The organism is Pseudomonas sp. 2995-3 (assembly GCF_002742565.1).
Lineage (GTDB): Bacteria > Pseudomonadota > Gammaproteobacteria > Pseudomonadales > Pseudomonadaceae > Aquipseudomonas > Aquipseudomonas edaphica.
The window spans coordinates 1-115,343 of record NZ_LJSB01000218.1; the positions used below are offsets into that span (position 1 = coordinate 1).

Below are 115,343 nucleotides of genomic sequence, written 5' to 3' on the forward strand. Positions count from 1 at the left end.
ACCCCCCCCCCCCCACCGCCCATCTGCAAGGCCGTACTTTTTTGGGGGGGAGCGGGCTCCCCCGGCGCGGGGCAAGCCTGCTCGCCACAACAAGCCCGGCGCCCACAGAAGTGCCGCAAGACAGGACACCCCCACCGCAGGTCTGCTAGGCTCCCGCCCCTGCGCCACTGCCTGCCTTTATATGAGACTCCCCGCGTGCCCGACGCCATTTTGCGCCTAGCCCTGCCATCGCCCCTGCGCCGCCTGTTCGACTACCGAGCCCCGGCCGGCGTGTTGCGGGCGCAGTTGCAGCCGGGCATGCGCGTGCGCGTGCCGTTTGGCCGTCGCGAGATGATCGGCATCCTGATCGAGGTGGCCGACCACAGCGAAGTCCCCGCCGAAAAGCTCAAGCCGGCCCTGGCCATCCTCGACGCTACACCGCCGCTGCCGCCCGCGCTGTTCAAGTTATGCCTGTGGACCGCACAGTATTACCAGCACAGCCTCGGCGATACCCTGAGCTGGGCACTGCCGGTGCTGCTGCGCCAGGGCGAACTGGCTGAAGCACGCCAGGAGCGTTTCTGGTCGATGGTGCCCGGCGCGCGCCTGGATGACCCACGCATCGCCCGCGCGCCACGCCAACGCGAAGCCCTCGCGACCCTGGCCCAACACCCCCATGGCGTAGCCCACCAGTTGTTAAGCAAGCTGATGCTGAGCAAAGACAGCCTCGACTTGCTGCTGGCAAAGGGCTTGGTGCAGGTGGAAATCCGCAAGCACGCGCCGGACCCGCGCCATGACCACTGGCTGGCTCAACCGGAGTTGCCGCTGAACCCCGAGCAACGCGCCGCCTATGAAGCCATTCGCGCCGGTTTCGACAGCTTCCATGCCTTCCTGCTCGCCGGCGTCACCGGCAGCGGCAAGACCGAAGTGTATTTGCAACTGATCCGCGAAACCCTGCAAGCCGGCAAGCAGGCACTGGTGTTGATCCCGGAGATCAACCTCGGCCCGCAAACCCTGGCGCGTTTCGAGCAACGTTTTAACGCGCGCATCGCGCTGGTGCATTCGGCGGTCAACGACCGCGAGCGCCTGGAAGCCTGGCTGGCGGCGCGGGATGGCGAGGCCGACATTATTATCGGCACCCGCTCGGCACTGTTCACGCCGATGAAAAACCCCGGGCTGATCATCATCGACGAGGAGCACGACGGCTCCTATAAACAGCAGGAAGGCCTGCGCTACCACGCCCGCGACCTGGCGCTGGTACGCGCGCGCCAGGAAGACATCCCGATTGTGCTCGGCTCGGCTACACCGTCCCTGGAAAGCCTGCACAACGCCTACACCGGCCGTTATGGCCTGCTGCGCCTCAACGAGCGCGCCGGCGGCGCCAAGCAACCACGGTTTCTGCGCCTGGATGTAAAAAGCCGCCCACTGGACAGCGGCATTTCCGGGCCGATGCAGCAAGCCATCGGCCAAACCCTCGCCGCCGGCCAGCAAGTCCTGGTGTTTCTTAACCGTAGGGGCTTTGCGCCGACGCTGCTGTGCCACGACTGCGGCTGGATGTCCGAGTGCGAACGCTGCGATGCGCGCATGACCGTACACCAGCGCCACGGCGAGCTGCGCTGCCACCACTGCGGCCATGTGGAGCGCGTGCCGCGCCACTGCCCACAATGCGGCAAAGTGGATTTGCGCCCCGTGGGTGCGGGCACCGAGCGTGCCGAGGAGCGCCTGGGCATTCTGTTTCCGGATTACCCGGTGCTGCGCGTCGACCGCGACAGCACCTCGCGCAAAGACGCGATGAACCAGCTGTTCGCGACCATTCAGAAAGGCCAGCCGTGCATCCTGATCGGCACGCAGATGCTCGCCAAAGGGCACCACTTCCCACGGGTAACGCTGGTGTCGATCCTGGACGCCGACGGTGGTTTGTTCTCCGGCGACTTCCGCGCCAGCGAACGCATGGCGCAACTGATCGTGCAGGTGGCAGGCCGTGCCGGGCGCGCCGAAGAGCCGGGCAAGGTGATTATCCAGACGCATCTGGCTGACCACCCCTTGCTGATTCAACTGACAGAACAGGGCTACTTCGCTTTCGCCGAACAGGCCCTGAGCGAACGCCGCTCCGCCGGCCTGCCGCCGTTTGCACACCTGGCACTGTTGCGCGCCGAAGCGCACAAGCCAGGGCAGGCCGAAAATTTTCTCGACGAGGCATGCAGCGCCGCCGAACGTTTGCTCGGTGAGTTGAGTCTGGCCGGCATCGAATTGCTCGGCCCAGTCCCCGCGCCGATGGAGCGGCGCGCCGGGCGGTATCGCGCTCAGCTACTCTTGCAGGCAACGTCCCGTGCACCGCTGCATCGACTATTAAATAGCTGGATGCTTGCCCTGGAGCAAATGCCCAGCGGCCGCCAAGTGCGATGGTCGTTGGATGTGGATCCGGTAGACCTGTATTGATTGCGAAATCGCTATCGCAGGCAAGCCAGCTCCCACATTTTGAAATATGAACCCCCTTAAATGTGGGAGCGGGCTTGCCCGCGATGAGGTCCGCAGGTCCATCAACCTGTCTGAACGGTTGGCAAGCCCGCCCTCGCCACGGATAATGCCGAGTTTTTCCACCTGCGCATCGCGCACCGCCGCTTGCGGTCGAAAGAGAACACCATGAAAGACACCATTCGCCAGCTGATCCAACAAGCCCTCACCCAACTCGTCAACGAAGGTGTGTTGCCTGAAGGCCTGTCGCCGGCGATCCAGGTGGAAAACACTCGCGACAAGACCCATGGCGACTTTGCCAGCAACATTGCGATGATGCTGTCCAAGCCTGCCGGCATGAAACCGCGTGACCTGGCGGAGAAAATCATCGCCGCGCTGCCGACCGACGAGAGTGTGACCAAGGCCGAAATCGCCGGCCCAGGCTTTATCAACTTCTTCCAGAACACCCAGGCCCTGGCTTCGCGCCTGGACGCGGCCCTGGCCGACGCCAACATTGGCGTGCGCAAGGCCGGCCCCGTGGAGCGTGTGGTGATTGACCTGTCGGCACCCAACCTGGCCAAAGAGATGCACGTGGGCCACCTGCGCTCGACCATCATTGGTGACGGCGTGGCGCGGGTGCTGGAGTTCCTGGGTGACGACGTGATCCGTCAGAACCACGTGGGCGACTGGGGCACCCAGTTCGGCATGCTGATGGCCTACCTGCAGGAAAACCCGATCACCAGCAACGAGCTGGCCGACCTGGAAAACTTCTACCGCGCCGCCAAAAAGCGCTTCGACGATTCCGAAGAGTTCGCCGACCGCGCCCGTGGCCTGGTGGTCAAGCTGCAAGCCGGCGATGAAGATTGCCTGGCGCTGTGGGGCCGTTTCCGTGAGATTTCGCTGTCGCACTGCCAGGAAATCTACGAGCTGCTCAACGTGAAGCTGACCATGGCCGACGTGATGGGCGAAAGCGCCTACAACGACGACCTGATCAACGTGGTCAACGACCTCAAGGCTGCCAGCCTGTTGGTTGAGAGCAACGGCGCGCAGTGCGTGTTCCTCGAAGAATTCAAGACCGCCGACGGCGAGCCGCTGCCGGTGATCATCGTCAAGGCCGACGGCGGCTACCTGTACGCCACCACTGACCTGGCAGCCGTGCGCTACCGCAGCGGCGTGCTCAAGGCCGACCGCGCGCTGTATTTTGTCGACCAGCGCCAGGCCCTGCACTTCCAGCAAGTGTTCGAAGTGGCGCGCCGCGCAGGCTTCGTCACCCACCCGATGCACATGGAACACATGGGTTTTGGCACCATGAACGGCGCCGATGGCCGCCCGTTCAAGACCCGCGACGGCGGCACCGTGAAGCTGATCGACCTGCTCAACGAAGCCCAGGACCGTGCCTACAACCTGGTGAAGGAAAAGAACCCGGAGTTGGCCGAAGCCGACCTGCGCAATATCGCCCGCGTGGTAGGTATTGGTGCGGTGAAGTACGCCGACCTGTCCAAGCACCGCACCAGCGACTACAGCTTCAACTTCGAACTGATGCTCAACTTCGAAGGCAACACCGCGCCGTACCTGCTGTACGCTTACACCCGTGTGGCCGGCGTGTTCCGCAAGCTGGGCAAGGATTTCAGCGAGGTTGAAGGCCAAATCGTGCTGGATGCCCCGCATGAACAGGACCTGGCGGCCAAGCTGGCGCAGTTCGGCGAAGTGCTCAACAGCGTCGGTGAAAAAGGCACGCCGCATATCCTCTGCACGTATTTGTACGAAGTCGCCGGTCTGTTCTCCAGCTTCTATGAGAACTGCCCGATCCTTACGGCAGACGACGAAGCCCAAAAGCAAAGTCGCCTGCGCCTCGCCGCACTGGCTGGACGGACCCTCAAGCAAGGCCTGGAACTGTTAGGCCTGGAAACCCTGGAGCGTATGTAAGTTGGCTGCCAAGAAAAAACCTGCACCCAAGCGCGGCGCCAGCCGCTATCAGGCACCGGCGAAGAAGCCAATCCCGGGCTGGCTGTGGATGGCTATCGGCCTGGCGGTCGGCGCGTTTGTGGTGATCCTGATGAAGCTGGAGCCCGGCAAGGGCGATGACGTCAAACGGGTCAAGCAAGAACAGCAGAAGGCCACGAAAATCGCCGAGGCCAACAAGACCGCGCCGAGCCCGACCGCGCCGGTAAAGCCCAAGTACGACTTCTACACGCTGCTGCCGGAGTCGGAAGTGATCGTGCCGCCTGACGCCGTGCCGGAGAAAACCCTGCCGACGCCACAAGTGCCGACCACGCCGGTGACACCAGCGGAAGCCGCGAAAATCGACACCGCACGCGCTCAAGCCGCGTTGGCCGGGATCACTCCGCCGCCACCGCCACCGGTTGCGACCACCAAGGCGGCGCCGGTGACCAAGTTCTTCCTGCAAGCGGGCTCGTTCCCGAAACAGGCGGATGCGGATCGTGTGCGTGCGCAGATCATCCTGCTGGGCCAGTCGGTAACAGTGGAGTCCGGCACCGTGAAGGATGCGACCTGGTATCGCGTATTGGTCGGGCCGTTCAGCAACCGTGAACAGCTGACCGTGGCGCAGAAGCAACTGGCGGGTGCAGGCTTTAGCAATCTGTTGTTACAACAACGCCAGAGCCGTTGATTCCGGCTCAACGCTGATCAATATGTGGGAGCTGGCTTGCCTGCGATAGCGATGTAACAGTCCATATTTTCAGTGACTGACACACCGCTATCGCAGGCAAGCCAGCTCCCACAGTTGGTTTTGTGGTGTTCTCTGGAAGGTGTCAGCCCCATAAACACCACTCGTCCGCACACACGTCCTACGGTTGAAATCCCCCCCGCCACCCCCATATGAGATTCCATCAGGGCATTTTCGCCCCGCTGCGTGGAGACTCTCCCCTTGACCACCATCGTTTCAGTACGTCGCCACGGCAAAGTCGTCATGGGCGGCGACGGCCAGGTTTCACTGGGCAACACCGTGATGAAAGGCAACGCCAAGAAAGTGCGTCGCCTGTACCACGGCCAGGTTCTCGCCGGTTTCGCTGGCGCCACTGCCGACGCCTTCACCCTCTTCGAACGCTTCGAAGGCCAGCTGGAAAAACACCAGGGCCACCTGGTTCGCGCCGCTGTCGAACTCGCCAAAGAATGGCGCACCGACCGTTCCCTCAGCCGCCTGGAAGCCATGTTGGCGGTCGCCAACAAAGACGCATCCTTGATCATCACCGGTAACGGCGATGTGGTTGAACCCGAGCACGGCCTGATCGCCATGGGTTCCGGCGGCGGCTACGCCCAGGCGGCAGCCAGCGCCCTGTTGAAGAAAACCGACCTGTCGGCCCGCGAAATCGTCGAGACCGCCCTGGGTATCGCCGGCGATATCTGCGTGTTCACCAACCACAACTTCACCATTGAGGAGCAGGACCTCGCCGAGTAAGCCGTAGGCTTATTCCGCTTGAGGCCGCCAAACACTATGTCCATGACTCCCCGCGAAATCGTCCATGAACTTAATCGCCATATCATCGGCCAGGACGATGCCAAGCGCGCCGTTGCCATTGCGCTGCGTAACCGCTGGCGCCGGATGCAACTGCCCGAAGAACTGCGCGTTGAAGTAACGCCCAAGAACATCCTGATGATCGGGCCGACAGGCGTGGGTAAAACCGAAATCGCCCGACGCCTGGCCAAACTGGCCAATGCTCCGTTCATCAAGGTCGAAGCCACCAAGTTCACCGAAGTGGGCTACGTAGGCCGTGACGTCGAGTCGATCATCCGTGACCTGGCCGATGCCGCCCTGAAAATGCTCCGCGAGCAGGAAGTGACCAAGGTCAGCCATCGCGCCGAAGACGCCGCCGAAGAACGCATCCTGGATGCCCTGCTGCCACCGGCACGCATGGGTTTCAACGAAGACGCCGCGCCAAGCTCGGATTCCAACACCCGTCAGCTGTTCCGCAAGCGCCTGCGTGAAGGCCAGCTGGACGACAAGGAAATCGAGATCGAAGTGGCCGAAGTGTCCGGCGTCGACATCTCCGCACCGCCCGGCATGGAAGAAATGACCAGCCAGTTGCAGAACCTGTTCGCCAACATGGGCAAGGGCAAGAAGAAAAGCCGCAAGCTCAAGGTGAAGGACGCGCTGAAGCTGGTGCGCGACGAAGAAGCCGGGCGCCTGGTGAATGAGGAAGAGCTCAAGGCCAAAGCCCTGGAAGCGGTGGAGCAGCACGGTATCGTGTTTATCGACGAGATCGACAAGGTGGCCAAGCGCGGCAACTCCGGCGGCGTCGATGTGTCCCGCGAAGGCGTACAGCGCGACCTGTTGCCGCTGATCGAAGGCTGCACGGTGAACACCAAGCTGGGCATGGTCAAGACCGACCACATCCTGTTTATCGCCTCGGGCGCGTTCCACCTGAGCAAGCCCAGCGACCTGGTGCCGGAGCTGCAAGGCCGTCTGCCGATTCGCGTGGAACTCAAGGCGCTGACCCCCGGCGACTTCGAACGTATCCTCAGCGAGCCGCATGCTTCGCTCACCGAGCAATACCGCGAACTGCTGAAAACCGAAGGTTTGGGCATCGAATTCCAGCCGGACGGCATCAAGCGCCTGGCGGAGATTGCCTGGCAGGTCAACGAGAAGACCGAAAACATCGGTGCCCGTCGCCTGCACACCCTGCTTGAGCGTCTGCTGGAAGAAGTGTCCTTCAGTGCTGGCGACATGGCCGGTTCGCAGAATGGCGAAGCGATCAAGATTGACGCTGAGTACGTCAATAGCCACCTGGGCGAATTGGCGCAGAACGAAGATCTGTCTCGTTATATCCTGTAAGCCTCACAGAAAACGGCTTGTGTCGGAGCCGGACTTGTGTGGGAGCTGGCTTGCCTGCGATAGCATCACCTCAGTGTTTCTGAAACACCGAGGTGTCTGCATCGCGGGCAAGCCCGGCTCCCACACAAGCCAGCTCCTACAGTTTTAAGCCGGTTCTCAGGACTATCTCTGGGCGGTTCTCCAATGACCAAATTCCCCACCGCTGTAAACCTGCACAAAACCTCCAACACCCTCGGCCTTACCTATGGGCCGAGCGAGGTCTACCAGCTCCCCGCTGAGCTGCTACGCACCCACTCGCCTTCCGCCGAGGTCCAGGGCCACGGCAAACCCATCCTGCAGTTCGGCAAGCTCAACGTGCGGCTGATCAAGATAGAACCAGCCGGCCAATATGCACTGAAATTGACCTTCGACGACGGCCATGACAGCGGACTGTTCACCTGGGACTACCTCTACCAGTTGGCCGTGCGCCAGGATGCGTTGTGGGCCGATTATCTGGCTGAGCTTAAAGCCGCCGGCAAAACCCGCGACCCGAGCGAATCGGTCGTGCGGCTGATGCTCTAACTCAGGCGTCTCGCTCTTTAGAGGGCATTTTCTAATTTCATCTGCTTGAATGCCCTGTCGCGTGGTCAACGATTGGCCCGCTTGCGAAAAAAATTAAACTCGGGTAACCAATGGAACTGGCAAGTTCCCTGCATTTGACGATGCGGTATCAACGGTCACCCGAGTCGCAGTACCAGGCTGGTGTCGTGTATCGAAATTGGGTGCGCAGCAATCGCCGGTACTCGTCTTTCGGACAATGGAGCGTCGTAGATGAGTAACAAGAATAACGATGACTTGAAACGCCAGGCCTCGGAAAACACCCTGGGGCTGAACCCGATCATCGCGTTACGCAAAAAGGATTTATTGGCCTCAGCGAAGATGGTACTGACCCAAGCCATCAAGCAACCGTTGCACAGCGTCAAACACGTCGCGCATTTTGGCGTGGAATTGAAGAACGTGATGTTCGGCAAATCCGCACTGGCCCCCGAAGGCGATGACCGTCGCTTCAACGACCCGGCGTGGAGCCAGAACCCGCTCTATAAGCGTTACCTGCAAACTTACCTGGCGTGGCGCAAGGAACTGCACGACTGGATCGGCGACAGTAACCTGTCGGAACAGGACATCAGCCGCGGCCACTTCGTGATCAACCTGATGACCGAAGCCATGGCCCCCACCAACAGCGCGGCCAACCCGGCGGCGGTCAAGCGCTTCTTTGAAACCGGCGGCAAAAGCCTGCTTGATGGCCTGTCCCACTTGGCCAAAGACATGGTGCACAACGGCGGCATGCCCAGCCAGGTCAACATGGGTGCCTTTGAAGTCGGCAAGACCCTGGGCACCACTGAAGGCGCCGTGGTGTTTCGCAATGACGTGCTGGAGCTGATCCAGTACAAGCCCATCACCGAGCAGGTGCACGAACGCCCACTGCTGGTGGTGCCGCCGCAGATCAACAAATTCTATGTATTCGACCTGAGCCCGGAGAAGAGCCTGGCGCGCTTCTGCCTGCGCAATGGCCAGCAGACGTTTATCGTCAGTTGGCGCAACCCGACCAAGGCGCAGCGCGAGTGGGGCCTGTCGACCTATATCGAGGCGCTCAAGGAAGCGGTCGATGTGGTCACGGCGATTACCGGCAGCAAAGACGTGAACATGCTCGGCGCCTGCTCGGGCGGCATCACCTGCACCGCCCTGCTGGGCCACTACGCGGCGCTGGGCGAGAAGAAGGTCAACGCCCTGACCCTGCTGGTGAGTGTGCTGGACACCACCCTGGACACCCAGGTGGCGCTGTTTGTCGACGAACAGACCCTGGAAGCCGCCAAGCGCCATTCTTACCAGGCCGGTGTGCTGGAGGGCCGCGACATGGCCAAGGTCTTCGCCTGGATGCGCCCCAACGACCTGATCTGGAACTACTGGGTCAATAACTACCTGCTCGGCAACGAGCCGCCGGTGTTCGACATCCTGTTCTGGAACAACGACACCACACGTTTGCCGGCCGCCTTCCATGGCGATTTGATTGAGCTGTTCAAGAACAACCCGCTGGTACGCGCCAATGCCCTGGAAGTGTGCGGCACGCCGATCGACCTCAAGCAGGTGACCGCCGATATCTATTCCCTGGCCGGCACCAACGACCACATCACGCCGTGGCAGTCGTGCTACAAATCGGCGCAGCTGTTTGGTGGCAAAGTGGAGTTTGTGTTGTCCAGCAGCGGGCATATCCAGAGCATCCTCAACCCGCCAGGCAACCCCAAGGCGCGTTACCAGACCAGCGATGGGTTGGCGGGCAAGCCGCTGGAGTGGCAGGAGAATGCCACCAAGCATACTGACTCATGGTGGCTGCATTGGCAGGCGTGGCAGGCCGAGCGGGCGGGCAAACTGAAGAAAGCACCTACAAGCCTGGGTAACAAAGCCTATGCCGCAGCCGAGGCGGCACCGGGTACTTATGTGCACGAACGATAAGCAGATTTTGCGGTAGAAATGCGATCAATGTGGGAGCTGGCTTGCCTGCGATAGCGGTGGGCCAGCTAGCTGATGAGCTAACTGAAAGATTGCTATCGCAGGCAAGCCAGCTCCCACAGGAACCGAGTTTTTCCAGACAAATAGCGCCACTTCACAGGGCTTGAGCATGCCGCAACCGTTCATCTTCCGTACCATCGACCTGGATGGCCAGACCATCCGTACGGCGGTACGCCCGGGCAAGCCTCACTTGACGCCGCTGCTGATCTTCAACGGCATCGGCGCCAACCTTGAGCTGGTGTTTCCGTTCGTCCAGGCGCTGGACCCGGACCTGGAAGTGATCGCCTTCGATGTGCCAGGTGTGGGGGGGTCTTCCACACCCAGCGTGCCCTATCGCTTTCCCGGTCTGGCCAAGCTCACCGCACGCATGCTCGATTACCTGGACTATGGCCAGGTGAATGCGGTGGGTGTGTCCTGGGGCGGCGCGTTGGCGCAGCAGTTTGCCTATGACTACCCCGAGCGCTGCAAAAAACTGATCCTGGCGGCGACGGCAGCCGGGGCCTTTATGGTGCCGGGCAAACCCAAGGTGCTGTGGCTGATGGCAAGCCCCAGGCGCTATATCCAACCGTCCCACGTGGTGCGAATTGCACCGATGATTTATGGCGGCTCGTTCCGCCGCGACTCCAAACTGGCCGCCGAACACGCCAGCAAGGTGCGCTCGGCGGGCAAGCTCGGTTACTACTGGCAGCTGTTTGCGGGCCTTGGCTGGACCAGCATTCACTGGCTGCACAAGATCCGCCAGCCGACGCTGGTGCTGGCCGGCGACGACGACCCGCTGATCCCGCTGATCAATATGCGCATGCTCGCCTGGCGCATTCCCAACGCACAGTTGCACATCATCGATGATGGCCACTTGTTCCTGATCACCCGCGCCGAAGCCGTGGCGCCGATCATCATGAAGTTTCTTGAAGAGGAGCGCCTGCGTGCGGTGATTCACCCTCGACCAGCGGTGTAAGGACTACGCCGCCGCGCAACTTGCCAGGAACCGACTATGGTTCTGAATTGGCGTGCCTGTTGATGGCTTGACGAAGGAGTGTTGGCTCATGCGAGAAAGACCCGTGACGAACCCGGCGCCCACCCCGGCCGCGTTCATCAACGCGCAAAATGCGATCAGTGGCCTGCGGGGCCGCGATTTGCTGGCGACGCTGCGCAGTGTCGCCAACCATGGCTTGCGCAACCCGCTGTACACCGCTCGGCACGCCCTGGCCTTGGGCGGCCAACTCGGTCGCGTGCTGCTGGGTGAAACCGTACAGGCCCCCAACCCCGCTGACAGCCGCTTCTCCGACCCCACCTGGACGCTTAATCCGCTGTACCGGCGCAGCCTGCAAGCCTATTTGAGCTGGCAGAAACAAACGCGTCACTGGATCGACGACAGCTCGATGAGCGCCGATGACCGCGCCCGCGCGCACTTTGCCTTCTCGCTGATCAACGATGCCGTCTCGCCCTCCAACACCTTGCTCAACCCGCTGGCCATCAAGGAGCTGCTCAACTCCGGCGGCAACAGTGTGGTGCGCGGCGTGAGTAATTTGTTTAACGATTTGTTGCACAACAACGGCCTGCCCAGCCAGGTCAGCAAACACGCTTTTGAAGTGGGCAAAACGGTGGCAACGACCGCGGGCTCCGTGGTGTTTCGCAACGAGCTGCTGGAACTGATCCAGTACAAGCCCATGAGCGAAAAGCAGTACGCCAAGCCGTTGCTGATCGTGCCGCCGCAAATCAACAAGTACTACATCTTCGATCTCAGCCCCGCCAACAGCTTTGTGCAGTACGCCCTGAAAAACGGCCTGCAGACGTTTATGGTCAGCTGGCGCAACCCGGATGTGCGTCACCGCGAGTGGGGCCTGTCCACCTATGTGGCGGCGCTGGAGGAAGCGCTGAACGTGTGCCGGGCAATCACCGGTGCCCGTGAGGTCAACCTGATGGGCGCCTGCGCCGGTGGCTTGACCATCGCCGCGCTGCAAGGCCACCTGCAAGCCAAGCGCCAGCTGCGGCGCATCTCCAGCGCCAGTTACCTGGTGAGCCTGCTGGACAGCCAGATCGACAGCCCCGCCACCTTGTTTGCCGATGAACAGACCCTGGAGGCCGCCAAGCGCCGCTCCTACCAGCAAGGCGTGCTGGAGGGTCGCGACATGGCCAAGGTCTTCGCCTGGATGCGCCCCAACGATCTGATCTGGAACTACTGGATCAATAATTACCTGCTGGGCAAAGAACCGCCGGCGTTCGACATCCTCTACTGGAACAACGACAACACGCGCCTGCCCGCCGCGTTGCATGGCGACCTGCTGGACTTCTTCAAGCACAACCCGCTCAGCCATCCGGGTGGCCTTGAGGTGTGCGGCACGCCCATCGACCTGCAGAAGGTCACAGTGGACAGCTTCAGCGTGGCCGGGATCAACGACCACATCACGCCGTGGGACGCGGTGTATCGCTCCACGCAACTGCTGGGCGGCGAGCGGCGCTTTGTGCTGTCCAACAGCGGGCATATCCAAAGCATTCTCAACCCGCCGGGCAACCCCAAGGCCAACTACGTCGAGAACCCCAAGCTGAGCAGCGACCCGCGTGCCTGGTACTACGACGCCAGTCACGTCGAAGGCAGCTGGTGGCCGCAGTGGCTTGCGTGGATCCAGCAACGTTCGGGCGTGCAACGCGAAACACTCACCGCCCTGGGCAACCAGAATTACCCACCGATGGAAGCGGCGCCAGGCACTTACGTGCGGGTGCGTTGAGCTCAACGATCACATTAAGAAGACTGGATGAAGACCCGCGACCGTATCCTTGAATGTGCCCTGCAGTTGTTCAACCACAAGGGCGAACCGAACGTGTCGACCATGGAGGTGGCCAATGAAATGGGGATCAGCCCCGGCAACCTTTATTACCATTTCCATGGCAAGGAGCCCTTGGTGCTCGGGTTGTTCGAGCGTTTCCAGAATGAACTGGCGCCGCTGCTCGACCCGCCGGCAGATGCGCAACTCAAACCCGAAGATTACTGGCTGTTCCTGCACCTGATCATCGAGCGCATGGCCCACTACCGGTTCCTGTTCCAGGACCTGTCGAACCTGGCCGGGCGCCTGCCAAAGCTGGCCAAGGGCATTCGCAACTTGCTCACGGCGCTCAAGCGCACCCTGGCTTCACTGCTTGCGCGCCTGAAGGCAGCGGGACAGTTGGTCAGTGACACCCAGGCACTGGGGCAATTGGTGGAACAGATCACCATGACCCTGCTGTTTTCCCTGGACTACCAACGGATTCTCGACCGTGAAGGCGAGGTGCGGGTGGTGGTGTACCAGGTGATGATGCTGGTGGCGCCGCATCTGCTATTGCCGGCGCGGCAGGCAACTGAGCGGTTTGCGCTCAAATACCTGGATGATATCGATTAAAAATGTGGGAGCGGGCTTGCCCGCGATAGCAATTTATCAGCCAATACCTGGGTGGCTGACACTCCGCCATCGCGGGCAAGCCCGCTCCCACATTGGAAATGCGGTGTATATGAGACTTCCATAAAAAACGCCCGACCTTCACAGGCCGGGCGTTTTTTGTGCCCTGAAAAAATCAGGACTGACTGGATGGCGTCGGGGTTACCGGCGTTGCAGTCGGGGCGGCAGGAGCATGTGTCGGTGCGGACACCGAATTGGCTGTAGAAGCGGTTGGCGCTGGAGTTGCAGGCTTGGCCGCAACAGCAGGTTTGGACGCTGCTGGCTTCTTGGCTACTGCTGGCTTCTTCGCGGCGGCAGGTTTTGCCGCAGGCTTGGCAGCCACAGGTTTTGCTGCAGCAGGTTTGGCAGCGGCTTTAGCGGCGGCTGGTTTGGCTGCAGGTTTCGCAGCGGCCGGCTTGGCAGCAGGTTTGGCAGCGGCGGTTTTAGCCGCAGGCTTGGCCGCTGGTTTTGCTGCTGGTTTTGCTGCTGCTTTGGCAGCCGGCTTAGCCGCAGGCTTGGCAGCGGCTTTAGCGGCCACGGGTTTTGCTGCAGGCTTGGCAGCCGGTTTGGCAGCTGCGGTTTTTGCAGCGGGTTTTGCCGCAGCTTTAGCCGGGGCCTTGGCCGCAGGTTTGGCAGCTGGCTTGGCGGCCGCTTTAACCAGAGGCTTGGCGGCGGTTTTGGCAGCCGGTTTAGCAGCCGCAGTTTTAGCCGCAGGCTTGGCAGCCGGTTTAGCGGCGGCGGTTTTGGCTGGAGCCACTTTAGCGCCAGTGAGTTTTTCGATTTGCTTGGTCAGGGTATCGACCTTGCTGTGCAGCGTCTTCAGTTCCGCTTTGCTGGGCACGCCCAGTCGCGAAATGGCACTGTTGAGACGCTTGTCGAAGGTTTCTTCCAACTTGCCCCAAGTGTCAGAAATGCTCGACTTGGCAGAGCCGGCAGTGGCCTTGGCCGCTTCAACTTTTTTACCAACCGTGGTCTTGGTCAACTTCTCGGCCTTTTCGCCGTCCTTGACCAATGTCTCGAAGTATTTGCCGCCGTCACTGCTAACCTTCGAGTACACGCCTAAACCAGCAAGCCAGATCTTACGGGAATATTTTTCAACCTCCCCGATCCACGAGCTGCCTTCTTTCTGAGTAGTCTTTTTAACAGCCATCCCGATGTCTCCTTAGTGTTTACGCGCGACACGTTCTAGCAATGTCGTCAGCTCTTCGAGCTTAGCAGAGAGTGTCTCCACGTCATGTTTAGACGCAATGCCGATTCGATTCAAGGCACTTGCAACACGCGTGTCAAAAGCTTTTTCAACTTTATCCAGTTGAACTTCAACCAAACCTTTGACGCTGGAGACATTACTCTTTACTTGGTCAATCTGACTGTTGGCAGCATCAAGTTGTTCAACCACAACTTTTTTGCCTTTACTTTCAACATGTTGACCGGTCTTGACCAGCTCTTTGAAGTACTCGCCGCCTTCGCTGCCGACCTTGGCATAGGCGCCAAGTCCTGCCAGCCAGATCTTGCGGGCGTAGCTTTTAACGTCACTCAGGGCAGTGGACTGAAGGTCGATTTTTTTCTTCAAAATAACTTTGGCCATGGTGCACCTCACGCAGATTAGGGTCGAGGAACGGCCCGCAGGAGTTGAGGGCTTGGGCACAAAGTAGGCTGGAAAATTAGAATCGGCACCCTAAGAACACATTGATCAGGCCAGCGCCTTATCCAGGGCTTTCTCGATTTCAGACTTGATGGTGCCGCTCATGGCCGACATCAACAGGCCCAATTCAACATCAATGCGCAGCGATTCATCGGCGACTAACACCGTGCCTTTAACCCCCGAACGCTTGAGGTTCAGGCTATCGCCCGACCACGATGACTCCAGGCCATATTGCTCCTTGAGTTTGTGCGCCAACTTCTCGGCCTTCGCGCGCGCGCCTTCTTTACCCAGGGAATGTGCACGCTCAACGGTAATACGGGCCATTGCAATGACTCCTCTTTATATCGACTCAGAACACCTGCCATGCGGCAAAAGGTCTCGATGAACACCTATCTTACCTTCAGCCTTGCCAAGACAAAGCAGGCGGTGGGGATTATCATGTCCCGCATTCTCTTTTGGTGACAGCGATATGACTGATCAGCGCAAAGGCAGCGATGCCGAACCCACCACTCACTTCGGCTTCAAGAACGTTCCGGAAAGCCAGAAAGCGGAAAAAGTCGCTGAGGTGTTCCACTCCGTTGCGGCCAAGTACGACCTGATGAACGACGTGCTCTCGGGCGGCATGCACCGCCTGTGGAAGCGCTTCACCATCGAGTTGTCGGGTGTACGCACCGGCAACCGCGTGCTCGACATCGCCGGCGGCACGGGCGATCTGGCGGCCAAGTTCTCCAAGCTGGTTGGCCCGACCGGCCAGGTCGTGCTGGCGGACATCAACGGTTCGATGCTCAAGGTCGGCCGTGATCGCCTGCTGGATAAAGGTGTGGCCGGCAATATCGAATTCGTCCAGGCCGATGCGGAAAAGCTGCCGTTCCCGGACAACCATTTCGACTGCGTGACCATCGCGTTCGGCCTGCGCAACGTGACCCATAAAGAGGACGCCATCCGCTCGATGCTGCGCGTACTCAAGCCGGGCGGCCGCCTGTTGGTGCTGGAGTTCTCCAAGCCGACCAACGCGCTGATGTCCAAGGTCTACGACACCTACTCGTTCGCCTTCATGCCGCTGATGGGCAAGCTGATCACCAATGACGCCGAGAGCTACCGCTACCTGGCCGAATCGATCCGCATGCACCCCGACCAGGAAACCCTGAAGTCGATGATGGTAGAGGCCGGTTTCGACCGCGTGACCTACCACAACATGACCTCAGGCATCGTCGCCCTGCACCGCGGCATCAAGCCCTGATGCTGTTCGCAGGCCTCCTCGCCAGCGTCGAACACGGCATCAACCGTGTCCTGCGCCTGGACAGCACCGCCCTGGCGCGGCTTGCGCACTTGAACGGCAAAGTCATTGCCGTCGATTGCACCAGCCCCGCCCTGCAGCTGTTTATCCTGCCCAGCGATGAAGGCCTGCTGCTCGCCGGCGATTGGGCCGCCGAGGCCGACTGCACCCTGCGCGCACCCGCCTCGAGCCTGTTGCACCTGGCGCTGAGCCGCAACAAGACCGCGATCCTGCACAGCCCCGACGTGGAGCTGGAAGGCGACAGCGCCGTGCTGATGGACCTGGCCGCCGTTCTGCAAGATCTGGAACTGGATTGGGAATACGAGCTGTCACGCTGGATTGGTCCGGTGGCCACCCAACTGATCAGCGGGCACCTGCGCAGCCGCTCGCGCTGGTACCAGCAAGGGTTCGCCAGCCTCAACCAGAACCTCGCCGAATACCTGAGCGAAGAATCGCGCACCCTGGTCGGAGAACGGGAAGCGCAAGCGCGCTTTCGCGAACTCGACAAGGCCAAAATCGACCTGGAACGCCTTGAGGCACGCTTCGAGCGCCTGAGCCGTTCCCTTGATCCAAGCGATAACGCATGAAGCTGCTCGCCGTCCGCCGTTTGTTTCGTATCCAGCGCGTCGTAATCCGCTACCGCCTCGATGACCTGCTGTTCGCCCTGCCGTTGCCGTGGTTTTTGCTGGCCGTGCGCTATGTGTTGCCGTGGCGCTGGTTCCCGCGCAAACCGCTGGAACTGAGCCGTGGCGCGCGCCTGCGCCTGGCGTTACAGGACCTGGGGCCGATCTTTATCAAGTTCGGGCAGATCCTCTCGACACGCCGCGATTTGCTGCCCGAAGACATTGCCGACGAGCTGATGCTGTTGCAGGATCGCGTGCCGCCGTTTGATTCCCAGCAGTCGATGAAGCTGATCGAAGAACAGCTGGGCAAGAAGATCAGCGAGGTGTTCAGCCGTTTCGACGTCGAGCCACTGGCCTCGGCCTCGGTGGCGCAGGTGCATGCCGCACAATTGAAGACCGGCGAAGAAGTGGTGGTAAAGGTCATCCGCCCCGGCCTCAAGCCGATCATCGGCCAGGACCTGGCGTGGCTGTTTATCCTCGCCCGCGCCGCCGAACGTTTCTCCGCCGATGCGCGCCTGCTGCACCCGGTGGACGTGGTTGCCGACTACGAAAAAACCATCTACGACGAACTCGACCTACTGCGCGAAGCGGCCAACGCCAGCCAGCTCAAACGCAACTTCGAAGGTTCAGCGCTGCTGTACGTGCCGCAGGTGTATTGGGACTGGTGCCGTCCCAAAGTGCTGGTGATGGAGCGCATCTACGGCGTGCAGGTCACCGACCTCGCCACTCTTGCCGACCAGCGCACCGACATGAAGATGCTTGCCGAGCGCGGCGTGGAAATCTTCTTCACCCAGGTGTTTCGCGACAGCTTCTTCCACGCCGACATGCACCCGGGCAACATTTTCGTCAGCACCGTCAACCCGTGGAGCCCGCAATACATTGCGATCGACTGCGGCATCGTCGGCAGCCTGACCCCGGAAGACCAGGATTACCTGGCACGCAACCTGTTCGCCTTTTTCAAGCGCGATTACCGCCGCGTGGCGCAGTTGCACATCGATTCGGGCTGGGTGCCAGCCGAAACCAAGCTCAACGAATTCGAAGCCGCGATCCGCACGGTGTGCGAGCCGATCTTTGAAAAACCGTTAAAAGATATTTCCTTCGGCCAGGTGCTGATGCGTCTGTTCCAGACCGCGCGGCGCTTCAATATGGAAGTGCAGCCGCAGCTGGTACTGCTGCAAAAAACCTTGCTCAACATCGAAGGCCTGGGCCGCCAGCTGTACCCGGACCTGGACTTGTGGAACACCGCGCAGCCGTTCCTGGAACGCTGGATGCGCGAGCGCGTCAGCCCGAAAACCCTGCTGGGCAACCTGCACAGCCAGTTCGAACAACTGCCGCACCTGGCCAACATGACCCGCGACCTGCTGGAGCGCATGTCCCAGCCCCACGCCAAAGACCCTGCACCGCCGTGGCACAGGCGCAAGGACGACTGGTTCCTGCGCCTGCTGGGCGCCGCCCATTTGGTCGGCGGCGTGATGCTGGCGATTGGCGGGCCGCTGAACCAATTGGGCCATTGGCCGGCTGGCATCATGGTCGCCGTGGGTGTTTATCTGATCGTGCGCCGATAGCCGATCCGGTTATACACTGTCGCAAATTGCCGGAGCCGAACATGAAAGACTGGCTGGACGAGATCAAGTGGGACAGTGACGGCCTGGTGCCGGCCATTGCCCAGGACTACAAGACCGGGCGCGTATTAATGATGGCCTGGATGAACCGCGAGGCCTTGAGCCTCACCGCCACTGAGCAGCGCGCCATTTACTGGTCACGTTCGCGTGGCAAACTGTGGCGCAAGGGCGAAGAGTCCGGGCACGTGCAGACCCTGCATGAGATGCGCATCGACTGTGACGCCGACGTGGTGATCCTGAAGGTCGAGCAGATCGGCGATATCGCCTGCCATACCGGCCGTCACAGCTGCTTCTATCGCGTGTTCGAAAACGGCGAGTGGAAGGTTGTGGAACCGGTGCTCAAAGACCCGCACGCCATTTATTCCGCAGGACACTGAACATGAGCGATACCCTGAACCGTGTGGCCCAGGTGCTGGAAGACCGCAAAGGCGCGGACGCCGACAGCTCCTATGTCGCAAGCCTTTACCACAAGGGCTTGAACAAGATTCTGGAAAAACTTGGCGAAGAGTCGATCGAGACGATTATTGCCGCCAAAGATGCGCAAATCAGCGGTGATTACAGCGATGTAATCTACGAGACCGCAGACTTGTGGTTCCATAGCCTGGTCATGCTCGCCCAACTGGGGCAGCACCCACAGGCCGTGTTGGATGAACTGGACCGTCGCTTCGGCTTGTCCGGGCATGCAGAAAAGGCCTCGCGCCCGTCCGCCTGAATAACTTTTACAGAGGAATTGCAGCATGGGCATTTTTGACTGGAAACACTGGATCGTCATTCTGGTGGTCGTGGTACTGGTGTTCGGCACCAAGAAACTCAAGAACCTGGGCACTGACGTGGGCGAGTCGATCAAGGGCTTTCGTAAAGCCATGAACGACGATGAAAAACCGGCCGACCCGATGGCCAATCCGGTACCACCGGTGCAGCCTGTACACCCACAGGCCACCCAGCCGATCACCGAGCGTCGTACCTTCGACGTGCAGGCTGAAAAAGTCCAAGAGCCGACCCGCAAAGACTCGTGAGCACTGACTAATGTTTGGTATCAGCTTCTCTGAACTGCTGCTCGTCGGCCTCGTGGCCTTGCTGGTACTGGGGCCGGAACGCCTGCCCGGTGCCGCACGCACGGCCGGCCTGTGGATCGGGCGCCTGAAACGCAGTTTCAACGCCATCAAACAGGAAGTTGAACGGGAAATCGGCGCCGACGAGATCCGCCGCCAGCTGCACAACGAACATATCCTGTCGTTGGAGCAGGAGGCGCGCAAGATTCTGTCGCCGGTTCAGGAACCCGCCAAACCGGTGGAACCTGTGCCCGAAAACAGCATTGCTCCGGCCGCCGAAGCATCGCCAACCGCGCCCGCCCCGACTGAGCCAGCGCCGACGCCCGTAGCGTCGCCCGCTCCCCATGACCCTACATTGCCGCCGCGAGCCCCATGAGCGCTGATAAACCGGAAAACGACCAGCATATGCCGCTGGTCTCGCACCTCACCGAGCTGCGGACCCGCCTGCTGCGTTGCGTAGCGGCCATTTTCATCATCTTTGCCGGGCTGTTCGCCTTTACCCAGCAGATCTACACCTTCGTCTCCACGCCCTTGCGCCAGTACCTGCCGGCCGGCGCGACGATGATCGCCACCGACGTGTCGTCACCGTTCCTGACGCCGTTGAAGCTGACCATGATGGTCTCGCTGTTCCTGGCGATCCCGGTGATCCTGCACCAGATCTGGGGCTTTATTGCGCCGGGCCTGTACAAGCATGAAAAGCGCATTGCGGTGCCGTTGCTGGTGTCGAGCATCCTGCTGTTCTACACCGGCATGGCCTTCGCGTATTTCCTGGTGTTTCCGCTGATCTTCAAATTCTTCGCCGCCGCCACTCCGGCTGGCGTCGAAATGATGACCGACATCACCAGCTACCTCGATTTCGTGATGACGCTGTTCTTCGCCTTTGGCGTGGCCTTCGAAATCCCGGTGGCCGTGGTGCTGCTGGTGTGGATCGGCGTGGTCGACGTCAAATACCTGAAGAAAGTGCGCCCCTACGTGATCATCGGCTGCTTCGTGGTCGGCATGATCCTCACGCCGCCGGACATTTTCTCGCAGACCCTGCTGGCCGTGCCGATGTGGATGCTGTTCGAGATCGGCATCCTGTTTGGCAGCCTGATCAGCAAGCGTGGCGACCACCCAGATGACCAACCCGTCGACGACGACCAGCCGCCAGCGACGCACCCGTGAACCTGCTGTTGCTTGAGGGGGCCGACTTTATCGCGGCCGACCGGGTGATCCTGCGTGATCGGCGCCTGGTGCATATGCAGGAAGTCCACCGCGCGGTGGTGGGCGACAACCTACGGGTCGGCCGTATTGGCGGGCTGATGGGCAATGCGCAATTGCTGCGCCTGGAAGCCGGTGAAGCCGAGCTGCACGTGAGCTTCGACCAGCCGCCACCGACCAAACTGCCGCTGACCCTGCTGCTGGCCCTGCCGCGTCCAAAGATGCTGCGCCGGGTGCTGCAAACCGTGGCGGCGATGGGCGTGCCGAAGGTGGTGCTGGTCAACAGTTACCGGGTCGAAAAGAGCTTCTGGCAAACCCCGTTCCTGGAACCGGAGGCCGTTCGCGAGCAACTGATCCTCGGCCTGGAGCAGGCACGGGACACGGTGCTGCCCGAGATCAGCATCGAAAAGCGCTTCAAGCCGTTCGTCGAAGACCGCCTGCCGGCCATGACCGCAGGGACTCTGGGCCTGATCGGCCATCCCGGCGATTACCCGGCCTGCCCACGTGGGCTGGACGAACCGGTGACCCTGGCCATCGGCCCGGAAGGCGGCTGGATCCCCTACGAAGTGGAGCTGTTGGCCAAGGCCGGCTTGCAACCGGTGCAACTGGGTGCGCGCATCCTGCGCGTAGAAACCGCCGTGACCGCCCTGCTCGCCCGGTTGTTCTGAACACCGACCCGCCCCGAAAAAAGTGGGAGCTGGCTTGCCTGCGATTGCATCACCTGGGTATGCCTGATGTACCGAGGTGCCTGCATCGCAGGCAAGCCAGCTCCCACATTGGTTCTGAGAACCTACAGAAACCTCCTACGCTGCCGATAGCCTCTGAATAAGTCCAAGCCTTGTTCCAAAGGAGATCGCAGCATGTATCGTTGGTTAGCCGAAAAACTGGGGAATGTGAGCGTCAATCGCAAGCTGAGCATAGGCTTTGGCTTGGTGTTGATCCTGACGCTGTTGATCACCTTCACCGGCTGGACCGGCTTGGGCGACGTGATCAGTCGCGGCGACAAACTGGGCTTTATCTCCAGCCTCAACGGCCTGACCAAAGACCTGCGCCTGGCGCGCCTGGACTTTGAAATGCGCCGGGGCGAACAAGGCACCGATGCCGTCAACGGTCTGCTGAAGCAACTGGACGATGGCCTCAAAACCGCCCAAACGCTGATCGAGCAACCCGGCGACAAAGCCCTGGTAGAGCAACAGCTGGAAGCCTTGGGCCAATACAAAAAAGCCTTTGGCGCAATGGTCCTGGCCGGCCTCAAGCGTGAGGGTGCACGCAGCAAACTCGGCGACACCGCCGACAACGCCGTGGCCAAGATCAATGAAATCGAAGCGGCCCTGCTGCAAGGCGACAGCGTCACGCAGTTCAACAGCGTGGTCGAGCTGAGCAAGTTGATCCAACAGTCGCGCTTCCAGGTGCGCGGTTATACCTACAGCGGCAAGACCGAGGCCGAGCAACCAGCCCTGGATGCCATCGACAATGCCCTGAAGAAAATCACTGACCTGCAAGGCAAGCTGCCTGAGCAATACCAGGCCAACCTGCAAGAGGCCGGCGTGTCACTGCAAGCCTACCGCGCCGCGGTCAGCCAGTACCGTGACTCCCAAGTGGCCAGCGCCGCCGCGCTGAAAATCATGACCGCCCAAGGCGATATCCTGCTGGGGCACAGCGAAAAACTCACCACCTCCCAGACCGCCGTGCGCGATGCCGATGCCGCGCAGGCTAAACAGCTGTTGCTGCTGGCCACCGTGCTGGCGCTGATCTTCGGCATTCTCGCCGCCTGGGCTATCACCCGCCAGATCGTGATCCCGCTTAACCAGACCCTCACAGTCGCCGAGCGTGTGGCCTCGGGCGATCTGAGCCATAACCTCAACTCCGCCCGCCAGGACGAGCTGGGCCAACTGCAACGCGCCATGCAGAGCATGACCCTGGGCCTGCGCGAGTTGATCGGCGGTATCAGCGACGGTGTTACCCAGATTGCCAGCGCTGCCGAACAACTGTCGGCCGTGACCGAACAGACCAGCGCCGGGGTTAACAGCCAAAAGGTTGAGACCGACCAAGTGGCCACCGCCATGAACGAAATGGCCGCCACCGTGCAGGAAGTGGCGCGCAACGCCGAAGAAGCCTCCGAAGCTGCCGTTGCAGCGGACCAACAGGCCCGTGAAGGCGACAAGGTAGTCGGTGAGGCCATCGCGCAGATTGAGCGCCTGGCTACCGAGGTCGGTAATTCCACGGTGGCCATGGGCGATCTCAAGCGCGAAAGCGACAAGATCGGCAGCGTGCTCGATGTGATCAAGTCTGTCGCCCAGCAAACCAACCTGCTGGCGCTGAACGCGGCGATTGAAGCGGCGCGTGCCGGTGAAGCCGGTCGCGGCTTCGCGGTGGTGGCCGACGAGGTGCGCAGCCTGGCCCAGCGCACACAGAAGTCCACCGAGGAGATCGAAGAGCTGATCGTCGGCCTGCAAAACGGCACTCAGCAGGTGGCGACCATCATGGACAACAGCCGGGGGCTCACCGACAGCAGCGTCGAGCTGACCCGACGTGCCGGCAACGCGCTGAGCAATATCACGCGCACGGTCTCAACCATTCAGGCGATGAACTCGCAGATCGCCACTGCCGCCGAGCAACAAAGCGCTGTGGCCGAAGAGATCAACCGCAGCGTGTTGAATGTGCGCGACGTGTCTGAGCAGACCTCCTCGGCCAGTGAGGAAACTGCCGCATCGAGTGCCGAACTGGCACGCTTGGGGATCTATTTGCAGTCTCTGGTCGGGCGCTTCCGCATCTGACCCGCCCCCACACGGCGGCCAGAGCAAGGCCGCCGTAACTTGTGAAATTTCCTACGCGGTTATCAGCCCGCCACAACCTCGAATCGATTTAGCGTTTCAGCTGTTGCGAAATGCTTCCTCAGATTTGGAGGTTCACCATGTTTCCTCGGCTGACCCGCTTGCTGGTCAACGCCAGCGTCCGTCTCAAACTCGCACTGGGTTTCGGCCAAGTGTTGATGTTAAGCATCCTGATTGCCGCGACCGGCTGGCAGGCCTTGAACGACGTGCTTTATCGCTCACACAGCCTGGCGATCCTGGGGCAATTGGCCCTGGACGCCGAGTCCATGCGCGCCGACAGGATCGTGTACCGGACCCTGACGGACGCCAGCAGCCTGGCCAAAATGAACACGCAGACCGAAAAGATCGACCAGCATCTGGCCGACCTTTCAAGCCGCCTCAAACACCCGGCCGACTTGCAGCGACTGCAGGAAGCAACACGCTTGGTGGCGAGCTTCAAGACAGCGCTGGCGGCCTTGCCCGCTTTGATTGAGCAACGCGAAAGCATCCGCCCGACCCTCAAGAAAACCGCGTTGCAAGCCAGCGATACTCTCGCCCAGTTCGCCAGCGACTTACCGAACCAGGAAGACGAAAAGGCTCTGGATGCTATCGAAAACCTGCGCCAGGCCATGGAGCAGGCCGAAGATCGCGCCCAAAGCCCCGCCTGGGCGGCCGAGTCGCTGCAAGCCTACACCGACGCACTCACCCAGGCGCTCGAAGCCCTGAATGTGGCACAAGCAGCGGTGACCGCGCTGCCCGTGGACGCGGCCCTGCTCAAAGCCGACCTGGCCAACTATCGCGAACAATTGACCAAGCTCAAGGACGCACAGCTCAACACCGAAACCCTGCAAAACCGCTTTGAACAGCAACTCAATGATTTACGCGAGCAAAGCCATCAACTGAGTGACGGCCAGAACAGCAAGCGTGACAGCGAAGCCGAGCAGACCCACACACGACTGCTGAGCGTCACCGTGGCGGCCTTGCTACTCGGTGTACTGGCCGCCTGGTGGATCGCGCGGCAAATAGTCGTGCCTTTACGCGCGATCCTCACCGCCGCCCACCGCATTGCTGACGGCGACCTGAGTCGAGACATTCAAGAGGACCGCCGCGATGAACTGGGCCAGTTGCAGCAGAGCATCGGGCAAATGACCCGCAACCTGCGCAACCTGATCAGCGGTATCGGCGACAGCGCCCGGCAGATCGCCAGTGCCGCAACGCAGCTATCAGCCGTCACCGAGCAGACCCGCGCCGGGGTCAATGACCAGAAGGAGGAAACCGATCAAGTGGCCACGGCGATGAATGAAATGCTCGCCACCGCCCAGGAGGTCGCCCGGCATGCCGAGCAGGCTTCCGTCGCGGCCAATGAAGCCGACCAGGAGGCCAGCGCCGGCGAAAAAGTGGTGACCCAGGCCGTCGAGCAAATCGGGCACCTGGCCCATGAGATGGCGCGTTCGAGCCAGGCGATGATTGCGCTGCAACATGAAAGCCAGAAAATCGGCAGCGTGCTCGACGTGATCAAATCAGTGTCCCAGCAAACCAACCTGCTGGCCCTGAACGCTGCCATCGAAGCGGCGCGTGCGGGCAGTGCCGGCCAGGGTTTTGCGGTAGTGGCCGACGAAGTGCGCAGCCTGGCCCAGCGCACCCAGGAATCCGCCGAAGAAATTGAAGGTTTGATTCTCGGCCTGAATACCGGCACCCAGCAGGTCGCGGACATCATGGACAACAGCCGCAGCCTGACCGACAACAGCGTCGGCCTGACCCGCGATGCCGGCGATGCCTTGGCAGCGATCACGCGTACCGTGTCGATCATCCAGGAAATGAACCCGCAGATTGCCGCCGCCGCCGAGCAGCAAAGCGCGGTGGCGGAAGAGATCAATCGCAGTGTGCTGAAGGTGCGCGATGTCACCGAACAAACCGCTGCGGCCAGTGAGGAAACGGCCGCTGCGAGTGTTCAGTTGACCCGATTGAGCCTGGATTTGCAGACGCTGGTGGGCAAATTCAGGCTTTGATACTCACGGCCCTTGTGGCGAGCGAGCTTGCTCGCCACAGGAAGCTCGGCCTTCAATTACAGGACCTGGCGCAGGAACGCTTGGGCGCGCGGGTCTTTGGGCGCATCGAAGAACTCGGCCGGGGCCGCATCTTCGAGCAATTTGCCGTGGTCGAAGAACAGCACGCGGTCTGCCACTTCACGGGCAAAGCCCATCTCGTGGGTGACGCAGACCATGGTCATGCCTTCCAGGGCCAGGGTCTTCATCACGTCCAACACTTCGCCGACCATTTCCGGGTCCAGCGCCGAGGTGGGCTCATCAAACAGCATTACCTTGGGTTCCATGGCCAACGCACGGGCAATGGCTACCCGTTGTTGCTGGCCGCCGGACAAGCGTGATGGAAACTCGTTGGCCTTCTGCGCGATACCGACCTTTTCCAACAGTGCCAAAGCCTTGGCTTCACGCTCTTGCTTGCCGCGTTTGCGCACGACTTTTTGCGCCAGGCACAGGTTTTCCAGCACGGTCATGTGCGGGAACAAATTGAAGTGCTGGAACACCATGCCGACTTCACGACGGTAGGCATTCACGTCGGTTTTCGGGTCGGCCAGTTGCAGGCCATCGATGCTCACCGAGCCCGAGTCGAACTCTTCCAGGCCGTTAAGGCAGCGCAGGAACGTGGACTTGCCTGAACCTGACGGGCCAATCACCACCAGCACTTCGCCCTTGGCGACTTGGGTGGTCACGTGGTCCACGGCGCGCACCACTTGGCCACGGGTGTCGAAGACTTTTACCAGATCGCGGACTTCAATCACTTTGCGCGAGCCTCCGCTCAAGCCGGCTGGCCATTTTCGACAGCGGCAGGTTGATCAGCAGGTACAGGCCTGCCACACAGAACAGGATTTCAAAGGGCGAGAACGAGGTGGTTATCACTTCACGACCACTTTTAAGCAGCTCGGTAATCGCGATCACCGAAACCAGCGAAGTGTCTTTCACCAGGCTGATAAATTGCCCAGCCAATGGCGGCAGCACGCGTTTGAACGCTTGCGGCAACACCACATGACGCATCGACTGGCTGGCGCTCAACCCCAGGGAACGGGCGGCCTCGTTCTGACCACGGGTGATGGACTGCACGCCGGCGCGGACGATTTCCGCCACATAGGCGCCGGTGAACAGCGACAACGCGGCAATACCGGCGAATTCGCGGGACAGGTTGAGCACCGTGCCGATGAAGAAGTAGAAAATAAAGATTTGCACCAACAGCGGCGTACCGCGCACCAGTTCGACGTAGATCGTCGACAGATCGCGCAAGGTCGGGTTGCTCGACAAACGGCATAAGCCGGTTGCCAGGCCAATCGCCAGGCCGAGGATTCCGGAGACCACCGACAACCACAAGGTCGTCCACAAGCCCCACATCAGCGGGCCCAGCGCCCAATGCCGGGTTACGCCAATAACATCGCCTTCGGCCACGTCATCGCCACGTGACACTTGCAGGCTGTTGTCGGCCACGGTCAGCTTTTGCTCGGCGCCTGCGTCGTTGCGCAAGGTGACTTCGGCCACATCGCCTTTGCGCACCAGCTCAATGACAGTGGAGATGTCGGCGGCGCGCTGGGAGGTTTCGGCCTGATAGGCGAAGTACTGCGGCACGCGGTTCCAGCGCCACTCGTAGGACATCAACGAGGTGGCGTAGTACAACGCGCCGGCCAGGCCAACCAGCACGACCACGGTCAGCAGGTGCCAGGGCCATTGGGCTTTTTTCTGTTTCATTTCACTTTCCGAAGATGTATCGCCTGGCATGTCGTCATCGCGGGCAAGCCCGCTCCCACAAGGGAACGCATTTCAACTGTGGGAGCTGGCTTGCCTGCGATGAAGTCGACTCGGTGTCAGCCCTTATTCCATGTCCTTGAGCCACTCGGAGCTCTTGAACCACTTGTCATGGATGCGATCGTAGGTGCCGTCGTTGCGGATCTGGTGCAGGAAGTTGTTGATGTAATTGATGCTGTCGAAATCGCCCTTTTTCAGGCCGAACGCCAGGGGCTCGAAGGTGAAGGGTTCTTCCAGGAACACCAGCTTGCCATTACCGACTTTCTTCTCGGCGACCACGTTGTAAGGTGCGTCATACACAAAGGCATCGGCCTTGCCGTTGACCACGTCCAGCACGCCTTCCTGCTCGTTGTCATAGCCGTGGTACTTGGCTTTGGAGATCAGTTTCCTGGCAACCATCTCGCCGGTAGTGCCGAGCTTGGAGGTCAGGCGGTATTTCTCGTCGTTCAAATCTTTGTAGGACTTGATCGTGCCTTCCAGGTCCTTGCGAATCAGCAGGGTCTGGCCGACCACGATGAAGGGTTCGCTGAAGTTCAGGCGCAGGTTGCGTTCCTGAGTCAGGGTCATGCCGCTGCCGATCATGTCGAACTTGCCGGTCAGGAAGGCCGGGATAATGCCATCATAGCCGGTGGACACCAACTCCAGCTTGACGCCCATGGACTTGGCCATGGCCTTGAGAATGTCGACTTCAAAGCCGATGATTTCACCGCGCTTGTCGGTCATCTCGAACGGCATGTAGGTCGGGTCCATGCCGACTTTCAGCGTGCCGCGCTTGACCGCATCGTCGATGGCGCCCGCATGCGCCGCAGTGGCCGCGACCAGCGCGGTGACGCCGAGCATCAGCATCGAAAGATACTTTTTCATCATCAAGTCCCCTGAAAGATTCTTATAAGGCCGGCGCGCAAAAGGGCTGCACCCATTCGGGGTGCGATCCTAACCCACTCGTTGCCCGTCACAAAGGTTTCACGGGTAAATGTTATCGGCGCATGTCGCAAAAGCCCCACAATGGTGCATCACTGCGCAGGGGCTAGACACATCAGTGCAACAGGCCGGCAATTCATTGATGTGTAAGCAGTTATGACGCTTAGTCGATCTCCGCCATCCAGTCCGTGTCCTTGAACCACTTGTCGTGCAGCCGATCGTAGGTGCCATCCTGGGCAATTTGATTGAGGAAGTGGTTGATCCAGTTGAGGCTGTCGTAGTCGCCTTTTTTCAGGCCAAACGCCAGAGGCTCAAAGGTAAACGGTTGCTCAAGGGCAAAGAGCCGGTGGTTTTCCGGCCTGGCCAGCGCAATCAGGTTGTAGGGTGCGTCATGGACGAAGGCGTCGGCCTTGCCCTCGACCACTTGGCGCACGCCTTCTTCCGGCGTGGTAAAAGTGCTCAGGCGCGCCGCGCCCAAAAACCGCTGCGCAGCCGCTTCGCCGGTCGTGCCTTCAGTCGCGGCGATGCGGTAACCCGCCTCGTCGAGATCTTCGATGCTGGCAATCTTGCCGGCCAGGCTGGGGTTCAGCAGCACGGTCTGGCCGACCACAATAAAGGAGTCGCTGAAGTTCAGCTTGAGGTTGCGCTCCTGCGTCACCGTCATGCCGCTGCCGATCAGGTCGAACTTCTTCGCCATCAGCCCCGGTAGCAACTCGGTATATGGCACCGCGACCAGTTCAAGCTCGACGCCCAACGCGCGGCTCATCGCCTGCAGCAAGTCGATTTCGAAACCGACGATACGGCCCCGCTTGTCCTTCATTTCAAAGGGCACATAGGTGGGCGTGGTGCCGACTTTAAGCACACCGCGTCGAACCGCTTCATCGAGGGCACCAGCGCTCAACCAGCCTGCGTAAATCAATGCGATGATGCCGCTCAGCACCGCCAAACAATACCTTTTGATCATTAATCCCCCTGCGACCTAGTCAATTTGGGGGCGATGCTACCCCAGCGACAGGCACGGCAATACGCTTCGAACAAAGGTCTTTTGTTTCGAAATAACAAGGGGTTAGCGTTATCAAGAAGATGTTCTAAACGCTGTAGGACCAGCGCATCTAACGCCCCCGAGGTGAGCCCTCGGGGGCGTCGGAATCAGGCCGGTTGGGCCTGGGAAGACAGCGGTTGCAGCGGCAGCAATGGCGCGTGCGGATCAGCCTTGACCGAAGCACGCCAGGCACCGAGCCACTCGGCGTGACCTTCAGTCCACACCTGCTGATGCAGGCGAGCCAAGGCTACCGGGTCGCTGAGCAATGCCAGGCGCTCACCGTTGTTGAGGCCGGCGGGGCCGACTTTCAGCGCGTGGCGCACACGTTCCTGACGCAAGTGCTCGATGGGCTCCGCCTCACGGTGACGCGAGGTCGCCAGGGCGCAGGCCAGGGCGTTTTGCTGCGGGTCGACCACCGAGCGCACAAACCCGTCATTGAGGGCGTGCCAACGGTTTTCGTGGGTGTATTGCTCAGTCGACAGCAAGGCTTGCGGCGGGTTGTATTCCTCTGGGATCAGGAACAGGCTCTCGTCGCGAGACTTGAGGCCCAGCTTGACCCGGCTGGAGATCACCGACACCGGAATCGACAGCATCAGCGAGCCGACGATCGGAATCAGCCACCACAGGAAGCTTGGGTTCAACCACACCACCAACAGTGCCCACAGAAAGCCCAGCAGAGTCTGTGGACCGTGGCGCTTGACTGCCTCGCTCCATGGCGTGGAGTCGTCGTCACGCTGCGGCGAGTTCCAGGTCGCAGCCCAGCCCAGGAACGCGGCGAGCACGAAACGGGTGTGGAAGATCATGCGCACCGGCGCCAGCAGCATGGAGAACAGCATCTCCAGCAGCATCGACAAGGTCACCTTGAACTTGCCACCGAACTCTTTCGCGCCCTTGGCCCAGATCAGGATGATGCTGAGCAATTTAGGCAGGAACAACAGCACGATGGTGGTGGAGAACAGCGCCACCGCCTTGTCCGGGTGCCATTGTGGCCACAGCGGGTACAGCTGGCGTGGCGCCATGAAGTACTGCGGCTCCATCAAGGTGTTCACCGCCAGCAACGCCGTCGACAGCACCAGGAAGAAGAACCACAACGGCGCCGACAGGTAGGACATCACGCCGGTCAGGAACACCGCACGGTGCACCGGGTGCATGCCTTTGACCAGGAACAGGCGGAAGTTCATCAGGTTGCCGTGGCACCAGCGACGGTCACGCTTGAGTTCATCCAGCAGGTTCGGCGGCAGTTCTTCGTAGCTGCCCGGCAGGTCATAAGCAATCCACACGCCCCAGCCGGCACGGCGCATCAGCGCGGCTTCAACGAAGTCGTGGGAGAGGATCGCACCGGCAAACGCGCCTTTACCCGGCAACGGCGCCAGGGCGCAGTGCTCGATAAACGGCTTCATACGAATGATGGCGTTGTGACCCCAGTAGTGGGATTCACCCAACTGCCAGAAGTGCAGGCCAGCGGTAAACAGCGGGCCATAAACACGGGTGGCGAACTGCTGCATGCGCGCATACAGGGTGTCCATGCCCGACGCACGTGGCGCGGTCTGGATGATCCCGGCATCCGGCGTGGCTTCCATCAAGCGCACCAGGCTGGTGAGGCATTCACCACTCATCACGCTGTCGGCGTCGAGCACCACCATGTACTTGTATTCACCGCCCCAGCGACGGCAGAAGTCGTCGAGGTTGCCGCTCTTGCGCTTTACGCGACGGCGACGGCGGCGATAGAAGATCTTGCCGAAACCACCGGCTTCGCGGCACACATCAAGCCAGGCTTGCTGTTCAGCGATGCAGATATCGGCTTCGTTACTGTCGCTGAGCACGAAGAAATCGAAACGGTCCAGGTCGCCAGTGGCGGCTACCGATTCGAAAGTAGCGCGCAGGCCGGCAAATACCCGGGGCACGTCTTCGTTGCAGATCGGCATCACCAGCGCGGTGCGGGCATCCTTTGGAATCGGCTCGTCACCAGCACTTTTACCGGAGATCCGGTATTTATCGTGGCCGGTCAGCAGCTCCAGGAAGCCCATCAGCGCGGTCCAGAAACCGGCCGAGACCCAGCAGAACAGAATCCCGAACATGATCAGGATGCTGGTTTGCAAGGCGTAAGGCAGCACCTGGGTGGCCGTTTGCAGCAGGGTCTGGTTGCGGATTTCGTCGAAGTCGACCAGCGACCAGCCCTGGTACGGCATGATGCCTTTCATGTACCAGCCGGCCACAATGGTCTGGCCGAGCATCAGCACCAGCAGGATATAGCGACGGATCGAACCCACGGTACGCCAGCGTGCTGCCGGCAATACGCGCTCATCCTTCGGCGGGGCCGGAGGGTTGGTGCGACCGGTCATCCGGCGCCAACCACGCACCAGGATATTGGTACGCCATGGCTCCGGCACCACTTTGGTCCGACGGATCGGCGGCGTGGCCTTCAGGCAAACCCGACCGTTGGCGTCAAGCGCCAGCATCTCGGCGTCTTGCAGCTCTTCGGCGGTATTGAGCGTCAACCGGCGGCCGACCGAGGCTTGGGCAGCCTCGGTGGGTGCGTCGAAAGTCTTTGACGACAAGCGTTCGTGCAGCTCGCTGAAGGAGGTGCAGCCCGCCAGTTCGGCGCGCTGCTCTGCGGTCATCGGGAGGTGCGCCAGGTACTCGGACAGGGTCTCTGGCGTGGCTTGAGAATTACTCATCGGCAGGCAACTGATAGCTCCAGGTTTCGGTCAGGACGTGTTCGGTCTTTTCCGGCTCCGGATTGGCGGGGGCAGCCTCTGGCTGCTTGGCGTCCTTGTCTTTCGCTTCCTTGGCGTCTTTCCTGGCCTGTTTTTCGTGTTGCTTGGCCAGCAGCTTGTCGGCCTTGAGCACCTGGGTCGAAACCTTCTCAGGCTCAGGCTTCACGATGTCCTCAACCAGCGCGGCACGCATTTCGGTGGGCTTGCCTGCGTCCTTGATCTTCATGCGCAGGGTCAGGCGCCAGCCTTTGGTGTGCTCGTTGTAGCGCACGCTGTTTTCAACGATTTCGGCGTTGTCGCCCACGCTCACCTGGCTACGTACTGGCGCATCCGGTGGCAGGTTCTTCAGGGACGGGCCTTCGAAGTCCACCAGGTAGGCCACGCTGCCGTCAGGCTGGCGGATCAGGTTGGATTGCTTCACGTCACCGGTGGAGCGCAAGGTCTGCTTGACCCAGGCGCTGTCGGCCGGGTGCAGGTCTTTCTCGTCCATGGTCCAGTGCAAGCGGTAGCTGACGTCCAGCGGCTCGCCGACTTTCGGCAGCTCGGCCGGGCTCCAGAACGCAACGATGTTGTCGTTGGTTTCGTCGGCGGTCGGAATCTCTACCAGGTCGACAGAACCCTTGCCCCAGTCGCCTTCAGGTTCGATCCAGGCGCTTGGGCGCTTGTCGTAGTTGTCGTCCAGGTCTTCGTAGTGGCTGAAGTCGCGGCCACGTTGCAGCAGGCCGAAACCACGCGGGTTTTCGACGGCGAAGTTGCTGACCGACAGGTGTTTAGGGTTGTTCAGAGGGCGCCAGATCCACTCGCCATTGCCGGCATGGATCGACAGGCCGCTGGAATCGTGCAATTCACGACGGTAGTTGAGCACCTTGGACGGCTGGTTTGCGCCGAACAAGTACATGCTGGTCAGCGGGGCGATGCCCAGCTTGCTGACCTTGTCACGCAGGAACATCTGGGATTTGACGTCGACAATGGTGTCGGTGCCCGGGCGCAGGGTCAGGCGATAGGCGCCGGTTGCGCGTGGCGAGTCCAGCAGGGCGAAGATCACCAGCTGTTTCTCGCCCGGTTTTGGGCGCTCAATCCAGAACTCGGTGAAACGCGGGAATTCTTCACCGGACGGCAATGCAGTGTCGATCGCCATGCCACGGGCCGACAGGCCATAGGCCTGGCCTTTGCCGACGACGCGGAAGTAGCTGGCGCCGAGCATGGTCATGATTTCGTCTTGCTTGTCGGCCTTGTTGATCGGGTACAGCACACGGAAACCGGCATAACCCAGCTGTTCGGTGGCTTTAGGATCAAATTTCACGTCGCCGAAATCGAAACGATTTGGGTCGTACTTGATTTCCTGGACGCTGTCGGCGGTCACTTCGTTGATTTTCACCGGCGTGTCAAAGTGCATGCCCTGGTGATAGAAGGACAGCTTGAATGGCGTGTTCTGATCGGCCCACTCGGCTTTTTCGTTGCGGAAACGAATCTTCTGATAGTCCGCGAATTTCATTTCGCGAAATTCGTTCGGCAGATTGCTGCGCGGAGCTTCGTATTTCTGCCCGGCCAGCTCTTTTGCCTTGGCCGACACATCATCCAGACTGAATGCCCACAGTTGACCCGCCCCGAACAGGCAAAACAGGGCAGAGCCCGTTACCAGTGCGTTTCGTAACCGTTTGGCAGACAATTTTGGTGCATTACAGGGACTAACAATCACGAGCAACCCTCGCCGAAAACAGATCAAAAAACCAACGGCCAGCTATCTATATGCCAGGTTGGCGAGCATTGTTCCGACTCCTCTGGGTCAAAATGATTCCCCAAAGGCCGTCGGACAAGTCTCTACCTAAGTCAAAAATGGACCAATTTACGCTGATCCCCATAGCGCGCGATTATCTAGTAGCCCGCGAAACAACGCATCAGGGACAACGAAGTATTTGTAGCGAAACCCTGCGTTTTTAGGCATTAAAGTCGTTTTTAATACATTCATGTCTGTAAGAGGAAGGTCACAGGGCCATCATTGACCAAATGCACCTGCATATCAGCGCCAAAACGCCCCGATGCCACCTTGCCATGCAATTGTTGCGCTTGTAACAACAAGTGTTCAAAAAGCGCGGCTCCCAGGGCCGGTGGGGCCGCTGTGGAGAAGCTGGGCCGCAACCCGCTTTTGGTGTCCGCCGCCAGGGTGAACTGCGATACCAGCAGCAAACCACCGCCAATGTCCTTCAAGGACAGGTTCATCTTGCCCTCATCGTCGCTGAACACCCGATAGTTAAGCAGCTTGTGCAACAGTTTGTCGGCACTCTCGGGCGTATCTGAAGGTTCCACGGCGACCAGCACCAGTAATCCCTGGTCTATCGAGCCTACGACTTCACCCGCCACCTCGACCCGGGCGCCACGCACCCGTTGCAACAGGCCCTTCATGCTTCTTCTGGCGGCAGATCAAGCAGGCGCCGTGCCATCTCGCCGGTCGCACGCACCAACGCATCGGTGATGCCCGGCTCGGATGCCGCATGGCCAGCCTCGCGAATCACCTGCAGCTCACTGTTGGGCCAGGCCTGATGCAGCTCCCAGGCATTATCCAGCGGGCAGATCATATCGTAGCGGCCATGGATGATGACCCCAGGCAGATGGGCGATCTTGTGCATATCGCGAATCAGCTGGTTGGGCTCCAGGAAAGAGTTATTGGTGAAGTAGTGGCACTCGATACGCGCAATCGACAGGGCGCGCTGCGGCTCGGAAAAACGCTCGACGTGCTGCGGGCTCGGGCACAGGCCGAGCATGCGCCCTTCCCAACCGGACCAGGCTTTGGCTGCGTGCATCTGGGCGATCTGGTCGTTGCCGGTGAGGCGCTTGTGGTAGGCGGCAACCATGTCGTGGCGCTCGTCCGCCGGGATCGGGGCAAGGTAGTCCTGCCAGTAATCCGGGAACATGCGGCTCGCGCCTTCCTGGTAGAACCAATGAATATCCTGCGGGCGGGCCAGGAAGATACCGCGCAGGATCAAACCATGCACACGCTCAGGGTGGCTTTGCGCATAGGCCAGCGACAGGGTCGAGCCCCAGGAACCACCAAACAGCACCCATTTGTCGATGCCCAGGTGTTCGCGGATGCGCTCGAGGTCGGCGACCAGATCCCAGGTGGTGTTGTTTTCAAGACTCGCGCGCGGCGTGGAACGCCCGCAGCCACGCTGGTCGAAGGTAACGATGCGGTACAGGTTCGGGTCGAAATAGCAGCGGCTCTGGGCATCGCAACCGGAGCCGGGGCCGCCATGGATGAAGACGACAGGCAAACCTTCGGGGGAGCCACTTTCATCGACGTACAGCGTGTGGGTGTCATCGACTGCCAGATCGTGCCGGGCGTAGGGTTTGATCTGCGGGTACCAAGTCTGCATTGCGCGCTCCATAGGGTGTCGGGTTCATCCCTGAGGGGACGTCTATTATTCTTGCCGTCTGGCATCATAAACCCGAATTGTGCAATGAGCATGTCCTTGAATACTTAGACCTGTGTCAGCCCTTCGCTCCTGAGGTAATGCAGCAGATAGTTATAAAGCTGATCCACCTCCGGGGCTTGGCCGCGCGCGCGCAAGCAACCGTGGACCAGACCTTTGCCGGGATACAGCACGGCGGGCACACCGGCCTGTTGCAGCCGTTCGGCATAGAGCATGCCGTCATCGCGCAACGGGTCGAACTGGGCCACGGCGATCAACGCCTTGGGCAAGCCGCCGAAATGCTCGGCCAACAAAGGCATGGCATAGGCCGATGGCGTGACCGCAGCATGCAGGTACATTGCCAGGTAGCAGTCGGTGTCGGCAGTACTGAGCAGCGGCGCGTCCATGCAGTCACGCCGCGAGGGCAAATCGGCAGGCCCGCCCAGGCCGGGGTAAATCAGCACCTGGGCCACGGGCAGCGGCTGGCCGTCGTCGCGCAGCCCCAGGCACAGCGCCGCCGCCAGATTGCCGCCCGCGCTGTCGCCCATCACCACCAGGCGTTGCAGGTTGATGGCGTGCGGCCCCTGCGCGGCCTGGATTGCCTGCCATACGGCGCGACAGTCTTGGTAGGCTGCCGGGAACGGGTACTCCGGCGCCAGACGGTAGTCGATGGCGATCACCAGGACCTGCAACGCGCTCGCCAGTTCGAAACAGATAAAGTCGTGGGAGTCCAACCCGCCGACCACCCAGCCGCCACCGTGCATATAAAGGAGACAGGGCCAGCCCTCTGTCGGCGCTGGCGCCGTGGGTAGGTAACTGCGCACGCCTACACCGCCCAGGGAAAAGTCCGACAGTTGCAGCCCTTCAGGCTTCGGTGGCGTGAAGGCCTGGCACATACGGTCGTAGTTATGGCGCAAGCCCGCCAGCGAAGAGTCGTCACTGGTGAAGGATTCGGTTTTGGCGATGAAGGCGGCAAGCTGCGCTGAAATCGGATACATGCTCAATATCCCTGAGAATGGAGATCTAAACGTGGGAGCTGGCTTGCCTGCGATAGCAGTGTGTCAGTCACCTCTTCATTCACTGATACACCGCTATCGCAGGCCAGTCGAATCGTCGCACCGCAGCTCCCGCATTTTTTGCCCGGCGGTGTTTTCAGGGTTTGAGGCTGGCCTGCACTGCCGCCACGCCATCGCTGCCATCAAACGCCGTAACCCCGGCCAACCAGCGCTGCAAATCCTCTGGGTGGTCACGCAACCATTGCCTGGCCACCTCCTGCGGCGACTGGCGCTCCATGATCGGCACCATCAACTGGCTTTCCTGGGCGGCGGTGAAGGTCAGGTTTGCCAGCAGGCGGTTGGCGTTAGGGCAGCGTTCGCCAAAGTCCGGCGCGGTGACGGTGGAAACCGTGGCGCGACCTTCGTTCGGGCCGAACACATCTTCACTGCCGGTGAGGTAGGCCATTTTCATATTGATGTTCATCGGGTGCGGGGTCCAGCCGACGAACACCACGAACTCCTTGCGGTTCACCGCTCGCTGCACCGCCGCGAGCATACCCGCTTCACCGGAAGCTACCAGTTTGAAGCCGCCCAGGCCGAAATGGTTGGTGTCGATCATCTTTTGGATATCGGTATTGGCGCCACTGCCCGGCTCGATGCCGTAGATCTTGCCGCCCAACTTGTCCTTGAAGCGGGCGATGTCGGCAAACGTCTTCAGCCCGGCATCCGCCACGTATTGCGGCACGGCCAGGGTGGCTTGGGCGTCGGCCAGGCTCGGCGTGTCGAAAACCTTGACCTGCCTGGCGGCCAGGAATGGCGCGATGTTGTTGTCCATCGCCGGTTTCCAGTAGCCGAGGAAGATATCCAGGCGTTTGTCACGGATGCCGGCAAAGATGATCTGCTGCACGGCGCTGGTCTGCTTGCTGTCGTAGCCCAGGCCGTTGAGCAGCACGTCGGCCATGCCGGAGGTTGCGATCACATCGGTCCAACTGACCACGCCCATGCGGATGGCTTTGCACGAGGCGGGTTCGGCGGCCATGGCGTTGGCGCTGATCAAGGCGGCACAGGTGAGGGTCAACAACAGTCTTTTCATGGATGAGGTCTCACTGGGCAGTTTTTATTGTGGGGAGTGGCGTCTGGTGCGCCGTACCCACAACCTTACCCAGCGGGACCTGTGCTGACACGAACTGTGGCGACCGGCAGTTGCACTGGGGCGACCCGGAAGGCCCCATCGCAGGCAAGCCAGCTCCCACATTTTGATCTGTGAATACATCCAAATGTGGGAGCTGGCTTGCCTGCGATAGCGATATCAGCCGTAGCGCTTCTGCCCCCAGGCCAACAACCCTTCCAGCAACTGCTTCAACACAACCTGGGTCGGCGCAGCCAAATCTGGGCGATACCGGAACGGCTCAACCTCTTCCATATACGTGCTCTGGCACAGTTCCAACTGCACCGCATGAATATCCTGCGCCGGGTCGCCATAGTGGCGAGTGATATGCCCGCCCTTGAAGCGCCCGTTCAGCACATGGGTGAACTGCGGATGCTGAGCGCAGATGCCTTCCAGCTGGCTGGCCAGCTCGGGGTCACACGCCGCGCCGTTGAAGGTGCCGAGGTTAAAGTCCGGCAGCTTGCCCTCGAACAGGTGCGGGATCACCGAACGGATCGAGTGCGCATCAAACAGCAAGGCATAACCGAACTCGGCCTTGAGCCGGGCAAGTTCTTCTTGCAGGGTGCGGTGGTACGGCCCCCAGATTTTTTGCAGGTAGGTTACGCGTTCTTCTTCGGACGGCACCTGCCCTTCACGGAACAACGGCACGCCATCGAACAGGGTCGCCGGGTACAGCCCGGTGGTGGCGCCGACGTAGAGCGGCTTGTCGTCGGACGGCCGGTTCAGGTCAATCACAAACCGCGAGTACTCGGCCGACAAGGTGCTGGCGCCCAATGCCTCGGCAAAGTCATACAGCGTGGGGATGTGCCAGTCGGTGTCCGGCAGGCTTTGCGCCTCGGGGATCAGCCCGGCTTCGACCGCAGGCGTCAGGCGCAAACCCGCGTGGGGCATGCTGATCAGCAGCGGCACACGGCCTTGTTTAAAACTCAGAACCTTATCCACAACAACACTCCTCAGACGGTGACGTCGACGCCATGGCGCACGACGCGTTTATCCAGCTCGCCGCCCAGCCAGTAAGCCAGGTCGGCGGGGCGATCAATCTGCCAGGCGACGAAATCCGCGACCTTGCCCACTTCCAGCGAACCGTGGGTGTCACCCATGCCCAGCGCGGTGGCCGCATGTTGCGTGGCGCCGGCCAAGGCTTCTTCCGGGGTCATGCGGAACAGGGTGCAGGCCATGTTCAGCATCAGGCGTACCGACAGCGCCGGCGAGGTGCCGGGGTTGAGGTCACTGGCGATGGCGATTTTCACGCCGTGCTTGCGCAGCGCATCCATCGGCGGCAACTGGGTTTCACGCAGGAAGTAGAACGCGCCCGGCAGCAACACCGCGACAGTGCCGGACGCGGCCATGGCGATGGCGTCTTCTTCGGTCATGAACTCCAGGTGGTCCGCCGACAGTGCGTGGTAACGCGCCGCCAGGCTGGAGCCGTGCAAAGAGGACAACTGCTCGGCGTGCAGCTTCACCGGCAAGCCCAACTGCTGGGCGACCTTGAATACACGCTCCACTTGCTCGGTGGAAAACGCCAGGTACTCACAGAAGGCGTCTACCGCATCCACCAGCCCTTCGGCCGCGAGCGCCGGGAGCATCTCAGTGCAGATGTGGTCGATGTAGTCGTCAGCGCGATCCTTGTACTCCGGCGGCAGCGCGTGAGCCGCCAGGCACGTGGCGCGCACGCTCACCGGCAGCACCTGGCCAAGGCGCCGCGCAACCCGCAGCATCTTGCGCTCGTTGGCCAGGTCCAGGCCGTAGCCGGACTTGATCTCCACCGTGGTCACGCCGTCACGCAGCAAACTGCGCAGGCGCTTTTCAGCGCTGGCAAACAATTCATCTTCCGTGGCGGCACGGGTGGCGCGCACGGTGCTGGCAATACCGCCGCCCTTGGCGGCGATTTCGGCGTAACTCACGCCTTCAAGACGCTGCTCGAATTCACCGCTGCGATTGCCGCCGAACACCGTGTGGGTGTGGCAGTCGATCAGCCCGGGGGTGACCCACGCGCCTTGCAGGTCATGCACCTGGGCGTACTCCGCCACTGGCGCCTGGCTGCGGGGGCCGATCCACTCGATCAGCGAACCCGCGGTGACCATGGCGGCATCCTCGATGATCGAGTATTTGCCCTGGGCCATAGTTGCGACGTGGCAGTGTTGCCAAAGCGTTTTCATCAACGCCTCCCTAAGTTATCGATGAGACAAAGCCGGGTCGTAATGGACCTTGGCCCCCTGCCCGGCAGCGGGCTTGACCCACAGCAGGTAGGCGAGGACCAGCAACACGATCCAGACGGCGCCGACCAGCAAAGCGGCCTGGGTGTCCGGGAAGTAACCCAGCACGCCAAACACGAACAGCATGAACACAATGGCCGCCGCTGGCGCATACGGCCAGAACGGCACCGGGAATTTCAGTTCGGCCACCTGTTCCCTGGTCATCGAGCGGCGCATGGCAACCTGGGTAAACAGGATCATCAGCCACACCCACACGGTGGCGAAAGTGGCAATCGAGGCGATCAACAGGAACACGTTTTCCGGGATCAGGTAGTTGAGCACCACGCCGCCGAGCAACGACGCGCCCATTACCAGTACGGTCATCCACGGCACGCCTTGCTTGGACAGCTGCGCAAAACCCTTGGGCGCCTGCCCTTGCTGGGCCAGGCCATACATCATGCGGCCGGCGCCAAAAATGTCGCTGTTGATGGCCGAGACGGCGGCCGAGATCACCACGATATTGAGGATGGTCGCTGCCGAGCCGATGCCAAGGTTGCTGAAGATCTGCACGAACGGACTGCCCTGGCTGCCAATCTGTGGCCACGGGTAGATGGCCATCAGCACAAACAGGGTCAGCACGTAAAACAGCAGGATGCGCAGCGGCACCGCATTGATCGCCTTGGGGATCACGCGCTGCGGGTCTTTGGCTTCACCGGCGGTGATGCCGATGATTTCGATGCCGCCAAACGCAAACATCACCACCGCGAACGAGGCGATCAGGCCGCCAATGCCGTTAGGCATGAAGCCGCCGTGGGCCCACAGGTTGCTCAAGCCGCTGGCCTGGGTTTCGCCAGCAGAATGAATGCCAAACAGCATGATGCCAAAGCCGCCGAGGATCATCGCCACAATCGCGCCGACCTTGAGCAGCGACAGCCAGAACTCCATTTCGCCAAACACTTTGACGTTGCACAGGTTCAGGCCGCCGATCAAAAACACGATACCCAGCACCCAGACCCAACGCGCGACCTCGGGAAACCAGAAGCCCATGTAGATGCCAAAGGCGGTGACGTCGGCGAGGCAGACGATGATCATTTCAAATGCGTAGGTCCAGCCGAGCACAAACCCGGCCATAGGCCCCAGGTAGGTGCTGGCGTACTGGCCGAAGGAGCCTGACACCGGATTGTGCACGGCCATTTCACCGAGAGCACGCATCACCATGAACACGGCAGCGCCGCCGATCAGGTAGGCCAGCAGCACGGCAGGGCCGGCCATTTGGATGGCAGAGGCGGAACCATAGAACAACCCGGTGCCGATCGCGGAACCGAGTGCCATGAAGCGAATATGTCGGGCGCTCAACCCGCGTTTCAAACCCTTTTCTTGCTGGTGCATTTCTCGTCCCTATTATTTTTATGAGGAGAAGATCGTTCCCACGCTCCGCGTGGGAACACATCCTGTGACGCTCCGCGTCACGACTCTTAAAGCGGACGCGGAGCGTCCAGGGCAACATTCCCACGCAGAGCGTGGGAACGATCGTATGTCAGTCACACATGTTTCAACTGACAGATAGCTATCGCAGGCAAGCCAGCTCCCACACTGGGTTGCGTTGCGGTTACAAGCTCGGCAGGAGCTTGGCCGGCACCAGCTCATTCAGGCAGCGGCTGGCGAGCAGTTCGCTGGCGGCATTGATGTCCGGGGCAAAGAAGCGGTCCTTCTCATAAAACGCCACTTTGTCGCGCAGGATCCCGCGGGCTTTTTCCAGCTTGGTCGAAGTCTTCAAGCCATCGCGCAGGTCCAGGCCCTGGCATGCCGCCAGCCACTCAACTGCGAGTACACCACGGGTATTTTCAGCCATTTCCCACAAACGCTTGCCCGCAGCCGGGGCCATGGACACGTGGTCTTCCTGGTTGGCCGACGTCGGCAGGCTATCCACGCTATGGGGATGCGCCAGCGCCTTGTTCTCACTGGCGAGCGCCGCAGCGGTGACCTGGGCGATCATGAAACCGGAGTTCACCCCGCCATTGCCGACCAAAAACGGCGGCAGTTGCGACATGTGCTTGTCCATCATCAACGAGATACGACGCTCGCTCAGCGAGCCGATTTCGGCGATGGCCAGCGCCATGTTGTCGGCAGCCATGGCCACCGGCTCGGCGTGGAAGTTACCGCCGGAAATCACGTCGCCCTCGGCCGCAAATACCAGCGGGTTATCCGACACGGCATTGGCCTCTACCACCAGCACTTCGGCAGCCTGGCGGAACTGGGTCAGGCAGGCGCCCATGACTTGCGGCTGGCAACGCAGGGAATACGGGTCTTGCACCTTGTCGCAGTTCTGGTGCGATTGGGACACCTGGCTGCTCTCGCCGAGCAGGTCGCGATAAGCCGCGGCCGCGTCGATCTGACCGCGCTGGCCACGGGCGGCATGGATACGTGCATCAAACGGCGAGCGCGAGCCCAATACCGCTTCCACGGTGAGGGCACCGCACGCCAGCGCGCCGGCGAATAGGTCTTCGCCTTCGAACAGGCCACGCAGGGCATACGCGGTGGACACTTGGGTGCCGTTCAGCAGCGCCAGGCCTTCTTTAGCCGCCAGCGTCAGCGGCGTCAGGCCGGCAACTTTCAGCGCTTCGGTGGCTTCCAGCCATTCGCCCTTGTAGCGCGCCTTGCCTTCGCCCAGCAGCACCAGCGACATATGCGCCAATGGCGCCAAGTCGCCGGAAGCACCGACCGAACCTTTGAGCGGAATGTGCGGGTACACCTCGGCGTTGATCAGTGCGATCAGCGCGTCGATCACCTGGCGACGAATGCCGGAGAACCCACGGCTCAGGCTGTTGACTTTAAGCACCATGACCAGCCGCACCAGCGCGTCGCTGATCGGCTCACCGACGCCGGCGGCGTGGGACAGCACCAGGGAACGCTGGAGGTTTTCCAGGTCTTCACTGGCAATGCGGGTCGAGGCCAGCAGGCCAAAACCGGTGTTGATGCCGTAGGCGGTGCGGTTCTCGGCGAGAATCTGCTCCACGCAGGCCACACTGGCTTCGATCTGCGCCGTGGCGCTGTCATCCAGAGTGAGGGTTACCGGCTGCTGGTAGATGGCTCGCAGTTGGGCAAGGCTCAGTTGGCCTGGAATCAAATTTAGCGCAGTCACATTCATGCTCCTTTGAATTGTTCTTTTGAATAAGTGTTTAGTGCAAATGGGGAATTGCTGAGCGCAGCAAAGCGGTGTCTTTGAGCAGCGCGGCGGTGGCGGCAATATCTGGCGCCAACCAACGGTCTTGTTCGTAAGGTGCGACCTTTTCGCGTAGCAGACGCCAGGCGCTGTCAGTACCCGCGCCGAAACGCTGGCCCTTCAAAAACTCGAACGCCTGGGCTGCCAGCAGGTACTCGATGGCGAGAATCTGCGTGACGTTGGCCAACAGCTGATGCAGCTTGAGCGCGGCATTGGTGCCCATGCTCAGGTGGTCTTCCTGCAGGCCCGAGGTAACGAAATTGTCGAGCACCGCCGGTTGCGCCAGCTGACGGTTTTGCCCGCACAGCGAGGCGGCGACGTACTGCACGATCATCATCCCGGAGTTGACCCCAGGGTTGCTGACCAGGAACGCCGGCAAACCACTGACGTGCGGGTTGATCAGGCGGTCCAGGCGACGCTCGGCCACCGAGCCGATTTCGGCCATGGCGATGGCGAGCATGTCGGCCGCCAGCGCCACAGACTGCCCATGCGGGTTGGCCTGGGACACCACGCGGTAGTTGTCCGGCGTGCCGAGCACCAGCGGGTTGTCGGTGGCGCTGTTGAGTTCGGTCTCGATCTGGCGTGTGGCGTGTTCCACCTGATCACGCGCCGCACCGTGAATCTGCGGGATCGAGCGGATGCTCAGCGCGTCCTGGGTGCGGATGCCTTTGCTGCTGGCGATCACTTCACTGCCGTCAAGCAAGGCACGCAGGTTGATGCCGACTTGCTGCATGCCTGGGTGTGGCTTGAGGGCGATGATGGCTTCGTCGAAGGCGTCGATCTGACCACGCTGGGCTTCGAAACTCATGGCGCCGATCACGTCGGCCCATTGCAGCAGGTGATGCGCGTCGGCCAGGGCCAGGCAGCTCAGGCCGGTCATGCACGGCGTGCCATTGACCAGGCACAGGCCGTCTTTGGCGCCGAGCACCACAGGCTGTAAACCTTCGGCTTTTAAGGCGGCTTGCGCCGTCACGATCTGGCCGCGATAGCTCACATCGCCAACCCCGAGCAAGGCCACGCCAATGTGGGCCATGTGAGTCAGGTAGCCCACCGAGCCCTGGGACGGCACTTGCGGCGTGATGCCATGGTTGAGCAACGCCAGCAACGAATGCACCACCTGCGGGTGCAGGCCGGATTTGCCGTGGCTGTAGTTGATGATGGCTGCGCAGATGATCGCGCGGGTCTGTTCGTCGCTCAGCAGCGGCCCGACGCCACAGGCGTGGCTCAGCAGTGTGTTGCGCGACAACTGGCTGAGTTGTTCACCCTTGAGCGACACATTGCACAGCGCGCCCAGGCCGGTATTCACACCATAGGCGCGTTCGCCGCTGGTGACGATGCGTTGCACGATGGCCTGGGCATTGTCGATACGCGCCCAGGCGTGGCCCGAGAGTTCGAGCACGGCGCCGTGGCGGGCGACGGCGACCACGTCCTGCCAACGCAGTGGAGCGTCGGCGATGATGATTTTTGTTGCCTGGGACATCTTCATACCTTCTTCAATGCTTTGATCGTTCCCACGCTCTGCGTGGGAACGCCGCCTGGGACGCTCCGCGTCCCGCTATCAGGTGTGACGCGGAGCGTCACGGGATGTATTCCCACGCAGAGCGTGGGAACGATCAGCTACACCACCGCCGCCCGGCGCTGAACAAACCGGTCCACATACTCATCCGCCGGCGAATGCAGAATCTCGCGCGGCGTGCCGACCTGGATCAGCTTGCCGTCCTTGAGAATCGCAATGCGGTTGCCAATGCGCACCGCCTCGTCGAGGTCGTGGGTGATGAACACGATGGTCTTGTGCAGGGTCTTTTGCAGCTCCAGCAACTGGTCCTGCATCTCGGCGCGGATCAGCGGGTCGAGGGCGCTGAAGGCTTCGTCCATCAGGATGATGTCGGTATCGGCTGCCAAGGCGCGGGCCAGGCCTACACGTTGGCGCATGCCACCGGAAAGCTGGTGCGGGTATTTGTTTTCGTAGCCTTTGAGGCCCACGGTTTCGATCCAGTGCAGCGCACGTTCGGCGCACACCTGCTTGGTTTCGCCGCGCACCTTGAGGCCGTAGGCAACGTTGTCGAGCACACTCTTGTGGGGCAGCAGGCCGAAGCTCTGGAACACCATGCTGATCTTGTGGCGACGGAATTGGCGCAGGGCTTCCATGTCCAGTTGCAGGATGTCTTCGCCGTCCACCAGGATCGCGCCGCTGGTTGGATCGATCAGGCGGTTGAAGTGGCGCACCAACGTGGACTTGCCCGAACCCGAAAGACCCATGATCACAAAGATCTCGCCCGTGCCGATGCTCAGTGACAGGTCGTTCACGCCGACCACGCAACCGGTCTCGGCCAGCACCTGATCCTTGGTCTTGCCCTGGCCAACCAGCGCCAGGGCTTCCTTGGAGCGGTTGCCAAAAATCTTGAAGACGTTTTTAACTTCAATTTTGCTGACAGTAGTCATTTGCTCGCCTCATGCCGTGGACGACCATAGGCCTGGGTAATGCGGTCGATGACCACTGCAAGAATCACAATCGCCAGCCCGGCCTCGAGGCCACGGCCGACGTTGAGGGTCTGGATGCCGACGAGCACGTCTTCACCCAGGCCACGGGCGCCGATCATCGAGGCGATCACCACCATCGACAACGCCATCATGGTGGTCTGGTTGATACCGGCCATGATGCTCGGCAGCGCCAGCGGCAGTTGCACGCCAAACAGTTGCTGCCAGCGGTTGGCACCGAAGGCATTGATGGCTTCCATGACTTCGCCGTCGACCTGGCGAATGCCCAAGTCGGTGAGGCGAATCAACGGTGGCGCGGCGTAGATCACCGTGGCGAAAATCGCCGGCACCTTGCCCAGGCCAAACAGCATCAGCACCGGGATCAGGTACACAAAGCTGGGCATGGTTTGCATGATGTCGAGCAGCGGCATCAATACCGACCGCAGGCGATTGCTGCGTGCAGACAAAATGCCCAACGGAATGCCGATCAGCACCGAGATCACCGTGGCGACCATCATCAGTGCCAGGGTTTGCATGAGCTTGTCCCACAGGCCAACCGCACCCACCAGGAACAGCAGACCGACGATCACCGCCGTGGTCACCACCTTGCGGGTGGCATGCCAGGCGATGCCGCCGACAATGGCGAGCATCAGCCACCAGGGCGCTGCACGCAGCAAGCCTTCCAGGTTGACGATGGCCCATAACAGCGTGTCGGAGATGTGCCGGAACACATCGCCGTAGTTGGTGACCAGTGAGTCCACCCAACCGTTGACCCAGTCGGCGATGGAAAACGTAAAACTCTCAGGAAACATAGCGTGCTCTCGATCCAGTGGGTTGTGGCCGGGTGCCCGGCTGGCCCTTGAGGGTAGCCGGACACGCTTGACCTACAAGGCCGCGTCGATTTTCTTGGCTGCGTCGTCGCTCACCCATGCGTGCCAGACTTCAGGATGTTCCTTGAGGAAAATTTTCGCCAGTTTTGGCGACTCAATCCGCTCTTTGGCCATGCGACCGAGGTTCTGGTTAAGCAGGTCGATGGGCAGGTTGACCTTCTCCAGCACCGCCACGAGTTCCGGCGCTTGCTCGTGGAAGGTTTTGGACAGGCCGACCTTGATGCTCACGCTTTTATCCACACCGGGCTTTTCCTGCAGCTTGACCAGATCGACCTGGCCCATCAGCGGGGTTGGCGACCAGTAGTAGAACAGGATCGGCTCGCCACGCTTGTAGCTCGACAGCACGGCGGCATCCAGCGCCGGGCCGGTGCCAGGGCGGAAGTTGGTGTAGGTGCTTTCCAGGCCATAGCTTTTCAGCATTTCGCTGTTATCCAGCTCACAGGTCCAGCCGGCCGGGCAGTTGTAGAAGCGGCCCTTGGAGGGCTCTTCCTGGTCCTTGAATACCGAGGCGTATTTGGCCAGGTCGGCGATATTTTTCAGGTCTGGTGCCTTGGGTTCCAGCTTGCGCTTGGCGTCGCCTTCGATCACATAACGCGGCACATACCAGCCTTCCACGGCGCCGACCACCGGCGCACCAACACCGACAACTTTGCCGGCCTTCTCGGCCTTGTTCCAGACCTCGCTGCGGCCTACCCACTCTTCGGCGAAAACCTGGATGTCGTTGCTGCTCAGGGCGTTTTCCATGGTGATGGAGTTACCCGGCAAGCTATCGGTTTTGCAGCCGTAGCCTTTCTCCAGCACGGTTTGCAGGATGTCGGTGAGCAACATGCCGCTTTCCCAGTTCAGCCCGGCGAATTTCACCGGTTTGCCGGACTCGCACCAACCCGCCGCCTGGGCGCCGGCAGAGGCCAGCAAGCCTGCAGATAACACGGTGGCCAGCAAGGTTTTATTCATCTTCATTGTTGTGACGCTCCCAATCTTGAAATGGATTACGGCAGTCAGTAGGCATCCTGCCCTGTCCACGTCCCATCAGGCCTGTGCAGCCAGCCCGTTTGTCGTTGGTGCAGCGCCCTGCTCTATTGGCAGGATCAGTTGATCGGGCACCGTGCCGTGCCATTTTTTCGCACAGACGTAGTACAAGGCCGCTGGCAGTACCAGGCCGATGATCCAGGAGATATCCACATCACCCAGCGCGGCAACCAAAGGGCCGGTGTAGAACTTGGTGGAGATGAACGGCAACTGCACCAGCACACCGAACACATAGACGCTGATACCGAGCAGGTTCCAGCGACCGTAGCGGCCATTCGGGTCGGCCAAAGCCGGGACGTCATAGCGCTCGCGGGTGATGCAGTAGTAATCCACCAGGTTGATCGCACTCCACGGCGTAAAGAACGCCAGCAGAAACAGGATGAAAGACTTGAACGCACCGAGGAACGAGTGCTGGCCGAGCAACGCGATCAGGGTTGCAGTGCCGACAATCACCAGCACGAACACCAGACGCTGCAGGCGGGTGACCTCAAGGCGACCACGGAAGCCGCTGACGATGGTCGCAATGCACATGAAGCTGCCGTAGGAGTTCAGGGTAGAGATGGTGACCTTGCCGAACGCGATGCTGAAGTACAGCAGCGCAGCGGTGGCGCCTGTACCACTCAACCCAACGATGTAGGCGACTTCGTGACCGGCAAATTGCCCGTTGGACATGGCCGCGGCAAACACGCCAAGGACCATCGCCACCTGAGCGCCAATGACCGAACCTGCACCGGCGGCGAGAAAGGTTTTCAGCGAAGATGTCTTGCTTGGCAGGTAACGTGAATAGTCCGCCACGTAAGGGCCGAAGGCGATCTGCCAGGAGGCCGCGAGCGACACCGCCAGCAGGAAACTGCTCCAGCTGAAGTGGCGGATCTGCAAAAGCGCGCCAACGTCGGTCTGGCTCATCAAACGACTGAACAGATAGACAAAGGCAATCACGCCAATGACGCTGGCGACCCGCCCAATAAAGTGGATCACCCGGTAGCCCAGCACGGTGACCAGTACGATGACGCTGGCAAAAATCAGGATACCGACGCTGTCGCTGACCCCGAACAACTGGCCCAGCGCCTGCCCCGACAGCACGGTCCCGGTCGCGGTGAAACCGAGGTACATCAAACAGACCAGCACAATCGGGATGGCTGCACCGTAAACGCCGAACTGCACCCGGCTGGAGATCATCTGTGGCAGGCCAAGCTTTGGCCCTTGCGCCGCATGCAACGCCATGACGCCGCCGCCGATGAGTTGGCCGATCAACAGACCGATCAACGACCAGAACACATCACCGCCGAGCACCACGGCCAAGGCCCCGGTGACAATCGCGGTGATTTGCAGGTTGGCACCCATCCACAGGGTGAACTGGCTCAATAGACGACCGTGTCTTTCCGCTTCCGGGATGTAGTCGATCGAACGCCTTTCGATCAACGGTGTGGTGTCATTTGCAGCCATGTTGGTCAACCTCTGATGGATTGTTCTGGGTGTGCAGATTGCGGGTTCTACTGTGGGAGCTGGCTTGCCTGCGATGGCATCCCCTCGGTTCTGCTGAGAGACCGAGTCGCCCGCATCGCAGGCAAGCCAGCTCCCACAGGAACCAGGCCAGCCGTTATTTGATCATCGGCAGGTTCAGGCCCTGCTCCTTGGCGCAATCGATGGCGATCTGGTAACCGGCATCGGCGTGACGCATCACCCCGGTGGCCGGGTCGTTGTGCAGTACGCGGGCGATCCGCTCAGCCGCTTCATCGGTGCCGTCGCAGACGATCACCATGCCCGAGTGCTGGGAGAAGCCCATGCCCACGCCGCCGCCGTGGTGCAGCGAAACCCAGGTCGCGCCGCTCGCGGTGTTGAGCAAGGCGTTGAGCAGTGGCCAGTCGGACACGGCGTCGGAGCCGTCCTGCATGGCTTCGGTTTCGCGGTTGGGGCTTGCGACCGAGCCGGAGTCGAGGTGGTCACGGCCGATCACTACGGGTGCCGACAGCTCACCGCTGCGCACCATTTCGTTGAATGCCAGGCCGAGCTTGGCGCGTTGGCCCAGGCCAACCCAGCAGATACGTGCTGGCAGGCCCTGGAAGCTGATGCGTTCGCGCGCCATGTCCAGCCAGTTGTGCAGGTGCGCGTCGTCCGGGATCAGCTCTTTGACTTTGGCGTCGGTCTTGTAGATGTCTTGCGGGTCACCCGACAGCGCAGCCCAGCGGAACGGGCCGATGCCACGGCAGAACAGCGGGCGGATGTAGGCCGGTACGAAGCCTGGGAAGTCGAAGGCGTTTTCTACGCCTTCTTCCTGGGCCATCTGGCGGATATTGTTGCCGTAGTCGAAAGTCGGGATGCCTTGTTTCTGGAATTCCAGCATGGCTTTGACGTGCACGGCCATCGACTGCTTGGCGGCCTTGATCACGGCAGCCGGCTCGGTTTTGGCGCGGGCGCGGTATTCGTCCCAGGTCCAGCCGGCAGGCAGGTAACCATTGAGTGGGTCGTGGGCGCTGGTCTGGTCAGTGACCATGTCCGGGCGCACGCCGCGCTTGATCAGTTCCGGCAGGATTTCGGCCGCGTTGCCCAGCAAGGCGATGGAGATGGCCTTGCCTTCCTTAGTGTATTTGGCGATGCGGGCCAGGGCGTCGTCGAGGTCGGTGGCTTGCTCGTCGACATAACGGCTGGCCAGACGGAAATCGATGCTGACCTGCTGGCACTCGATGTTCAGCGAGCAAGCGCCAGCCAGGGTCGCAGCCAACGGCTGAGCGCCGCCCATGCCGCCGAGGCCGGCGGTGAGTACCCAACGGCCGGTGAGGTCGCTGTTGTAGTGCTGGCGGCCGGCTTCGACGAAGGTTTCGTAGGTGCCCTGCACGATGCCCTGGCTGCCGATGTAGATCCAGCTGCCGGCGGTCATCTGGCCGTACATGGCCAGGCCCTTGGCATCCAGTTCGTTGAAGTGTTCCCAACTGGCCCAGTGCGGCACCAGGTTGGAGTTGGCGATCAGCACGCGCGGGGCGTTGCTGTGGGTCTTGAACACGCCGACCGGCTTGCCGGATTGCACCAGCAGGGTCTCGTCGTCATTCAGGTTGGTGAGGCTCTCGACGATCTGGTCGTAGCACTCCCAGTTGCGCGCCGCACGGCCGATACCGCCGTACACCACCAACTCTTTCGGGTTCTCGGCCACTTGCGGGTCGAGGTTGTTCATCAGCATGCGCAACGGTGCTTCAGTCAGCCAGCTTTTGGCGGTGAGCTTGTTACCGCGGGCGGCACGGATTTCGACGTCACGGTATTTTGTAGGCTTAGCTTTCGAAAAATCGGTCACAGCTGGACTCCTCGGCATGGTGCGCGAACATTGATGGTGCGAAGGAGAGTCTTACGCACACATCTTTACTTGTATGTACAAGCATATGCAATCAAGCGGCCAACTTGGTGAGAGAGCGGGTGAGATTTTTTTGGGAGGTGCGTGAAAGCCTCAGAAATTAAGGCTTTGAGGCTTGGTGAATTTTCTTACAGAGGGAGTTTGCGGACGAGGACATTGTTCAGGACGGCCTGGCATCGCGCCAAGCTGGGGCGTTCGGTAACAAATTGGTGCGCGGCTGGAAACAGCTCTTATGAGCAATGAAAAGCAAATGTGGGAGCTGGCTTGCCTGCTCCCACAGTTTTTTAACCGCGTGCGGTCAGTTCGATTACGCAGCAGCGGCCGGTGACAGAAATATCCAGCAGGTCATTGTTACCGTCGATTTGCAGGCAATCGTGATGGCCGAGCTTTTCACCCAGCACCTTCACTTCATCCGCCACACTGAACACCAACACCGTGTGCGCCGTGCTGAAAAACCGCTGCACACCATCCATCCACTGCAACCGTGCGTGGTAACGCTCGGGCGAATAAATCAGGTTGAAATCGCGGATCGGCCCGGTGATCAGGCGACAGAAAACGTCGCTTTCACCGCTGAACGCAAACGGCTGCAGCGGTAACAGCCCGCGCTGTTCCTCGCCATCCACGGTCAGAACCATGCCCGCACCTTTGATCACGGTGATCACACGCTGGTAGCCGGCAAAGGTAGAAAACCCACCCGATTCGGCTATATCGGCAATCGACAAGCGCCAGCCAAAGCCATCCAGGCCAATGCCTGCGTCACGGGTGATTTCTTCGGTGCTGCCGCCGCCGTTTTTCCATGGCATGCGGATGTAGTCGGCGGCGCGCCAGACTTTCACTTCACTCATTTACTGAAACGTCCTTCCAGGCTATGACGGGAACCGGGGTGGATCAAACGCGCGGCGGTCACCGGCTGGCGGCCGGACCAGGTGCGGCGGCGAATCAACAGGCAAGGCTCGCTTGGCTCGATCTGCAACAGCTTGCACTCGGCGGCGTCGGCGAGGATGGCTTCAACCACATGCTCGCCCTCGGTCAGTGGTGCGACCTGGTTGAGGTAGGCGTACGGCGTTTGCTGGGTGAAATCCTGTTGCAAGTATTCCGGCGCGACCAGAGCGTTGACGAAGCGGTCTTCGATTTGTACGGGAATGTCGTTTTCAAAGTGCACGATCAACGAGTGAAACACGCGGCCGCCTTCGCGCATTTCCAGGGCCACAGCACGTTCGGAGCCGGCGGCCTCTTCGCCCAGGTGAATAACCTGGCAGGTATGCCGATGACCGCGGGAGGCGATCTCATCGGCAATGTTGTGCACTTCAAACAGCGCCGATTGGCTCTTGGGCTCGGCGACGAAAGTGCCAACGCCCTGCATGCGCACCAGCAACCCTTCGGCGGTGAGCTCACGCAGGGCGCGGTTGATGGTCATGCGGCTGAAGCCTAACTGGCTGACCAGTTCGCTCTCGGACGGCACGCGGTAATGGGGCGGCCAGTTGCCGTTGAGAATCTGCTGGCTGATCATCTGTTTGACGCGGGCATACAAGGGCGCCGGACTTTCGTCCATGTGGGCAGCCAGCGAAGACTTGGCGGGCGGAGTCGGCACAGGGAATCCTTGCAGGGGGAAAAGATGCATAGATTGCCGGAGTTTACCGAGCAGGCAAACGTCTGTATATGTATATACAAATAAACACACGACCGGGGTGCCTTGATCATGTCCGCTTTCTTTGCCGAACGCGCGCTGCTGCCTAATGGATGGGCCAACGATGTACGCTTTGAAGTCAGCGCCGATGGCGTGCTGACCCAGGTTGAGCCCAATGCCAGCGCAGACAACGCCGAACGGCTCAGAGGCCCGGTTTTGGCGGGCATGCCCAACCTGCACTCCCATGCGTTCCAGCGCGCCATGGCCGGGTTGGCCGAAGTGGCCGGCAACCCGAATGACAGCTTCTGGACCTGGCGCGACTTGATGTACCGCATGGTCGGCAAGATCACCCCGGAACAACTGCAGGTCATCGCCCGCCAGCTTTATATCGAGATGCTCAAGGCCGGTTACACCTCGGTGGCCGAGTTTCATTATGTGCACCACGACGTCAGCTGCCAGGCGTATGCCGATCGCACGGAGCTGTCGCGGCAGATCAGCCAGGCGGCCGCCAGCAGTGGGATTGGCCTGACATTGCTGCCAGTGCTCTACACCCATTCCGGCTTTGGTGGCCAGGCGCCGAATGAAGGCCAGCGGCGCTTTATCAACAGCACCGAAGATTACCTGGACCTGCAAGCACGCCTGAAGCCCATTCTGGCGGCGCAGCCATCGCAGCAACTGGGCCTGTGTTTCCACTCACTGCGTGCCGTCACACCCGAACAGATCAATGAGGTGCTGGCCGCCAGCGACAAGGCATGCCCGGTACACATCCACATCGCCGAGCAGCAAAAAGAAGTCGATGATTGCCTGGCCTGGAGCGGCAAACGCCCGCTGCAATGGCTGTATGACAATGTTGAAGTGGATGAACGTTGGTGCCTGGTACACGCCACCCATGCTGACGCCGATGAAGTCACGCGCATGGCCAAGAGCCGGGCAATCGCCGGCTTGTGCCTGACCACCGAAGCCAACCTGGGCGACGGGATTTTCCCGGCGGTGGATTTCCTCGCTCAAGGCGGGCGTATGGGTATCGGTTCCGACAGCCATGTGTCACTGAGCGTGGTGGAGGAGTTGCGTTGGCTCGAATATGGCCAGCGCCTGCGGGACCAGCGACGCAACCGCCTGTATCGCAGTGATCAACCGATGGTTGGCCGCACGCTGTTCGATGCTGCACTGGACGGCGGCGCCCAAGCGTTGGGGCAGCCGATTGGTCGATTGGAAGTCGGCAAGCGGGCAGATTGGATTGTGCTGGATGGCAATGACCCGTACCTGGCGACGGCGACCGAGGATGGCATCCTCAATCGCTGGCTGTTCGCCGGTGGTGATCGCCAAGTGCGCGATGTGCTGGTCAATGGCAAATGGGTGGTGCGCGATGGGCATCATGCTGGCGAAGAAGAAAGCAGCCGGGCGTTCACCCACGTTCTGAGAGACTTGCTGGGCTAACAGCCGACACAAAACAAATGTGGGAGCTCCCAATTCAAGCCAGCTCCCACATTGGATTGAGGGTGACCTCAGGTTACTGCGAGGTCTTCGCCATCTGCTTGTCCGACGTGCGGAAGATCAGTCGCGTCGTGTCATACCCTTGCTGGCGCGCCCTGCTCAGCAGGTCTTCGCGGGTGTCGGCGCTCACCGTCGGTGTGCGCGACAAGATCCACATATAACGCCGGCTCGGGCTACCGACGATGGCGGTCTTGTAATCATCACTCACGTACAGCACCCAGTAATCGCCCTTGGCGACGCCTGGCAGCAGCGCGGTGAACCAGTTATTGAATTCCACCCAGAGCTTGTCGGTCTTGCCCGGCACTTGCGGCGTGGCCGTGCCCTTGGCTTCTTCCCACTTCCACTCTGTGGTCAGGCAGCGGTTAAACACCGACATATCGCCATCCGGCAGCAGGGTGTAGCGAGCCTCGGACTGCGCGCAGTTACGCTGGAAGTACATCGGCAATCGGGCCAACTCATACCAGGTGCCCTGGTAACGCTTGAGGTTGACGTTGCTCGCGGTCTTGGGTTGCAGATCATCGCCAGAATGGCTGGCGCAGCCCGCCAAAAACAGACTGGCGCAAAGAAACAAAACAAAACGCATCATTCTTCTTCTCCCGCAGGCTCGCGCCCCGGTTTACTTCAGGCCTTGCCCGGAAAACATCAGAACTTTGTCACCGGCGTACTGCACGCTGATAAAGCTGTTTTTATCGCCCCACGTGCAACTGGACATGCCCAGCGCACCGGAACAATCGGTCGGCTTACCCAGCAACGACTCCACCTCGGCCTTGGCCATGCCAGCCGACAGCTTCGCGTAGTTTTCTTGATTGACCTTGCTGCACGCGGCTAACAGCACGCAAAAAGCCAGCAGGGAGAGACGGCGTAAAGACATGGAAAAGCTCCTGGAGAGACAAAGCAGCTGGGGTATCTGCCAGAAGCTTAGAAGGGAAAAGAGGTGTCTGGTTCCCGATGGGCAAAAACAAAAAAGCCCCGAAAACGCTGAAACGTTTCGGGGCTTCCTCTCATTCAAAACTTCAAGTCTTGAATGCTTCTGTGGCGAGGGAGCTTGCTCCCGTTCGGGTGCGCAGCGCCCGCAAGCTTTTTGGGGCCGCTTCGCAGCCCAACGGGAGCATGCTCCCTCGCCACAGAGGTTTACTTCTTGTGATAAGCCGTCACACGCTCAACTTCTTCCTTCGAGCCCAGGAACACTGCCACACGCTGGTGCAGGCCTTCCGGCTGGATGTCGAGGATGCGCTGGTGGCCGTCAGTGGACGCGCCGCCTGCTTGCTCAACCAGGAACGACATCGGGTTGGCTTCGTACATCAAGCGCAGCTTGCCCGGTTTGGAAGGTTCGCGGCTGTCACGTGGGTACATGAACAGGCCACCACGGGTCAGGATGCGGTGTACGTCGGCAACCATCGCAGCGACCCAGCGCATGTTGAAGTTCTTCTTCAACGGGCCTTCTTCGCCGGCCATCAACTCGCCCACGTAGCGGGTCACAGGCTCTTCCCAGTGACGCTGGTTGGACATGTTGATCGCAAATTCCTGGGTGGAAGCAGGAATGGTGATGTCTTCGTGGGTCAGTACGAAGCTGCCCATTTCGCGGTCCAGGGTAAAGCCTTTGACGCCGTCACCCAGGGTCAACACCAGCATGGTCTGCGGGCCGTAGATGGCGTAACCGGCAGCAACCTGTTCGGTGCCTGGCTGCAGGAAAGCCTTTTCGTTCAGGGCTTCGTTCTGGCTCAGGTATTCGTTAGGGCAGCGCAGTACCGAGAAGATAGTGCCGACCGGTGCGTTGATGTCGATGTTGGACGAGCCGTCGAGTGGGTCGAACACCAGCAGGTACGCGCCTTTCGGGTATTTGCCCGGGATCTGGTAGGCATTGTCCATTTCTTCGGACGCCATGCCGGCCAGGTGGCCACCCCATTCGTTGGCTTCGAGCAGGATTTCGTTGGAAATCACGTCGAGCTTCTTCTGCACTTCGCCTTGGACGTTTTCAGTGCCCATGCTGCCCAGAACACCACCCAGTGCGCCTTTGGACACGGCGTGGCTGATTTCCTTGCAAGCACGCGCCACCACTTCGATAAGGAAGCGCAGATCGGCAGGCGTGTTGTTGCTGCGGGTCTGCTCGATCAAATAGCGACTCAGGGTAACGCGGGACATGGAAGGCTCCGGAAAATGGGGGGCTTAAAAACCCGCGCAGTTTAACGCGAGTCGAGGGTTATTTCCTCTAATCAGAGGATTTAACCCCAATAGAGTTCACGGCTTGGCCGCCGGTGCACGCAACAAACTGTAGGCCATCGCCCCTAGCGCCGCTACACCCAACAGGAGCACGGCCCACAGGCCGAGTTTCTTCCAGTCGGTGCCCGCTTCGGGTGAAACGGCAATCGCAGGCGATTTGACCGTCACGTCGCCTGTGACCGTGGCCTGCCCCAAGGTCTTGATACGCTCGGCGCTGTAGTCGGGAATCAGCGTCGACAGCGGCAAGTTAGCGGCCTTTACCGACGGGTTGCCCAACGCCAGGGTAAACGGCGGCTCGCCCCGCGCCAGGAACACCAACTGCGTGGCGCGCACAGCAAAACGCAATGCCGGCGCTTCCACGCCCAGGCCGCCGCCGCGCTCGTCCACCCGCAACTTGAGTTCGCCCACGGCCACGCCTGGCAATTGCAATTCATCCTGCACCACGTCCTGGCCGTTCTGGGCCAGGCGATACAACAAGCCATTGCTCAAAGGCTGCCAGGCTTGATTGGCTTCCCGCCGCCCCGCCAACGTCACGGGCGCCAGCGTGTTGGGCTGCTTGAGCTCGACGCGCAAGCGCTCCACATGCAGCCCCGTCGGCAACTGCCAGCTGTATTCACCCGCCTTGAGCCGCGTACCCGCCAACGGCTGCGACCACACCAAGGGCATTGGCAGGCTGCTGCTGGTGGCGCTCACAAGCTTGGCCGAGGTCAGCGTCGGCGCGGCCTGGCCTTGCCACAGCAGACGCAGGTAACGCGCCGATTGCCCCGGCAGGCTCACGTCATGTTGCTCAACCCGCTCATCGGCAAACGATAGGCGCGCCACCTGGCCATCGCCCCAGGGTTCCCAGTGCTGCAGGTCATCGCTGGCTTCAATGCTGAAACGCTGGAAGCCATCCTGTTCGCGACTCCAGTCCAGGCTCAGTTGCTGCAGCGGCGCCTTGATCGCGCTGGCGTCCAGTACCCAGCCACGCAGCACCTGTTTGCCGGCCTTGGACGGGCGCACTTCCAGCAGCGTGCCTTCGGCGGTGGATTTCATCACCACGTCCGGCACACTTTGGCGGGTGTCGGCGGCGTACAACGGGAACCACTTCACGTCGGCCACCGTGCGGCTTTCGGTGCGTTGCGCTGATTGGCGCGACAACGCGTAAGCCTGGGGCTCGCCGGCGGCGTTGAACACGCGCACATCACCAAGATCTGCCTGGCGCGCGCTCAATTGCACCGACAGCGGCAACTCCAGGCGATACCAAGGCCCGTTGCCACTTACCGCCAACGGCACCTGTGTGGTGAAGTCGGCGGGCGTTTCTTGCGCCCACGCCGACAACGTCGAACACATGCCCAACGCGATCACGCTCAACTTACCGATCAAGAGGATGCTCCTTCAGTTTCCAACACCGGCTCGGCGCGTTTGGGCGGCAGCGGTGCGAAGTAACCCACCACCAGCAACAGCCCGCCCACACCAATAAACGATACGATCCGCGCCAGCCCGCCACGGTTGCTCAGCTCGACAAAGAACAGCTTGGCGACCACCACCGCAATCAACGCCGCGCCGATCAGCCACACTTCGCGACGATGGCGCAGGTGGCCGCCGATCATCAGGCCCAGGGCGATCAGGGTCCAGACCAGCGACAGGCCAGCCTGCACCCACATGGACGCCAGCAAGGTATCCAGTTGGAACGGCACGCCCGCCCAATGGTGGGCGGTGCGCATCACCAAGGCCGTGAAGAAGGCAAACAGCGAAGCACCTGCGACACCTTGGGCGATCAGTTCAGCACGCGGCCCGCGCTGCGGCGCCACGCTGCGCGACCACAGGTAAATACCCAGCAATGCGAACAGCAGGCCCACGTCCAACGGGTTGAGCAATGGCACGTACGGCAGTGGTTTCGCCGTGCCGTCGCTGAAGATGTTCGCCAACCAGAACCAACCGAGCATCAATACCGCCAGCGGCAACGCGGCCAGCACACGGTATTCACGCGGGTTTGCCGACACCGGCCACGGCCAACTGCGCGGTGCCGCCGCCAGCACCAGGTACAGGCTTGGCAGAATCGCCCAACCCAGCCAACGCCAGGCGTTGTACTCACTCGACAGCAGCAACAGGCCGTAACGCAGCTCCAGCGCCAACACACCGATCAACATCCAGCAGCCGAACACATGAGCGATGCTCAATACCTTGCCCGGCACCACCGCCGCCAAACGGCGCAGCGCGATAAAATGCACCACAAACACCGCCAACCACGCCAGCCAGCCGTAATGCGCTGCCGGGTGGTAGTAATCATGGGCAGACACCAGCAACACCACGCCCGCCGCCGGCATCAGCAAGGCGCACAGCATGCCCAGAGATGCCCAGCGTAAACGTGCGGCCAACAGCGCCCAGATCGCCACGCTCAGCGCCGCGATGCCGAGCAGAAATGCGCCTTGCAGCGCTTGCGGGATAAACCGCAGCACTTCGCCGATCAACGCCAATGCCCACCAGGCCGCGCCCCACACCAACAGCAGGTCGGACAGGCGTTGCAATTTCAACACGTCAAACACCGGCGCCTGCGACTCACGTTGCAAGCGCCAGGCGCCCACCATTGCCGCCAGGCCCAGCACCATCGGCGTCCAGAAAGCGCTGTGCGCCAAGGGGCGCAAGCCCTCGCTGTTCAACGGCCCGAGCAACTGCGGCACCGCCAACAGGAACGAGGCACCACCGATCAGTTGCAGCAGCAAACCAAACACGAAACTCACGCGTTGTTGCAGGTACAGGCTCAACCAGATGATCAGCAAGCCACTGGCCGCCCACACGCCGCTGGCGCTTTCCCATGGCAGCACAAACAGCACCGCAAGGTTGATCAGCACCAGACCCGCGAGCAGCACCACCGACAAGCCACGCAGCAGCCGCACATCGCTGCGCACCATGTCATCGCGCGCCGCCATCAGCATGCCGCCGACCAACGCCAGGCCGATCAGCGAGGCGGTCAACAAGCCGGTCCAACCGGCACTGAATACCGCGGCCCCATCACCGCCCTGCAAGCGCAGGAGGAACAACACCCCACCGAGCAATTGCACAGCAAAGGCAGTGAACAGGAAGGTGCGCGAGCCAATGCGCAGGCCGACAAACAGCGTCAGCAGCCCGGCGATTGCCCAACTGATGGCGGTGCCTTGGGTCAGCAACAACAAGGGTGCAAGCAGGTACAAAAAGGTCAATCCCAGGCTCGCCAGCACGGGCAGGCCGTTGCGCTCCCATTGCGCCGCTTGTTCGGTCGATGCCTTGCGCAACTGATCGAAGCTGAACAACAGGGCCGCGCCCAGCAACAGCGCGCCCAGTGGCGCACCGTCGAGCAAGGTCAACTCGCCAACGCGCAGTTCGCTGAGGAACGCCAGCGCTGACCCCAACTGTAACAACAGGCCAAACGCACGAGCCAACGGCCGCTGCTGACGCAAGCCGAGCCAGAAGATCCCGGCGCCCTCCACCGCCCAGGCCGCTGCCGTCCAGCGCGCGTCGAGGCCCAGCGGAATCGCCAGGCTGGCAAAGATCACGCCCAGCGCCAGGCAAGTTTCGGCCAGCAGCAAGGCGCGCCCGCCACTCAGCATCCGCGCCAAGCCCATGTAGATAAGGCCTAAACCGAGTGCACTGAAGGCGGCGGCAAACTCCAGGTGCTGCACCACGGCGAACTGCAAGCCAAAGCCTACCAACGGCGGGCCGAACAGCATGCTGCCATCAACATAATCACCCTTGGCCGCCGACCAGCGCAGCAGTGCCTCACGGCCTTCAGGCGCATCGCCCACTTCTTGCAGCTTGCGGCGGGCGAACAACAGGCCGATGGCCAGGTACATCAGGAAAAACAGGATCAGGAACGGCTCGGTGCTCCACAGCAGTTCCGGTGTGTAGGAGCGCATGCCCCAGGCGAAGCCTATGCCGAAGGTGCCGACAAACCCGATCAGGTTGAGCAGACGCCAGGCCTTGAACCACGCGATGGCCAGAATGCCGGCGTTGAGCAATGCAAAGTAACTGAACAGCGCCACATGATTACCGGCGCCGGTTGAGGTCAGAATCGGCGCGGCAAACCCACCCAGCGCCGCTGCGCAGGCCAGGCCGAGGGCATCCTGGGTGATCGCCAGGATTGCCGAGAACACCGTGACCGCCACCAGCAGGCCGAGTGCCGCGCCTGGGTCGATCAACGGGTGCAGGCGCATCGCAGCAAACACCGTCAGGTACAACACGGCAATCCCGGTACCCTGCAGCATCAGCCCGTAATTGCTGTTGCGCAGCCGTAACCACCAACCCAGGCCCAGCAGGCCGATGGCGGCAGCGGCAACCCCGGCGTAACGCAGTTCAATCGGCACCACCACGCCTTCGGTGGCATAACGCAGCAAGAAGGCCAGGCCAAGGAACAGCAGCACCACGCCAACGCGCAGCACGGTGTTGCCGCCGAACAGCCAATTGCGGGCGCCGCCGATGGCGCGCTCGATCAGGTTGGGGCCGCGGGGGATGGCAGGTTCTTTCGGTTTTGGTGCTGGGGTCCAGACGTCCTCCGGCAGTGGCTGGCTCGCCTCGGCCATCACGGCGACGGGCGCCAGTTCGGTGGGCAGCTCCCAAACAAGTTCGGGCTTGGCAACGGCAGGTGCAGGTTCAGGGATGGGGGCTTCGACAATCACGCTGTTTGTAGGCGCGGGCACTTCCAGTTGCCGCAGGCGCTCACCCAGGGCTATCAATGCCTTCTGCGTGGTCTCTAACTGAAGCGCTTGCTGGTCTGCCTGGGCGGACAGCCTCGACAGGCGAATCGCCTGACCAATGCCCAAGCCCAATAGCGCACCGAAGCCGGCATCGGTGAACGACTCATCGAGTGTCCAGCCGAGCACCAGGCCAATCAGCATGAAAATCCATTGCATGGTCGATATCCCTAAGCAGCCCGAGGCGGGCAAACCGAGGCCTAGTATATCGACGCAAAGCTAATGTGGGAGCGGGCTTGCCCGCGATTGCGGTGTATCAGTCGACATATTTGCCAACTGACACTGCGCCATCGCGGGCAAGCCCGCTCCCACATGGGTTTTTGCGGTGTTTAGTCGAGGGCTTTCCAGATCTCGGTGGCGTATTCGCGGATGGTGCGGTCCGAGCTGAACCAGCCCATGCGCGCCGTATTGAGCACAGCCGAACGCCACCAGGCCTTGGAATCGTGCCAATGCGCTTCGACCCGCGCCTGGGCGTCCCAGTAGGCGTCAAAGTCGGCGCACACCAGGAAACGGTCGTAGTCGATCAACCCGTCGATCAAGCCCACATAGCGGCCCGGATCATCCGGCGAGAACACCCCGCCACGGATCGCTTGCAACACATCGTTGAGACGATGGGAGGCTGCCACATCCGGCCCGGCGTGGAATTCACCGGCGTGCTTGCGGGCTTCCACTTGTTCGGCGCTGAGGCCGAAGATAAACATATGCTCGGCGCCCACGCGCTCGTGCATCTCCACGTTGGCGCCGTCCATGGTGCCGATGGTCAGCGCGCCATTGAGGCCGAACTTCATGTTGCTGGTGCCAGAGGCTTCAAAACCGGCCGTGGAAATCTGCTCGGACAAGTCCGCCGCCGGGATGATGCTTTCCGCCAGGCTGACGTTGTAGTTGGGCAGGAACACCACCTTGAGCAAGCCGCGCACGGTCGGGTCGTTGTTCACGGTGCGGGCGATGTCGTTGGTCAGCTTGATGATCAACTTGGCCTGGTGATAGCTGGCCGCCGCCTTGCCCGCGAAGATTTTCACGCGCGGCACCCAATCGGTGCCTGGCTCGGCGCGGATTGCCTGGTACAAGGCCACGGTGTGCAGCAGGTTGAGCAGTTGGCGTTTGTATTCGTGGATCCGCTTGACCTGCACGTCGAACATCGCCGCCGGGTTCACCGAAATGCCCAGGCGCTCGTGGATGATCTCGGCCAGTGCCCTCTTGCTGTGCAGGCGCTGTTCGGCGAAGGCTTTGCGGAACACCTGCTTCTCGGCGAAGGTCTCCAGCTCCGTCAGGCGGGTTTCCATGGTGTCGAGGATGTCCGGCCCCAGAGCCTCCACCAGCATCTCGGTGAGCTTGGGGTTGGCCTGGTACAGCCAGCGGCGGAAGGTGATGCCGTTGGTTTTGTTGTTGATGCGCTCCGGGTACAGCTTGTGCAGTTCGGAGAACACGGTGCTGCGCATCAGTTGGGTGTGCAAACCGGACACACCGTTAACGCTATGGGAGCCAAGGAACGCCAGGTTACCCATGCGCACGCGGCGGCCGTTGTCTTCTTCGATCAGCGACACGGCACGCAATACGTCGAAATCGTGGATGCCCTTGGCGCGCAGCGAGTCGATGTGCTGGGCGTTGATCAGATAGATGATCTGCATATGCCGAGGCAGCATGCGTTCCATCAAACCGACAGGCCAGGTTTCCAACGCCTCGGGCAACAAGGTGTGGTTGGTGTAGGAAAGGGTTTCGACGGTGACATCCCACGCGGCTTCCCACGGAATGTCATGCAGGTCCACCAGTTGGCGCATCAATTCAGCCACGGCGATGGACGGGTGGGTGTCGTTGAGCTGGATCGCGGCGTGTTCACCCAGGCTGAGTACCGAGCCGTGCATGTTCTTGTGGCGGCGTAGCAGGTCTTGCAGCGAGGCCGAAACAAAGAAGTATTCCTGGCGCAGACGCAATTCCTGCCCCGCTTCGGTGCTGTCGGCCGGGTAAAGCACTCGGGAGATGCTTTCGGCGCGAGCCACTTCGGCGACGGCGCCCAAGTGGTCACCGGCGTTGAAGCGCTCCAGGTGCAGGTCTTCTACCGCTCGGGCACGCCACAGGCGCAAGGTGTTGACGCTGGCGCCGCGCCAGCCGACTACCGGCGTGTCGTACGCCACCGCGCGAACTGTTTCGTTGGGCGTCCACACCTGGATCATCTTGCCGGAGGCATCCGCCAGGGTTTCGACGCTGCCACCAAAGCCGATCGGGTAAATCACCTCGGCCCGTTCGAACTCCCACGGGTTGCCGAAATCCAGCCAGCGTTCGGTCTGTTCCTGCTGCCAGCCGTCGACAATCGCCTGGCGAAACAGGCCGTGTTCATAGCGGATGCCATAGCCGTGGCCGGCAATGCCCAGGGTCGACATGCTTTCCATAAAGCACGCGGCCAGGCGGCCCAGGCCACCGTTGCCGAGCGCCGCGTCGGGCTCCAGCAGGCGGATGCGCTCCAGGTCCACACCCAGTTCGGACAGGGCTTCGCGGGCAATCTCCAACACGCCGAGGTTGCTCAGGCTGTCGTAGAGCAAACGGCCGATCAGGAACTCCAGCGAGAGGTAATACACCCGCTTCTGGCCTTTGCGGTAGATGCGCCGCGTGTGGTTCATCCAGTGGTCGACCATCTGGTCGCGGGCGGCCAGGGCGATGGCTTCAAACCAGTCGTGGTCGAAGGCGTGATCCGGGTCCTTGCCCACCGCGTAGGTAAGTTTGGTCAAGACAGCATCGCGGAATGCGGCTACCTCTGCTTCTCGTGCAAGCGGTTCCTGAGACATCGGTGCGACCTCGGGCGAGATTGAAGGAGTTGCTAGAGCCTAGTCGGTCTGACAGACGGTAGACGTGCTGGTTCGGCAGTTTTTTAACTCATTCACCATTGCTGGAAATTGATGCAGGGGCCGTGCCTGCTTTTCTCCCCTGCACCGTTGGAGATGAAATCTGCAAAATATTGTTCAAAAAACCACCAATCCCGGTATGATCGCGCGCCCGGATACTGCCCCACCTTGGAACCTTGATGAAGCCTCAACTGATCGCCGCCGCTGAACTCGACCGTCTCGAGACCTGGCAGAAATATTCCGCCCACATGTGCGGTGGCTGCGTGTCCAGCTGCTGCACGCTGCCGGTCGAGGTGAAGATCAAGGACCTGATCCGCATTGGCATCGTCGATGAGTTCGAGCGCGGCGACCCGCCGAAGAACATCGCCAAGCGTTTGCAGAAGGAAGGCATCGTCGAGCGCTACAATTCCAAATCCGAAATTTTCACCCTGCAGCGCATGAGCAATAACGACTGCCTGTACCTGGATCGTAAGACGCGCTTCTGCACTATTTATGACAAGCGCCCGGATACCTGCCGCAACCACCCGAAAATCGGGCCGCGGCCGGGGTATTGTGCGTATAAGCCGAAGGAAGTGGTGCGCGAGACCAATTTCCGGACTCTCGACAAGTTCTGATGATCATGATGATCGTTCCCACGCTCCGCGTGGGAATGCAGCCCTGGACGCTCTGCGTCCGCCCTTAAAAGCGGGACGCGGAGCGTCCCAAGCGGCATTCCCACGCAGAGCGTGGGAACGATCAGGCATAAAAAAACGCCCCCGGCCTTTCGACCGGGGGCGTTTTTCATTCAGCCTGAGTTAACTCAGTTCTTGGCTTTCTTGGCAGCGCGGGTACGCTCGCCTTCGTCCAGGATCTTCTTACGCAGGCGGATCGACTTAGGCGTAACTTCGCACAGCTCGTCGTCCTGGATGAATTCCAGAGCCTGTTCCAGGGTGAAGCGAACAGGTGGAACCAGAGCGATGGTTTCGTCTTTGCCCGAAGCACGCATGTTGTCGAGCTTCTTGCCTTTGGTTGGGTTAACGCCCATGTCGTTGTCACGGCTGTTCAGACCAACGATCTGACCGTTGTAGATCTCTTGACCGTGTTCAACGAACAGCTTGCCACGCGCCTGCAGAGTTTCCAGGGAGTAGGTCAGCGCCTTGCCGGTTTCTACCGATACCAGAACACCGTTCTGACGGCCGGACATGTCGCCGGACTTCATGGTGTCGTAGCGATCGAAGATCGAGGTCAGGATGCCAGCACCGTTGGTCAGGGTCAGGAACTGGTTACGGAAACCGATCAGACCACGCGCAGGGATGTTGTATTCCAGACGTACACGGCCTTTGCCATCCGGCACCATGTTGGTCAGGTCGCCCTTACGCAGGCCCATCTCTTCCATGACCTTGCCCTGGGATTCTTCAGGGGTGTCGATGGTCACGTTTTCGAACGGTTCCTGCTTCACGCCGTCAACCTGACGGATGATCACTTCTGGACGACCAACGCCCATTTCGAAGCCTTCGCGACGCATGGTTTCGATCAGTACCGAGAGGTGCAGCTCACCACGGCCGGAAACCTTGAACTTGTCAGCCGAGTCGCCTTCTTCAACGCGCAGTGCAACGTTGTACAGCAGCTCTTTGTCCAGACGTTCCTTGATGTTACGGGAAGTCACGAACTTGCCTTCTTTACCGCAGAAAGGCGAGTCGTTTACCTGGAAGGTCATGGAAACGGTTGGCTCGTCAACGGTCAGAGGCTTCATCGCCTCAACGTTGTCTGGCTGGCACAGGGTGTCGGAGATGAACAGCGAGTCCATACCGCTCACGCACACGATGTCGCCGGCGAAAGCTTCTTCAACGTCGATGCGGTGCAGGCCGTGGTGACCCATCAGCTTCAGGATACGACCGTTACGCTTTTTGCCGTCGGCGCCGATGGCGACAACTGGAGTGTTCGGCTTGACGCTACCACGCGCGATACGGCCAACACCGATAACACCCAGGAAGCTGTTGTAGTCCAGTGCCGAGATTTGCATCTGGAACGGGCCTTCACGGTCAACTTTTGGTGCCGGTACGTTGTCGACGATCGACTGGTACAGCGGGGTCATGTCTTCAGCCATGTCGGTGTGTTCCAGACCGGCAATGCCGTTCAGGGCCGAGGCGTAGACCACTTTGAAGTCAAGCTGTTCTTCGGTAGCACCCAGGTTGTCAAACAGGTCGAAGATCTGGTCCAGAACCCAGTCCGGACGCGCGCCTGGACGGTCAACCTTGTTGATGCACACGATCGGACGCAGGCCGGCTTCGAAAGCCTTCTTGGTCACGAAACGGGTTTGCGGCATAGGGCCGTCTTGAGCGTCAACCAGCAGCAGAACGGAGTCAACCATCGACATTACGCGTTCTACTTCGCCGCCGAAGTCGGCGTGGCCCGGGGTGTCCACGATGTTGATGTGGTAGCCGTTCCAGTTGATAGCGGTGTTTTTAGCCAGGATGGTAATACCGCGCTCTTTTTCCTGGTCGTTGGAGTCCATCACGCGCTCGTCGTTGAGCTCGTTGCGCTCCAGGGTGCCGGATTGACGCAGGAGTTTGTCTACCAGGGTGGTTTTACCATGGTCAACGTGAGCAATGATGGCGATGTTACGTAGATTTTCGATCACTTGTGTATCTCGATCAGAGGATTCGGTGTGCTGACAGGTCGTGGCAGCGATTAACAGTAGAGTCAGGCCTTGCCGTTACAGCTTGACGGCAGAGTCGGGGGGCCGGTGACGCAGGCCACAGGCAAACAGCCCCGGGCTCTTAGCTCGGTCGATAAACGCGCACATTGGCATACCCCTCACTGAGCAAATGGTGGGCATGCAGGCGACTCATCACGCCTTTGTCGCAATACAGCAGGTACTGACGGCTGTTATCCAGTTCCTTGAAGCGCGCGTTCAATGCGTAGAACGGCAGCGCTTGCACGTCGATGCCAGCGATTTCCAGCGGCTCATCCTCGGCGGCATCCGGGTGACGGATATCGACGACGATCTGGCCGGCCAGCGCTTCGCTGACTTCTTCGATTTGCACATCCTGGCCCAATTCATCGATGACACGATCGATCGGGACCAGTTTGGCGTTCTCGAGCGCACGCTCCAGAATCGCCATATCAAACTGTTGTTCTTCATACTCCACGCGGTTGCGCTTGGCGTGGGTCTTGGGGTTCACCGAAATGACCCCGCAATATTCAGGCATGTGCTTGGCAAAGTCGGCCGTGCCGATTTCTTCTGCCAGGTCGATGATGTCCTGTTTGTGGCTGGCGATCAGCGGGCGCAAGACCAGCTTCTCGGTGACGCAATCAATGAGCGACAGGTTCGGCAGCGTCTGGCTGGACACCTGGGAGATCGCCTCACCGGTCACCAACGCGTCGATCTGCAACTGATCGGCGATTCGGGACGCAGCGCGCAACATCATACGCTTCAATACTACGCCCATATGACTGTTATCGACTTTGCCGAGAATTTCGCCCAGCACTTCCTCAAACGGCACGCTTACAAATAGCACGCGCTGGGAGCTGCCGTACTTCTTCCAGATAAAGTGCGCGACTTCCATCACGCCCAATTCGTGTGCACGCCCGCCCAGGTTAAAGAAGCAGAAGTGGCTCATCAGGCCGCGACGCATGATCTGGTAGGCCGCCACCGTGGAATCGAAACCGCCGGACATGAGTACCAGGGTCTGTTCCAGTGCGCCCAGCGGGTAGCCGCCGATACTGTTGTGCTGGCTGTGGATCACAAACAACCGTTGGTCGCGAATTTCCATGCGCACTTCAATTTGCGGCGCTTTGAGGGAAATTCCGGCGGCGCCGCACTCGCGACGCAGCTTGCTGCCGACGTATTTCTCGACATCCATGGAGCTGAAGGTGTGCTTGCCGGCGCGCTTGCAGCGCACCGAAAAGATCTTGCCTTCAAGCGACTCACCGTAGTGCTGCTTGCACTTTTCGGTGATGTCGTCGAAGTCGCCCAACGGGTACTCATCGACCTGCAGGAAATGCGCGATGCCCGGCATGCAGCTCAGGCGCTCGGTCATGTCCTTCAAGGCTTTGGCGTCGGTAATGCGGGTTTCCAGCTCGAGGTTGTCCCACACGCCGTTCACCACCACAGCCGGGTCCAGGTCTCGGAGCACGGCACGGATGTTCTTGGCCAACTGACGGATGAAACGCGTCCGTACCGGTCGGCTTTTGATGGTGATCTCGGGGAAGACTTTTACGATTAATTTCATGGAAACAGCGCGCGCCGGGCCTGCTGAAAAAGGGGGGCGCGGATTATAGCGGAAATCGCTCAAGGTTTAACCAGTTAATATGCATCTCAGATGCAGCGCACCAAAACGGGTCATTTGCGCAAATTAACGCTACATTGCAGTGCGTTATTTATTCCGCTTCAGCGGATTGCACCGTTATAGGGGCCATTTTGAGGCAAAAAGGCCATGTTGGCGCACTGGCATGCAATTTGCTCTCTTGTGAGGCAGGTTGCCTTGGTCGAGTATTCGCGCCGGCATCACCCACATTCTAAGGGCTAACTCCACTACCCCAGCCCGAAGCCACCCGGAGGACACCATGTCGAAGTCGGTTCAACTCATCAAAGATCATGACGTTAAATGGATTGATCTGCGCTTCACGGACACTAAAGGTACTCAGCACCACGTGACCATGCCGGCTCGCGACGCGCTGGATGATGCGTTCTTCGAAGAAGGCAAAATGTTCGACGGTTCCTCCATTGCCGGCTGGAAAGGCATCGAAGCTTCCGACATGATCCTGATGCCGGACGACAGCACTGCCGTACTCGACCCGTTCACCGAAGACCCAACCCTGATCATCGTCTGCGACGTGATCGAGCCTTCGACCATGCAAGGCTACGACCGCGACCCACGTGCGATCGCCAAGCGCGCTGAGGAATACCTGAAGTCGACCGGTATCGGCGACACCGTATTCGTAGGCCCGGAGCCAGAGTTCTTCATCTTTGATTCGGTCAAGTTCAAGTCCGACATCTCCGGTTCCATGTTCAAGATCTTCTCCGAACAAGGTTCGTGGATGTCTGACCAGGACATCGAAGGCGGCAACAAAGGCCACCGTCCAGGTATCAAAGGTGGTTACTTCCCGGTTCCGCCGTTCGACCACGACCACGAAATCCGTACCTCCATGTGCAACGCCATGGAAGAGATGGGCCTGGTCATCGAAGTTCACCACCACGAAGTGGCGACTGCCGGCCAGAACGAAATCGGCGTGAAGTTCAACACCCTGGTAGCCAAGGCTGACGAAGTTCAGACCCTGAAGTACTGCGTACACAACGTGGCTGATGCCTACGGCCGTACCGCTACCTTCATGCCTAAGCCACTGTACGGCGATAACGGTTCGGGTATGCACGTTCACCTGTCCATCGCCAAAGATGGCAAGAACACCTTCGCTGGCGAAGGTTATGCCGGCCTGTCCGACACTGCCCTGTACTTCATCGGCGGTATCATCAAGCACGGTAAGGCCCTGAACGGCTTCACCAACCCGTCGACCAACTCCTACAAGCGTCTGGTGCCAGGTTTCGAAGCACCGGTAATGCTGGCCTACTCGGCGCGTAACCGTTCCGCTTCGATCCGTATTCCTTACGTGTCCAGCCCTCGCGCTCGCCGTATCGAAGCGCGCTTCCCGGACCCGGCAGCTAACCCATACCTGGCCTTCGCTGCGCTGGTAATGGCTGGCCTGGACGGTATCCAGAACAAGATCCACCCAGGCGACGCCGCCGACAAAAACTTGTACGACCTGCCGCCTGAAGAGGCCAAAGAGATCCCACAAGTGTGCGGCAGCCTGAAAGAAGCCCTGGAAGAGCTGGACAAGGGCCGTGCGTTCCTGACCAAAGGCGGCGTATTCAGCGACGACTTCATCGATGCCTACATCGAGCTGAAAAGCGAAGAAGAAATCAAAGTACGCACCTTCGTACACCCACTGGAATACGAGCTGTACTACAGCTGCTGATCCGGTAGCGCTGCTTAACGCGGCGTAACGAAAAAGACCTCCTTCGGGAGGTCTTTTTTTTGCCTGGCGTTTAGCGAGCCGGGGCGTGGCGGTCGAGCATGTTGCCCACCATCAAGGTGCCGAGGGCACTGAGCTGGTGAATGGCCAGGACGGTATCGCGGTGTTTGCCTTCCAGCGCCTCGGACAAATCAAGCAACAAGGTGCTGACCGAGGTAAAGGCTTCGAAACTGTTAATCAGCAGGGATTCGTCGTCGCTGTCGGGGTCGATGGCGATAACGGATGGCGGTGGATTTGGCGTTGCCTTGAACATGTCTTAACTTCCTCGAATGAGGCCGCCATCGACTCGCTACTAAACGATAGGGTGGCAGCTATGCGCAGGTTAGTAGACCGGGGAAGTTAAGCAAAAGCCGGCGCACCCGAAGGTGCCCTACGCACAGCCGCCATAAAGGTCGGAGTGGTACGACTTAACTTAACCCTCAGGCTACTAAACCTGATCGCTGATGAGCAGCGACCGAGCAACCTTAGAGACGACAAGCCAGCCGTACAAGCCGGCGGATTCTGGCGCACCTGTAGGCAAGCACGCAAGCTAAGGTAGCCTCTGGCTGACACTGCCCAAAATCTGCAAACCCAATCAAAATGTGGGAGCGGGCTTGCTCGCGAAGGCGGCGTATCAGTTAATGCATCGGGTGACTGACACACCGCCTTCGCGAGCAAGCCCGCTCCCACAAGGAGATCTACGTTGAAACATAGATTTGCATTCGCCCTGTTATTCGCCTGCGCCACAGCCAGCGCAGCGCCGCCCACTCTGGAGCCTTTGCTCAACAGCATCGCCGAGCGCCTGGAGATTGCCGATCAGGTAGCCCTGAGCAAATGGGACAGCCACAAGCCCGTAGAGGACAAAAAGCGCGAACAAGAGGTGATCGCCAGCGTCGCCGCCCAAGCGCCCAACTACAAACTCGACCCTTCTGCCGCCGAGCAGTTTTTCTCGGCGCAGATCGAGGCCAATAAGCTGGTGCAGTACACCCACCTGTCCGACTGGCAGTTCCAGGGCAAAGCCCCGGACGACCCGCGCCCGGACTTGGTAAAACAGATCCGACCACGGCTGGACCAACTGCAAAAAACCCTGCTGCAGCAACTGGCCGACTTCACCCCGCAGCGCACCGACCCGCAATGCCCGCAGTGGCTGGCCACCGCCGTGCATGAGCCGCTGAATGATCCGCTGCGCCAACTGGCAATGATCCGCGCCACCGCCGAGCTGTGCATCTACAAAGGTTAAAGCCTGCAAACCCAATCAAAACTGTGGGAGCTGGCTTGCCTGCGATAGCAATGGTGAATGTGCCACCGCTATCGCAGGCAAGCCAGCTCCCACATTGACCCCGCTCCTCCAGACAATTTTTCACCAGCCATCACTTCCTGAACAACCTTCACAAAACCGCACTATATTGGTGCGACAGCCTGCACACTTCCCACCCTCCCAGCCCATTTTGGTTCGATTCTTCTCGATCAAGCTGGCAGAACGCCACAGTTTCGCGCCTAAAACCCTTATTTCAGGGGTTTAACGCTTCTTTTCGGAGCCTTGGTTTGGTTTTTGCATTTTCCTTGTATCAGCGTGTGCCTCAAGCCCGCGCCTTGCTCCAAAAGAGGTCCCGATGACCATCAGCGATGCACTGCACCGTTTGTTACTCGACAACCTGACCACCGCGACCATCCTGCTCAATGACGACCTGCGTCTTGAGTACATGAACCCGGCGGCGGAGATGCTCCTGGCCATCAGTGGTCAGCGCAGCCATGGGCAGTTCATCAGCGAATTGTTCACCGAGTCGGCCGAGGCCTTGAGTTCGTTGCGCCAGGCCGTGGAGCAGGCGCACCCGTTTACCAAGCGCGAAGCGATGCTCACCGCCCTCACCGGCCAGACCCTGACCGTCGACTACGCCGTGACCCCGATTTTGAGCAACGGCGCGACCCTGCTGTTGCTCGAAGTGCACCCCCGCGACCGTCTGCTGCGCATTACTAAAGAAGAAGCGCAGCTGTCCAAACAGGAAACCAGCAAGATGCTGGTGCGCGGCCTGGCCCATGAAATCAAAAACCCACTGGGTGGGATTCGTGGCGCCGCGCAGTTGCTGGCCCGTGAGTTGCCGGAGGAACACCTCAAGGACTACACCAACGTCATCATTGAGGAGGCCGACCGCCTGCGTAACCTGGTGGACCGCATGCTCGGCTCCAACAAGTTGCCGTCCCTGGCGATGACCAACGTGCACGAAGTGCTGGAGCGCGTGTGCCAGCTGGTCGAGGCCGAAAGCCAAGGCTGCATCACTCTGGTGCGCGACTACGACCCTAGCATTCCCGACGTATTAATCGACCGCGAGCAGATGATTCAGGCGGTGCTCAATATCGTGCGCAACGCCATGCAGGCCATCAGCAGCCAGAACGAACTGCGCCTGGGCCGCATCAGCCTGCGCACCCGCGCTCTGCGCCAGTTCACCATCGGCCATGTGCGCCACCGCCTGGTTACCAAGGTCGAGATCATCGACAACGGCCCCGGCATTCCTGCGGAACTGCAGGAAACCATCTTCTTTCCCATGGTCAGCGGCCGCCCGGACGGTACCGGGCTGGGCCTGGCCATTACTCAGAACATCATCAGCCAGCACCAGGGCCTGATCGAATGTGAAAGCCATCCCGGCCACACCACGTTCTCGATCTTCCTGCCATTGGAACAAGGAGCCCCCACGACATGAGCCGTAGTGAAACTGTGTGGATCGTCGATGACGACCGTTCTATCCGCTGGGTCCTCGAGAAAGCCTTGCAACAGGAAGGCATGACCACCCAGAGCTTCGACAGCGCCGACGGGGTGATGAGCCGCCTGGCGCGTCAGCAGCCGGACGTGATCATCTCCGACATCCGCATGCCCGGCGCCAGTGGCCTGGACTTGCTGGCGCGGATCCGCGAGCAGCACCCGCGTTTGCCGGTGATCATCATGACCGCGCACTCGGACCTGGACAGCGCTGTCGCGTCCTACCAGGGCGGTGCCTTTGAATACCTGCCCAAGCCGTTCGATGTGGACGAGGCGGTGGCGCTGGTCAAGCGCGCCAACCAGCACGCCCAGGAACAACAAAGCCAGGAAGCCCCGCCAGCCCTGACCCGCACCCCGGAAATCATCGGTGAAGCACCGGCGATGCAGGAAGTGTTTCGCGCCATCGGGCGTTTGAGCCACTCCAACATCACCGTGTTGATCAACGGCGAGTCGGGCACCGGTAAAGAGTTGGTGGCCCACGCGCTGCACCGTCACAGCCCACGGGCGGCTTCGCCGTTTATCGCGCTGAACATGGCGGCGATTCCGAAGGACTTAATGGAGTCCGAGCTGTTTGGCCATGAAAAAGGCGCGTTCACCGGCGCGGCCAACCTGCGTCGCGGGCGCTTTGAACAGGCGGACGGCGGCACGCTGTTCCTGGATGAAATCGGCGATATGCCGGCCGATACCCAGACACGCTTGCTGCGTGTATTGGCAGATGGTGAGTTCTACCGCGTTGGCGGGCACACGCCGGTCAAGGTCGATGTGCGCATCATTGCGGCGACGCACCAGAACCTCGAAACCCTGGTGCACGCGGGCAAATTCCGTGAGGACTTGTTTCACCGGCTGAACGTGATTCGTATCCACATCCCTCGGATGTCGGATCGCCGCGAAGACATCCCGACCCTCGCCCGCCACTTCCTCAGCCGCGCCGCGCAAGAATTGGCGGTGGAGCCGAAGCTGCTCAAAAGCGAGACCGAGGAATACCTCAAGAACCTGCCGTGGCCGGGCAACGTGCGTCAGTTGGAGAACACTTGCCGCTGGATCACGGTGATGGCATCCGGGCGTGAGGTACACATCAGCGACCTGCCACCGGAGCTGTTGAGCCTGCCGCAGGATTCGGCCCCGGTGACCAACTGGGAGCAGGCGTTGCGCCAATGGGCCGACCAGGCCCTGGCACGCGGCCAGTCGAACCTGCTGGACAGCGCCGTACCGGCCTTCGAGCGCATCATGATCGAAACCGCCTTGAAGCATACCGCCGGCCGCCGCCGCGACGCCGCCGTGCTGCTCGGCTGGGGCCGTAACACCTTGACGCGCAAGATCAAGGAGCTGGGGATGAAGGTCGATGGCGGGGATGATGATGAGGGTGATGAAGCCTAACTGCTGATCGTTCCCACGCTCGGCGTGGGAACGCCTCCCCGGACGCTCCGCGTCCGAGGCTCACCGCAAGTTCAGATCTGTGCACTGGTGACGCGGAGCGTCACACGATGCATTCCCACGCGGAGCGTGGGAACGATCAGGTGGAGTGCACCGCTTCAATGCACCATGAACTAGCATCGCGCACATCCAGCCAGCCTGAAACACCCGCCGAATCAAGAAAACATCAAATCGCAAAAACACCAAAGCCCCGTATTCCGGGGCTTTGCGCTTTCTGGCGAAATTTTTTGGCACACATTGCAACTTCTGGCACGCGCCCTGCAATAACCCTTACATCACCCAGTTTCGGGGACCTTGGTACAGGCAGGCCGAGAATCCCCTCTTTACACCCGGGGTGCTTGATGCGGATCGCGTCGCGCCCCACACCCGTTTCGGGAACCTCGGTACAGGCAGGCCGGGGATTCCCTCTTTAACACCGAAGCCTTGCAAGGCTTCACCCCGTTTTGGGAGCCCTGGTACAGGCAGGCCGGGAACTCCCTCTTTTATTCCTCGCGCAGATGGATCTGCAGCCGCCAGCGACCCTCGGCCTTCTCCCCTTTCCATTCCCCGCGCAACGGCCGAGCCGCCACCAGGTTCAGCAGCAGGCCGCCATCGGTCTTGCGAACGCGCCAATTCACGTCCTTGTCGTTGACCTTGAGTTGCCCGCTGGCAGCTTTGCCTTGCGCGCCGAACAGCAGCGCCACGGTGCCGTCGATATGTTCGCCGTGCAGCTTGGGTTCGCTGTTGAACCACACCACCACGCCGTCTGCCGCTGTTTCTACCTGCTGCAACTCAACCGGATCCGGCGTGGTCAGGCGACCGATCATCAGCCCGATCATCAAGCCAACAATCGCCAGTGAACCCATCACCCGTGGCAATAGCTTCGGCCTTGGGTCGTCTTCAGGGGTAGAATGCAACGCATCTTTGCCTTCGGAGCCGTGCATGTTTCACGTCATCCTTTTTCAACCAGAAATTCCGCCGAATACCGGCAACGTTATCAGGCTGTGCGCCAACAGTGGCTGCCACCTGCATTTGATCGAGCCGCTGGGCTTTGACATGGACGACAAACGCCTGCGCCGCGCCGGGCTGGACTACCACGAGTACGCCACGCTCAAGCGCCATGCCGACCTCGCAAGCTGCCTGGAAAGCCTGGGCCACCCACGGCTGTTCGCGTTCACCACCAAGGGCTCGCGACCGTTTCATGATGCCAGCTTTGCCGAAGGCGACGCCTTCCTGTTCGGCCCGGAAAGTCGTGGCCTGCCGGCGGAGGTGCTTGATGCTTTGCCCGATGGCCATCGTCTGCGTTTGCCGATGCGCGAGGGTTGCCGCAGCTTGAACTTGTCCAACACTGTAGCCGTCGCGGTTTACGAAGGCTGGCGCCAGCTCGGCTTCAAGTAACGCATAAACGAAATGTGGGAGGAGGTCTGTGTGGGAGCTGGCTTGCCTGCGATAGCATCACCTCGGTCATTCAGATAAACCGAGGTGATGCTATCGCAGGCAAGCCAGCTCCCACACAAGCCAGCTCCCACATTTTTTTACCGCATCGACTTATTGAACAGTCGACGAACCTTCCTGTTGCATGCGCTGCAGCTCTTGCGCGTACAGGGCATCGAAGTTCACCGGCGCCAGCATCAGCGCAGGGAACGAGCCACGGGTGACCAGGCTGTCCAGGGTCTCACGGGCATACGGGAACAGGATGTTCGGGCAGAACGCGCCCAGGGTGTGGCTCATGGACGCTTCGTCCAGGCCCTGGATCAGGAAGATACCAGCCTGTTGCACTTCAGCGATGAAGGCTACTTCTTCGCCGTTCTTAACAGTCACGGACAAGGTCAGCACGACTTCGTGGAAGTCGCCTTCCAAAGCCTTTTGACGGGTGTTCAGGTCCAGCGCAACGCTTGGGGTCCATTCCTGACGGAAGATGGCCGGGCTTTTCGGCGCTTCGAACGACAGGTCACGCACGTAGATCCGCTGCAGCGAAAACTGTGGGCCTTGAGCTTCTGCTGCTTCGGTGTTCTGTTGGTCAGTCATCGCAGATCCTTCTTGATCTTGGGGTCTTTTAGGGTTTAGGAGTCAGACGAGCAGCAGCGCATCGAGTTTACCGGCGCGCTCCAGAGCGAACAGGTCATCGCACCCACCGACATGCTTGTCGCCGATCCAGATCTGCGGCACGGACGTGCGTCCCGCTTTCTTGGTCATTTCGGCGCGCACCTGGGGTTTGCCGTCGACCTTGATCTCTTCGAAGGCAATGCCCTTCTTCTCAAGCAGGGCCTTGGCCCGCATGCAGTAGGGGCACCAATCGCTGGAGTAAACGACAACCTGGCTCATATCACTTCACCAGCGGCAGGTTATCGGCCTTCCAGCTGCCAATACCGCCGGACAGTTTGGCGGCGGTGAAACCGGCTTTGAGCATCTCGCGGGCGTGGGTGCCGGCGTGCTGGCCTTGGGCGTCGACCAGAATAATGGTCTTGGCCTTGTGTTTTTCCAGCTCGGGCAAACGGGCGATCAGCTTGTCCTGTGGAATGTTCAGGGCGCCGACGATATGGCCGGCGGCGAAATCCTTGGCCGGGCGAATATCCACGACAACGGCCTCATCCTTGTTGACCAGCGCGGTCAGCTCCGACGTGCTCAGGCTGCGGCCACCGCGGCTCATTTCATGAGCGATCAGCAGCGCCAGCAGGATGACGAAGGCACCCGCGAGCAGGTAGTGGGCAGTGGCAAATGCAATCAGGTGATCAACCATCAAGGAGGTTCCAGGGCGTTAAAATGGCGGTAAGTATACACAGCCGTCAGGGGCGGCCAACCCCCGTAAAGCGGTGACGTGGTCGGAACTTCGCTTTAAACTGCTACTCCCTTTTAGATTGCCTTCCTTTATTACCGCCGCGAGAGGATCTATGACTACTACGCCTAAACCTTTGGTCCTGATAATTCTCGATGGCTTCGGACACAGTGAAAGCCACCACGACAACGCCGTGTACTCGGCCAAGAAGCCGGTACTCGACCGCCTGACCGCCACCGTGCCCAACGGCCTGATCTCCGGTTCCGGCATGGATGTAGGCTTGCCGGACGGCCAGATGGGCAACTCGGAAGTCGGCCACATGAACCTCGGCGCCGGACGAGTGGTATACCAAGACTTCACACGCGTGACCAAATCGATCCGCGACGGCGAGTTCTTCGAGAACCCGACCATCTGCGCGGCGGTGGATAAAGCCGTAGCCGCCGGCAAAGCCGTGCACTTCATGGGCCTGTTGTCCGACGGCGGCGTTCACAGCCACCAGGATCACTTGGTCGCCATGGCCGAACTGGCCTTCAAGCGCGGCGCCGACAAGATTTACCTGCACGCCTTCCTCGACGGCCGCGACACCCCACCTAAAAGCGCGCAGTCGTCCATCGAACTGCTCGACGCCACCTTCGCCGCGCTTGGCAAGGGCCGTATCGCCAGCCTGGTCGGCCGTTACTTCGCCATGGACCGCGACAACCGTTGGGACCGTGTCTCCCAGGCTTATAACCTGATCGTCGACGGCCAGGCCGAATTCAACGCCGCCACCGCCCAGGAAGGCCTGGAAGCCGCCTATGCGCGTGGCGAGAGCGATGAGTTCGTAAAAGCCACCACCATCGGCGAGCCGGTGAAAGTGGAAGACGGCGACGCCGTAGTGTTCATGAACTTCCGCGCCGACCGTGCCCGCGAACTGAGCCATGTATTCGTTGACGCCGGTTTCAAAGACTTCGAGCGCGCCCGCCAGCCGAAGGTCGAGTTCGTCATGCTCACCCAATACGCCGCCAACATCCCGGCCCCGGCAGCTTTTGCCCCGGGCAGCCTGGAAAACGTGCTGGGCGATTACCTGGCGAAAAACGGCAAGACCCAGCTGCGCATCGCCGAAACCGAGAAATACGCCCACGTGACCTTCTTCTTCTCCGGCGGCCGTGAAGAACCGTTCCCAGGCGAAGAACGTATCCTGATCCCGTCGCCCAAAGTCGCCACCTACGACCTGCAGCCGGAAATGAGCGCGCCTGAAGTCACCGACAAAATCGTCGATGCCATCGACAACCAGCGTTACGACGTGATCGTGGTCAACTACGCCAACGGCGACATGGTCGGCCACAGCGGCAACCTGCAAGCAGCTGTAAAAGCCGTGGAATGCCTGGACCAGTGCGTCGGCCGTATCGTCGACGCCCTGGAGAAAGTCGGCGGCGAGGCACTGATCACCGCCGACCACGGCAACTGCGAGCAGATGTCCGACGAATCCACCGGGCAAGCCCATACCGCCCACACCACCGAGCCGGTGCCGTTCATCTATGTCGGCAAGCGCGACCTGAAAGTGCGTGAAGGCGGCGTGCTGGCGGACGTGGCGCCGACCATGCTGAAGCTGATGGGGTTGGAGAAGCCGAAAGAGATGACCGGTACTTCGATTCTGGTCTGAAACAGTTCGGGGGTTGCTCAAAGCGAGTAGCCCGTCAATAATGAAGGTGAGCGCGAAACCAGTTGCCTCCAGCGGCGATAACTGGCGTAGGAACCCCGTTGATGACTGGACATCAGCGTAGGGTGAGACCTCCACACCCCTGCTTGAGGGTGTGTATATGAATATCAAGCGCTCTAACTTAGGGCAGTTCGAGAGAACTGCCCTTTTCTTTGCCTGTTATAAAAGTTGGTAGCGTTTGTAAAGCAGCTCCCCATGGCGATGCTTATTCAGCGCCTTGGCATCGGTCTGCATGAAATTCCACAACACATTGCCTGCCTGGATATTCACCACCACCAGCATTTGTCGCTTGGTTTCATAAGCACCGATGAACGCCAGCCGAGCCGAGCCGTCGCTATAGGCGACACGCCAGATTTCCAGAGGCCCTGTCAGCGTATCCAGCGCGAATTTTACGTATCGTTCTCTGGCATCCTGCCGCTTTTCAACAATGTGCCCCAGCGTCGTGCGCTGGATCAACACCCTGCCCAGAGGGGAATCTATACAAACCTGAGGGCATGTCGAATCGGTAATCCCCAGATTTGAAGCTACGATATCGACAGCATCGGCAATGTCTTTGCCCGCCAACACCTCCTCGAGTGCGCAAGATCGTAGAGCCCGATCAAGGCTACGCAGGTCGGGCAATCCGTAATCGAGCCAGGTTTGCTGGCCTTTTGACTCATGAACACCGGACATTGCCGATCGCGCCAACTGACTGATTAGAGGGCTCGTGAGTCTATTCTCAGCAGCAAAAACCAGTGCAGGTGGAGCGTTTCAAAGCGTTTCTTCGATAGTGTTTAACCTTCAAACCGCCCAATTAAATCGCCCTGAAAGGCTTTTTATGACGAACGCCTCAAAGCAGATGGCGTTGAGGCGTTTTTTTTGCGGCGCTTGGCGGGCATACTAGGCCGTCCATTTCCCTGGTGTCGCCCGCCTCTATGCTTCGCGCCTTGATTTCCCTCGCTCTTGTCTGCCTGCTCCAACCGGCGTTTGCCGATGAGCGCGCACAAACCCAACAACAGTTGGACGCTACGCGTCAGGACATTACCGAGCTGAAAAAGCTGCTCGGCAAGCTCCAGGAAGAAAAATCCGGGGTGCAGAAAGACCTGCGCGGCACGGAAACCGAGATGGGCAAGCTCGAGAAGCAGGTCCAGGAGCTACAAAAAGAATTAAAGAAGAGCGAGTCGGAACTGGAGCGACTCGACGCTGAGAAAAAAAAACTCCAGAGCGCACGCGTTGAACAGCAACGCCTGATCGCGATCCAGGCCCGCGCCGCCTACCAGAGCGGCCGCCAGGAATACCTCAAGCTGCTGCTCAACCAGCAGAACCCGGAGAAATTCGCGCGCACCCTCACTTACTACGACTACCTGAGCAAGGCGCGCCTGGCACAATTAAAGGGTTTTAATGAAACCCTGCGCCAGTTGGCCAATGTCGAGCAGGAAATCGCCGACCAGCAGTCGCAACTGATGGATCAGAAAACCGCCCTCGACACTCAGCGCGACCAGTTGGACAAGGTGCGCAAAGAGCGCCAGCAAGCCCTGGCCAAACTCAACAATGACGTGAAGGCCCGCGACGCCAAGCTGCAGGCCCGCGAACAAGACCAGGCCGACTTGGGCAAAGTGCTCAAAACCATCGAGGAAACCCTGGCTCGCCAGGCACGTGAGGCTGAAGAAGCGCGGCAAAAAGCGCTGATTGCCCAGCAGGAAGCAGAAAAAAAGCGCCAGCGTGAAGCCGAGCTGGCCGCTACCACTGATGCGCCAGCGCCGCGTAAACCGGCGCGTGCAGCGCCCGGGCCGCTGGTTTCCAGCTCCGGCGAGAACTTCGGCGGCCCTTTTGCTTCAGCCCGCGGCAAACTTCCATGGCCCGTTGATGGTCGACTACTGGCACGCTTTGGTGAAACCCGTGGCGATGACACCCGCGCCAAGTGGGATGGGGTGATGATCAGCGCCGCCGCCGGCAGCCAGGTCCACGCCGTTCACGGTGGCCGTGTGGTGTTTGCCGATTGGCTGCGCGGGGCCGGTTTGTTGGTGATTCTTGACCACGGCAATGGCTATTTGAGCCTTTACGGCCACAATCAGACATTACTCAAGTCGGCAGGTGATGTTGTAAAAGCTGGTGAATCCATCTCCACTGTCGGTAACAGTGGTGGCCAGGACACCCCGGCGCTGTACTTCGCTATTCGTCAGCAGGGCCGCCCGAGCGACCCTGCACAATGGTGCCGTTCCCAAGGATAGGGCTGCACCTACATTAGGAGTTCGTTCGACATGCTGCATTTGTCCCGCCTCACTTCGCTGGCCCTGACGATCGCCCTGGTGATCGGCGCGCCGCTGGCTTTTGCCGACCAGGCTGCATCGGCACCCGCCGCCACCGCAGCGACCACCAAGGCGCCGCTGCCGCTGGACGAGCTGCGTACCTTTGCCGAGGTCATGGACCGGATCAAGGCAGCCTATGTCGAACCCGTAGACGACAAGACCCTGCTGGAAAATGCCATCAAGGGCATGCTCAGCAACCTCGACCCGCACTCCGCCTACCTGGGGCCGGAAGACTTTGCCGAGCTGCAGGAAAGCACCAGCGGTGAATTCGGCGGCCTGGGCATCGAAGTCGGCTCCGAAGATGGCCAGATCAAAGTGGTCTCGCCGATCGATGACACGCCTGCGTCCAAGGCGGGCATTCAGGCCGGCGACTTGATCGTGAAGATCAACGGCCAACCAACCCGTGGCCAGACCATGACCGAAGCCGTCGACAAGATGCGCGGCAAGCTCGGCCAGAAAATCACCCTGACCCTGGTACGCGACGGCGGCAACCCGTTTGACGTGACCCTGGCCCGCGCGACCATCACGGTCAAGAGCGTTAAGAGCCAGCTGCTGGAGTCGGGCTACGGTTACATCCGTATCACCCAGTTCCAGGTCAAGACCGGCGACGAAGTGGCCAAGGCCTTGGCCAAACTGCGCAAAGACAACGGCAAGAAACTCAACGGCATCGTGCTCGACCTGCGTAACAACCCAGGCGGCGTGCTGCAGTCGGCGGTTGAAGTGGTCGACCACTTCATCACCAAAGGCCTGATTGTTTACACCAAAGGCCGTATCGCCAACTCCGAGTTGCGCTTCTCGGCCACCGGCAACGACCTGAGCGAAGGCGTGCCACTGGCCGTGCTGATCAACGGCGGCAGCGCTTCGGCGTCGGAAATCGTCGCCGGTGCCCTGCAAGACCAGAAACGCGGCGTGCTGATGGGCACCACCAGCTTCGGCAAAGGCTCGGTGCAAACCGTATTGCCGCTGAACAACGACCGCGCCCTGAAGATCACTACGGCGCTGTACTACACGCCGAACGGTCGCTCGATCCAGGCCCAGGGCATCGTGCCGGACATCGAGGTACGCAGGGCCAAGATCACCAACGAGGTCGACAGCGAGTACTACAAAGAGGCCGACCTTCAAGGTCACTTGGGCAATGGCAACGGCGGCGCCGACCAGCCGACCGGCAGCGGCAGCAAAGCCAAGCCGATGCCGCAGGACGACGACTATCAACTGGCCCAGGCGCTGAGCCTGCTTAAAGGCCTGAGCATTACGCGCAGCCGTTGATATGCGTTTTGCCCTGATCATCGCTGTGCTGTGCAGCCTGGCCGGAATCGCCCATGCGACTCCGGCCGACGCGCCTCGCAAAGCCTACCTGACCCTTATCATCGACGACCTGGGACAAAACCTGCCCCGGGACCGTCGTGTGCTGGCCCTGCCTGGGCCGGTGACCACGGCGATCATGCCCGACACGCCCCACGCCGCCGAATTTGCCCGTGAGGCACACAAGGCCGGCAAGATCGTGATCCTGCATATGCCTATGGACCCGGCCACCGGCCCGTTCGCCTGGCACCCCGACTTGCCTATCGAAGAACTCGGCAAACGCCTGGACGCCGCCTTCAAGGTTGTGCCCTATACCGCCGGCATCAACAACCATATGGGCAGCCGCATGACCGCCCAGCCAGCGGCGATGGCGTGGCTGATGGCCGAGCTGCAACGGCGCAACAAGTTCTTTGTCGACAGCCGCACCAGCGCACAGACCGTCGCCGCCGCCGAGGCGCAGAAGATCGGGCTGGCGCATGTGTCGCGGGATGTTTTCCTGGATGACGAACGCACCGAAGCGGCGATTGCCACACAACTGCAAACCGCGATCAAGCTGGCCCACAAGCAGGGCTCGGTGGTGATGATCGGCCACCCTTACCCGCAAACGCTGGCGGTACTGGAGCGTGAGTTGCCCAAGCTCAAGGCCCAGGGCATCGACTGGATTGATATCAAGTTGATGATCAGCGTGCGCAGCAACCTAGCCATGGCTGCACACGGTAAAAACGGGACGTATCTTCCCGCGCGTAGATAGTTACCGCTCGGCGCCGAGTGCACTGCTCGATAGTTGATGCTCCCATCAACTGGAGAGCCCTCCATGAAGCCTCTGCAATTCAATGACCTGCTCATCAGCTTTACCAGCGAGTTTCTGCCGCTGTGGAACGACAAGGGGTCGGGCGCGCACAAAGCCGTCGGCCTCTGGCGGCCGAGCACCGCCTCCGATGCACTGAGACCGTTTTTTACCTTGGGTGATATTGCGGTCGACCACTATCGCAATATCAACCACGGCAACGTTGTCGCCGTCGTCAGCGACGCGAACAACGTCGACGGCACGGCCCTGCGTGCGCCCGTCGATTATCAATTGGTGTGGCAGGATGAAGGCACCGGAGCGCTGAGCAATGCATCTATCTGGCGCCCGCTGCCGCCAGAGGGCTATGTGGCGATGGGGCTGGTGTACGGCGTGGACTACGACAAACCTTCACGCCATGCCGTGCGGTGCGTGCGAAAAGACCTGGTGATGGCCGCTCAAACGGGCGAATTGATCTGGGACGATAAAGGCAGCGGCGCCACCAACGACTTAAGCCTCTGGTCGGTGACACCTCCCGATGCACCCGCCGGCGAAATATACCTCGCCCCCGGCACCTTCATAGGCCATGGCGACTATGCCAAGCCAAGCCTTGAGGCCTATTCACTGCGCCTGACATTGACAGCGCGACTGCACGACCTGCCGCCACCGCCCGCGCTCAGCGGGTACGAAAGCCCGGGCAATGATGAATCCGCCCACGCGCCTCAGGTGTGTGAGCTGCCATGGTTCTGTGTCAAAGACCCGGAGTTGGCCGTGATCGAACAGTTTCAGGCATCGCCCACCTACCGCCTGGAGCGCACGGACCGCCACCTGTGTGTCGGCTTTGGGCACAACACCGAAGCTACCAGTCAGCCATTCATGTGGACGGCCGCGAAAGGTGAAGTAAGCGGGACTGCCAAGGCACTGGCGGCCAACACCAGTATCGGTCTGGGTAAAGAGTGGCCGGTGGGCGAACACGTCTTCGAATTGAGTTTTTCGGCGCACCTGGATCGCGACTTCACACACACGCAGCGCTCGGCGAAAGGCTGGGACCAGGCTTCGTCGCTGGAAATCATCACTTATGTTCCGCCGAAAAAAGCCGTTGCGGCGTACCTTGTCCAAAGCGAATACCGCCTGCTGCGGCAGGACGGCAGTCAGGTTTCAAGCACCGCCAGCTATACCAATGGTGACCACGTGTACATGAGCGAGTCTCCAAACGCAGAGGTGCTGCCTGATGAGTCACCTCAAGCAGAGCCCGAACTAGAGGTAACGGGCCATGATCTGATCGACACCACCCTCACCCCGTAACTGCTCGAGTGCCGCCTGAAGCTTGGCCACCACCTCATCCGGCACGTCTTTGTTCAGCGCCAGGTACAACTGGGCACTGTTGAAGCGCAGCACGGTTTTCAGTTGGGTCACCCCCACCTGGCGAGCCAGGTAACGGCCCGCCGGATCGCCGGTGGCCCACAGGTCGATCTGGCCATCCACCAGCTTTTGCGCATTGTCCTGATCACGTAGCGCAACGATGGGCTTAAGGCCCTGCTTTTCCAGGGTCTCGGCAATGGCGTCACCTTTGTAGGCGCCGACCTTGTATCGACGAGCCTGTTCAAGGTCTGTCAGCTCAATCTTGCTGTCGGCCTTGGCCAGCATCACCCAATCATCCGGGCCGATGGGGCCGACCCATTTGAACAGGGCTTCGCGGTCTGGCAGGCGCGCCATCACAAAGACACCGTAGCCGGGCTTTTCCAGGGCGAGTTTGTAGATGCGCTCCCAAGGGAAACGCAGAGTCAGGTTGTAGGAAATGCCCGCACGCTTGAACGTCTCGCGCACGATATCGACGGCGATGCCCTCGATGTTTTCTTCCTTGGCGAAGTTCTTGCCGTTTTTCGCCATGTTGTAAGGCGGGAAGTTTTCCGTCAGCAACACCAGGGAGGCGTCGGACGGTTCCTCGGCGTGAGCCGAGCCCGTCAACAGAATGGACGTACTGGCGAGAGCAAGCAGAAGGGTCTTGAACATGAAGGCTACCGGAATCCATGGCAAGCGCAGAGAGTGCCCCGCGCCTGCCAGGGTGTCCAGCAGCGTTTAGCGAACGACGATACCGCGTGCGGCCATATAGGCTTTTGCCTCCGGCACGGTGTATTCGCCAAAGTGGAAAATGCTCGCCGCCAGCACCGCACTGGCGTGGCCTTCGATCACGCCGTCGGCCAGGTGCTGCAGGTTGCCGACGCCGCCGGAGGCGATCACCGGAATGCCCAGCGCATCGCTGATGGCGCGGGTCACGCCCAGGTCGAAGCCGTTTTTCATGCCGTCCTGGTCCATGCTGGTCAGCAGGATTTCACCGGCGCCCAGGGCTTCCATCTTCATCGCCCATTCCACCGCGTCCAGGCCGGTCGGCTTGCGACCGCCGTGGGTGAAGATCTCCCAGCGCGGGGTTTCGCCCGGGCCGGAGACCTTCTTGGCGTCGATGGCGACCACGATGCATTGCGAGCCGAAGTGCTGCGCGGCTTCGCCGACGAACTCCGGGTTGAACACGGCGGCGGTGTTGATCGAGACCTTGTCCGCACCGGCGTTGAGCAGGTTGCGGATGTCTTGCACGGTACGCACGCCACCGCCCACGGTCAGCGGGATAAACACTTGGCTGGCCATGCGCTCGACGGTATGCAGGGTGGTGTCGCGGCCGTCGACGCTGGCGGTGATGTCGAGAAAGGTAATCTCGTCGGCACCTTGCTCATCGTAGCGACGGGCGATTTCCACCGGGTCACCGGCATCGCGGATGTTCTCGAACTTGACGCCCTTGACCACGCGACCGTTGTCGACGTCCAGGCAAGGGATGATGCGTTTGGCCAGCGCCATGGTCAGTCCTCAGCCGTTGTAGGCGTCGCAGTAAGCCTGGGCTTCGGCGACGTCCAAAGTACCTTCGTAGATCGCGCGGCCAGTAATGGCGCCGATGATGCCGGGCGCCTTGGCGTCCAGCAGCGACTTGATGTCACCCAGGTTGTGAATACCACCGGAGGCGATCACCGGGATCCTGGTTGCAGCGGCCAGCGCAGCGGTGAACGGCACGTTGCAGCCCTGCATCATGCCGTCTTTGGCGATGTCGGTATAAACAATGGCGGACACGCCGTCGGCTTCGAACTGCTTGGCCAGGTCGATGACCTGCACGGTGCTGATTTCTGCCCAGCCGTCGGTGGCGACGAAACCGTCTTTGGCGTCCAGGCCCACGATGACTTTGCCCGGAAACGCGCGGCAGGCTTCGGCGACAAAGGCCGGGTCTTTCACGGCCTTGGTGCCGATGATCACGTAGCTCACGCCAGCCTTGACGTAGTGCTCGATGGTTTCCAGGGAGCGAATGCCGCCGCCGATCTGGATCGGCAGGTTCGGGTAGCGCTTGGCGATGGCGGTAACCACTTCGCCATTGACGGGCTGGCCTTCGAAGGCGCCGTTCAAGTCCACCAGATGCAGACGACGGCAGCCCCCTTCTACCCATTTGGCAGCCATGCTCACCGGGTCATCGGAGAACACGGTGGAGTCTTCCATGCGGCCTTGGCGCAGGCGTACACAAGCGCCGTCCTTGAGATCGATAGCGGGGATAATCAGCATCTGGCAAACCTTATTCGATATTCAGCAATGCTTGGGAAATCAGGGTTTCTCAAGCGACCACAGGTCGCTTTCGATGCTTTCGAACCTTTCTTTAAGGAGCGTCTGCGTGTCGAAAATCGCCCTGTTGTAATAGTGCGGCGCCACTTCGGTGGTGAACAGCTCAAGAATCTCGGCAACCTCGAACGAGCCCAACTTGAGCTCGAAGCGGGTCTCCATGAAACGCTTGATCTTGTCGGTCGCCTCACGCTCCTGTTCGGGCGTGAGGTTCAAGATCGGCGGCTTCGGCTTCTTGGCCATTACCAGCGACCATCCCACGCGGCGAAGTTCTGCAGCAATTGCAGGCCATGGGTATGGCTCTTCTCCGGATGGAACTGCACGGCAAAGCGCGAACCGTCGGCCAGCGCTGCGGCGAAGTCGACGCCATAATGCCCGCCACCCACCACTTGGCGCGGGTTGCCAGCATTGATGTAGTAGCTGTGCACAAAGTAGAAACGCGCCAGGTCCGGAATGTCGTGCCACAGCGGGTGATCGACGGTCTGGCTGACTTCGTTCCAGCCCATATGGGGCACTTTCAAGTGCGCGCCGTCTTCGTGCAGGTCTTTGCCAAAGAACTTCACCTGGCCGGGGAACAGGCCGATGCAGTCGACGCCGCCGTTCTCTTCACTGCTGTCGAGCAAGGCTTGCATGCCCACGCAGATGCCGAGGAACGGGCGGTCCTGGCTGACTTCGCGCACCAGGCTGTCAAAGCCCAGGCGGCGGATCTCGGCCATGCAATCGCGAATCGCGCCGACGCCGGGGAACACCACGCGGTCGGCTTCGCGAATCACATTGGCGTCGCTGGTGATCAGCACCTTGCCGGCGCCCACGTGCTCGAGCGCCTTGGCCACCGAGTGCAGGTTACCCATGCCGTAATCGATAACCGCGACCGTCTGCATTACAGAACGCCCTTGGTCGACGGCATTTGCCCGGCCATGCGGTCATCCAGCTCTACTGCCATGCGCAGTGCGCGGCCGAATGCCTTGAACACGGTTTCGATCTGGTGGTGGGTGTTGGTGCCGCGCAGGTTGTCGATGTGCAGGCTGACGAGTGCGTGATTGACGAAGCCCTGGAAGAATTCCTGGAACAGGTCGACATCGAAGCCGCCCACGGTGGCGCGGGTATACGGCACATGCATCTGCAGGCCTGGGCGGCCGGAGAAGTCGATGACCACACGCGACAGCGCTTCATCCAGCGGGACATAGGCGTGGCCGTAGCGACGGATGCCTTTTTTGTCGCCGATGGCCTTGGCAAACGCCTGGCCGAGGGTGATGCCTACGTCTTCCACCGTGTGGTGGTCGTCGATATGCAGGTCGCCCTTGCTGACGATATCCAGGTCGATCAGCCCGTGACGGGCGATCTGGTCCAGCATGTGCTCAAGAAAAGGTACACCGATATCAAATCGGGCCTTTCCGGTGCCATCCAGGTTGATCGAGGCTTTGATCTGGGTTTCCAGAGTGTCGCGCTCGACGGATACCTTACGTTCGGCCATCACCAGCTCCGCAAAATCATTGGGCGAAAAAGGCAGCCATTATAGGGGCGCGGGCGCTAAACAGAAACATCGAAGGGGATAAGACTGATGGAGTGTCGGGGATAGACATGTGCATACAAGCAGGCGCTCCAGGATGGTGCGCCCCGCCGCTGTCTTGAAACGAGTAGAGATCCAGTGTGGGAGCTGGCTTGTGTGGGAGCTGGCTTGCCTGCGATGCAGACACCTCGGTATGTCGGCCACACCGCGGTGATGCTATCGCAGGCAAGCCAGCTCCCACACAAGCGCGGTTCCTGTGGGAGCCGCGCTCGCCCGACTACAGCGGTATTAGTGGAACAACACCGCCGTCTTCTGCAGGGTCACCCACACACCCCACGCCAACGGAATACCTACCACCAGCCAGGCGGCAACAGCCATCGGCACAGTACCAGGGGCCGCTTTCCACTCCAGCGAAGTGCTGGCATCGGCGCCTTTGTCATGCCCCAGCGCCTGCTCGGCAGCCAGTTCAGCGTCGGTCATGAAGTACTTGTCGGCCACCGGGCGCACCAGCAGGTTGCAGAGGAAACCCAGCACCAGCAGGCCTGCAAGGATGTACAAGGTGATGTCGTAAGCCGCAGCGCGCGGAACGCCGATGCTCAGTTGGTATTCGCGAAGGTAGTTCACCAATACCGGGCCCAGCACGCCAGCCGCCGCCCATGCGGTCAACAGGCGACCGTGGATCGCGCCGACCATTTGGGTGCCGAACAGGTCGGCCAGGTACGCAGGCACAGTCGCAAAACCGCCGCCGTACATCGACAGGATGATGCAGAACGCCGCCACAAACAGCGCCACGTTGCCCAGGTGCCCCAGGTTCGGGATCAGCGCGTACAGGGCAAAGCCTAGGGCGAAGAACACGAAGTAGGTGTTTTTACGGCCCAGGTAGTCGGAGAACGACGCCCAGAAGAACCGGCCACCGATGTTGAACAGGCTCAACAGGCCAGTGAAACCCGCAGCGATGGCCGCAATGGAGGCCAGTTGACCTGCGTCCAGCTGGCCGAACGGCACATCCACACCCAGTAACTTGCCACCGAACACTTCCTGCAGCAGCGGCGAAGCCATGCCGAGGATGCCGATACCGGCGGACACGTTCAGGCACAGCACCAGCCATACCAGACGGAATTGCGGGGTTTTCCACGCCACGTTCACGTGCACGTGACGGTGGGTGATCATCGCGTTGCTGGCTTTTTTCGCCGGCGCGGTCCAGCCCTCAGGCTTCCAGCCGGTCGGCGGAACGCGGTAGGACAGTGCACCACCGATCATGAACACGAAATAAATCACGGCCATGACTACAAAGCTCTGCCACACGCCCACGCTGGTTGGCGAGGCGAAGTGGCCCATCAGCGCTGCGGCCAACGGTGCCCCCACCATTGCGCCACCGCCGAAGCCCATGATCGCCATGCCAGTGGCCATGCCGCGCTTGTCCGGGAACCACTTGATCAGGGTCGATACAGGCGAGATATAACCCAGCCCCAGGCCGATACCACCGATCACGCCGGAGCCGATCCACATCAGCCAGATCTGGTGGGTATAAATCCCCAGCGCCGAGATCAACAGGCCGCCGCACCAGCACAACGCCGACACAACGCCCGCCTTACGTGGCCCGGCATGTTCCAGCCAGCCGCCCCAGATGGCTGCCGAGCAACCCAGGAAGATGAAGAACAGGGTGTAGATCCAGCCCAGCATGGAGATGGGCCAGTCGCACTGGGACGAGAAGACTTGCGCGATAAAGCTCATGTCCGGCGCGCAGGCGACCGGCGCGGTGATACCCAGAGCCTTGGACAGCGGCAGCCAAAACACCGAGAACCCGTAGGCCATGCCGATGCAGAGGTGGATGGCCAGGGCGGCCGGCGGAACCAGCCAGCGGTTGAAGCCGGGCTTGGCGATAATGCGCTCCTTGGACAGGAACGCGGGCTGCGCGGCAGTACTACCGGCCGCAGTGCTAGTGCTCATTGGTGTTTCCCCCAGTTATTAGTATGTGTCCGTCAGGCGCTCTCTCCCTCGACCTTGCACGCAGAGCGTTGGCCGTTGTTGTTGAGTAAAGCTCCTTTTAAGCGCGACGCTGTGTCGCAGACGACAGACGAACCCGCGAAGATTAGCACCAGTGGATGACAGAAAAACCAAACTGACATCACCTTTTTCACTCAACCTGATCTGCCTGACGGCAAAATCCTATTTTGCCGTCCCTGGATACAATGTAACGATGCGTGAACTGACGCAGGCCTTCGGGCGTTATACTCTGCGGCTAAATTTTGAAATCGACATACAAGGACTCGCCCATGAAAGCGTTCGGCAAAATCCTGGGTCTGGTACTCCTCGGGCTGTTGCTGATCATTGTGGCCCTGGGCTTTGCCCTGACCCACCTCTTCGATCCCAACGACTACAAAGACGAGATTCGCCAGATTGCCCGCGACAAGGCCCACATCGAGCTGACGCTCAATGGCGATATTGGCTGGAGCCTGTTCCCCTGGCTGGGCCTTGAGTTGCACGAAGCCAGCGTGGCAACCCTGACCACCCCGACCCAACCGTTCGCCGACTTGCAAATGCTCGGCCTGTCGGTGCGCGTGCTGCCACTGCTGCGCCGCGAAGTGCAGATGAGCGATGTGCGTGTCGAAGGCCTCAACCTGCGCCTTAACCGTGACAAGCAAGGCCACGGCAACTGGGAAGACATCGGCAAGAATGTGCCCGACGCGGCCGAAATCGCCAGCGCCCCTGCCCCAGCACAAGCCCCTGCCCAACCCGAACCGGAGAAGCCACCCAAGCCGATCCGCCTGGACATCGACAGCCTGACCATCAACAACGCCCGCGTTGAATACAACGATGAACAAACCGGCAAACAGTTCAGTGCCGAAAGCATCCAGTTGAGCGCCGGCGCCGTGCACGAAGGCGCGAGTATTCCACTCAAACTCACTGCATTCCTGGGCAGCAACCAGCCGCTGATGCGCGTCAAAACCGAACTGAACGGCAACCTGCGCATCCAGCGTGCCCTGCAACGCTACCAGTTCGAAGACATGAAACTCAGCGGCGAAGCCACCGGCGAGCCGCTGCAAGGCAAGACCGTGACCTTCTCCACCCAGGGCCAATTGCTGGTCGACCTGGCGGCCAACATCGCCGAGTGGACCAACCTCAAGCTCTCCGCCAACCAACTGCGCGCCCTGGGTGAACTGAAGGTCAATGACCTGAACAAATCCCCGCAAGTCAGCGGCGCGTTGTCGATTGCCCAGTTTGACCTGGCCAAGTTCCTCGACAGCGTCGGCCACCCGCTGCCGCCCATGGCTGACGGCAGCCTGAGCAAGGTCGAGCTGGTCAGCCGCCTCAAGGGCACCCCGACCAGCGTGGCGCTGGAAGACCTGAACCTGAAACTCGACGGCAGCACCTTCACCGGTCGCATCGCCGTGGATGACTTCGCCAAGCAAGCCTTGCGCGTGCAGCTCAAGGGCGACACATTCAACGCCGACAACTACCTGCCGGCCAAGTCCGAATCGGCCAAAGGTGCAACCGCTGCCCGCCAGGCCGAAGTGCAGAACAGCGAAGCCGGCGCCATGGCCGCCGGTGGCACCACACCACTGCCGGAAGCCCCGACCAAAGGCGCGTGGAGCACCGACAAGCTGCTGCCACTGACCCGCCTGCGCACCCTGGACGTCAACGCCGACCTGGCTTTTGGGCAACTGACCCTGAGCAAGCTGCCGATCCAGAATGCAGCGCTCAAAGCCTCCGGCGCCGATGGCCAGCTCAAGCTCGACACCTTGAGCGGCGGCCTCTACAACGGCACCTTCCAGGCCAACGGCACACTCGATGTGCGCCAGGACATCCCGCTGCTGGCGCTGCAAACCCACATCAAGCAAGTGCCGGTTGAACGCATCCTGCAAGCCCAGGGGCAAAACCCGCCGGTCAAAGGCCAGGTTACTCTCGACAGCAACCTAACCGGCCGTGGCAACAGCCAAAAAGCGCTGATCGACAGCCTTAACGGTACCGCCAGCTTTGTGATCAATAACGGCGCGCTGCTCAACGCCAACATTGAACAGCAACTGTGCACCGGTATTGCCTTGCTCAACCGCAAGACCCTGAGCACCACGCCGCAGGGCAAGGACACGCCGTTCCAGGAACTGCGCGGCACGCTTAACTTCCGTAACGGGGTGGCGAGCAACCCGGACCTCAAAGTGCGCATCCCGGGCCTGGCGGTCAACGGCAACGGTGACGTCGACCTGCGTGTGCTGGGCATGGACTACCGCGTCGGCATCATCGTCGAAGGCGACCAGCGCGATGTGCCGGACCCGGCCTGCCAGGTCGGCGCCAACTTCCAGAACATCGAAGTGCCGCTGCGCTGCCGTGGCCCGCTGGAGCTGGGCGCCAAGGCCTGCCGCCTGGACAAGGACGGCTTGACTCAGGTCGCCATCAAAGCCGCCGGCAACAAGCTCAGCGATAAGATCGAAGAGAAGCTCGACAAGGTTAATCCACAGCTTAAAGACGCCCTTAAAGGCCTGTTCAAACGATGAGAAACGAGCAGTTTTCACAGGCGGTGCTGGATTGGTACGACCGCCACGGTCGCCATGACCTGCCCTGGCAACAGGGCATCACGCCTTACCGGGTGTGGGTCTCGGAGATCATGTTGCAACAGACCCAGGTGAGCACGGTGCTCAACTACTTCGACCGGTTCATGGCTTCCTTGCCGACGGTCGAAGCCCTGGCCGCCGCGCCGGAAGATGAAGTGCTGCACCTGTGGACCGGTCTGGGTTACTACACCCGTGCACGTAACCTGCAGAAGACTGCCAAAATCGTGGTCGCTGAATACGGCGGCGAATTTCCCAAGGATGTTGAAAAACTCACTGCGCTGCCTGGCATTGGCCTGTCCACTGCCGGCGCCATCGCCAGTTTGAGCATGGGCCTGCGCGCGCCGATCCTCGACGGCAACGTCAAACGCGTGCTGGCGCGTTTTACTGCGCAAGAGGGCTACCCCGGCGACCCCAAGGTCGCGAAGCAGCTCTGGGCCACCGCTGAGCGCTTTACGCCACACGACCGCGTCAACGCCTACACCCAGGCAATGATGGACATGGGCGCCACCCTCTGCACGCGCAGCAAGCCAAGCTGCCTGCTGTGCCCGCTGGAAAAAGGCTGCGAAGCCCACATGCTCGGCCTGGAGACGCGTTACCCGATCCCCAAGCCGCGCAAGACCATCCCGCAAAAGCGCACGCTGATGCCACTGCTGGCCAACGCCGAGGGCGCGATCCTGCTTTACCGTCGCCCGTCCACGGGCCTGTGGGGCGGCTTGTGGAGCTTGCCGGAACTCGATGACCTGCAAGACCTGGAACACCTCGCCAACCAGCACGCGCTGGCACTGGGCGAGCAACAGGCGCTGCCGGGGCTGATCCACACCTTCAGCCACTTCCAACTGGCCATCGAACCCTGGCTGGTGCAGGTCGAGGAATCCGCCCATCACGTGGCCGAGGCCGACTGGCTCTGGTATAACCTCGCCACCCCGCCGCGCCTGGGCCTTGCCGCCCCGGTGAAAAAACTGCTGAAGCGCGCGGCCGACGTATTGAACGCAGGAGTTTCGTCATGACCCGCACCGTAATGTGCCGCAAGTACAAAGAAGAACTGCCAGGCCTGGAACGCCCTCCGTACCCAGGTGCCAAGGGCCAGGACATTTTCGAGCATATCTCTGCCCAGGCCTGGGGTGACTGGCTGAAACACCAGACCCTGCTGATCAACGAAAAACGCCTGAACATGATGAACGGCGAAGATCGCAAATACCTGGCGGGTGAAATGGATAAGTTCTTTTCCGGCGAGGATTACGCCAAGGCCGACGGTTACGTGCCGCCTGCTCAATAATTGATCAAAAACCGGGGTCGGCACGTAAGCGACGGTAATAATTAAATATTTTTTGAAAACTTGCTTGACGACCCCCTGAAAAACCCGTTTAATGCGCCCCGTTGCCCAGATAGCTCAGTCGGTAGAGCAGGGGATTGAAAATCCCCGTGTCGGCGGTTCGATTCCGTCTCTGGGCACCACTAATACCGAAAAACCCCAAGCGAAGATGATTCCTTGGGGTTTTTTATTGCCTGCGATTTAGTGGCCGCGGGCCAATGCCCCGCCCGATTCACACCCGAGGGTTATTTATCCCGCTGCTCGATCGTTTAGCTGTTACTGAATTTTCTGTTGCAAGGTAGTTATTTGATGAACCGGTACTTGTTCTGCGCGCTGTTGCTGCTGACGACGTTGCTCAGTGGCTGCGCCACACAAATGGATGTCTCGATCAACGCAACCCCCGATCCGGACTATCACTTTGATCGACAGGCACTGGTGCTGGTGACCACGTCCGTGGGCGGCAGCGCGCAAAACACGCTCAATGCCCGCTATTACCTGCGGGACATGGTCAGCGCCATGAAGGACCAGGGCTTTCGCGAGGTGTACACCGATGCCAGCCTGCCCAAGAACCATGGGCCAATCAAAATGACCATCATCCTGGACGTCGACAGCAAGCAGGTCACTTACCGCTATACCGCCACCGATTACGGCCAGGTGCCCACCAGCACCACCACCGAGTGCAAGAAGAACAAAAAGAAAGCCGACCAGTTGACCTGCACCAGCAAGCCGAACACCACCTACGGCCCGGTGGGCACCTCGGAGCGCACCGGCTACACCACGCTCACTACCTTCACCGCCACCGCGCGTGACGAAGCAAGCCGGCGCGCGGTGTACGTGTTGCGGGTGATGTCCTACAACGAAGACTGCCAGGCCACCAAGATCGAAGCGTTCCTGGTCGAACAGGGCCTGCAGAACCTCAACTTCCAGGACCGCGTGCAGCGCAACTACACCGTGACGATGCCCGAGGGCTACCAGTGCAAGTAGGCGCCTGGCTACTGCAGTAGAAACACCATCAGCGGGTTGTCGTTAAGCCGCCCTTCGAAGTTTGGCGCCTGCTGCTCCATCGGCGTGCCCTTGAGCAGTGCTGCTTCTTTGCGCGGCACCAGCACCCAGGATGGACGCGGCAGGGTGGCGAGCTTCTCGGGCTCGTTACCGGCGACGAACAGCGGTTGCTCATCGTGCGTCAGGTTCATCATGTAGCGGATAGCCCAGGTGTCGCGGCCAAGGTCGACAAACACCAATGGCCCCGGCTGCGACGCACGCAATGCCTCTACCTGGCTGACAAACTTGCGGGTGTCGTATTGCAGGTCCTTGGCCGGGTCGATCACCACCACCAGCAGCAACCATTGCGCCGCCAAGGCGATCACACTGAGCCACACCAGGCGCAACGGGCGACGCCAGGCAACCAGCGCCGCCACTTGCAGCACCACCCACACGCCAATCAACGGCGGCAGCGACACGTCGGGCCAGTAACCGTGCTTCTGCCAGGTGTGCCGACAGATAAACAACACCACCACGCACAACGCCGGTAGCGCCACGACAAGCCATTCGTAGCAGCGGCGCACGCCAACGAACCAGTTTTGCGCCTGGAGCAGCCCATAGGCGGCGACAGCGGCAAACATCGGCACCATCGGCAGAATGTAGTAAGCACGCTTGAAGTGCGGCACCGACAGCCCGAGCAGGATCATCAGGCCACAGGCCGCCAGCCGCACCACCATTTGCACGTCTTCGTTGACCCAGCGCTCAGACCAGCGATGCCGCAGCGCGATCATCGCCGCCAACGCCAACGGCACCACCGGGAAATAGCGATACAAACTCAGCTTGAAGTAGAAGTAGAACGGCTCGCCGGACTCGTCGAGGCGCCCACTGACCTGCATCCTGAACACATCGTCGGCAAAGGCCTCGCCACCGCTGAAACGCGCCAGCTTCATCAACGCCCACCAGCAGGCCCCGAGCAACGCCAGCCCCACAAAACCATGGATCAACACCTGCTTGACCCGTTCGCCCGGCTTGCCCAGCGCCCAGTAAACGCACACCACGCCGCAGACTTCGATAAGCCCCAAAGGCCCACGAATCGCGAAGGCCAGCACAAACAGCGGGAACACCGCCAACTGTCGAAGCCGTGACCCGAGACGCTCGCCCGTGTGCAGCAGGTAGAAGCTGCCTACGCATAAGAGCGCGACCATCAGGTCCAGGCAGACCGAGCGCGACTTATCGAGCAATTGGGTGGTAAGCAGCGTCAGCAGCACCGTCAGCAATGCCCAAGGCCGACTGAACGGTACCAGCAGGCGATAGATCAGGGCGATCACACCCGCCGCAGCAAGGGCCGTCGGCAGTACGTTGGCCAGGTGGTTCGGCGCGCCGAACAGGCGGGCAAACACAAAGCTGAAGAAAGTCGCAGTGCCGGGATAGTCCGGGTACGGCTGGCCGTAGGTGGTAGGAAAAAGACTCGCGCCATGGCGAAACATTTCCTGCATGAACAACGCCCATCGACCGTCAAAGCCTTGGGGTTGCTCGTCCCAGATACCCAAGGTAAACAGCAATAAAGCGATCAGAAACAGGCCCAGAGACTCCAGGCGATAACGGCTGCGGTGGTCCATCGAATGTCCTTTCAGGTGGGGTACGCCGACTCCATGGTGCCGACTCCATCCCTGAATAACGCCTGAACAAATCCGAGTATTTATGGACTTATCGACCGGCGCGCCACACCAGCGCGGGAATCAGCCGGATGTAGAGTAGCTCGCCCACCAGCTCAAGCAGGGTTTGGAGGATCACCGCCGTTGCGGCCAGCCCGCGCACGTCTTCAGGCAGGGCCAACGCCAGTGGCAGCACCACCAATGAGTTGCGCGTCGAAGCACTGAAGGTCACCGCCCGCGCGGCAACAGCAGGCAACGCAAACAACCGCGCAGCCAGCGCGCCTATCAGCGGCGCCAGCAACAGGAAGCCGAGGTACACCGGGATCACCGGCAACAACAACGCAATATCGCGCACCACCGAAGTGATCTGCGAGCCGATCACCACAAACAGCACCAACGCCATCGCCGGCACCGGCAGCCAGGCCCAGGCGTTGTTCCAAACATTGATAATGCTTGAGCGCCGCGCCAGGCAGGTGGTCAGCACCGCCAGGATCATCGGCAGCACAATCAGCAACAGGAACGCCTCGACAAACGGCCCCACCGCCACCACCACGGCGGACTGGGCGCCCAGCATGAAGCTCAGGTACACCGGCAGCAGCACCAATTGCAGCAACAACAACACCGGCGTCGCCGCCAGCATCAGCCGCGAGTCACCCTTGCCGATATGGGTAAACACCACCACATAGTCGATACACGGCGTGAGCAACACCAGCAGCGCGCCCACCAGCAACGCCGGGCGTTCCACCAGGCCCCGGGTCAACGCCCACACCAGCAAGGGCACCAGAATGAAATTGGCCAGCAGCAATGCGCAGATAAAGCGTTTATTACCCAGGCCCTGGCGCAGGTCCAGAAACGGAATTTGCAGGAACATGGCGTACATCAGCACTGCGATGGCAGGTGTGACCAGCACGCCAAGACCTTGGGCTGACAAAGGGGCGAACACGCCAAATGCGACCGCCAGGAGCACGGCGACGAAGTAGATCGGGATTTGGTTGTGTTCGAGGGTGTCACGGGTCATGGGCTGACTCTGGTTGATCAATTGATCGCAAGCCTAAGCACCGGGAGCGCCGAGGTCGAGCATCGCGACATTTCCTGCGCCCATCACGCGCTAAATTTGTTAGTTTCGGCTTCTTATAAAAGCGCGCGGATCAAGCCCGTACCAAAAAGCGCAAGTATCGAGCCGACTCATGAACCTGCCCACCCGCCCTGCCCCACAAACATTCTGCGAGCCCGCTGCCGACGGCTACCCAATCGGCGGCTTCACCTGGCGCCACCCGCGCACCGACTTCGAACGCCCGGTCGTCATCATCAACGCCGCCACCTCGGTCCGCTGCCGCCACTATTCACGCTTCGCCGACTACCTGTTTGCCAACGGCTTCGACGTGATCACCTACGACTACCGTGGCATCGGCGAATCCCGCAGCGGCGCGTTGCGAGGCTTCAAGGCGTCGTGGTCAGATTGGGGCGTGCTGGATTTCGAGGCGATGCTGCAGCGCGCACAGCGGGAGTTTCCGGGGCAGCCGATTGATGTGGTCGGCCACAGTTTCGGCGGGTGCGCGGCAGGGCTCGGTGCTTGCGGCGCAGTGATTCGGCGCATCGTCACGGTCGGCGCGCAGTTTGCGTACTGGCGCGATTACGCGGCGAGCGGGCGCTGGCGCATGTTTGCCAAGTGGCATGTGGTGATGCCGCTGGTGACGGCCCTGTGCGGCTACTTCCCCGGCAAGCGCATGGGCTGGCTGGAGGACACGCCGGCAGGCGTGGTGCGCGACTGGAGCATGCCGACACCGCGCTATGAAACGCGCCCCAGCGGGCGCGGCCTGGGCGAGCTGCCTTTTTCTCGAGTGAAGGCGCAGTTGCTGGCCATCAGCATCACCGACGATCCGTTTGGCACAGTGGCGGCTATTGAGCGACTGCTGGGTTATTTTGAAAACAGCGCGCGCACTCACCTGCGAATCGCGCCCGATGACATCGGCGAAAAAGCCGTCGGGCATTTCGCTTTCTTTCGCAGTGAATATCAGGACCGGTTGTGGCCGATTGCGCTGGGATGGCTGCAGAAAGGCGAATTGGCGCCCGGCACACCCGGCGTGCGTGTCTAGATTTCCTTGGGATTTCCCCCAACCTGCGCTTCAATACCCCACCCCGATTAAGAACCCAAGGACGTTGAGCCCATGGCCTCGCCGAACAAGCAGCAAAAACGTGCCCACCGGGCCAAGGCCAAGGCCAAGCAAAACCGCACCCAGCGCGCCGTCGCGACCAAGCCGGATGCGTTCGCTGGCGACGACAGCCGCATTGACCTTGAGTCGGTGGATTTGACCGAATTGTTTGTCGAGATGCGCGCAGCCGGCGAGAGCAGCCAGCAGGCGTTGTGTGCGGCATTCCTGGCGCACCCACTGTTGGCCGTGGTGCTGGAGCAGGAAGGCGAAGAAGACGCGACAGATTTTATCCTGGCGGCGCTGATCGAGTATCGCCAGTGGGCGACGGACACCGAGGATGAAGCAGCGGCGCTGGCGTGGATTGAATCCCCGCAGTTCCAGGCCGATTACGTGGCGGCATCCCAGGCGCTGGCCAACTCCCAGGACTGATACACAACACAATGTGGGAGCGGGCTTGCCCGCGATGGCGGCGTGTCTGGCGAATCATTTATCGACTGCCAGCCCGTCATCGCGGGCAAGCCCGGCTCCCACAGGGTTCAGTGTTTCTAGCTGATACTGCGGACTGACACAAACCAACTGTGGGAGCGGGCTTGCCCGCGATGGCGGTGTATCAGGCGAGGAATTTATCGACTGCCAGCCCGTCATCGCGGGCAAGCCCGGCTCCCACAGGGTTCTGTGTTTTTGGCTGATTCAGCTGACTGACACAAAACAACTGTGGGAGCGGGCTTGCCCGCGATGGCGGTGTATCAGGCGAAGAATTTATCCACTGCCAGCCCGTCATCGCGAGCAAGCCCGCTCCCACACTTTTTTTGAACTGCGGCGCACTGCGCACCGCAGTTCATCACATCAATTGAGTACCGCAGCGCCTACCTTCTGCGCCTTGCGGCGGCTCGCCACGATCAGCCCCGCCAGCACCACCAACAAGCTCAGAATGCCGGTTGCGATGATCTCGACGCGGTGGGCTTCCTGGAACAGCATGATGGTCAACGTACCGACGATGAACACCATCACCGCGTAGGTCAGGCCCGGGAACAGCCACATCTTGAAGACAATTTTCTCGCCAGCAGCGGTACGCTTCTGGCGCATGCGCAGTTGCGATACGGCGATCACCAGGTACACCAGCAACGCGATAGCGCCGGAGCTGGCCAGCAGGAATTCGAACACTGCAGCCGGCGCCACGTAGTTGGCGAATACCGCCAGGAACGCAGCACCGGTCGACAGCAACACCGCCCAGTAAGGCGTGCCGCTTTTGTTGGTGCGCTTGGCCACGGCCGGTGCATCACCGCGACGGCCCAGGGAGAACAGCATGCGCGAGGCGGTGTACAGCGCCGAGTTGAGGCAGCTGGTCACGGCAACCAATACCACCAGGTCGACGATCAGCTTGGCATTCGGGATGCCCATGCGTTCCAGCACGGTCTGGTAGGAACCTACCGCCGCCAGGGTCGGATCGTTCCATGGCACCAGGGACACCACGATGAAGATCGACAGCAGGTAGAACAAACCAATCCGCCAGATCACCGAGTTGGTGGCCTTGGTGATTTGCTGGCCAGGGTTCTTCGATTCGGCCGCTGCAATGGTGACGATCTCGGTACCCATGAACGAGAACATGGTGGTCAGGATCGCCGCCAATACCGCGCCCATGCCATTAGGCATGAAGCCTTGGGTGTCGAACAGGTGCGAAACACCGCTGACCTGGCTGGTCGGCAGGAAGCCGAAGATCGCCGCGAGGCCCAGGATCACAAAGGCTACGATCGCCACGACTTTGATCAGCGCAAACCAGAACTCGAACTCGCCGTAGTTCTTCACGCTGAACAGGTTAGTGGCCGTGAGCAGCAAGGTGATGATCAGGGTAAACGCCCAGATCGCCACATCGGGGAACCAGGCATGCAGGATGGTCGCGGCGGCGTTGGCTTCCAGTGGAATCACCAGCACCCAGAACCACCAGTACAACCAGCCGATAGTGAAACCGGCCCAGTGACCGATCGCACGGTCGGCATAGGTGGAGAACGAACCGGTGTCCGGGGAGGCCACGGCCATTTCGGCGAGCATGCGCATCACCAACACCACCAGCGTGCCCGCAGCGGCGTAAGCCAGCAGCACGGCGGGGCCGGCGGCTGCAATCGCGTGGCCGGAGCCGACAAACAAACCGGCACCAATAACGCCGGCAATCGACAGCATGGTGACGTGACGCGGTTTGAGCCCCTGTTCGAGGTCATTGGAGCTTTGCGTACTACTCATTGACACACCTTTGCGAGGAATTGCGAAAACGGTCCGCCCGGCCTGCGATCCTTCTCGTGAAAAGAAACCAACGGGGCGTTCTTTATTTTTTACGCAAGATTTGCGCCAAAATATTACAGAGCCACGATTGACGCGGGCTGTAGGACAATTCATTAGCTAACGCAAGTCGTTGAGAACTATGGCATTCCGCTATAGCGTTACCGTGCGACCCAACTGCGACACCAAAATACGCACCAAAAACACACACAAAAAGTACGTGACGCTCCATAAAGGGGCTGATAAGGACCGTTTGCCCGGTTAACCCTTCCAACACCCGGCCAAAGCTGGCACCATCGCGCCCTTTTTTACGCGAAGCCTGTGGATTTATCGGGTTCAGACGTCTGTAGGTTGTTGATAGCGCGACACGCTGCTGTGCCGATGCGACACCTTGCCGCAGACCACCCGTTAACCGTCCGCAGCGCTGTTGGCTGCCATCCGAACGCTATGCTAGCTTGGCGCCTCGCCAGGAAGGCGGCCCAACAGCAAGAATGCACTGAACACAATGAGGACCGCACATGGCTGAGGCCGCGCCCGCGCTTGAAATCCGCAACTTGCATAAACGCTATGGTGAGCTGGAGGTACTTAAAGGTATCTCGCTGACCGCCCGCGACGGCGACGTGATCTCGATCCTGGGTTCCTCCGGTTCCGGCAAGTCCACCTTTTTGCGTTGCATCAACCTGCTGGAAAACCCTCATCAGGGCCAGATCCTGGTGGCCGGTGAAGAGCTCAAGCTAAAAGCCGCGAAAAACGGCGAGCTGATGGCCGCCGACGGCAAACAGATCAACCGCCTGCGCAGCGAAATCGGTTTTGTGTTTCAAAACTTTAACCTGTGGCCGCACATGAGCATCCTCGACAACATCATCGAGGCGCCCCGCCGTGTGCTCGGCCAGAGCAAGGCCGAAGCGATAGAAGTGGCCGAAGCCCTGCTGGCCAAGGTCGGCATCAGCGACAAGCGCCACGCCTACCCGGCGCAACTGTCCGGCGGCCAGCAACAACGCGCGGCCATTGCGCGCACCCTGGCCATGCAGCCCAAGGTCATCCTGTTCGACGAGCCGACATCGGCGCTTGACCCGGAAATGGTCCAGGAAGTACTTAATGTGATCCGCGCGCTGGCCGAAGAAGGCCGCACCATGCTGCTGGTCACCCATGAAATGGGCTTTGCCCGTCAGGTTTCCAGTGAAGTGGTGTTCCTGCACCAGGGCCTGGTCGAAGAGCAAGGATCGCCACAGCAGGTGTTTGAAAACCCGCTTTCGGCGCGCTGCAAACAATTCATGTCCAGCAACCGCTAACGGAGCAACATGCATGCAGAACTATAAAAAATTCCTTCTGGCCGCGGCCGTTTCGATGGCGTTCAGCGCCACGGCCATGGCAGAAACCTTGAAAATGGGGATCGAAGCGGCCTACCCGCCCTTCAACAATAAAGACGCCAGCGGCAACGTCGTGGGCTTTGACAAAGACATCGGCGACGCCCTGTGCGCCAAGATGAAAGTCGAAAAATGCGAAGTGTATGTGTCTGATTGGGACGGCATCATCCCGGCCCTGAACGCGAAGAAGTTCGACTTCCTGGTGTCTTCGCTGTCGATCACCGATGAGCGCAAGCAAGCCGTCGACTTCACCGACCCGTACTACTCCAACAAGCTGCAATTCATCGCACCTAAAGCCACAGCCGACTTCAAGACCGACGCCGGTTACCTGAAAGGCAAGATCATCGGTGCACAGCGCGCAACGCTGGCCGGTACTTACCTGGAAGACAAGCTGCCGGACACCACCGCCAAGCTCTACGACACCCAGGAAAACGCCTACCTCGACCTGACTTCCGGCCGTTTGGACGGGATTCTCGCCGACAAGTACGTGCAGTACGAATGGCTCAAGAGCAAAGACGGTTCGGCCTATGAGTTCAAAGGCGACCCGGTGGTAGAAAGCGACAAGATCGGTATCGCCGTACGCAAGGGCGACCCGCTGCGCGAGCGCCTGAACAAAGCCCTGGCAGAGATCAAGGCAGACGGCACCTACAAGAAGATCAACGACAAGTACTTCCCGTTCAGCATCGAATGATCTGAATGGCCTGACCGGCGCGCTTCTATAAGTAGCGCGCCGGCTTTCAGCAATGCCTGCCGCGATATGAAAACACCATGAATTTCGATCTCTACGGATTCGGCCCGGCGCTTGCCGCTGGCGCGCTGATGACCGTCAAACTGGCGCTCACGGCCCTGTGCCTGGGGCTGGTGCTCGGCCTTGCCGGCGCCTTGGCCAAGACTTCACCGTACAAGCCGTTGCAATGGCTGGGCGGTGCTTACTCGACCATCGTTCGTGGCATTCCCGAGCTGTTGTGGGTGCTGCTGATTTACTTCGGCACCGTCAACCTGATGCGTGCCCTGGGCGAGTTTTTCGGTAACCCCGACCTTTCTCTCAGTGCCTTTGCCGCCGGGGTTATCGCCCTGGGCCTGTGCTTTGGCGCCTACGCCACGGAAGTGTTCCGTGGCGCGATTCTCGCCATTCCCAAAGGCCACCGCGAAGCCGGTGTGGCGCTGGGCCTGTCGAAGGTGCGGATTTTCACCCGCTTGATCATGCCGCAGATGTGGCGCATCGCTCTGCCGGGCCTGGGCAACCTGTTCATGATCCTGATGAAAGACACCGCGCTGGTGTCGGTGATCGGCCTTGAAGAAATCATGCGTCACGCACAAATCGGCGTGACCGTGACCAAGCAGCCGTTCACCTTCTTTATGGTGGCAGCCTTCATGTACCTGGGCCTCACCGTGCTGGCCATGACGGGCATGTACTTCCTGGAAAAACGCGCCGCCCGCGGCTTTGCAAGGAGCACCCAATGAGCGGTGACTACAGCTGGCTGTCGCACTTCGACCTGGGCCTGAACTGGGCCGTCATCATCAAGTGGCTGCCCAAACTGGCCCAAGGCGCAACCCTGACCCTGGAACTGGTGGCCATCGCCGTGATCGCCGGCCTGCTGCTGGCGATTCCGCTGGGTATCGCGCGTTCCTCGCGCCGCTGGTACGTGAGCGCCCTGCCCTACGCCTATATTTTCTTCTTCCGTGGCACGCCGCTGCTGGTGCAGTTGTTCCTGGTTTATTACGGCCTGGCACAGTTCGATGCCGTGCGTGAGAGCTTTATGTGGCCGTACCTGCGCGATCCGTTCTGGTGCGCCACGGCCACCATGACCTTGCACACCGCCGCCTATATCGCCGAGATCCTGCGCGGCGCTATCCAGGCCATCCCGCCGGGTGAGATCGAAGCGGCGCGCGCCCTGGGCATGTCCAAACCCAAGACGCTGTTCTACATCATCCTGCCGCGTGCCTCGCGCATTGGCCTGCCGGCGTACAGCAACGAAGTGATCCTGATGCTCAAGGCCAGCGCCCTGGCCAGCACCGTCACCCTGCTGGAACTGACCGGCATGGCGCGCACCATCATCGCCCGCACCTACCTGCCGGTGGAGATCTTCTTCGCCGCCGGGCTGTTCTACCTGCTGATGGCCTACATCCTGGTGCGGGGCTTCAAACTGCTCGAACGCTGGCTGCGCGTCGATGCTTGCCAGGGACGTTGAGGCTCGCTTTGCGGCGCTGGATGCGTTTCTAATCGAGCACCAAGGGCTGTGGCGACCACGGCCCTTTACGCACTTGCACTTACCCTGGGAACACCAGCACCCCGAGCTGGCCCAATGGCTGCGCCAGCGCTCGCTGGCCGATGCCGAAGCCAGTCACAACCACCCCTATGACCTGCCGGCGCCTGCGCCATTTCCACAGCTGGCTTTTCAGGCAGCGCAGCTCAGCGCTGTGGATAAGTTACCCGCACACACGCTGGAGCCTGCCCGCCATCGCCTGAACGTGGATGTGCCAGGGCGTAAATGGCAGCAAATTGAAGCGTTCGGCGCCGCGCTGAAGTTTGCCGCAACCCCCAAGCATTGGCTGGACTGGTGCGCCGGTAAAGGCCACCTCGGCCGGCGCTTGCTGCAACCTGGCCAACAGCTGACCTGCCTCGAGTACGACCCGGCACTGATCGCCTCGGGCCAGGCCTTGAGCGACCATCACGGTCTGGCTGTCACCCATCGCCTGCAAGACGTGATGGCCGATGTGGCGATCAGTGCCGAGCACACGCCCGTCGCCTTACACGCCTGCGGCGATCTGCATGTGCGGCTGTTGCACGTGGCCAGCGCGACGGGCTGCAAGCAGCTCGCGCTGGCACCTTGCTGCTATAACCGCATCGGCGCCGAGCGCTATCAGGCCTTGTCGACCGCCGGGCGCGCCTCGTTACTACAGCTTTCGGTCGATGACCTGGGGTTACCGCTGAGCGAAACCGTCACCGCCGGTAATCGCGTGCGCCAGCAACGGGACACGTCCATGGCCCGGCGCCTGGGTTTCGATCAGTTGCAACGCCAGCTGCGTGGCTGCGATGATTACCTGCCCACGCCTTCCCTGCCTGCCAGTTGGCTGGACAAACCCTTCGCTGACTACTGCCGGGAACTGGCGCGTCTCAAGGATTTATCCACAGGTGAACAGGATTGGGTGGCGCTGGAGGCACACGGCTGGCGGCGCTTGGCCGAGGTGCGCAACCTGGAGTTGGTCAGAGGATTGTTTCGGCGGCCGCTGGAACTGTGGCTGGTCTTGGATCGCGCGCTGTTCTTGAAAGACCAGGGCTACAAGGTTGAGATAGGCACCTTCTGCGAACCTACGCTAACGCCGCGCAACTTGATGGTGCTGGCAGAGCGCGATTAAAGGGCGAAACTTCCTACACGCGCCCTGTGGATAACTCTGTTGATGAATTCTTTACAGAGGCCGTAGCCATCAGCGCTACAGACCAAAACCCACCCTGGTCATTTTTTGTTCACAAAATAAAACGCACACAAAACAGGCAGTTGCAGCGTGTTGAGAACGGCTCCACAAAATGGCTGTTTCGTGACAGGCCCGACCAACCGATTGTGCATAAGCATCTGGCGCTAACTGCATAAAGCGCGATTTATGCGGTTCTTTTCGGTGCTTTCAGCACGCGACAAATCTCGTTGATATCGTCGCCAGCCAGCCGCTTTGTGGCGTTATCCAACGGGTCGGCCGCAAACGCCAACGCTTCGTTGATCGCCATATCGCGGTGCATCTCCAGCGGCGCTTTGCCCAGCCGCTGTTTGAACGCCTCCAGCATGTCCAGGCTAAAGGCGTTGCTCTCATCCACTTGGTTGACCACCACATGCACCACTGGTGGGCGTTCACCCTCAAGGTGCGGCGCGAGCAATCCATCCAAATGATCAAGGGTACCCAGGCAGGCGGCGTCGGCCTGGGTGATAACCAGCACCACATCGGCCACGCTCAGCGCTTGATGGGAGTAAACGTTATTGCCGGCGGGCGTATCGATGATCACCGTCTGCCGCTCGCTCAAGCCCAGGGCCGCCAGGCGCTGCGCCAACCAGCTGGGTTCATGTTTGAGCCAGCGCTCGAGGCTTTCCTGCTGCTCAATGTCGATATCGCCAAAGGTTATGACCTGGCAACCGGCAAAGCCAAGCTGCTGCAGTGGGCTCCACTGCCCATGCTCCAGGCTGGTACGGCCGATACCCGGCAATGTCGCACTGAAGCCAAAGTGATGGTGCAAGGCATTCTGTGGGTCCAGGTCCAGCGCCACCACCGATTCGCCATGGCGCTGCAAACCGCTGCTCAACGCTGTGGCTAGGGTGCTGCGGCCGACACCGCCATTGATCGACACCAACGCCACCACTTTGGGGCGCAGCGCTGCTGAATGAGTCGATTGGGAATGGGTGTTTTCGTTTGCGGGCACACTGCCAAAAACGTGCATGCGTGCATTGATGCCGTCGGCATCATGGCTGACGTTCTTACCGAACAACGTCAACAGCTCTTCGCTAAGGCTCATGGGCAGCTCCTCACGACGCAGCTAAAGACGTGAAGATCGGCAAGCAGGCACTTACCGCAGGTCTTATTATGGGCGTCTTAGTGAGGCATTCTGTGTCACACGCTGGAAAGTGTCATTATTTTGGTGTTTTAGCTGATCATTTTTTAGACGAGCGGTAAATGGTCAATTTAATGGCTATTTCTAGGCTTATGCATCCGAAAGCTCAACGCACGGCATAACGCAGTTACATCCTGGCAGCCGCCGCTATTCAACGCTGGGTCAAACGGGTCGCGCCCATAGGCCTGCGCCTCCCCCACAAGGTACGGCGCGAGCACCTCGTCCATCTTGGCCAAACGGCGAAACGAAGCGGCCAGGCGCTTGGCGAGAAATGCCTGGTCCTGGCCGAGCCAGCGATTAAGGCTTTGCTGCTGCACAGCATCGGTTTCACCAAAGGTCGCCAGCCGCCAAACCCGCGCTTGGGCAACGCCTGCCAGATTTGAAGATGAGCGGCATTACGCCATTTTTATGGCTGTTCTTTTGCCAGGAGATATACATCTATAAAACAACGCACTAGGCGATCACTGTGTGTTTTTCAACCAATACAAGCTCGCCGTTCGTATCAACAAGTACATAGACCCCCACACCATACACAACGAAACAAAACCTGCCCTGCGCGACACAGCCCGGATACCTCCCCGGCATTCAATGGCCTCACCCCACCATTGCTCCTCAGAGGCCATCACCATGAACACCAACAACTGGAAAACCCTAATCGCCGCCAGCCTGCTTGGCTTGACCTTCACCGCCCACGCCGAGGCAAGTCATAAGCCGGATATTCAACGGGTGCTGTCGACCACCGAAGACACCCGCTCGGGATGCGGCGTGGTGAACGCGCGCATGACCTACCTGGACTCTAAAGGCGAGACGCAGGTGTTGGCGTACATGAAATTTACCGACCAGTGTGGCGACGGCAATTGAGTCGGATTTGAGGCTCCCGAGGGTAAGAAAAAGCAGCGAGCGTAAAAAAACCTTGGTTTCTGCAAAAATAGTCAGAATTCAGGGGTTTACAGAAGCTTGGCAATCGCTATAATCGTCGCCCTAACACGCCGGTATAGCTCAGTTGGTAGAGCAACTGACTTGTAATCAGTAGGTCCCGGGTTCGACTCCTGGTGCCGGCACCATATCTCAAAGCCCCGCAATGCGGGGCTTTGTGGTTTCTGAGGTTTGGGAAACCGCAAAAAGCCAGATCACTGTTTTGGCCGAAATGCCCAAAAAGTGTCCACACTTAACATCTCGGGCTGCTTGCCTCAGTCCAAATCTCGATTTCTATGACGCCTTGCTCAGCTCAACGTCAGTCCCGGGAGACGTATTCTCCAAACCCACGGGCCCACCAAAAGCCACCCTCACCCCGCCTCCCAGGTTTTATTCATAATTATGGCTAGCCAATAATTATGCCGCCCTCATAAAACCAATAATTTCACCAGCCACCTATTCGAACCGCCTCAACTGACCGAAAAAACAACCCATCAATTTTCCCGATTGCTCCCCACCCCTCACCACGCTAACCTCCCCCCGTCGCTACCACCCAGCGACCGGGCCTGAGAACCCGATTTGATGCAGGCGCCACTAGCGCCACGCATTCGTTGTCACAACGAACGTGTTGCTCTCACTCAATATGGGAGTTCCACCAATGACCGCAACAAACCCACCCGCACTCACCACCCTCGGCGTCACCCCTTTCTCCTTTCACTCCGACCAACCTCTGTTCCGCGTCAACAGCGGTGTTTCCCTGCATGAAGCCTTGCACCACGTTTCCGATTTGCTCCACGTCGCCAAGTTGCTCGCAGAGGATGCGGCGATGACGAAGGAGACGGACCGTTATGCCTGGGCGTCGCATTATTTGCAGGAGATGAGCAAGGCGGTGATTGATGATGTGGTGAAGGTGTTGGCGTCGCCCTGTAATGCTGAGCAGTAAGCGGTAAATGGGCTCGCCGGGCGGACGCTGTCGCAGTTCAGCCCGGCTCCCACATAGAAGCGCTTGGTTGTCGGATGTGCGTATCGCTCGGGCGCTAAGGGCTATTCATGCAACGCCGGCCAAGCAGGAAGGTCGCATCGGCGAGGTGGGTTTTGCGATTGACTATGAGTCCGAGGCCGCGTTCAGCCGGGCCTATAAGGCCTTTTTCGGGCGCTCGCCACGGGATGACCACGCCCGGCCGGGTTAGGCCAGGCGCGTCAGCGTATCAGTGCCCGGCGCTTTGCCCGCCGTCCACATGCAGGATCTCACCGGTGACAAACCCCGCGCTTTCCAGGTAGGTGATCGCCTGGGCAATATCACTCACTTCGCCCATACGCCCTACCGGGTGCAGTTGCCCCAATGCAGCGTGGGAGTCTTCGCCATGCATCGGCGTCTTGATGATGCCCGGGCTTACCGCGTTCACTCGAATGCCGCGTTTGGCGTATTCAATCGCCAGGGATTTGGTCGCGGCGTTCAGCCCGCCTTTGGTGAGGCTGGCGAGTACCGAAGGCACGCCGTCGATGGCGTGATCGACCAGGCTGGTGGTCACATTGACGACGTGGCCGGCGCCGTGTTTTTCCATCTCGGCAATGGCCAGTTGGGTGATGTAGAAAAAGCCGTTGAGGTTCACCGCCAGCACGTTGGCGTAGTCGTGCTGGGTGTAGGCGGTGAAGGGTTTGGCGATGAAGATGCCGGCGTTGTTGATCAGGCTGTCGACGCGCCCGAAGGTGGCCAGGGCTTCGCGGATGACGCGCTGGGCGGTGGCCGGGTCGGCGATGTCGCCGGGCACCGTGAGGATGTTCGGGTCGGTGGATGGCTGGATCGAACGCGAGGTGGCAACCACACGGTAATCGAGGGCGCGGTAGGCTTGGACCACGGCGGCGCCGATGCCTTGGGAGGCACCGGTGATGATCACGACTTTGCTCATTGTGTTTCTCCGGTAAGGGCTTGGGATTTGCGGTATTCGGTGGTGGTGATGCCGGCGTAGCCCCAGTTATCGGTGTCGATTTCTTCGATGACGATGTGGGTCAGGTCCGGGCGCTTGTTGAGCACGCGTTCGAGGGTTTCGGTGAACTCGGCGATGACCTGGGCTTTTTGCTCAGGGGTCACGCCGTCACGGGTGATGCGCAGGCTGACGAAGGGCATGGTTATGGCTCCAATGGGCGGGCATCGGGGTGATGGGCCGGCAGTGGGGTCAATTTAGGCGTGCGCTGAGTCGAGATAAATGGGGGTTTGAGTACTACATTAGTGATGTGGTGTAACAAGTTCCCGCGGTACTTCTACACGATTGGACGCCTCCCGCTGGCGTCCGCAAAACTGATAAAAAACCACCCTCGATCGTTGACGGCGGGACGCGGAGCGTCCCTAGAGGCGTTCCCACGCAGAGCGTGGGAACGATCACCGTCGCTGATCCAAAGGCATAAAAAAACCCCGAACCAGTCGGGGTTTTTTATCGCCTGGCATCAGGCGCGACGTGCGATCAATTAGAAAACGTTGATCGGGTAGTCGGCGAACAGACGGATTTCGTTACCGCCTACGTTGTAGTTGCTGGCGTTGCTGGAGACGCGCAACCAGGACGCACGAGCGCGCAGGCTCAGGTCTTTGGCTGGGCCGCTTTGAACGACATATTTGAACTGGTTGAAGATTTCACGCTCGGTGCCACTGCCACGGTTGGAACCGTCGTCAATGTTGGTGCCGCGCACGTAAGCGATGTTGTAGGTCAGGCCAGGCACGCCGAAGGCGCTGAAGTCCAGGCCGTAGCCTGCTTGCCAGGAGCGCTCGTCCTTGCCGTTGAAGTCGGACCAGTAGGAGTTGGCCAGCAGGATGGTATTGCCGCCGTCGCCGATACCGCCAGCGTTGCGGTAGCCGCCGTACAGGTAGCCGGTGTCACCGGTGCTGCGCTGGTGAGCGAGGGTGAAGCTGTGCGGGCCAACAGCCCAGGTAGCGCCCAGGCTCCAGATTTTGTTGTCGCGGGCGTCCGCATCACCTTGGTTTTCCAGGGCGAAGCTGCGGTCCAGCTTGGTTTTGTAGCCGTTGAAGTCAAAGGTCAACGATTGCTTTTCTGGCAGGGCCAGCACGTAGTTGACGTTGACGTATTGCTTCTTCAGCACGTCCTGCATGTTGGAGGCGTACAACGCGGCCGACAGGCTTTCGGTGAATTTGTAGCTACCACCGATGTAGTCGATGCTTTTCAGCGCGCCACTGTCAGAACCTTCGGCGCTCTTGCGAGCTTCCTTGGTGAAGTGACCGGCGTCCAGTTGCAGGCCGGCGATCTCTTTGGAAACGATCGAAGTACCGGTGTAGGTTTCCGACAACAGACGGGAGTTGTCGTACTGCAGCACAGGCACAGCCGGCATCTGGTCACCGTACTTGAGTACAGTGTTGGAGACACGGAACTTCACGGCAGCGCCGCCCTTGGCCAGGTCGTTGGCGGCTTCGCCGCTGTCGCCTTGCTTGAAGAAGTCGATACCGCCAGCGCCGCTGCGACCTTTACCACCGTCCAGGCGAATGGCGTATTGGCCGATCACGTCCACACCCACACCGACGGTGCCTTGGGTGAAGCCGGATTCGAACTTGCCGATGAAGCCCTGGCCCCATTCGGCTTTGTCTTGCTTGCCGTTTTTGTAGTCACGGCTGATGTAGGCGTTACGTGCTGCGATGTTCAGGTGGCTGTCGTCCACGAAACCCTTGGATTGCTCCTGGTCGTTAGCCATTGCTGTCGATGCGCTCAAAATCCCCAGAGCGATCAGACTCATCCGTTGCTTCAACATTTCTTATATTCCTTATTACTGGTTGAGTACGCGCTGTGACACCAGGCTCCGTGTCGCTTTTCTGGTGTCGACTTCCTCCAGAAAAAACAAGGCCCGCGGACGACTGAACTGCCGCGGGCCTTTTTTTATTGGATGAGTCATGGCGGTGAGCCACAGGCGTTGGGCGCAATCCTATGCGCGCGTTGAACTATGTGTCAATTTCGTGAATCGTCTGTATTTAGGCGAAATAATTCTAAGCGGTGCATTCCAAGGCCTTCGCTCGAGCCTGAAAAATCGTCTGATTCGTCAAGAAAACACATTATGTAACATTTTTGACGAGGGTATGTTTGGGAATAGATAACCTGCGCAAATGCAAAGCATTACCATTCGCGCACTTTCCTTTTTCCAACACTTTTGGATTTATTCCCCATGCCTGCCTCTCGCCTGACGCCCATCACTTTTGGGCTTTCTGTTTTGCTGTCTGCCGGTTTCGCCTGTGCCGCCACGGTCTTGCCCGAAACGTCGGTGAGCGCCGAAGCCGACGAAGACGACCCGCGCGTCAAGGAGACCAACACCGCCACCCGTACTGCCACCTCGGTGCGTTACGTGCCCCAGGCCATCGACTCGGTTAAAACCGAAAGCCTGCGTTCCTACGGCACCAACGACCTGGGGCAGGCGTTAAGCGGCATTCCCAACGTCAGCAGCGGCGCCGATACGCGCTTCGACAGCCTGCGTATCCGGGGTTTTGACGCGAGCAATGACTTCTACCTGGACGGCATCCGCGACGACAGCCAGTACGTGCGCGACCTGCATAACATCGAGCGCATCGAAGTGCTCAAAGGCCCGGCCGCCGTGCTGTACGGGCGCGGCGGCCAGGGCGGGATCGTCAACCGCGTAAGCAAACTGCCCCAGGCGGGCCACACCTCCAGCATCGAAGCCCAAGGTGGCAGCCAGGATCTGCGCAGCCTGTATGCCGACCTCAGCACCGACCCAACGGATAACATCAGCCTGCGCCTGAACATGGGCAACCAGGACAACAACAGCTTTCGCGACGGTGTGAGCGGCAATCGCCAGTTGTTCGCGCCGTCGATGAGCTGGCAACTGACGCCGGACCTGAACTGGCTGGTGCAATACGAATACAGCCGTTACAACCGCACGCCGGACCGTGGCATTCCCGGGGTCAACGGCCGCCCGGCCGATGTGAGCCGCAGCACGACCTACTTCGATAGTCGCGATTACATCGACGATAAATCCCAGTCCCTGCGCTCCAAGCTGGCTTATGAACTCAACGCCAACTGGCAGCTGCGCCACACCCTCGGCGTGTTCAAGCTCGACAGCGATTTCGACAACACCTACCAGGTCGGCTACGACCCAAAAACCAACAAAGTCTCGCGCCAGCGCTGGCAGCAAGACCTGAACACCCGCAACGTGTTCAACAACCTTGAGCTGGAAGGCGGGTTCGACACTTTCGGCCTGGAGCACCGTCTGCTCACCGGCCTGGAGCTGGGCAGCCAGCGCCGTGATCCAAAGTTGTACAGCGCCACCGCCACCAACCGTGGCGGCCAGGCCGTGCCGAGCCTGGACCTCAACCAGCCCGACCGCCACTTGAGCCACACCGGGCGCATGAGTGTTTCCAGCAACAACCACACCGAAGTCGAAAGCCGCGCCCTTTACGTGCAGGACCAATTGCGCCTCAACGATCAATGGCAAGTGCTGGCCGGCCTGCGTTACGACCACTTTGAAGTGGACACCACCAGCAAGCTGCTCAACACCCAGCAGGCGGTCGACAGCCACAGCACCAGCCCGCGCATCGGCCTGGTCTGGACGCCGCTGGAACACCACTCGTTCTATGCCTCATGGAGCAAGACCTTCTCGCCGGCCGGCGGCGGCTTGATCGGCATCACCCCCAATGCTGCAGGCGCCGTCAACGACCTGAGTCCCGAGTTGACCAAGCAAAAGGAAATCGGGGTTAAAAGCGACTGGCTCGACGACCGCCTGAGCACCACCCTGGCCGTGTACGAGCTGGAACTCTACAACCGCCGCACCAGCGACCCACTGGACCGCACCATCACCCTGCTCACCGGCGAGCAACGCTCACGCGGCGTGGAGCTGACCGCCACCGGCAAAGTCGTCGGCAACTGGTATGTACGCGGCGGCATCGGCCTGCAGGATGCCAAGGTGGTGAAGGACAACAACGGCTTTGAAGGCAAACGCATCAGCGACGTCGCCAAGCGTAACGCCAGCCTGTTTATCACCTGGAAACCGGAGATGGGTTGGTACGCAGAAACCGGCCTGACCCTGGTGGGCGACCGTTATGCCGACAACCTCAACACCGTGGTGCTGCCTGGTTATGGTCGCTGGGACGCACTGGCCGGGTTCCGCCAGAAAGAATGGGACGTGCGTGCGGCGCTGAACAACATCGCGGACAAAAACTACTACGCCTCGGCCACCAGCGCAGCGCAGATCCAACCGGGCGAGCCACGTAGCCTGGTAGTAACCGGCACCTACAATTTCTAAGTTTCACTCGGTCAATGTGGGAGCTGGCTTGCCTGCGAAAGCGGTGTATATGCTGGAAAGTCGCTGGCTGACAGAATGCCATCGCAGGCAAGCCAGCTCCCACTATTGATCTCAGTGGTCTTCAGTTTTTGCACTAGCTCACCGAGCCTGCGGGCAACAGGCACCTACAACTTCTAAATTTCACTCGGTCAATGTGGGAGCTGGCTTGCCTGCGAAAGCGGTGTATCTGCTGGAAAGTCGCTGGCTGACAGAATGCCTTCGCAGGCAAGCCAGCTCCCACAATTGATCTTGGTGTTCTTCAGGTTTTCAGTAGTTCGCACAACGCCAGCAGCTCATCCTCACTGAACAACCCCGCCGGGTAGCGCTCACTCATGACACTGCGCACATCAGGCTGTTGCTGCCTCACCTGTCGCGAGCCGTTTGCCTTCAACCAAAGCGCCAGCGCATGGATCGCATCACCACTAACCCGCGTCGGGTGGAACGGGCGCGTGTAGATCGGGTTGATATCGGCATTCATTTCAGCGCTCTCTCCTACTGCGTGAGCGGCTAACTTACTCAAGGTTTGTGACAGAACTGTGCAGTCATCACCTTGGGACACTGTGGCAACACCGATACAAGAGCTATGCCAATGTCCCGTGTTTATAGGCATTCGGACACAAAAAAGCCCGCAACCTAGCCAGGCTGCGGGCTTGCTGCAAGCGCTATAAACAAGTAGCGCTCGGCGTTCACTCAAACGCTGTTACAACCGCACTCAATTTTTGTGCGGTGCCGGCTGTTGTTGGGTCAGGCAATGGATATTGCCGCCGCCCAGTAACAGTTCACGGCCCGGCACCATCACCACTTCGTGCTGCGGGAACAGGTTCTGCAGGATCTCTTTGGCCTGGCTGTCCAGCGGGTCGTCGAAGCTTGGCGCGATGATACCGCCGTTAACGATCAGGAAGTTCACGTAGGAACCCGCCAGGCGCACAGTCGGATTACGCTCCTGCGAGCCGTCTACCGGATCGACACCGGCGCATTCCTCTTCGGTGGCGTACAACGGGCCTGGGATCGGCATTTTATGCACTGTGAACGGGCGGCCTTTAGCGTCCGTGCTGCTTTGCAGCACGGCCATGGCGGCGTGGCAGCGCGCGTAGTTAGGGTCTTGCGGGTCATCGGTCCAGGCCAGCAACACTTCGCCGGGGCGCACGTAGCAGCAGAAGTTATCCACATGGCCGTCGGTTTCGTCGTTGAACAGGCCGTCCGGCAACCAGATGACTTTATCCACCGCCAAATTGTCACGCAGCACCGCTTCGATCGCCGCACGGTCCAGATGCGGGTTGCGGTTGCGGTTCAACAGGCATTCTTCGGTGGTGATCACGGTGCCTTCGCCGTCGACATGGATCGAACCGCCTTCCAGCACGAAGCCTTCGGTGCGGTAGCGCGGCGCACGTTCGATCTCGAGGATCTTGCCGCCCACCTGCGAATCGCGGCTCCACGGCGCATACAGGCCGCCGTCAAAGCCGCCCCAGGCGTTGAAATCCCAGTTCACGCCGCGCACTTCGCCGCTGTTATTGATCACAAAGGTCGGGCCGGTGTCGCGCACCCAGGCGTCGTCGTTGGACATTTCCACC

Annotated in this window: 103 protein-coding genes, 2 tRNA genes and 1 pseudogene (1 of these 106 running past the window's edge); 50 read left to right on the forward strand and 56 right to left on the reverse strand. The window is 60.5% G+C overall.

What is annotated here, in order from left to right; all coding sequences use genetic code 11:
* Positions 1-195: 195 nt before the first annotated feature.
* The 10 genes from AOA62_RS19520 (at position 196) to AOA62_RS19570 (ending at position 13,143) form a co-directional block, all read left to right on the forward strand.
* Positions 196-2,415, forward strand: coding sequence for a primosomal protein N' (locus AOA62_RS19520; protein ID WP_099549475.1), 2,220 nt, complete (start codon positions 196-198; stop codon positions 2,413-2,415).
* Positions 2,416-2,619: 204 nt separating this feature from the next.
* Positions 2,620-4,356, forward strand: a complete 1,737-nt coding sequence (gene argS / locus AOA62_RS19525; protein WP_099549476.1) for an arginine--tRNA ligase — start codon at positions 2,620-2,622, stop codon at positions 4,354-4,356.
* A 1-nt stretch (position 4,357) separates the two neighbouring features.
* Positions 4,358-5,059: an SPOR domain-containing protein gene (locus tag AOA62_RS19530; RefSeq protein WP_017138577.1), complete on the forward strand. Its 702-nt coding sequence runs from the start codon at positions 4,358-4,360 to the stop codon at positions 5,057-5,059.
* Positions 5,060-5,317: 258 nt separating this feature from the next.
* The gene (hslV, locus tag AOA62_RS19540) at positions 5,318-5,848 is read left to right on the forward strand and encodes an ATP-dependent protease subunit HslV (protein WP_010563201.1); all 531 of its coding nucleotides are present in this window, start codon (positions 5,318-5,320) and stop codon (positions 5,846-5,848) included.
* A 36-nt stretch (positions 5,849-5,884) separates the two neighbouring features.
* Positions 5,885-7,222: an ATP-dependent protease ATPase subunit HslU gene (gene hslU, locus AOA62_RS19545; RefSeq protein ID WP_017138578.1), complete on the forward strand. Its 1,338-nt coding sequence runs from the start codon at positions 5,885-5,887 to the stop codon at positions 7,220-7,222.
* Between the two features lie 183 nt (positions 7,223-7,405).
* The gene (locus AOA62_RS19550) at positions 7,406-7,783 is read left to right on the forward strand and encodes a gamma-butyrobetaine hydroxylase-like domain-containing protein (protein ID WP_017138579.1); all 378 of its coding nucleotides are present in this window, start codon (positions 7,406-7,408) and stop codon (positions 7,781-7,783) included.
* A 249-nt stretch (positions 7,784-8,032) separates the two neighbouring features.
* Positions 8,033-9,712, forward strand: a complete 1,680-nt coding sequence (gene phaC / locus AOA62_RS19555) for a class II poly(R)-hydroxyalkanoic acid synthase (protein WP_099549478.1) — start codon at positions 8,033-8,035, stop codon at positions 9,710-9,712.
* Positions 9,713-9,878: 166 nt separating this feature from the next.
* The gene (gene phaZ / locus AOA62_RS19560; protein WP_017138580.1) at positions 9,879-10,724 is read left to right on the forward strand and encodes a poly(3-hydroxyalkanoate) depolymerase; all 846 of its coding nucleotides are present in this window, start codon (positions 9,879-9,881) and stop codon (positions 10,722-10,724) included.
* An 88-nt stretch (positions 10,725-10,812) separates the two neighbouring features.
* On the forward strand, positions 10,813-12,495 hold the full coding sequence (phaC, locus tag AOA62_RS19565; protein ID WP_099549479.1) for a class II poly(R)-hydroxyalkanoic acid synthase: 1,683 nt from the start codon (positions 10,813-10,815) through the stop codon (positions 12,493-12,495).
* A gap of 27 nt (positions 12,496-12,522) precedes the next feature.
* Positions 12,523-13,143, forward strand: coding sequence for a TetR/AcrR family transcriptional regulator (locus AOA62_RS19570; RefSeq protein ID WP_017138582.1), 621 nt, complete (start codon positions 12,523-12,525; stop codon positions 13,141-13,143).
* A 172-nt stretch (positions 13,144-13,315) separates the two neighbouring features.
* Here AOA62_RS19570 and AOA62_RS19575 read toward each other — a convergent pair whose 3' ends face one another.
* From AOA62_RS19575 to AOA62_RS19585, 3 genes are all read right to left on the reverse strand, one after another.
* Entirely contained in the window at positions 13,316-14,329 is a 1,014-nt protein-coding gene (locus AOA62_RS19575) for a phasin family protein (RefSeq protein ID WP_099549480.1), read from the reverse strand.
* A 12-nt stretch (positions 14,330-14,341) separates the two neighbouring features.
* Complete coding sequence (locus AOA62_RS19580) at positions 14,342-14,764, reverse strand: phasin family protein (protein ID WP_017138584.1); 423 nt, start codon at positions 14,762-14,764, stop codon at positions 14,342-14,344.
* A 105-nt stretch (positions 14,765-14,869) separates the two neighbouring features.
* A complete protein-coding gene (locus tag AOA62_RS19585; protein WP_017138585.1) occupies positions 14,870-15,145 on the reverse strand; it encodes a polyhydroxyalkanoic acid system family protein in 276 nt (91 codons plus the stop codon).
* A 145-nt stretch (positions 15,146-15,290) separates the two neighbouring features.
* On the opposite strand from AOA62_RS19585, the gene ubiE reads away from it, so the two are divergent.
* From ubiE to AOA62_RS19645, 11 genes are all read left to right on the forward strand, one after another.
* Positions 15,291-16,061: a bifunctional demethylmenaquinone methyltransferase/2-methoxy-6-polyprenyl-1,4-benzoquinol methylase UbiE gene (ubiE, locus tag AOA62_RS19590; protein WP_003171186.1), complete on the forward strand. Its 771-nt coding sequence runs from the start codon at positions 15,291-15,293 to the stop codon at positions 16,059-16,061.
* Positions 16,061-16,684, forward strand: coding sequence for an SCP2 domain-containing protein (locus AOA62_RS19595; RefSeq protein ID WP_017138587.1), 624 nt, complete (start codon positions 16,061-16,063; stop codon positions 16,682-16,684). Before ubiE ends, AOA62_RS19595 begins: the two co-directional genes overlap by 1 nt.
* On the forward strand, positions 16,681-18,285 hold the full coding sequence (ubiB, locus tag AOA62_RS19600) for a ubiquinone biosynthesis regulatory protein kinase UbiB (RefSeq protein ID WP_017138588.1): 1,605 nt from the start codon (positions 16,681-16,683) through the stop codon (positions 18,283-18,285). The genes AOA62_RS19595 and ubiB overlap by 4 nt, the downstream gene beginning before the upstream one ends.
* A gap of 41 nt (positions 18,286-18,326) precedes the next feature.
* Positions 18,327-18,719: a phosphoribosyl-AMP cyclohydrolase gene (gene hisI, locus AOA62_RS19605; RefSeq protein WP_012721796.1), complete on the forward strand. Its 393-nt coding sequence runs from the start codon at positions 18,327-18,329 to the stop codon at positions 18,717-18,719.
* Between the two features lie 2 nt (positions 18,720-18,721).
* Positions 18,722-19,054 (forward strand): phosphoribosyl-ATP diphosphatase, encoded by a 333-nt coding sequence (locus AOA62_RS19610; protein WP_017138590.1) that lies wholly within the window; start codon positions 18,722-18,724, stop codon positions 19,052-19,054.
* Positions 19,055-19,079: 25 nt separating this feature from the next.
* Complete coding sequence (locus tag AOA62_RS19615) at positions 19,080-19,358, forward strand: twin-arginine translocase TatA/TatE family subunit (RefSeq protein WP_017138591.1); 279 nt, start codon at positions 19,080-19,082, stop codon at positions 19,356-19,358.
* A gap of 10 nt (positions 19,359-19,368) precedes the next feature.
* A complete protein-coding gene (gene tatB / locus AOA62_RS19620; RefSeq protein WP_017138592.1) occupies positions 19,369-19,770 on the forward strand; it encodes a Sec-independent protein translocase protein TatB in 402 nt (133 codons plus the stop codon).
* The gene (gene tatC, locus AOA62_RS19625; protein WP_017138593.1) at positions 19,767-20,558 is read left to right on the forward strand and encodes a twin-arginine translocase subunit TatC; all 792 of its coding nucleotides are present in this window, start codon (positions 19,767-19,769) and stop codon (positions 20,556-20,558) included. The genes tatB and tatC overlap by 4 nt, the downstream gene beginning before the upstream one ends.
* Positions 20,555-21,262: a 16S rRNA (uracil(1498)-N(3))-methyltransferase gene (locus tag AOA62_RS19630; protein ID WP_058422360.1), complete on the forward strand. Its 708-nt coding sequence runs from the start codon at positions 20,555-20,557 to the stop codon at positions 21,260-21,262. Before tatC ends, AOA62_RS19630 begins: the two co-directional genes overlap by 4 nt.
* Positions 21,263-21,454: 192 nt before the next feature.
* Positions 21,455-23,371 carry a methyl-accepting chemotaxis protein gene (locus tag AOA62_RS19640; protein ID WP_099549481.1) on the forward strand — a complete coding sequence of 639 codons (1,917 nt, stop codon included), beginning with the start codon at positions 21,455-21,457 and terminating at the stop codon, positions 23,369-23,371.
* A gap of 137 nt (positions 23,372-23,508) precedes the next feature.
* Positions 23,509-25,416, forward strand: coding sequence for a methyl-accepting chemotaxis protein (locus AOA62_RS19645; protein ID WP_099549482.1), 1,908 nt, complete (start codon positions 23,509-23,511; stop codon positions 25,414-25,416).
* A gap of 56 nt (positions 25,417-25,472) precedes the next feature.
* Here the strand turns inward: AOA62_RS19645 and AOA62_RS19650 are convergent, their stop codons facing one another.
* From AOA62_RS19650 to hutC, 22 genes and pseudogenes are all read right to left on the reverse strand, one after another.
* Positions 25,473-26,207 (reverse strand): amino acid ABC transporter ATP-binding protein, encoded by a 735-nt coding sequence (locus AOA62_RS19650; RefSeq protein WP_017138597.1) that lies wholly within the window; start codon positions 26,205-26,207, stop codon positions 25,473-25,475.
* Positions 26,200-27,159: an amino acid ABC transporter permease gene (locus AOA62_RS19655; RefSeq protein ID WP_017138598.1), complete on the reverse strand. Its 960-nt coding sequence runs from the start codon at positions 27,157-27,159 to the stop codon at positions 26,200-26,202. The genes AOA62_RS19650 and AOA62_RS19655 overlap by 8 nt, the downstream gene beginning before the upstream one ends.
* Before the next feature lie 123 nt (positions 27,160-27,282).
* Positions 27,283-28,080: a transporter substrate-binding domain-containing protein gene (locus tag AOA62_RS19660; protein ID WP_099549483.1), complete on the reverse strand. Its 798-nt coding sequence runs from the start codon at positions 28,078-28,080 to the stop codon at positions 27,283-27,285.
* A 220-nt stretch (positions 28,081-28,300) separates the two neighbouring features.
* On the reverse strand, positions 28,301-29,101 hold the full coding sequence (locus tag AOA62_RS19665) for a transporter substrate-binding domain-containing protein (RefSeq protein WP_099549484.1): 801 nt from the start codon (positions 29,099-29,101) through the stop codon (positions 28,301-28,303).
* 111 nt (positions 29,102-29,212) lie between these two features.
* Positions 29,213-31,857 (reverse strand): annotated as a pseudogene (gene mdoH / locus AOA62_RS19670) (glucans biosynthesis glucosyltransferase MdoH).
* On the reverse strand, positions 31,850-33,595 hold the full coding sequence (locus AOA62_RS19675; RefSeq protein ID WP_026013804.1) for a glucan biosynthesis protein G: 1,746 nt from the start codon (positions 33,593-33,595) through the stop codon (positions 31,850-31,852). Before AOA62_RS19675 ends, mdoH begins: the two are co-directional and overlap by 8 nt.
* Before the next feature lie 266 nt (positions 33,596-33,861).
* Positions 33,862-34,299, reverse strand: a complete 438-nt coding sequence (gene dtd, locus AOA62_RS19680) for a D-aminoacyl-tRNA deacylase (protein ID WP_017138603.1) — start codon at positions 34,297-34,299, stop codon at positions 33,862-33,864.
* Positions 34,296-35,267: a prolyl aminopeptidase gene (gene pip, locus AOA62_RS19685; RefSeq protein WP_017138604.1), complete on the reverse strand. Its 972-nt coding sequence runs from the start codon at positions 35,265-35,267 to the stop codon at positions 34,296-34,298. The genes dtd and pip overlap by 4 nt, the downstream gene beginning before the upstream one ends.
* A gap of 104 nt (positions 35,268-35,371) precedes the next feature.
* Positions 35,372-36,307 (reverse strand): alpha/beta hydrolase, encoded by a 936-nt coding sequence (locus AOA62_RS19690; RefSeq protein ID WP_178075646.1) that lies wholly within the window; start codon positions 36,305-36,307, stop codon positions 35,372-35,374.
* 148 nt (positions 36,308-36,455) lie between these two features.
* The gene (locus tag AOA62_RS19695) at positions 36,456-37,391 is read right to left on the reverse strand and encodes a choline ABC transporter substrate-binding protein (RefSeq protein ID WP_099549486.1); all 936 of its coding nucleotides are present in this window, start codon (positions 37,389-37,391) and stop codon (positions 36,456-36,458) included.
* Positions 37,392-37,607: 216 nt separating this feature from the next.
* Entirely contained in the window at positions 37,608-38,408 is an 801-nt protein-coding gene (gene hutG, locus AOA62_RS19700) for an N-formylglutamate deformylase (protein WP_099549487.1), read from the reverse strand.
* 11 nt (positions 38,409-38,419) lie between these two features.
* The gene (hutI, locus tag AOA62_RS19705) at positions 38,420-39,625 is read right to left on the reverse strand and encodes an imidazolonepropionase (protein ID WP_099549488.1); all 1,206 of its coding nucleotides are present in this window, start codon (positions 39,623-39,625) and stop codon (positions 38,420-38,422) included.
* Positions 39,626-39,640: 15 nt separating this feature from the next.
* On the reverse strand, positions 39,641-41,050 hold the full coding sequence (locus AOA62_RS19710; protein WP_017138609.1) for an amino acid permease: 1,410 nt from the start codon (positions 41,048-41,050) through the stop codon (positions 39,641-39,643).
* A 220-nt stretch (positions 41,051-41,270) separates the two neighbouring features.
* The gene (gene hutH / locus AOA62_RS19715) at positions 41,271-42,809 is read right to left on the reverse strand and encodes a histidine ammonia-lyase (protein ID WP_099549489.1); all 1,539 of its coding nucleotides are present in this window, start codon (positions 42,807-42,809) and stop codon (positions 41,271-41,273) included.
* Positions 42,810-42,840: 31 nt separating this feature from the next.
* Positions 42,841-44,364 (reverse strand): histidine ammonia-lyase, encoded by a 1,524-nt coding sequence (gene hutH / locus AOA62_RS19720; RefSeq protein ID WP_099549590.1) that lies wholly within the window; start codon positions 44,362-44,364, stop codon positions 42,841-42,843.
* A 137-nt stretch (positions 44,365-44,501) separates the two neighbouring features.
* Positions 44,502-45,326 (reverse strand): glycine betaine/L-proline ABC transporter ATP-binding protein, encoded by an 825-nt coding sequence (locus AOA62_RS19725; protein WP_046034013.1) that lies wholly within the window; start codon positions 45,324-45,326, stop codon positions 44,502-44,504.
* Positions 45,323-46,174 carry a proline/glycine betaine ABC transporter permease gene (locus AOA62_RS19730; protein ID WP_017138613.1) on the reverse strand — a complete coding sequence of 284 codons (852 nt, stop codon included), beginning with the start codon at positions 46,172-46,174 and terminating at the stop codon, positions 45,323-45,325. The genes AOA62_RS19725 and AOA62_RS19730 overlap by 4 nt, the downstream gene beginning before the upstream one ends.
* A gap of 72 nt (positions 46,175-46,246) precedes the next feature.
* A complete protein-coding gene (locus AOA62_RS19735) occupies positions 46,247-47,212 on the reverse strand; it encodes an ABC transporter substrate-binding protein (RefSeq protein ID WP_017138614.1) in 966 nt (321 codons plus the stop codon).
* 69 nt (positions 47,213-47,281) lie between these two features.
* Positions 47,282-48,727, reverse strand: a complete 1,446-nt coding sequence (locus tag AOA62_RS19740; protein ID WP_099549490.1) for a cytosine permease — start codon at positions 48,725-48,727, stop codon at positions 47,282-47,284.
* Positions 48,728-48,881: 154 nt separating this feature from the next.
* Positions 48,882-50,567 (reverse strand): urocanate hydratase, encoded by a 1,686-nt coding sequence (gene hutU, locus AOA62_RS19745; RefSeq protein ID WP_017138616.1) that lies wholly within the window; start codon positions 50,565-50,567, stop codon positions 48,882-48,884.
* Positions 50,568-50,908: 341 nt separating this feature from the next.
* Positions 50,909-51,469, reverse strand: coding sequence for a HutD family protein (locus AOA62_RS19750; protein ID WP_099549491.1), 561 nt, complete (start codon positions 51,467-51,469; stop codon positions 50,909-50,911).
* Positions 51,466-52,176: a histidine utilization repressor gene (hutC, locus tag AOA62_RS19755; protein WP_017738808.1), complete on the reverse strand. Its 711-nt coding sequence runs from the start codon at positions 52,174-52,176 to the stop codon at positions 51,466-51,468. The genes AOA62_RS19750 and hutC overlap by 4 nt, the downstream gene beginning before the upstream one ends.
* 147 nt (positions 52,177-52,323) lie before the next feature.
* On the opposite strand from hutC, the gene AOA62_RS19760 reads away from it, so the two are divergent.
* On the forward strand, positions 52,324-53,688 hold the full coding sequence (locus AOA62_RS19760) for a formimidoylglutamate deiminase (RefSeq protein WP_099549492.1): 1,365 nt from the start codon (positions 52,324-52,326) through the stop codon (positions 53,686-53,688).
* Positions 53,689-53,761: 73 nt separating this feature from the next.
* Here AOA62_RS19760 and AOA62_RS19765 read toward each other — a convergent pair whose 3' ends face one another.
* The 6 genes from AOA62_RS19765 to AOA62_RS19790 all read right to left on the reverse strand — a co-directional run bounded on the left by AOA62_RS19765 (position 53,762) and on the right by AOA62_RS19790 (position 63,454).
* The gene (locus AOA62_RS19765; RefSeq protein WP_017138620.1) at positions 53,762-54,331 is read right to left on the reverse strand and encodes a lipocalin family protein; all 570 of its coding nucleotides are present in this window, start codon (positions 54,329-54,331) and stop codon (positions 53,762-53,764) included.
* A gap of 30 nt (positions 54,332-54,361) precedes the next feature.
* The gene (locus AOA62_RS19770; protein ID WP_017138621.1) at positions 54,362-54,616 is read right to left on the reverse strand and encodes a hypothetical protein; all 255 of its coding nucleotides are present in this window, start codon (positions 54,614-54,616) and stop codon (positions 54,362-54,364) included.
* A 260-nt stretch (positions 54,617-54,876) separates the two neighbouring features.
* Positions 54,877-55,887 carry a class 1 fructose-bisphosphatase gene (locus AOA62_RS19775; protein ID WP_003237460.1) on the reverse strand — a complete coding sequence of 337 codons (1,011 nt, stop codon included), beginning with the start codon at positions 55,885-55,887 and terminating at the stop codon, positions 54,877-54,879.
* 96 nt (positions 55,888-55,983) lie between these two features.
* Positions 55,984-57,327, reverse strand: a complete 1,344-nt coding sequence (locus AOA62_RS19780) for a DUF3999 domain-containing protein (protein WP_099549591.1) — start codon at positions 57,325-57,327, stop codon at positions 55,984-55,986.
* Positions 57,327-60,833: a DUF2339 domain-containing protein gene (locus tag AOA62_RS19785; RefSeq protein ID WP_099549493.1), complete on the reverse strand. Its 3,507-nt coding sequence runs from the start codon at positions 60,831-60,833 to the stop codon at positions 57,327-57,329. Before AOA62_RS19785 ends, AOA62_RS19780 begins: the two co-directional genes overlap by 1 nt.
* Before the next feature lie 170 nt (positions 60,834-61,003).
* Complete coding sequence (locus AOA62_RS19790) at positions 61,004-63,454, reverse strand: glycogen/starch/alpha-glucan phosphorylase (RefSeq protein WP_017138624.1); 2,451 nt, start codon at positions 63,452-63,454, stop codon at positions 61,004-61,006.
* A 236-nt stretch (positions 63,455-63,690) separates the two neighbouring features.
* Here AOA62_RS19790 and AOA62_RS19795 point away from each other — a divergent pair, with 236 nt between their 5' ends.
* Positions 63,691-64,125: a YkgJ family cysteine cluster protein gene (locus AOA62_RS19795; RefSeq protein ID WP_053253906.1), complete on the forward strand. Its 435-nt coding sequence runs from the start codon at positions 63,691-63,693 to the stop codon at positions 64,123-64,125.
* 185 nt (positions 64,126-64,310) lie between these two features.
* Here the strand turns inward: AOA62_RS19795 and typA are convergent, their stop codons facing one another.
* Both typA and thiI read right to left on the reverse strand, forming a co-directional pair.
* Positions 64,311-66,131, reverse strand: coding sequence for a translational GTPase TypA (typA, locus tag AOA62_RS19800; RefSeq protein WP_003217997.1), 1,821 nt, complete (start codon positions 66,129-66,131; stop codon positions 64,311-64,313).
* A gap of 139 nt (positions 66,132-66,270) precedes the next feature.
* Positions 66,271-67,725: a tRNA uracil 4-sulfurtransferase ThiI gene (gene thiI / locus AOA62_RS19805; RefSeq protein ID WP_065930794.1), complete on the reverse strand. Its 1,455-nt coding sequence runs from the start codon at positions 67,723-67,725 to the stop codon at positions 66,271-66,273.
* A gap of 334 nt (positions 67,726-68,059) precedes the next feature.
* Here thiI and glnA point away from each other — a divergent pair, with 334 nt between their 5' ends.
* The gene (glnA, locus tag AOA62_RS19815) at positions 68,060-69,466 is read left to right on the forward strand and encodes a glutamate--ammonia ligase (RefSeq protein WP_017138628.1); all 1,407 of its coding nucleotides are present in this window, start codon (positions 68,060-68,062) and stop codon (positions 69,464-69,466) included.
* Between the two features lie 70 nt (positions 69,467-69,536).
* Here the strand turns inward: glnA and AOA62_RS19820 are convergent, their stop codons facing one another.
* Complete coding sequence (locus tag AOA62_RS19820; protein ID WP_099549494.1) at positions 69,537-69,776, reverse strand: DUF6124 family protein; 240 nt, start codon at positions 69,774-69,776, stop codon at positions 69,537-69,539.
* Positions 69,777-70,205: 429 nt separating this feature from the next.
* Between AOA62_RS19820 and AOA62_RS19825 the strand changes: the two genes are divergently transcribed.
* The 3 genes from AOA62_RS19825 (at position 70,206) to ntrC (ending at position 73,634) form a co-directional block, all read left to right on the forward strand.
* Entirely contained in the window at positions 70,206-70,742 is a 537-nt protein-coding gene (locus AOA62_RS19825) for a chorismate mutase (RefSeq protein WP_099549495.1), read from the forward strand.
* A 373-nt stretch (positions 70,743-71,115) separates the two neighbouring features.
* Complete coding sequence (gene glnL / locus AOA62_RS19830; RefSeq protein ID WP_017138631.1) at positions 71,116-72,201, forward strand: nitrogen regulation protein NR(II); 1,086 nt, start codon at positions 71,116-71,118, stop codon at positions 72,199-72,201.
* Complete coding sequence (gene ntrC, locus AOA62_RS19835) at positions 72,198-73,634, forward strand: nitrogen regulation protein NR(I) (RefSeq protein ID WP_017138632.1); 1,437 nt, start codon at positions 72,198-72,200, stop codon at positions 73,632-73,634. Before glnL ends, ntrC begins: the two co-directional genes overlap by 4 nt.
* Positions 73,635-74,173: 539 nt before the next feature.
* Here the strand turns inward: ntrC and AOA62_RS19845 are convergent.
* A complete protein-coding gene (locus tag AOA62_RS19845) occupies positions 74,174-74,614 on the reverse strand; it encodes a hypothetical protein (protein WP_017138633.1) in 441 nt (146 codons plus the stop codon).
* Here AOA62_RS19845 and AOA62_RS19850 point away from each other — a divergent pair.
* Positions 74,613-75,068 (forward strand): tRNA (cytidine(34)-2'-O)-methyltransferase, encoded by a 456-nt coding sequence (locus AOA62_RS19850; RefSeq protein WP_003171120.1) that lies wholly within the window; start codon positions 74,613-74,615, stop codon positions 75,066-75,068. The genes AOA62_RS19845 and AOA62_RS19850 overlap by 2 nt on opposite strands.
* Before the next feature lie 150 nt (positions 75,069-75,218).
* Here AOA62_RS19850 and secB read toward each other — a convergent pair whose 3' ends face one another.
* From secB to AOA62_RS19865, 3 genes are read right to left on the reverse strand one after another with little or no spacing between them, the layout of a single operon-like run.
* The gene (gene secB / locus AOA62_RS19855; RefSeq protein WP_012721755.1) at positions 75,219-75,698 is read right to left on the reverse strand and encodes a protein-export chaperone SecB; all 480 of its coding nucleotides are present in this window, start codon (positions 75,696-75,698) and stop codon (positions 75,219-75,221) included.
* 42 nt (positions 75,699-75,740) lie between these two features.
* Positions 75,741-75,995, reverse strand: a complete 255-nt coding sequence (grxC, locus tag AOA62_RS19860; protein ID WP_017138634.1) for a glutaredoxin 3 — start codon at positions 75,993-75,995, stop codon at positions 75,741-75,743.
* Position 75,996: 1 nt separating this feature from the next.
* Positions 75,997-76,410, reverse strand: a complete 414-nt coding sequence (locus AOA62_RS19865; RefSeq protein WP_017138635.1) for a rhodanese-like domain-containing protein — start codon at positions 76,408-76,410, stop codon at positions 75,997-75,999.
* A gap of 151 nt (positions 76,411-76,561) precedes the next feature.
* Between AOA62_RS19865 and gpmI the strand changes: the two genes are divergently transcribed.
* Positions 76,562-78,088, forward strand: a complete 1,527-nt coding sequence (gene gpmI / locus AOA62_RS19870; protein WP_099549496.1) for a 2,3-bisphosphoglycerate-independent phosphoglycerate mutase — start codon at positions 76,562-76,564, stop codon at positions 78,086-78,088.
* 216 nt (positions 78,089-78,304) lie between these two features.
* On the opposite strand, the gene AOA62_RS19875 is transcribed toward gpmI, so the two are convergent.
* On the reverse strand, positions 78,305-78,817 hold the full coding sequence (locus tag AOA62_RS19875; protein ID WP_099549497.1) for a PBECR2 nuclease fold domain-containing protein: 513 nt from the start codon (positions 78,815-78,817) through the stop codon (positions 78,305-78,307).
* A 242-nt stretch (positions 78,818-79,059) separates the two neighbouring features.
* Here AOA62_RS19875 and AOA62_RS19880 point away from each other — a divergent pair, with 242 nt between their 5' ends.
* The 4 genes from AOA62_RS19880 to AOA62_RS19895 all read left to right on the forward strand — a co-directional run bounded on the left by AOA62_RS19880 (position 79,060) and on the right by AOA62_RS19895 (position 83,824).
* Positions 79,060-80,355, forward strand: coding sequence for a murein hydrolase activator EnvC (locus AOA62_RS19880; RefSeq protein WP_017138638.1), 1,296 nt, complete (start codon positions 79,060-79,062; stop codon positions 80,353-80,355).
* 30 nt (positions 80,356-80,385) lie between these two features.
* A complete protein-coding gene (locus AOA62_RS19885) occupies positions 80,386-81,699 on the forward strand; it encodes a S41 family peptidase (RefSeq protein WP_017138639.1) in 1,314 nt (437 codons plus the stop codon).
* A gap of 1 nt (position 81,700) precedes the next feature.
* Entirely contained in the window at positions 81,701-82,486 is a 786-nt protein-coding gene (locus tag AOA62_RS19890; protein ID WP_099549498.1) for a divergent polysaccharide deacetylase family protein, read from the forward strand.
* Positions 82,487-82,549: 63 nt separating this feature from the next.
* Complete coding sequence (locus AOA62_RS19895) at positions 82,550-83,824, forward strand: Vps62-related protein (RefSeq protein ID WP_099549499.1); 1,275 nt, start codon at positions 82,550-82,552, stop codon at positions 83,822-83,824.
* On the opposite strand, the gene AOA62_RS19900 is transcribed toward AOA62_RS19895, so the two are convergent.
* From AOA62_RS19900 to AOA62_RS19930, 7 genes are all read right to left on the reverse strand, one after another.
* Positions 83,777-84,532, reverse strand: coding sequence for an ABC transporter substrate-binding protein (locus AOA62_RS19900; RefSeq protein ID WP_017138642.1), 756 nt, complete (start codon positions 84,530-84,532; stop codon positions 83,777-83,779). The genes AOA62_RS19895 and AOA62_RS19900 overlap by 48 nt on opposite strands.
* Positions 84,533-84,598: 66 nt before the next feature.
* Positions 84,599-85,369 (reverse strand): imidazole glycerol phosphate synthase subunit HisF, encoded by a 771-nt coding sequence (gene hisF / locus AOA62_RS19905; RefSeq protein ID WP_017138643.1) that lies wholly within the window; start codon positions 85,367-85,369, stop codon positions 84,599-84,601.
* Between the two features lie 9 nt (positions 85,370-85,378).
* Positions 85,379-86,116, reverse strand: a complete 738-nt coding sequence (gene hisA, locus AOA62_RS19910) for a 1-(5-phosphoribosyl)-5-[(5-phosphoribosylamino)methylideneamino]imidazole-4-carboxamide isomerase (protein ID WP_008435688.1) — start codon at positions 86,114-86,116, stop codon at positions 85,379-85,381.
* A 39-nt stretch (positions 86,117-86,155) separates the two neighbouring features.
* Positions 86,156-86,413: a DUF2164 domain-containing protein gene (locus AOA62_RS19915; RefSeq protein ID WP_099549500.1), complete on the reverse strand. Its 258-nt coding sequence runs from the start codon at positions 86,411-86,413 to the stop codon at positions 86,156-86,158.
* Positions 86,413-87,051, reverse strand: coding sequence for an imidazole glycerol phosphate synthase subunit HisH (gene hisH, locus AOA62_RS19920; RefSeq protein ID WP_017138644.1), 639 nt, complete (start codon positions 87,049-87,051; stop codon positions 86,413-86,415). The genes AOA62_RS19915 and hisH overlap by 1 nt, the downstream gene beginning before the upstream one ends.
* A complete protein-coding gene (gene hisB, locus AOA62_RS19925; RefSeq protein WP_017138645.1) occupies positions 87,051-87,644 on the reverse strand; it encodes an imidazoleglycerol-phosphate dehydratase HisB in 594 nt (197 codons plus the stop codon). The genes hisH and hisB overlap by 1 nt, the downstream gene beginning before the upstream one ends.
* A gap of 324 nt (positions 87,645-87,968) precedes the next feature.
* Entirely contained in the window at positions 87,969-89,630 is a 1,662-nt protein-coding gene (locus tag AOA62_RS19930) for an OFA family MFS transporter (protein WP_099549501.1), read from the reverse strand.
* Between the two features lie 326 nt (positions 89,631-89,956).
* Here AOA62_RS19930 and AOA62_RS19935 point away from each other — a divergent pair, with 326 nt between their 5' ends.
* From AOA62_RS19935 to AOA62_RS19955, 5 genes are all read left to right on the forward strand, one after another.
* Complete coding sequence (locus AOA62_RS19935) at positions 89,957-92,173, forward strand: AsmA family protein (protein ID WP_099549502.1); 2,217 nt, start codon at positions 89,957-89,959, stop codon at positions 92,171-92,173.
* The gene (mutY, locus tag AOA62_RS19940; RefSeq protein WP_099549503.1) at positions 92,170-93,237 is read left to right on the forward strand and encodes an A/G-specific adenine glycosylase; all 1,068 of its coding nucleotides are present in this window, start codon (positions 92,170-92,172) and stop codon (positions 93,235-93,237) included. Before AOA62_RS19935 ends, mutY begins: the two co-directional genes overlap by 4 nt.
* Positions 93,234-93,506: an oxidative damage protection protein gene (locus AOA62_RS19945; RefSeq protein WP_017138649.1), complete on the forward strand. Its 273-nt coding sequence runs from the start codon at positions 93,234-93,236 to the stop codon at positions 93,504-93,506. Before mutY ends, AOA62_RS19945 begins: the two co-directional genes overlap by 4 nt.
* A gap of 103 nt (positions 93,507-93,609) precedes the next feature.
* Positions 93,610-93,685, forward strand: a tRNA-Phe gene (locus AOA62_RS19950).
* Positions 93,686-93,851: 166 nt separating this feature from the next.
* Positions 93,852-94,526, forward strand: a complete 675-nt coding sequence (locus AOA62_RS19955; RefSeq protein WP_099549504.1) for a hypothetical protein — start codon at positions 93,852-93,854, stop codon at positions 94,524-94,526.
* Positions 94,527-94,534: 8 nt separating this feature from the next.
* Here AOA62_RS19955 and AOA62_RS19960 read toward each other — a convergent pair whose 3' ends face one another.
* On the reverse strand, positions 94,535-96,142 hold the full coding sequence (locus AOA62_RS19960; RefSeq protein ID WP_099549505.1) for a glycosyltransferase family 39 protein: 1,608 nt from the start codon (positions 96,140-96,142) through the stop codon (positions 94,535-94,537).
* An 88-nt stretch (positions 96,143-96,230) separates the two neighbouring features.
* Positions 96,231-97,196: an arsenic resistance protein gene (locus AOA62_RS19965; protein WP_099549506.1), complete on the reverse strand. Its 966-nt coding sequence runs from the start codon at positions 97,194-97,196 to the stop codon at positions 96,231-96,233.
* Positions 97,197-97,365: 169 nt separating this feature from the next.
* On the opposite strand from AOA62_RS19965, the gene AOA62_RS19970 reads away from it, so the two are divergent.
* The gene (locus AOA62_RS19970) at positions 97,366-98,274 is read left to right on the forward strand and encodes an alpha/beta fold hydrolase (protein WP_099549507.1); all 909 of its coding nucleotides are present in this window, start codon (positions 97,366-97,368) and stop codon (positions 98,272-98,274) included.
* A gap of 72 nt (positions 98,275-98,346) precedes the next feature.
* Positions 98,347-98,760: a hypothetical protein gene (locus AOA62_RS19975; protein ID WP_017138654.1), complete on the forward strand. Its 414-nt coding sequence runs from the start codon at positions 98,347-98,349 to the stop codon at positions 98,758-98,760.
* Between the two features lie 417 nt (positions 98,761-99,177).
* On the opposite strand, the gene gabP is transcribed toward AOA62_RS19975, so the two are convergent.
* The gene (gene gabP, locus AOA62_RS19980; protein ID WP_099549508.1) at positions 99,178-100,569 is read right to left on the reverse strand and encodes a GABA permease; all 1,392 of its coding nucleotides are present in this window, start codon (positions 100,567-100,569) and stop codon (positions 99,178-99,180) included.
* A 554-nt stretch (positions 100,570-101,123) separates the two neighbouring features.
* Here gabP and AOA62_RS19985 point away from each other — a divergent pair.
* The 5 genes from AOA62_RS19985 (at position 101,124) to AOA62_RS20005 (ending at position 105,332) form a co-directional block, all read left to right on the forward strand.
* Positions 101,124-101,897 (forward strand): ABC transporter ATP-binding protein, encoded by a 774-nt coding sequence (locus AOA62_RS19985; protein ID WP_017138656.1) that lies wholly within the window; start codon positions 101,124-101,126, stop codon positions 101,895-101,897.
* A gap of 13 nt (positions 101,898-101,910) precedes the next feature.
* On the forward strand, positions 101,911-102,663 hold the full coding sequence (locus tag AOA62_RS19990) for an ABC transporter substrate-binding protein (RefSeq protein ID WP_017138657.1): 753 nt from the start codon (positions 101,911-101,913) through the stop codon (positions 102,661-102,663).
* Between the two features lie 77 nt (positions 102,664-102,740).
* A complete protein-coding gene (locus AOA62_RS19995) occupies positions 102,741-103,436 on the forward strand; it encodes an ABC transporter permease (protein WP_017138658.1) in 696 nt (231 codons plus the stop codon).
* Positions 103,437-103,474: 38 nt separating this feature from the next.
* Positions 103,475-104,164, forward strand: coding sequence for an ABC transporter permease (locus AOA62_RS20000; protein WP_026013808.1), 690 nt, complete (start codon positions 103,475-103,477; stop codon positions 104,162-104,164).
* Positions 104,145-105,332 (forward strand): methyltransferase, encoded by a 1,188-nt coding sequence (locus AOA62_RS20005; protein ID WP_099549509.1) that lies wholly within the window; start codon positions 104,145-104,147, stop codon positions 105,330-105,332. The genes AOA62_RS20000 and AOA62_RS20005 overlap by 20 nt, the downstream gene beginning before the upstream one ends.
* Before the next feature lie 241 nt (positions 105,333-105,573).
* Here the strand turns inward: AOA62_RS20005 and bcsQ are convergent, their stop codons facing one another.
* A complete protein-coding gene (gene bcsQ / locus AOA62_RS20010) occupies positions 105,574-106,473 on the reverse strand; it encodes a cellulose biosynthesis protein BcsQ (protein ID WP_017138661.1) in 900 nt (299 codons plus the stop codon).
* Between the two features lie 167 nt (positions 106,474-106,640).
* Entirely contained in the window at positions 106,641-106,886 is a 246-nt protein-coding gene (locus tag AOA62_RS20015; RefSeq protein ID WP_256592435.1) for a hypothetical protein, read from the reverse strand.
* A 310-nt stretch (positions 106,887-107,196) separates the two neighbouring features.
* Here AOA62_RS20015 and AOA62_RS20020 point away from each other — a divergent pair, with 310 nt between their 5' ends.
* The 4 genes from AOA62_RS20020 to AOA62_RS20035 all read left to right on the forward strand — a co-directional run bounded on the left by AOA62_RS20020 (position 107,197) and on the right by AOA62_RS20035 (position 108,674).
* Positions 107,197-107,430 (forward strand): DUF2790 domain-containing protein, encoded by a 234-nt coding sequence (locus AOA62_RS20020; RefSeq protein ID WP_099549510.1) that lies wholly within the window; start codon positions 107,197-107,199, stop codon positions 107,428-107,430.
* Positions 107,431-107,557: 127 nt separating this feature from the next.
* Positions 107,558-107,633: transfer RNA gene (locus tag AOA62_RS20025), tRNA-Thr, on the forward strand.
* Between the two features lie 509 nt (positions 107,634-108,142).
* Positions 108,143-108,427, forward strand: coding sequence for a DUF3077 domain-containing protein (locus AOA62_RS20030; protein WP_068931363.1), 285 nt, complete (start codon positions 108,143-108,145; stop codon positions 108,425-108,427).
* Between the two features lie 67 nt (positions 108,428-108,494).
* Positions 108,495-108,674 (forward strand): AraC family transcriptional regulator, encoded by a 180-nt coding sequence (locus AOA62_RS20035; protein ID WP_017135397.1) that lies wholly within the window; start codon positions 108,495-108,497, stop codon positions 108,672-108,674.
* A gap of 18 nt (positions 108,675-108,692) precedes the next feature.
* On the opposite strand, the gene AOA62_RS20040 is transcribed toward AOA62_RS20035, so the two are convergent.
* From AOA62_RS20040 to AOA62_RS20050, 3 genes are all read right to left on the reverse strand, one after another.
* Positions 108,693-109,394: an SDR family NAD(P)-dependent oxidoreductase gene (locus AOA62_RS20040; RefSeq protein WP_017135396.1), complete on the reverse strand. Its 702-nt coding sequence runs from the start codon at positions 109,392-109,394 to the stop codon at positions 108,693-108,695.
* Positions 109,391-109,612, reverse strand: a complete 222-nt coding sequence (locus tag AOA62_RS20045) for a 4-oxalocrotonate tautomerase family protein (protein ID WP_017135395.1) — start codon at positions 109,610-109,612, stop codon at positions 109,391-109,393. Before AOA62_RS20045 ends, AOA62_RS20040 begins: the two co-directional genes overlap by 4 nt.
* A gap of 338 nt (positions 109,613-109,950) precedes the next feature.
* Entirely contained in the window at positions 109,951-111,237 is a 1,287-nt protein-coding gene (locus tag AOA62_RS20050; RefSeq protein WP_056860697.1) for an OprD family porin, read from the reverse strand.
* 408 nt (positions 111,238-111,645) lie between these two features.
* Here AOA62_RS20050 and AOA62_RS20055 point away from each other — a divergent pair, with 408 nt between their 5' ends.
* Positions 111,646-113,733 (forward strand): TonB-dependent siderophore receptor, encoded by a 2,088-nt coding sequence (locus AOA62_RS20055; RefSeq protein ID WP_099549511.1) that lies wholly within the window; start codon positions 111,646-111,648, stop codon positions 113,731-113,733.
* Between the two features lie 298 nt (positions 113,734-114,031).
* Here AOA62_RS20055 and AOA62_RS20060 read toward each other — a convergent pair whose 3' ends face one another.
* Together AOA62_RS20060 and aguA are read right to left on the reverse strand one after the other, a co-directional pair.
* On the reverse strand, positions 114,032-114,250 hold the full coding sequence (locus AOA62_RS20060; RefSeq protein WP_017135392.1) for a hypothetical protein: 219 nt from the start codon (positions 114,248-114,250) through the stop codon (positions 114,032-114,034).
* A 234-nt stretch (positions 114,251-114,484) separates the two neighbouring features.
* Positions 114,485-115,343, reverse strand: the 3' portion of a protein-coding gene (gene aguA / locus AOA62_RS20065; protein WP_099549512.1) for an agmatine deiminase. The gene runs 248 nt beyond the window's last position; only the last 859 of its 1,107 coding nucleotides appear in the window; the start codon falls outside the window, past its right edge — the gene reads right to left on this strand; its stop codon occupies positions 114,485-114,487.

Excerpts from the sequence above, each read along its gene's own strand:
- argS (WP_099549476.1), top strand. The coding sequence starts at position 2,620 with ATGAAAGACACCATTCGCCAGCTGATCCAACAAGCCCTCACCCAACTC.
- hslU (WP_017138578.1), top strand. The coding sequence starts at position 5,885 with ATGTCCATGACTCCCCGCGAAATCGTCCATGAACTTAATCGCCATATC.
- AOA62_RS19550 (WP_017138579.1), top strand. The coding sequence starts at position 7,406 with ATGACCAAATTCCCCACCGCTGTAAACCTGCACAAAACCTCCAACACC.
- phaC (WP_099549478.1), top strand. The coding sequence starts at position 8,033 with ATGAGTAACAAGAATAACGATGACTTGAAACGCCAGGCCTCGGAAAAC.
- phaZ (WP_017138580.1), top strand. The coding sequence starts at position 9,879 with ATGCCGCAACCGTTCATCTTCCGTACCATCGACCTGGATGGCCAGACC.
- phaC (WP_099549479.1), top strand. The coding sequence starts at position 10,813 with ATGCGAGAAAGACCCGTGACGAACCCGGCGCCCACCCCGGCCGCGTTC.
- AOA62_RS19570 (WP_017138582.1), top strand. The coding sequence starts at position 12,523 with ATGAAGACCCGCGACCGTATCCTTGAATGTGCCCTGCAGTTGTTCAAC.
- AOA62_RS19575 (WP_099549480.1), bottom strand. The coding sequence starts at position 14,329 with ATGGCTGTTAAAAAGACTACTCAGAAAGAAGGCAGCTCGTGGATCGGG.
- AOA62_RS19580 (WP_017138584.1), bottom strand. The coding sequence starts at position 14,764 with ATGGCCAAAGTTATTTTGAAGAAAAAAATCGACCTTCAGTCCACTGCC.
- AOA62_RS19585 (WP_017138585.1), bottom strand. The coding sequence starts at position 15,145 with ATGGCCCGTATTACCGTTGAGCGTGCACATTCCCTGGGTAAAGAAGGC.
- ubiE (WP_003171186.1), top strand. The coding sequence starts at position 15,291 with ATGACTGATCAGCGCAAAGGCAGCGATGCCGAACCCACCACTCACTTC.
- AOA62_RS19595 (WP_017138587.1), top strand. The coding sequence starts at position 16,061 with ATGCTGTTCGCAGGCCTCCTCGCCAGCGTCGAACACGGCATCAACCGT.
- ubiB (WP_017138588.1), top strand. The coding sequence starts at position 16,681 with ATGAAGCTGCTCGCCGTCCGCCGTTTGTTTCGTATCCAGCGCGTCGTA.
- hisI (WP_012721796.1), top strand. The coding sequence starts at position 18,327 with ATGAAAGACTGGCTGGACGAGATCAAGTGGGACAGTGACGGCCTGGTG.
- AOA62_RS19610 (WP_017138590.1), top strand. The coding sequence starts at position 18,722 with ATGAGCGATACCCTGAACCGTGTGGCCCAGGTGCTGGAAGACCGCAAA.
- AOA62_RS19615 (WP_017138591.1), top strand. The coding sequence starts at position 19,080 with ATGGGCATTTTTGACTGGAAACACTGGATCGTCATTCTGGTGGTCGTG.
- tatB (WP_017138592.1), top strand. The coding sequence starts at position 19,369 with ATGTTTGGTATCAGCTTCTCTGAACTGCTGCTCGTCGGCCTCGTGGCC.
- tatC (WP_017138593.1), top strand. The coding sequence starts at position 19,767 with ATGAGCGCTGATAAACCGGAAAACGACCAGCATATGCCGCTGGTCTCG.
- AOA62_RS19640 (WP_099549481.1), top strand. The coding sequence starts at position 21,455 with ATGTATCGTTGGTTAGCCGAAAAACTGGGGAATGTGAGCGTCAATCGC.
- AOA62_RS19645 (WP_099549482.1), top strand. The coding sequence starts at position 23,509 with ATGTTTCCTCGGCTGACCCGCTTGCTGGTCAACGCCAGCGTCCGTCTC.
- AOA62_RS19655 (WP_017138598.1), bottom strand. The coding sequence starts at position 27,159 with ATGAAACAGAAAAAAGCCCAATGGCCCTGGCACCTGCTGACCGTGGTC.
- AOA62_RS19660 (WP_099549483.1), bottom strand. The coding sequence starts at position 28,080 with ATGAAAAAGTATCTTTCGATGCTGATGCTCGGCGTCACCGCGCTGGTC.
- AOA62_RS19665 (WP_099549484.1), bottom strand. The coding sequence starts at position 29,101 with ATGATCAAAAGGTATTGTTTGGCGGTGCTGAGCGGCATCATCGCATTG.
- dtd (WP_017138603.1), bottom strand. The coding sequence starts at position 34,299 with ATGAAGGGCCTGTTGCAACGGGTGCGTGGCGCCCGGGTCGAGGTGGCG.
- pip (WP_017138604.1), bottom strand. The coding sequence starts at position 35,267 with ATGCAGACTTGGTACCCGCAGATCAAACCCTACGCCCGGCACGATCTG.
- AOA62_RS19695 (WP_099549486.1), bottom strand. The coding sequence starts at position 37,391 with ATGAAAAGACTGTTGTTGACCCTCACCTGTGCCGCCTTGATCAGCGCC.
- hutI (WP_099549488.1), bottom strand. The coding sequence starts at position 39,625 with ATGAAAACGCTTTGGCAACACTGCCACGTCGCAACTATGGCCCAGGGC.
- AOA62_RS19710 (WP_017138609.1), bottom strand. The coding sequence starts at position 41,050 with ATGCACCAGCAAGAAAAGGGTTTGAAACGCGGGTTGAGCGCCCGACAT.
- hutH (WP_099549489.1), bottom strand. The coding sequence starts at position 42,809 with ATGAATGTGACTGCGCTAAATTTGATTCCAGGCCAACTGAGCCTTGCC.
- hutH (WP_099549590.1), bottom strand. The coding sequence starts at position 44,364 with ATGTCCCAGGCAACAAAAATCATCATCGCCGACGCTCCACTGCGTTGG.
- AOA62_RS19725 (WP_046034013.1), bottom strand. The coding sequence starts at position 45,326 with ATGACTACTGTCAGCAAAATTGAAGTTAAAAACGTCTTCAAGATTTTT.
- AOA62_RS19730 (WP_017138613.1), bottom strand. The coding sequence starts at position 46,174 with ATGTTTCCTGAGAGTTTTACGTTTTCCATCGCCGACTGGGTCAACGGT.
- AOA62_RS19735 (WP_017138614.1), bottom strand. The coding sequence starts at position 47,212 with ATGAAGATGAATAAAACCTTGCTGGCCACCGTGTTATCTGCAGGCTTG.
- AOA62_RS19740 (WP_099549490.1), bottom strand. The coding sequence starts at position 48,727 with ATGGCTGCAAATGACACCACACCGTTGATCGAAAGGCGTTCGATCGAC.
- AOA62_RS19750 (WP_099549491.1), bottom strand. The coding sequence starts at position 51,469 with ATGAGTGAAGTGAAAGTCTGGCGCGCCGCCGACTACATCCGCATGCCA.
- hutC (WP_017738808.1), bottom strand. The coding sequence starts at position 52,176 with ATGGACGAAAGTCCGGCGCCCTTGTATGCCCGCGTCAAACAGATGATC.
- AOA62_RS19760 (WP_099549492.1), top strand. The coding sequence starts at position 52,324 with ATGTCCGCTTTCTTTGCCGAACGCGCGCTGCTGCCTAATGGATGGGCC.
- AOA62_RS19765 (WP_017138620.1), bottom strand. The coding sequence starts at position 54,331 with ATGATGCGTTTTGTTTTGTTTCTTTGCGCCAGTCTGTTTTTGGCGGGC.
- AOA62_RS19770 (WP_017138621.1), bottom strand. The coding sequence starts at position 54,616 with ATGTCTTTACGCCGTCTCTCCCTGCTGGCTTTTTGCGTGCTGTTAGCC.
- AOA62_RS19775 (WP_003237460.1), bottom strand. The coding sequence starts at position 55,887 with ATGTCCCGCGTTACCCTGAGTCGCTATTTGATCGAGCAGACCCGCAGC.
- AOA62_RS19785 (WP_099549493.1), bottom strand. The coding sequence starts at position 60,833 with ATGCAATGGATTTTCATGCTGATTGGCCTGGTGCTCGGCTGGACACTC.
- AOA62_RS19790 (WP_017138624.1), bottom strand. The coding sequence starts at position 63,454 with ATGTCTCAGGAACCGCTTGCACGAGAAGCAGAGGTAGCCGCATTCCGC.
- AOA62_RS19795 (WP_053253906.1), top strand. The coding sequence starts at position 63,691 with ATGAAGCCTCAACTGATCGCCGCCGCTGAACTCGACCGTCTCGAGACC.
- thiI (WP_065930794.1), bottom strand. The coding sequence starts at position 67,725 with ATGAAATTAATCGTAAAAGTCTTCCCCGAGATCACCATCAAAAGCCGA.
- glnA (WP_017138628.1), top strand. The coding sequence starts at position 68,060 with ATGTCGAAGTCGGTTCAACTCATCAAAGATCATGACGTTAAATGGATT.
- AOA62_RS19820 (WP_099549494.1), bottom strand. The coding sequence starts at position 69,776 with ATGTTCAAGGCAACGCCAAATCCACCGCCATCCGTTATCGCCATCGAC.
- glnL (WP_017138631.1), top strand. The coding sequence starts at position 71,116 with ATGACCATCAGCGATGCACTGCACCGTTTGTTACTCGACAACCTGACC.
- ntrC (WP_017138632.1), top strand. The coding sequence starts at position 72,198 with ATGAGCCGTAGTGAAACTGTGTGGATCGTCGATGACGACCGTTCTATC.
- AOA62_RS19850 (WP_003171120.1), top strand. The coding sequence starts at position 74,613 with ATGTTTCACGTCATCCTTTTTCAACCAGAAATTCCGCCGAATACCGGC.
- AOA62_RS19845 (WP_017138633.1), bottom strand. The coding sequence starts at position 74,614 with ATGCACGGCTCCGAAGGCAAAGATGCGTTGCATTCTACCCCTGAAGAC.
- secB (WP_012721755.1), bottom strand. The coding sequence starts at position 75,698 with ATGACTGACCAACAGAACACCGAAGCAGCAGAAGCTCAAGGCCCACAG.
- grxC (WP_017138634.1), bottom strand. The coding sequence starts at position 75,995 with ATGAGCCAGGTTGTCGTTTACTCCAGCGATTGGTGCCCCTACTGCATG.
- AOA62_RS19865 (WP_017138635.1), bottom strand. The coding sequence starts at position 76,410 with ATGGTTGATCACCTGATTGCATTTGCCACTGCCCACTACCTGCTCGCG.
- gpmI (WP_099549496.1), top strand. The coding sequence starts at position 76,562 with ATGACTACTACGCCTAAACCTTTGGTCCTGATAATTCTCGATGGCTTC.
- AOA62_RS19875 (WP_099549497.1), bottom strand. The coding sequence starts at position 78,817 with ATGTCCGGTGTTCATGAGTCAAAAGGCCAGCAAACCTGGCTCGATTAC.
- AOA62_RS19880 (WP_017138638.1), top strand. The coding sequence starts at position 79,060 with ATGCTTCGCGCCTTGATTTCCCTCGCTCTTGTCTGCCTGCTCCAACCG.
- AOA62_RS19885 (WP_017138639.1), top strand. The coding sequence starts at position 80,386 with ATGCTGCATTTGTCCCGCCTCACTTCGCTGGCCCTGACGATCGCCCTG.
- AOA62_RS19890 (WP_099549498.1), top strand. The coding sequence starts at position 81,701 with ATGCGTTTTGCCCTGATCATCGCTGTGCTGTGCAGCCTGGCCGGAATC.
- AOA62_RS19895 (WP_099549499.1), top strand. The coding sequence starts at position 82,550 with ATGAAGCCTCTGCAATTCAATGACCTGCTCATCAGCTTTACCAGCGAG.
- AOA62_RS19900 (WP_017138642.1), bottom strand. The coding sequence starts at position 84,532 with ATGTTCAAGACCCTTCTGCTTGCTCTCGCCAGTACGTCCATTCTGTTG.
- hisF (WP_017138643.1), bottom strand. The coding sequence starts at position 85,369 with ATGGCGCTGGCCAAACGCATCATCCCTTGCCTGGACGTCGACAACGGT.
- hisA (WP_008435688.1), bottom strand. The coding sequence starts at position 86,116 with ATGCTGATTATCCCCGCTATCGATCTCAAGGACGGCGCTTGTGTACGC.
- AOA62_RS19915 (WP_099549500.1), bottom strand. The coding sequence starts at position 86,413 with ATGGCCAAGAAGCCGAAGCCGCCGATCTTGAACCTCACGCCCGAACAG.
- hisH (WP_017138644.1), bottom strand. The coding sequence starts at position 87,051 with ATGCAGACGGTCGCGGTTATCGATTACGGCATGGGTAACCTGCACTCG.
- hisB (WP_017138645.1), bottom strand. The coding sequence starts at position 87,644 with ATGGCCGAACGTAAGGTATCCGTCGAGCGCGACACTCTGGAAACCCAG.
- AOA62_RS19930 (WP_099549501.1), bottom strand. The coding sequence starts at position 89,630 with ATGAGCACTAGCACTGCGGCCGGTAGTACTGCCGCGCAGCCCGCGTTC.
- AOA62_RS19935 (WP_099549502.1), top strand. The coding sequence starts at position 89,957 with ATGAAAGCGTTCGGCAAAATCCTGGGTCTGGTACTCCTCGGGCTGTTG.
- mutY (WP_099549503.1), top strand. The coding sequence starts at position 92,170 with ATGAGAAACGAGCAGTTTTCACAGGCGGTGCTGGATTGGTACGACCGC.
- AOA62_RS19945 (WP_017138649.1), top strand. The coding sequence starts at position 93,234 with ATGACCCGCACCGTAATGTGCCGCAAGTACAAAGAAGAACTGCCAGGC.
- AOA62_RS19955 (WP_099549504.1), top strand. The coding sequence starts at position 93,852 with ATGAACCGGTACTTGTTCTGCGCGCTGTTGCTGCTGACGACGTTGCTC.
- AOA62_RS19960 (WP_099549505.1), bottom strand. The coding sequence starts at position 96,142 with ATGGACCACCGCAGCCGTTATCGCCTGGAGTCTCTGGGCCTGTTTCTG.
- AOA62_RS19965 (WP_099549506.1), bottom strand. The coding sequence starts at position 97,196 with ATGACCCGTGACACCCTCGAACACAACCAAATCCCGATCTACTTCGTC.
- AOA62_RS19970 (WP_099549507.1), top strand. The coding sequence starts at position 97,366 with ATGAACCTGCCCACCCGCCCTGCCCCACAAACATTCTGCGAGCCCGCT.
- AOA62_RS19975 (WP_017138654.1), top strand. The coding sequence starts at position 98,347 with ATGGCCTCGCCGAACAAGCAGCAAAAACGTGCCCACCGGGCCAAGGCC.
- gabP (WP_099549508.1), bottom strand. The coding sequence starts at position 100,569 with ATGAGTAGTACGCAAAGCTCCAATGACCTCGAACAGGGGCTCAAACCG.
- AOA62_RS19985 (WP_017138656.1), top strand. The coding sequence starts at position 101,124 with ATGGCTGAGGCCGCGCCCGCGCTTGAAATCCGCAACTTGCATAAACGC.
- AOA62_RS19990 (WP_017138657.1), top strand. The coding sequence starts at position 101,911 with ATGCAGAACTATAAAAAATTCCTTCTGGCCGCGGCCGTTTCGATGGCG.
- AOA62_RS19995 (WP_017138658.1), top strand. The coding sequence starts at position 102,741 with ATGAATTTCGATCTCTACGGATTCGGCCCGGCGCTTGCCGCTGGCGCG.
- AOA62_RS20005 (WP_099549509.1), top strand. The coding sequence starts at position 104,145 with ATGCTTGCCAGGGACGTTGAGGCTCGCTTTGCGGCGCTGGATGCGTTT.
- bcsQ (WP_017138661.1), bottom strand. The coding sequence starts at position 106,473 with ATGAGCCTTAGCGAAGAGCTGTTGACGTTGTTCGGTAAGAACGTCAGC.
- AOA62_RS20020 (WP_099549510.1), top strand. The coding sequence starts at position 107,197 with ATGAACACCAACAACTGGAAAACCCTAATCGCCGCCAGCCTGCTTGGC.
- AOA62_RS20030 (WP_068931363.1), top strand. The coding sequence starts at position 108,143 with ATGACCGCAACAAACCCACCCGCACTCACCACCCTCGGCGTCACCCCT.
- AOA62_RS20040 (WP_017135396.1), bottom strand. The coding sequence starts at position 109,394 with ATGAGCAAAGTCGTGATCATCACCGGTGCCTCCCAAGGCATCGGCGCC.
- AOA62_RS20045 (WP_017135395.1), bottom strand. The coding sequence starts at position 109,612 with ATGCCCTTCGTCAGCCTGCGCATCACCCGTGACGGCGTGACCCCTGAG.
- AOA62_RS20050 (WP_056860697.1), bottom strand. The coding sequence starts at position 111,237 with ATGTTGAAGCAACGGATGAGTCTGATCGCTCTGGGGATTTTGAGCGCA.
- AOA62_RS20055 (WP_099549511.1), top strand. The coding sequence starts at position 111,646 with ATGCCTGCCTCTCGCCTGACGCCCATCACTTTTGGGCTTTCTGTTTTG.
- AOA62_RS20060 (WP_017135392.1), bottom strand. The coding sequence starts at position 114,250 with ATGAATGCCGATATCAACCCGATCTACACGCGCCCGTTCCACCCGACG.